This is a genomic window from Bradyrhizobium sp. WU425 (genome assembly GCF_021052305.1).
GTDB classification, from domain to species: domain Bacteria; phylum Pseudomonadota; class Alphaproteobacteria; order Rhizobiales; family Xanthobacteraceae; genus Bradyrhizobium; species Bradyrhizobium canariense_D.
In genome coordinates this window covers 4,371,210-4,486,552 of sequence record NZ_CP088089.1, presented here as the reverse complement: position 1 = coordinate 4,486,552, position 115,343 = coordinate 4,371,210, and the positions used below count along the sequence as shown (strand labels likewise).

The following is a 115,343-nucleotide window of genomic DNA, read 5'->3' as shown; positions in this document are numbered from 1 at the left end:
GGAATGACTAACGGGGAGGGCGGTGGCGCGTTCCCCAAAAGAAAAACCCCGCGCTTTCGCACGGGGCCTTCTTGGCTGGCGGGGAAGGGATTTCAGCGCCTAGCCGCCGCGCCGTGGCTCGAACTTAAGGTTGAAAACCTAAAAAGCAACCGTCGGCGCGCGGAAGGCTCAAGGCGATGTGCCCGGCGAATTTCACGGGAGGGGCTGGACTTGTTGTTCCCATTTTGTTCTAGTGAGGCATCTCTTTTGGCAGCGACATTCTCTGGAGGTGCCCATGACTGTCGAGAAACAACGCGAAGTGATCAGGCTCTGGAATCAGCTCAGGAAGCTTGATGGTCCGGCCGCGGAAGAACTCCGCATCCAGATCCTCGAATGCTTTTCGGAGAAGGCTCTATCGAAGGATACGGCGAAGCGAGCGGCGTGATGAGCATCGCACTATCTCGATGACAACAGGCAATCGCGCGCGCCTTCACCGATCGTTAGGGATCGTTTTGCGCTGGATTTCTCGACTCCGATTCGTTCCTTGCGAACGAAATGGAGTCGGATGCAGAACAAGTCGTGGCTTCTGTGTCGATCCGGGACACGCCTTTCCTGACCAAGCCGGCGTGATGCTTCGCACAGTCCCGTTCGCCTGTCCTCGCTACGAGTGAGGCGAGGGAGACGCGACATGGATGCGTGCTGTTGCTCGAGATGTTCGCCGAGATCGCAAAAGTGTTTTGGTACGACCGGCACCCGCGCTTGCGCAACGACAGGCCCTCGGTGCCGCCGGTGCCACCGCGGTCGAAGTCCGAAGACGCGATGTGAGCGCGCGATCGTTGGCGACTGCGGTCGTTTGCGTGCGAACGATATATTAAGGCTTGCTTCGTGCCGATTTCTGCGATTCCGATTCGTTCTCCGAGAACGAAAGGCAGGCGAAGCTGGAACAAAGCCGGACGACGGATCACCACACCTTCGCTTCACCGTCTCGACGCTCTCCGTCTCCGGCGCTATCGTTGCCCCGGCGGACGCAACATGAAGAACGGGCTTTATTCCATCCACATCCACATGCTCGACGGCGTGAAGGGCCGCGACAGCGGCGTGCTGATCCCGCGTGACGGCGTTCTGCTCGGCGGCGGGCCGTATTTCTGGTCGCGCGGCGCCTACACGATCCGGAACGGCAATTCGGACAACGGCCCTTCGGAGCACGGGACCTGGAAGGGCGAGCTTGTCACCACCAGCATACGCCGTTTGCGGATGGCTTCGCCCGGCCACTGTTCGGCGGAGTGGAGGCAACGAGCGGCTTCTCCGGGACGTTCAGCGACGACACGGCCGAGGTGTTCGGCACCGTGCTGGTCGCAGGCCATCGCAGCCTCGGTTTTCGCGCGAGCCTGAAGCGGCTCGCCGAGTTCTGAAGACGCTTGTTCTGAAGAGGCTTGGCGAACTCCTAACGGAAGCTTGCCGCGAAGCCGATAACCCTATTCGGTTAGGTTAAAAGCGCAATCGCGTTGCACTTGCCGCCACTTGCGATAGGTGTCTGGCGAAGACGCGATCCGACTTTGGCCAACAAGCGACTTTGGCCAACAAGCAATTTTGCCAAGAACGAATTCATGACACCTTTTTCAGAACCGTCCTTTTATCAGGGCGACCGCCACACCTACCGGCGCGTCGCCATCGTCGGCACGCTCTTTTGTCTGGCTTTCGTGGTGATCAGCGTCTCGCTGCGGCCACAGCTCGAGGACACGCGTGTCGCGGTCAAAGCCGACAGGCTGATGCGCACGGCGGGCCAGCCACCGCACACGAATTAACGGTCGTCGGTGGAGGTCTGATGGTCGGCGGAATTGCTCGGGCACGCGGTGCCGTGTGAGGCGAGCGCCACGAAGCCGGCATAGCCGGACAGGTTGAGCAGGATTTCGAGCCAAACGGGCATGTCGGCCTCCTTTCTCCTTGAAGGCTACGCCAACGTGCGCGCGAAGCGCATGTTCCCGGACAAGGCGGACCGGCGCCTCAAAGTGGGGTGGTGGGGTCGAGCCGCCGGCCGAGGGCGCCTACGGACTCGCTCGACGGCTGTTCCTTAAGGAACTCGGCAATCGCCCGCGCCAGTTCGCCGTCGCTCATCGGGGTCGGCGGCGGGCGCAGCGTACCGACACCGAAACTGCGGACGATCTCGTCGTAATGCTGATCTCCGGATCTGGGAACGAGCCTGCGGATACGGGCCAGCAACGTGGATATCGGCACTTTATCCTCCTCGGCTCCCCGCTGGCAGCAATTGTGGCGCATTGCCAATGCTGTGCGTGGAACTGAAAACCCCGCCAGCATCGGTGATGCTGACGGGGTCTTCGTGCTGTTGCCTCAACCGGACGGCGGAGGCTTCCGCACTTGAGCAAACAATTCGCGGAACGCGTGCCCGTTCCATGCGTGGCCGGATTTATTCCGAATTCGGTTCCACAGGCTTGCGCGCAACCATCGCAACGCGCCGGCGTTGTCTGCGCGAGATACGAAGGAGGAGATTCATGATGAGGAAGACACTGGCAGTTCTGGCTACCGTCGCGGCCGTTGGCGTGACCGCGGTCGCGGCGCCTTCGCCTGCCGAGGCGCGCGGCCGCGGCATCGGTCCGGGCCTCGCGTTCGGTCTTGCCGCCGGCGCCATCACCGCGGGCGCCGTCGCCGCGTCGCATCCTTACGGCTATGGCTACGGCCCGCGGTATGGCTACTATGGCGGCCCCGCTTATGCCTACGGCCCTGGTCCCTACGCTTATTACGGTGATGGACCGTACTACCGCCGCCACCATTATTACCGTCACTGGTAACGGCTGAACAAACGAAAAGCCCGGAGCAATGCTCCGGGCTTTTTTCATGCTCGGTGATCCGGTGTCGTTACGGCCAGAGCGAGGGCCGTTCCGCCTTGCGCGCGTTGTCGAGCGTCGACACGAAATACTCTTCACGTTCGCGCTTGAATTTTTCCTGGGTGGCACGGAAGGCGGCGACACGGGCGGCGATCTCTTCGCGTTCGCGGATTTTGCGTTGTTCGTCCTCGGTCATGTTAAATCCCCTCTGCACGTGAGTATGTGTCCTACTGAACCCAAGCACTGCCGCCGCAATCACGTTGAGTCGCGTCAACACATGCATTGGCGCTTCTGATTGGGGCGTCAATGGGGAGGAGGCATTGCAGGATTGTGATAAGCGAGGGTCGGAAAAAATTGCCGACCATGTCTTGCGTGGCGGTGGAGAACAGCGTCAATAATCTTGTCGCTTGCGCATGTTGCAGCTAGCGCAAAAACAAATCAGTAAAACAAAAGCAAAACGGGAGGCGGCGTTGATTGCATCGGATCTTCGCAGCGGCGTCGAGCGTCTTGGCGACATGATCGCCGAAGCCAAACGGATCGTGCCGTTCACCGGCGCCGGCATCTCGACCGAATGCGGCATCCCCGACTTTCGCTCGCCGGGCGGAATTTGGACGCGCAACCGCCCGATCCCGTTCGACGAGTTCGTCGCCAGCCAGGAGGCGCGCGACGAATCCTGGCGCCGGCGCTTCGCCATGAAGGAGGTCTTTGCGGCGGCCAAGCCCGGCCGCGGCCATCGCGCGCTCGCCTCACTCTACCGCGCCGGCAAGGTTCCCGCGATCATCACCCAGAACATCGACAATCTGCATCAGGCCTCCGGCGTCGCAAGCGATCACGTGATCGAACTTCACGGCAACACCACGTATGCGCGCTGCATTGGATGCGGGCAGGCCTATCCGCTTGATTGGGTGAAGCGCCGCTTCGACGAGGAGGGCGCCGCGCCCAACTGTACCGTGTGCGACGAGCCGGTGAAGACCGCCACGATCTCCTTCGGCCAGACAATGCCCGAGGACGAGATGCAGCGCGCGACGGCGCTGTCGCAAGCCTGCGATCTCTTCATCGCGATCGGTTCCTCGCTGGTGGTATGGCCGGCCGCGGGCTTTCCGATGATGGCGAAGGAATCAGGTGCACGCCTGGTGATCGTCAATCGCGAGCCAACCGAGCAGGACGACATCGCCGACCTTGTGATCCGCCACGACATCGGCGAAACGCTGGGGCCCTTTGTCGGTGATTGAGGCAGCAATTTGATTCGCGGCTGTGCAAGCTGTTCATAGGTTCCGCCGAATCTCTTTTTTGTCTATGCGTCGCAACCGGGAGTGTTATCTTTTGAGTCGAAAGATTCGCGTCGCGTCGAGTTGAGAAGATTCTCTAAAGACGCGTGATTCGGCGCCGCCATTCAGGCGGGTTGCATGGCATGTGTGGGGTCCGGGGTTATGGGGTCGTCGGACGGATTTGAGTCCAAGAAGGTCGGAGTTCCCGCGGTGGGCGAACACGGCGGTGGCGGTCGCGACAGTGCACTCAGTCCGTTCACCGGACTTGGTGAGAGCAGCGCCAACCTCGTCGAGGTTCACGGCGTCATCAAATGGTTCGACGCCTCAAAAGGCTACGGCTTCATCGTTCCCGACAATGGCTGGCCCGACGTGCTCCTGCACGTCACCGTGCTTAGGCGCGACGGCTTCCAGACCGCCTACGAGGGCGCCCGCATCGTCGTCGAGTGCATCCAGCGCGCCAAGGGCTACCAGGCGTTCCGCGTGGTCTCGATGGACGAGTCGACCGCGATCCATCCGGCGCAGATGCTGCCGCCGCGCACCCATGTCACGGTGACGGCGACCAGCGGGCTGGAGCGGGCTCAGGTCAAATGGTTCAACCGGCTGCGCGGTTTCGGCTTCCTGACCTGCGGCGAGGGCACCCCCGACATCTTCGTGCACATGGAAACGCTGCGCCGCTTTGGCATGACCGAGTTGCGGCCCGGCCAGTATGTCCTGGTCCGGTTCGGGCCCGGCTCCAAGGGCATGATGGCGGCCGAGATCCATCCCGAGACGGGATCGCCGGTTTCGTCCCACTAATTCCATTCCCGCGATCGTGAGCAGAGGTGCGCTGGCTGGCGGGCGCGCCTCTGGCTTTTCCGGTGACCGCCACGTAAGGACTGGTCCAGTCCCACGCCTCGAGAGCCATCCATGAATTTCGATCGAAAGGCCGTCTTCGCCCTTGCGAAGGGCTGGCTTGCCGCCATCCTTGTCATCGCCGGCTGTGCCGTCGCGAGCGCACCCGTGCGCGCCGCCAGCTTCCAGCCCCTCGAGATCGTCACCAGGAACGGCGTGCAGGTGTTCTCGGTCGAGGTCGCGACGACGGAGGAAGAGAAGCAGACTGGCCTGATGTACCGTAAGGAACTGGCGGACGGCAAAGGCATGCTGTTTGACTTTAATCCCGAGCAGGAGGTGTCGATGTGGATGAAGAACACCTACGTCTCGCTCGACATGATCTTCATTCGCGCCGACGGCCGAATTCTGCGCATCGCCGAAAATACCGAGCCGATGTCGACAAAGATCATCTCATCCAGGGGGCCCGCGCGGGCTGTTCTGGAGGTGGTGGCAGGCACGGCGCAGAAATATGGCATCCGCGCCGGCGACCGCGTGGGCCACCCGCTGTTCGGCAGCAAGTAGGCGGGAGGGCTTATTGCCCCGTCCTGGCGGTCTTTTGGGAAGCTTGCTCGCGCCTTTGGAAGGCTTGCTGGCGCTTTGGGAAGCGTGTATCGACGGGGCTCGCCGGACATTCGGGGTATAGCGCAGCCTGGTAGCGCGGCAGTTTTGGGTACTGCAGGTCGTTGGTTCGAATCCAGCTGCCCCGACCAGTCCGAGGTGGGCCAGACCCGCGCCTCAGAACAATAGCCAATCGGCGAGGCGCCAGGCGAGCGCAGCTCCAGCCGTGCATGGCGCGCGTTCGATGCCGATGCCCGCAGCCGCCAAAGCCTTCCTAACCCTCGGCGCTCATTCCCTGCGCAACGCGACTTTCCGCGCGACATTTCAAGGCATTGGGGCGGGTCGGGCGGCGCGGAATGCGTAAAACTTTGTCGAACCTTTAGGCGTCGTCCTAGACATATTGGTGTTGGGGATTTCAGCGCCCAATGCCTAACGGACGCCGCCAAGCGATGATATTCCGCTTGCGCGGCGTTACGCTTTTCCAACCATCAGTTCGTTGCGTACCAGCCGAACGGAAACGGCAGGAACGGCCAGGCCAGCTGATTGTCGTTGGCGGCCTTCCGCGACTCTTGCTCCGGCGTCTTCGCGGGCAGAGCAGGCGGCGTCGAACGCAGCGCCAAGCGCAGACATGCACATTGCAAATTCATCGTGGTGGCCCCCGCCCATCAATCGTTTTCAAAAATTCGCGTCAGCCTGGAAATCAACGCGCGTCCTCAAAACGACGCGCTCATTCTCAAATCGCACACAGTCTAGGAAAATCGGCGGCCGCTTTCAACCGGTCTCGCCACGCGCTCACAGGAGGTAAGGTTGATCGGTTAGGTTAAGAGCGAGCGGTTGTTGCGGGCGCCTTCGCGACTGTTATCAGATCGGTTCGGCTTGCGACGGTCTGCCTGAAATTCGTGCTCACACGACATCACAGTTCGTCGCAGCGCTCGTATCCTGTGAGTTCTGTATCATGTCTCTCGATCGCAACGTCCGAACCGTCGGTCCGCAGGCGAGCTGGACCGAGATCTGGCACCTCTGGACCGTGTTCGTGCCGCGCCGCTCGATCAACGGGCAGCTCGTTTACGGCAAGGTCTGGCGCCGCCACGACGGCCGTGACTGGATCTACAAGAAGTTTACCGAGTACGACAGCGAAGCGGCGGCCTGAAGCGGCGGCGCTATCGTCCGGCGGGATCGGAGCTGCCCGTTCAAGCGGCCTTTGCGGCCGCAGTCTTGGGCGGCGGCGGCTTCAGCGGCTTGTCCTGCTTCTTCGACCAAGAGATGTAATAGGCCACCGTCGTCATGATCGCGATCCCGGCGACGCTGACGAAGATCTGCGCGAACAGCGAGCCCGAGCTCATCGACAGCTCGAAATGACCGACGAAGGACAGGAACACGCCGACGCAGAACACGGCGAGCGACTGCTGGCCGCACACGATGATGGGGTCGAACCCTTTCCATTCCAGGCCCGGCCAGTCCTTGGGCACGAAGCGGATCACCAGGATCACGATCACGACGAAGTGGATAAAGCGGTAGGGCGCGAGGTTGGTCTTGTCGTTCGGGTTGAACGCCGAGAACAGCCATTCCGGGAACATGCCGCCGAGGGTCGGGAAGCGGCCGGCCATGGTCATGACCAGCGCAAACAGCATGTAACCAAGACAGAGCCACAGCGTGACCGGTGCGTTGATCAGCGTCATCGAGCGCCGCGCGCCGCCCATGGCGCACCAGGCGCCGAACACGAACAGCACCTGCCAGCAATACGGGTTGAAGTACCACTGTCCGGCCGGATAGGCGTTCAGGTTCAGGCCGAAATGGCGCGCGGTCAGCCACAGCACGATGGACAATGCCATCGTCAGGTCCGGCTTGCGCAGCATGAACCAGAGCACGGGCGGAAACAGCCCCATCAGCACGATGTAGAGCGGCAGCACGTCGAGATTGAGCGGCTTGAAGCGCAGGAACAGGCCCTGGCGCAGCGTCTCGGTGGCGTTGTCCACCAGGCCGGCGACGTTGAACTCGTTGATCATCTCGGAATCGCCGAAGCGCAGCGCCAGATAGCTGATCGAGGCGATGTAGATCACGAACAGGATGATGTGGGCGACGTAGAGCTGCCAGACCCGCTTGGTCAGCCTCGTAGCACCGACGAGGAAGCCGCGCTCGAGCATCATCCGCGCATAGACGAAGGAGGCGGTGTAGCCGGAGATGAAGACGAACAAATCCGCGGCGTCGGAAAAGCCGTAGTTGCGGGTGGTGATCCAGTTCACCACGTTGTCGGGGATATGGTCGAGGAAGATCGCCCAGTTCGCAATGCCGCGAAACAGGTCGAGCCTGAGGTCACGGCCCTTCTCGGGGAGCGTGGCGTTGATGTTCAGGAAGGACATGCGACGGGAGCTTTCGGAGGGTACGGACAGGTAGATGTCAACGAAGCAGGGCCACCGGGCGAGACCCCGGCGCGGAAGGCGGGTACGCAATTGTCACGATGCAGCATAATGATTATACCCATCGGCGAGCCATCCCGGGGCCGGAATCACCGATCAGTTCCCTAAAGGTGTCTCTATACTATGCCCGCGGTTTCCACCAACTGCTACCGTGACGCATCGAAATCGAACGAAAAGACGAACAAGAGGCCCGGACCGTCCATGACCGCACGCATTTTCAAGCCCGCCAAGAACGCGATGCAATCCGGCCGGTCGAAGACCAAGGAATGGCAGCTCGACTACGAGCCCGAGCAGCCGCGCGCGGTCGAGCCGCTGATGGGCTGGACCTCGTCCGGCGACATGAAGCAGCAGATCACGCTGCACTTCCACAGCAAGGAAGAGGCGGTCGCCTATTGCGAGCGCAAGGGCATCGCCTACCAGGTGATCGAGCCAAAGGAATCGGTGCGCCGTCCGGTCGCCTATGCGGACAATTTCTCGTTCCGCCGCGGCGAGCCGTGGACGCATTGAGGGCGGGCAACGAAACTCTCGTCATGCCCGGGCTTGTCCCGGGCATCCACGTTTTAGCGTCCACGTAAAAAGCCCGCGGTTGGCCGGGACAAGCTCGGCCAACCACGCCGGTTCTTCCCATCGTCCTGCCCTTGGCAGCCATTCCGCCCCGTGCTTCGCTGTCTCGCATGATGCGACCATGACGAGGTGGGCTATGGCGGGGCGTGACCAGCTCGACGGCGTCGATCTGAAAATTCTCTCCGAGTTGCAGCAGGACGGGCGGGTTCGCAATAACGAGCTGGCGCTGCGCGTCGGGGTATCCGGGCCCAACTGCGTGAGGCGGCTGAAATCGCTGTTCAGCCGCGGCGTGATCCGGGCGGTGCGCGCCGTTATCGACGAGCGGCTGCTCGGCTACGAGGTGGTGTCGTTCGTCTCGATCCAGCTCGGCAGCCAAGCCCAGCCGGTGCTGGCGGCATTCGAGAGCTCGATCGCCGCGATCCCGCGCATCCAGCAGTGCTGGCGGATTTCGGGAGACACCGACTATCTTCTCAAATGCGTGGCGCCGAGCGTCGAGAGCATGCGGCAGCAGCTCCTGCATTTCGCCGCGATGCCGAACGTGAAGAACGTCCGCAGCTTTCCGGTGCTGGGCGTGGCGAAGGACGTGCCGCTGCCACTGCAGGAGATCGCGGCGGCAGGATAGTTCGGCGGCGACGGGTCCCAAAACGTAGCTCGCGTAACGACATCCAAACATCCGAAGGCGCGGGAGTGACTCCCTTACCGGGATACAGGTTCGGATAAGGCGGATATAAACCTAAGTAACTCACCTAACTGTGACATGTGATTTGCGAAGTTCTGCAATGCGCCGAAGCGTGATTGCCGGTTCCTGGTGCTGGCCTACATGCGAGGTGTGAACCTCAGCCTGCGTCGCATGCCGAGGCCTCTTTTGTGGGACCCTGAAGCAGGAAAAGACAACATGACCTCGATCTCGAAGACGTTCGTCGCATCCGCTGCGACGCTGTTTGCATCTGCGTTTCTCATGATGACCGCGCCGGCTGCCCAGGCAGAAGACTACTGCATCACCAATGGTGCCCAGGCCGCGCATGGCTGCGGCTATCCGACGATGGAGGCCTGCCGGGCCGCGGCCGGCGGCATCGGCGGCTCGTGCTCACAGAGCGGCGGCGCGAAGACGTCGACCGACGCGCTGGCCTTCCAGCCGAAGCAGACGCACTCGCGCACCAAGCTGCGCCCGGGCGGGCAGACCAACTCGAACTGATCGAGACCGGTTTGGAAATGTTGCGGCCTCCGAGTTGGATCTCGGAGGCCGCAACAGCATGACAGCACGCGCGTCAGCGATACCTGCCGCGAAACTCGCGCGGTGAGGCGCCGGCCCAGGTGCGGAAGGCGCGGGAAAAGCTCTTCTCGCTGCGGAAGCCGGCGATCTCCGCGATCCGCTTGATCGGGCTACGACTGCGCATCAGCTCCTGCTTCGCGAGCTCGAATTTTGCCTCTTCCTTGAGATCCCGCAGTGAGGTCGCTTCATCGCGCAGGCGCCGATGCATGGTGCGGGTGGAGAGTGCTAGCTCGCTTGCGACATCCTCGGCGCCCAGACTGCGTCCGCGCGCATTGCGGAGTACGCGGCGAACGCGCTCGACCAGCAGCCGGTCGCGCCGATAGGGCAGTACGGTCAGCCGCAGCGCGCCCTTGAGCATGTTGTCGAGGTCCGCCGCGCTCCGGGTGAGCGGCAGCGACAGGTAATGCTTGTCGAAGGTGATGGAAGCGCGGTCCGCACCGAAGCGGATGTTTCGGCAAAAGATGGTCGGATAGACCGAGACGTGGCCGGGCTCGGGGTACGGAAATTCCGCGGCGCGGAGCGCGATTTGCGAATCCACCGCCCAGCAGGAGAAGCCGAGAACATAGCGGAGCAGGGTGACCAGGCAGAATTCGCGTAGAGGTCCGAGGTCGGCCAGTTCGCGGATGGACACGACCGCGGTCTCCTCGCCGACGGCGAGATCGAGCAGCACGTCCTCGGTGAGCAGACGATGGTGCCGGCACCAGCGCTTGAGCGCGACCTCCAGCGTCGGGGCGGTGATCGAGGCGCGGCACAGCATGCCGTAGGTGCCAAAGGGCAGCCGCCGCGAGAACCAGCCGAGCGCCTCGTCATCGAGTTCGCGCATGGCATGGCCCGCCAGCGCCTCGAACTGGCCGGCCGTGACCCGCCCATCCGGAGAATTGACAAGGTCCGGCGTTACCTGACCCCGGCTCAGCGCCTCGGTCGGATCGCGGCCGTAGCGTTCGTAAGCGGCAACGACGCCGCGGACGAAGGCGGCAGGGGTCACGGCACGGCGCGGGATCGCGGTTGCGACTTGAAAAGGCATCGGAAAATCCTCTGGGAAAATCCTCGCCAAGTTTGGCGGAAAATGCAACCTTTTCGACCGCAGAAGGGCCCCGATGCCGCTAGGTTCGGTCCCCAAAATAGGGAGGAATCGCCTTGAATATCCCGAGCATCGATTTCGATCTGGGCGAAGACATCAGCATGCTGCGCGACACGCTGCGCGCCTTCGTGGAGGCGGAGATCGCCCCGCGTGCCGCCGATATCGAGAAGGCCAATCTATTCCCGGCGGACCTCTGGAAGCGCCTTGGCGACCTCGGCCTGCTCGGCATGACCGCGCCGGAGCAATATGGCGGCTCCAACATGGGCTATCTCGCCCATATCGTCGCGATGGAGGAGATTTCGCGCGGCTCGGCCGCGGTCGGCCTCTCCTATGGCGCCCACTCAAATCTCTGCGTCAACCAGATCCGCCGCAACGGCAATGATGCGCAGCGCGAGCGCTATCTGCCAAAGTTGATCTCCGGCGAGTATGTCGGCGCGCTCGCGATGTCCGAGCCCGGCGCCGGCTCAGACGTCGTCTCGATGAAACTGCGCGCCGACAAACGCGGCGACCGCTACGTGCTCAACGGCTCGAAGATGTGGATCACCAATGGCGGCGATGCCGACGTGCTGGTGGTCTATGCCAAGACCGATCCGGAAGCGGGCCCGCGCGGCATGACCGCCTTCCTGGTCGAGAAGGGGACGAAGGGCTTCAGCCACGGCCAGCATCTCGACAAGCTCGGCATGCGCGGCTCCAACACGTATCCGCTGTTCTTCGACGAATGCGAGGTGCCGGAGGAGAACGTGCTTGGCAAGGTCGGCGAGGGCGTCAAGGTGCTGATGTCCGGCCTCGACTATGAGCGTACGGTCCTCTCGGGTGGACCACTCGGGATCATGGCGGCCTGCATGGACGCGGTGGTGCCCTATATGCACGAGCGCAAGCAGTTCGGGCAGCCGATCGGCGACTTCCAGCTCATGCAGGGCAAGCTCGCCGACATGTACGCGACCTGGCAGGCCACGCGCGCCTATGTCTATGCGGTGGGGCGTGCCTGCGACCGCGCCAATCACGCGCGCAGCTTGCGCAAGGACGCCGCCGCTGCGATCCTCTATTCCGCCGAGAAAGCGACGTGGATGGCGGGTGAGGCGATCCAGGCGCTTGGCGGGGTCGGCTACACCTCCGAATTTCCGGTCGGACGCCTGTGGCGCGATGCAAAGCTTTACGAGATCGGCGCCGGCACCTCGGAGGTCCGACGTATGCTGATCGGTCGCGAATTGATGGCCGAGACGGCTTAAAACCTTCACGCGATTGGAATCAACATGCCGCTCCATTCCAGCATCGATACGTCTTCGTCGGACTTTGCGCGCAATTCCGAGGCCATGCGCACCCTCGTCGCGGATTTGCGCGAGAAGCTGAGCCAGGTGGCCGGCGGCGGCGGCGAGGTCTCGCGCAACCGCCATACGTCGCGCGGCAAGATGCTGGCGCGCGAGCGCGTCGACCTGCTGGTCGATCCCGGCACCGCGTTCATGGAGCTGTCGCCGCTCGCGGCCTATGGCCTCTATGGCGGCGACGTGCATTCGGCGAGCGTCGTCACCGGGGTAGGGCGTATCTTGGGCCGCGAATGCGTGATCGTCGCCAACGACGCCACCATCAAGGGCGGCACCTATTATCCCATGACGGTGAAGAAGCATCTGCGCGCGCAGGACGTGGCGCGGCAGAACAATCTTCCCTGCGTCTATATGGTCGATTCCGGCGGCGCCTTTTTGCCGCTGCAGGACGAGATCTTTCCGGACGAGCGGCATTTCGGCCGCATCTTCTACAACCAGGCGCAGATGTCGTCGCAAGGCATCCCGCAGATCGCCATCGTGATGGGCTCCTGCACGGCCGGCGGCGCCTATGTCCCCGCGATGTCGGACGAGAGCATCATCGTGCGCAACCAGGGCACGATCTTCCTCGGCGGGCCGCCGCTGGTGAAGGCGGCGACGGGCGAGGTGGTGACCGCCGAGGAGCTCGGTGGCGCCGACGTGCATTCGCGACAATCAGGCGTGACCGATCATTACGCCCAGAACGACGCGCACGCGATCGGCATCGCCCGCCGCATCGTCGGCACGCTGAAGCCATCGGTACGGCCAAACCTCAACATGCATCCGCCGCGTGATCCCTTGTTTGCGGCGGAGGAGATCTACGGCGTGGTGCCCGTCGACGGGCGCAAGCCGTTCGACGTGCGCGACATCATTGCGCGCGTGGTTGATGGTTCCGAGTTCGACGAGTTCAAGAAGCTCTACGGCACGACGCTGGTGTGCGGCTTCGCCCACATCTGGGGTTTTCCGGTCGGCATCATTGCCAACAACGGCATCCTGTTCAGCGAGAGCTCGCTGAAGGGGGCGCATTTCATCGAGCTGTGCTGCCAGCGCGGCATTCCGCTGGTGTTCCTGCAGAACATCACCGGCTTCATGGTCGGCAAGAAATACGAAGCCGGCGGCATTGCGCGTGACGGCGCCAAGCTGGTGACGGCGGTCGCGACCGCGTCGGTGCCGAAATTCACCGTAGTGATCGGCGGCTCCTACGGCGCCGGCAATTACGGCATGTGCGGCCGCGCCTACTCACCGCGCTTCCTGTGGATGTGGCCGAACGCGCGCATCTCGGTGATGGGCGGCGAGCAGGCCTCGATGGTGCTGAGCCAGGTCCGCCGCGACAATATCGAGGCCAAGGGCGACAGCTGGTCGAAAGAAGACGAAGATAAATTCCGCGAACCTATCCGCGCGCAATATGAGAGCCAGGGGCACCCGTATTACGCGACCGCGCGGCTGTGGGACGACGGCGTGATCGACCCGGCCGACACAAGGCTGGTGCTCGGTCTCGGCCTCTCGGCGGCATCGAATGCGCCGATCGAACCGACGAAATTCGGCCTGTTCAGGATGTGATGCGATGGACCGCTCAAAGCTCTACCGCCGTTTTCGCACCCTCCTGATCGCCAACCGCGGCGAGATCGCCTGCCGCGTGATCCGCACCGCGCGCGCCATGGGCCTGCGCGCGGTCGCGGTCTATTCCGAGGTGGATCGCGACGCGATGCATGTCGCGCTCGCCGACGAGGCCGTGCTGCTCGGGCCCGCACGTGCCCGCGACAGCTATCTCAATCCCGAACGGCTGATCGAGGCCGCGCGCAAGACCGGCGCGGAGGCGATCCATCCCGGCTATGGCTTCCTGTCGGAGAATGCCGAATTCGCCCAGGCGTGTTTCGACGCCGGACTGGTCTTCGTCGGCCCGACAGCGGCAATGATGACTGCCATGGGCTCGAAGTCCGGCTCCAAGGCGCTTATGGAGAAGGCCGGCGTCCCGCTGGTGCCAGGCTATCACGGCGAGGCGCAGGACGATGCGACGTTGGCGAAGGCGGCCGAGAAGGTCGGTTTCCCGATTCTGGTGAAGGCGTCCGCTGGCGGCGGCGGCCGTGGTATGCGCATCGTTCGCTCCGCGGATGAACTTGCGCCTGCGATCGTCAGCGCGAAGCGCGAGGCCAAGGCCGCGTTCGGCGACGACCGCATGCTGATCGAAAAATATGTCAATAACCCGAGGCATATCGAGGTGCAGGTGATCGGCGACAGCCACGGCAATCTGCTCTCGCTGTTCGAACGCGAATGCACCCTGCAGCGCCGCCACCAGAAGGTGATCGAGGAGGCGCCGTCGCCGACGCTCAATCCCGCCCAGCGCGAGACGGTCTGTGCCGCCGCGCGAAAGGCTGCGGGCGCCGTCAACTATGTCGGCGCCGGCACCATCGAGTTCGTGTCCGACGGCAAGGACGTGTTCTTCATCGAGATGAACACTCGTCTCCAGGTCGAGCATCCCGTGACCGAGCTGATCACGGGGATCGACTTGGTCGAGTGGCAGTTGCGCGTCGCTTTCGGCGAGGCGTTGCCGCTGAAGCAGGACGAGATCAAGCTTCACGGACACGCCGTGGAGGCGCGGGTCTATGCGGAGAACCCGACCAAGAACTTCATGCCGTCGGTGGGCAAGATATCAACCTGGCGTCTGCCCGCTGAAACGGGGGGGCTGCGCATCGACTCCGGCTATCGGGAAGGCGATACGGTTTCGCCGTACTACGATGCGATGCTGGCAAAAATGATCGCCTGGGCGCCGACGCGGGATGTCGCGATCGAGCGGCTGAACCGCGGGCTGGAAGAGTCCGACGTCCGCGGCATCGTGACCAACATCCCGTTCCTGTCGGCGCTGATGACGCATCCGAAGGTGAGGGCGAACGCGATCGACACCGGCTTCATCGAGCGCGAACTGATGGTTCTGACGCAGGCCCCGGCGGCGCCGGGCGAGCTCGAGCTCTGCGCCGCGGTGGCCGCTGTGATTAACCACGAGCGGCAGGCTGCACAGGCGGACGCGAATTCGCCCTGGCAGACCTTTGGCTGGATGCCGGTCGGCCGCCGCCAGCGCAATTTTGCGTTTCGCGCGGGTCATGGTGTTGGTCATGGGTCCGAGCAGAAGATCACGCTGAACTATGGCAGCGGACCAGCGACGCTGGTGATCGGCGAACGCGAGCTGGCATTTGCGATCGCGCCCCGGGACGGCGGCTTCGACGTGACGCTTGACGGCGTCAAATCGTTCGTCGCGGCCGTGATCGACGGCCATGAGCTGTATTTGCGCACGCGCAACGGGCGATTCGACCTGCATTGGGTCGATCCGTTCGGCGGCGAGATGGAGGAGCAGGCCGGCGCGGACAAGATCGCAGCGCCCTTGCCGGGCACCGTCGTCGCCGTGCTGGCGGAGGAGGGCGCCAAGCTCGAGAAGGGGGCGCCGATCCTCACCCTGGAAGTGATGAAGATGGAGCAGACGCTGCGTGCGCCCTATGCCGGCGTGCTGAAATCCATCAAATGCAAGGTCGGCGACATCGTCCAGGAGGGCGTCGAGCTCGCCGTGGTCGAGCCTTCCGGAGAATGAGATGAGCGATAAGGTCCGCATCATCGAAATGGGGCCGCGTGACGGCCTCCAGAACGAGAAAACGGCGGTCAGTGTCGAAGCCCGGATCGCCTTCATCGAGGCGCTGGTCGCGGCCGGCCTCAATACAGTCGAGGTCGGCGCCTTCGTCTCGCCCAAGGCGATCCCGCAGATGGCGAGCTCGGACGCCGTGCTGCGCGGCGTTCGCCATTTGACCAGTGCCGAATTCCACGTGCTAGTGCCGAACGAGAAGGGCTATGACGCCGCGTGCGCGGCCGGCGCAAAGATCGTCTCGGTGTTCGCCGCGGCCTCCGAGGGCTTTTCGCGGGCCAACATCAATTGCACGGTCGCGGAGTCCATCGAACGGTTTAAGCCGGTGCTGGCGCGCGCCAGGGTCGATGGTGTCAAGGTCCGCGGCTATATCTCCTGCGTGCTGGGCTGTCCGTTCGACGGCGATATCAAGCCGAAGGCAGTTGCCGATCTCGCCACCACGCTGTGGGATCTCGGCTGCTACGAGATCTCGCTCGGCGACACGATCGGTGTCGGTACGCCTGATAAGGCCAAGGAGATGCTGCGGGCGGTCAGCGCCAACATCCCTCCCGCCAATCTCGCGATGCATTTTCACGACACCTACGGCCAGGCGCTCGCCAATCTCTATGCGGGGCTGGAGGAAGGCGTCCGCGTCATCGACGCCGCCGCCGGCGGCCTCGGCGGCTGCCCCTACGCGCCGGGCGCGACCGGCAACGTCGCGACCGAGGACGTCGTCTATATGCTCGGGGGCATGGGGATTAGGACGGGTGTCGATATGGACCGGTTGCTGGCGGCAACCAACGAGATGAGCGGCGTGCTGGGTAAGCCGCCGGTGAGCCGCGTGGCCTCCGCACTGAACGCGAAGAGGAAGCGCGCCAGCTCCTAGTTCTCCATTATTGCGAGCGCAGCGAGCAATGATGGTGGACGCAGCTACCTGCTCCCGTCCGGCCCCATCACCAGGTCCGGCAGTGCGGTCGAGATGCCCGGCACGAAGCAGAGCAGCAGCACCGCGAGCATCATCAAAAGCACGAACGGCAGCGTGCCCCAGATCACCTCGCGCAGGGGAATATCCGGCGCGACGTTGCGGATGACGAAGATGTTGAGGCCGACAGGCGGATGGATCAGTCCCATCTCCATCACGATGGTCATGACGACGCCGAACCAGATGATGTCGAAATTGGCGGCGCGGAGCGGCGGCAGGATGATCGGCGCGGTCATGAGAATAATCGAGACCGGCGGCAGGAAGAAACCGAGCACGACGACCATGACGAGGACCGCGAACAAGAGCCCCCAGCGCGGCAAATGCATCGCGACGACGGATTCGGCGGCCGATTGCGAGATGTGCAGATAGCTCATCACGTAGGAATAGAGCAGCGACATGCCGATGATCATCATCAGCATGGTCGATTCCCGGATCGTCGATTTCAGGATCGGGGCAAGGTCGCTCGGCCGCCACACGCTGTAGATCGCCGCGATCAATGCCAGCGCCAAGAGGCCGCCGAGGCCGGCGGTCTCCGACGGCGTGGCGTAGCCGCCATAGAGCGCGATCATGACGCCGGTGAGCAGCAGCACGAAGGGGATCACGCGCGGCAGCACGCTGAAGCGTTCCGCGAGCGTGTACTCGTCGCGGGCGAGGATCGCAGCTTCCGGGCCGCCGTTCTTGTAGATCGCTTCGGCCGCGGCGTATTCCTGGCGGAAGCGGATCACGGCGTAAACGCCGAACAGCGAGACCAGCAGCAGGCCGGGCCCGATACCGGCGAGGAACAGCCGTCCTAGCGATTTTTCGGCGGCGACCGCAAACAGGATCATTGTGATCGACGGCGGTAGCAGAATGCCGAGCGTGCCGCCGGCGGCGATGATCCCCGCGGCGAAGCCGCCGGAATAGCCGCGCTTGCGCATCTCGGGGATGCCGGCCGAGCCGATTGCCGAGCAGGTCGCGGGCGAGGAGCCCGCCATCGCCGCAAACAGCGCGCAGGCGAACACATTGGCGACGCCGAGCCCGCCGGGGACGCGGTGCAGCCAGGCGTGCAGGGCCGAGTAGAGATCCTGGCCGGCGCGCGACTTGCCGATCGCGGCGCCCTTCAGGATGAAGAGCGGGATCGACAGCAGCGTGATCGAGGCCATTTCCTCGTAGACATTCTGCGTCACCGTGTCGAGAGAGGCGGCGGGCATGTAGATGCCCATGAACACGACTGCGACCGCGCCGAGCGCGAACGCGATCGGCATGCCTGAAAACATCACGACCAGCGTCGCGATCCCGTAGGCGAGGCCGATACCGAAAACGCTCATGAACGCCTGGCTCCAGCGAAAGGCAGCGCAAGCTGCACGAGGATCTGGACGCAGAGCAGGCTCATGCCGAACGCCATTAGCGAATAGGGGATGGCCAGCGGCGGCGACCACATCGAGTTCGAGACCTGGCCGTCGACATAGGCTTCATGCGCCAGTGTCCAGGACTTCCAGGCGAAGAAAGCGCAGAACAGAAGCGTCACGGCATCGACCAGCCAGAGCCTGATCCGGTTCGCCAGTGGTGAGAGCAGGCCGACGAAGGCCTCGATGCCGATGTGACCGCGGTTCTGCTGCACGTAGGCGGCCGTCATGAAGGTCGCGCCGACCAGCAGGAACACCGCGGCCTCGTCCTGCCAGTAATTGGCAGCCTTGAACAAGGCGCGGCTGAGCACGCTGTAGCTCAGGATGGCGCAGGCGGCGATCAGCGCAATCGCGGCGAACACGACGATGATGTTGTTGAGGATGGCGAGACCGCGATCGATCGCTGCCGCAAGGCCGGTCCTTGCGGCAGCGTTTACCTGGTCGTCACGATCCGGAAGCGGACCGTGGCTCATGCGGCGACGTCGGTCGCGAGCTTGAGCAGGTTGGCAGATGTCGCGGTCTTGGCGCCGTAGTCCTTCCATGCGGTGTCGCGGGCGATGTCGCGCCACTTGCCGACGGTCGCGGCATCGAGCGCCGAGACCTTGGCGCCGGCCTTCTCGTAGACCTTGGCGACCTCGACGTCGTCGTCCTGCGCGCCCTTGCGGCCGAAGGCTTCGAGCTCGGTGCCGACCGCGAGCAGGACGTCCTGCTGGTTCTTCGGCAGCTTGTCGAAGATCGCCTTCGACATCATCAGCGGCTCGAGCATGAACCAATAGGACGCGCCTGCGCCCGAGGTCAGCGATTTCGCGACCTCCTCAAGCCGGAACGAGATCAGGCTGGTCGAGGAGGTGATGCCGGCATCACACGCCCCCGTCTGCATCGCTGCGTAGATTTCGTTCGAGGGCACCGACAGCACGGATGCGCCGGCAGTCTGCAGCACCATGTCCATCTCGCGCGAGCCGCCGCGCACCTTGAGACCCTTGGCATCTTCGGGGGCCACGATCGGCTTGGAGCGGCTGGCGACGCCGCCGGCCTGCCACACCCAGCTGAGCAGGATGATGCCCTTGTCGGCGAGGAAGTCGGTCAAGGCCTTGCCGACCGGCTCCTTCTTCCAGCGCATGCCCTGGTCGTAGGTGGTGACGAGGCCCGGCATCAGGCCGATATTGGTTTCCGGCAATTCGCCGCCGGCATAGGGCATCGGATAGAGGCTGATGTCGAGCGCGCCCTTGCGCATCGCGGAGAACTGCGCGTTGGTCTTGATCAGCGAGGAGTTCGGATAGATCTCGGCGGCGATGTCGCCGTTGCTGCGCTTGCTGACTTCGGCGGCGAACACGCGACAGAGCCGGTCGCGGAAATCGCCCTTGTCGACGGTGCCGCCCGGGAATTGATGCGAGATCTTCAGCGTGGTCGCGGCATGCGCGGTGCCGGTGCCGAAACGGAGAATGGCGGGTGCGGCGACGGCGGTCGCGATCAGGTGGCGGCGCGTGAGCATGGCGTGATTCCCTTGGACGGTTCTTGGACGGTTCTTTGGAGCGTTCTTGTTTGCCTTGATCGTGGGCTGGTCTTGGAGACCGCGCTGAGGCCCATCCTAGCCGGTCTTTCAGACAATGTTCTCTAGTCTGATAGTTCGAGACCGAATGCCGCGGCAAGTGTCGGTGATGCTGCGTTGCACACTCCCGATCTCCTACATCCGCAGAACCAAGGATGGCGGCGGGCTCGCGGAAATTTATCGGCGGCTGCGTAACAACGCCCCGTGGCAATCCGTCGAGATCAGATAGCGGCGTCCGTCGCTAACCAACATCATCTCGAAGGGAAGACCAGTCATGACCATTCGTACCCGCATCGCGCTCGGCATTTCGGCGGCCGTTCTCTCGCTCGGCCTCGCGCTGTCGCCGGCCGCCTTTGCCCAGGACAAGATGGGCAAGGATGACGGCATGATGAAAAAGGACACGATGTCCAAGGACGGCATGAAGAAGGACACCATGTCCAAGGACGACGGCATGAAGAAGGACACGATGTCGAAGGACGGGATGAAGAAAGACGACGGGATAATGAAGAAGCACTGATCTTCCAACGTCGAGAGGCGCTTGCGACAGGCAGACGCGCGCCAAAAATCCGGGGGCGGTCACGTAGACCGCCCCCGGAGCATTTGTTTCAGTCCAAATTCAATTGAACGTGACTTGCGCGCGTTAGACTTGCAAACGTTACTTGCGCTTCGCCTTGCGGGCGGCGTAGCGGGCGTCCCGCTTGGCTTTTTGCTCGGCCTCGGCTTCGGCCGCCTTCGCGACGGCTTCTTCGGCCTCGCGGGCGATCCGCGCGGCCTCGAGCGCGGCAGCTTCTTCTTGAAGGCGCTTCTGCTCGGCCTTTTCCGTGTCGCGCGCAGCCTTTGCTTCGGCGCGCTTGGCCGCAAGGGCCTCGCGCTCCGCACGCTTCGCCACAACCGCGGGATCATCCGGCCCCGGCTGCGACTTGAATTTGTTCAAAAGGTTCTTGCGTGCTTCCTGTGCCGCCTTTTGCCGGTCGGAGAAGCCTGGTTCCCTAAATCCACTCATCGGCGAACCTTGTCATCCTCGCTTTCGATCCTACATCACTGCCTGTTGGTACGTCGGCTGGGCATAGCGGGCGCCGCGCGACGCAGATGCGTGTACATCGGCGCGCGCCGTGATGCCACCTATAATCGCAGCCGATCAGGTAGACGAAAATCGCCGCCCCCGACGATCTCTCGTAGCCCGGAAAAACTGCCGAATTGTGATGTCCCTCATAAGGGGGCACCAGGGCGGTGCCTAGCGTCCGCCCCGGTATGAGACGCGGAGCACGGGTATGACGATCTCACGACTGAGCCTGAAGGCGCTCGCAATCGCGGTCGTGGTGGCAACCCTGGCCGGTGCCACGCTGCTGCTCGCCGGTCCGCAGCCGATCGAAAGTGCCGTCCTGGGCACAGATTGGGAATGCACCCAGACCGCGTTTGTGCTTACGACCTGCGCTCCGCGCGTCCAGCAGGCGATCCCGGCGGCCGAAACCTCCCGCAAGGAAGCGATCCGGCCGACCCGAGGCTAACCGGGAGAAGCTGGACGGGATGTGACGCCACGCCGCAGAAGTGATAAAGCCCGCTCGCCCCCGTGATCGGTCAGCCATGTCCAAGCCCGAAGCCAGTTCCGAAGCTAAGCCCGAACCGGGCGCGAAGCCGAAATCCACTCCAAAACCTCAATCCGGTGACAACCGCCGCGGCGCCATCGCTGGCTTGATCATCGCGATCCTGATCCTCGGCGTCGGCTGGTGGCTCGCCCGCGATCTCACCTCCGCGAGCAAGATGCAGGACTGCCTGATGTCCGGGCGAAGCAACTGCAATGTGATCGAGCCGGCCCACTAGAGGCATGCCAGAGCGACCCGCGCGGACGAAAAAATGTCGTGATCTTAATCATTTGTAACGGGACTTAGCCGACCAAAGCAGGTCAGTCATGTCAGCCGGCATCAGCTCAGCGCGAGCCGAATCGTCTATCGCGCCAGGCATCACGGCGGTTGACGGCAATCGAAAGAGTAGGGGGCAAGCACGCATGAGTGTGTCCAGTCGCATCAAGATCATCATTCCCTTGGTTTCGGCGATGTCATTGCTCGCCGTCCCGGCGCAGGCTCAGGACGCCAGACCGCCGAGAGACGCCGCCCAGCCATCGGCCGGGCCAGGCGCCGGCGCGCCGCCGCAGAACATGCGAAAGGGGCCGCCGCCGCAGCAGGCTGCCCGGCCGGCGCCACAGGCCGGCGTCCAGCCCTACGCCGGCGGTCTTGGTCATGCTGGTCCGGGTCCAAATCCTGCTCTCGCGAGTCCAGGTCCTGGCCCTCGCAATGCCGGCGGTCCGCCGCCCGGACGCAATTACGCCAGGGGTCCCGCACCGGCGCGCGACTGGGGCGGACACACCTATCGCGGCCATCTCGCCTGGGATGGCGGACGCTGGCGCCACGAAGTCCACAACGGCCGCTCTGGCTGGTGGTGGGATGTGGGCGGCGCGCGGTATTATTATCCGCAGCGGATGGACGGGCCTCCGGCCTATATCTCGGAGGATTATTACGACGACGTCCCCGTGGCCTATGCTCCGCCCGTCGCCTACGAACCGCCGCCGCCGCCGCCACCGGCCGATCCCGGCGCGAGCGCGCTTGGCGGCGCTATCGTCGGCGGCGTGCTAGGCGGCCTGATCTCGGGCAACGCCTCGGGTGCGGCCGCAGGCGCTGTGATCGGCGGTGCCACCGGCGCGATCGCCGGCGCGACGGCTGCTTCGCGCCCCGGCTACTATCTGGCCCAAGGCAACTGCTACTACCGCTATCCGAGCGGCCAGTACGTGCAGGCTGATCCACGGGCTTGTTACTGAGCACGCCAGGCGAGGGCTGAAGCGAAGAGGCGGCGAAAAGCCGCCTCTTTTCGTTTTGGCGCTGGCCCTCAGCTGGCCGGGAATTGATTCAAGGGGATCGCCCCGCGCGTCAGGACACTAGCCAGCTGAAGAACGCGATCGCGGCCCAGACCAGGCCTGCGATCCAGGCCAACATCACGATGCCGATGGTCGCAAGATAAGCGATGCCGAGCGGGTCGGATCTTTCGCCTCGCGTCGGGACGGGAATTTCGGCTGCGGCTTCTTGCGTCATGACGGGAATATCTCCCAAGCCTTCTCGCTCTCTGGGAGCGCTGAGGACTGTTTAGCGGAGGCGCCGTGCGCCGGCTGTGACGCACTTCACAGATCGGTACGCATCAAGCCCCCAATCGGGGCGGGTCGTTCGACAGATGCGTGAATTGGATTGCGTCGCAAATCCGCGAGGACGGCATTACCCCGCAATCATACGGACGAAATTGCCACGCGCTTGTCCAGATCGTCCGGCTAGAATTGGCTTCATGTGTACCAAGTACGATCCACAGCATGAAGCCGAGACGGCGATGAAGCGCGCCGTGGCGGCCGAAGGTCCTGACCGGCAACGTCTCATCGAGCTGGCCCTGGCCTGGCATCAACTCGCCCGCGACCGGCGCGAAGAGCGGACGGACTGAGCTCTCTCTGTTACGAGAGAACTGGTATTCACAGAAAAACCCCGTGCTCGGGGGGGACAAGCACGGGGTTCTCGAGAGCCGATCGGGGCTGGCAAATCGGCACCACTGGATTTCGAACGCGCCGATCGCAAGTTCGTTCCGCGCCCCCTTCAATTTTTTCGCGCGAGAACGCCGCCATCGGCGCCTATGCTCGTGACACTCGACGCCTGACGCGAGCCGCCGAAACGCTCCGTTAAGACTCGTTCGGACGACGATTTTCCGATCGCGATTCGTTTCGGGGAACGAAGCGGAGCAGGACCGTGAACAAACAAAAAGTCCCCGACGGGCTGCACTGTGTCAGGCAGCTTCCGACTTCGGCACCGCGTCGGCATTGACCGAAAGCTTGACGACATCGCCTTCGACGGCACCGACATATTTCGTGTCGATGTAATGATGATGGTCCTTGTGACCTTCCGGGTTGTCCTTCCGCGTCAGCTTGATACGGTTGCCCTCGACGCGGTCGACGGTGCCGACATGTGCGCCGTCCTTGCCGACGATCTTCATGTGCTCTCTGATCTCGCTCATGATGTTCTCCTTGTGCCGTGTCAACGGCGAGGACCGGTCTTCGTTGCAAGGATAGGCGGGCCCGGCTGTTGGAGCCAATGCGCTCGCCGAACGTTGAATGGCAGTCGCAATTGCCAAGATCCGCATCAAGACGCTCATCAAGATCCGCATGGAGACCTCCGAGGCCTATCTCGATCGAAAGCACAGGGAAATCGGGCTGCTGAACGATTGCCTGAGGAGCCCGCTGCATTTGGCTCGGCCGCAATCGGTCGACGAGGTTGTGGTCTCCAAGTTTCAGCTCGCCGCCGCACTACGCGCGGAACATGCGCTGCAGGACTGGAGAGCGACGGAGACGGCCTGGTCGCATGCGGCGTCTCCCAGCAGCGGTCCGTTCGTGTTCAGCTACGACTATCAGCGCGCGGACCTCAAGGTGAGTGGTCCCTCGTTCTATGAACTCGAGCGGGGCTGCAGGAGCGAGGCGATCTATACCGCCTCCGGCATGGCCGCGATCTCCGCGCTGCTGCTCGCGTCCGCACGGATCATCGGCAAGGCAGACGTCGTGGTGCTGCCGGGCACTTACGGCGAGACACTGGAGCTGATCGAGAGCCTCGTCCCCCATTTGCGGCTTGTCACCGCCAGCCTCCCGCTGGGCGAAGCGTTCGCTGCGGCAGCCTTGCCACGCTTTCTCCTGCTCGATTCATGCGCCCCTGCCGGGGCGTTCGAAGCGGCTCTGCGTTGCGACGGTTCGGGGCTCGATCTCTTGATTTTCGACACGACATGTTTCGCTGGCAGATCGGGGCGCATCCGGCGCGTCCTGAGATGGGCCGCGCGATGGGACATTGCAGTCGTGTTGGTGCGAAGCCATAACAAGCTGGATTCGCTCGGGGTGGAATACGGCCGGCTCGGCTCTGCCGTGTTCGTGCATTGGAGCCGGAAGGACCTCAAGGCGGGCCAGCTGCTGTCCGAAAGCCTGGCGGCGGAAACCCGCAATGCCGTCCGGCTTCTCGGTGGCGCGGCGTTGCCGGCGCACTTCCCGCCATTCGTGGGCTCTGTGGCCTATTGGGCCCTGACGAGAAGGCGCGTCGCTGCGATTCTGCGCAACGGTCGCCACGCGGCGCGATATTTCGCCGCCGAGCTCGCTTCGCTCTCGGCCGAGCTGCATTTCACCCACGGCCTCTATGTCACGCTTCGCGGCAGGCGCGCCCTCGATGAGGCGACCGCGCGGCAGGCCGCCGAGGACATGAGCCGCGACCTGAGCGGCAAAGGCTTCCCCATTCGCCACGCCGGCAGTTTTGGTTTCGATTTCGCGGCGACCGAGTGGTTTCACGACGCGACGACGGATCGGTACAGCGTCCGGGTGGCGGTGCCGGATTTGCCGACTGAGTTGTGGAAGGATCTAGCAGCGGCGATTGCCGGGTGGTGGGCGCGACATCAAGGCGACACTGAAGGGTGAGTGCGGTGCAAGGCCATGACAGAGCGACCGAAAGCGTTTCCTTACAGGGAATGCACGTGGCATGTTTCAGACGAACAGTCCCGGCAATGGCTTGCGGTGCTTGAAAAGACGGGTGCAGCCAACGTCCGAGCGCGCCTAGCCCAGACCGACGCGGCATCCGCAGGAGCGATCGCGATCGGAACCGCGCCCGTCATGACGATCGGGTTCGCCCAGGAATGGCTGAACTGGAAAGATAATCAAAAATCCGAGGCGGATATCGAACGGCACGAGCGGCAGATCTGGTGGACTCGGACCGCGGCAATCGCCGCATCGGTCGCCGCCTTGAGCGCACTGTTCGGCTGGATTTGGACGATCTTCATCCGGGGGAATAACGGCCTATAACAAACATGATTATTACGTTGCGCATACATCGGCGAGACGAGAGCGGCGACTGCGCTGTTTCAATCGATCGCCAGGCATTCTTCGAGGGTAGGCTTCGGGTGGCCGCGACGCGTCCATGCCTGAACGGCAAAGGCAAGTTGATGCTGACTCGCCGCAGCGTCCGAGATGGAAGCCTGCGCCGTCGCGATGGGCTTTGTGATCACACCGGAGTTCACGACGCCCGCGTCAACTGCCAGGAACGATATTGCCACAACCGCCACCGCAGATGCGATAGCCATTCTCGTCAAGTCGGATAGTGGCATCGAAGTCCCTATTGGTCGCGCGTCGCCCGGCGGATAGATAGGGCTCGTTTGCCTGAGTCAAAGCCCGGAGCGAGGCGGCCCACGCGTTCGTGAAGGACGGATTCTGCAGGTGGGCGCCGTAGATCGGGCTCACGATGAACGGATGAGACCGAAATTGGCGATCCCGGCAGGAATCGAACCTGCAACCCTCAGAGTAGAAATCTGATGCTCTATCCAGTTGAGCTACGGGACCGTCTTGAGCCGCCCTGGTTGGGGGCCGCTGTTCATCTACTATGCCATTATGAAAAATATCGTCTTTCGCCAAGCCTGAACCGAACCGTTTTCGTCGAAGCCGCGACAAAGCGGAACGGTGGGGTGTCAGGGTGCCGGGTTGAGCGGCAGCAGACTGGACGATGGATCACATCGCCGGGAACGCTGATCAGCTTCCGGGACACGGCCGCCGGACGACTGGTCGGATATTGCTGCGCCATCAGGACGGCGTGCGCGGCGGTAGCTTGATCGGTCTCCTCTGGGCGTGCCTTGTCATGGCGAATGCGACGGTTTGCACCTTTGGTTCCATCGCCTTGAGTCCGTCACCTTTCCGCGCATTTCATGCGACAAGCGGCGTTCGTCCGCGATTTCCGGGAGTCCATCCATGATCGGTCTTGTTCGCGCCGTCACACTCTGCGCCACGCTGGCGTTCGGCCTTAGCGTCGCGCAGGCCGCCGACAAAGCCTTCAAGCGGGACGACCTCGCCGATTCCGCGATCAAGCTGGAGGCGCAGATCAAGGGCGAGGCGGGGCCGGTCGCCAAGACCGGCGCGAGCTTGCGCACCGACGCCGATGCTGCCTTCCGGCGCAACGACTATCGCACCGGCCTGTCGGTGCTCGGCCAGATCGCGGCGACCACGCCGGAGGACGCAGGCAACTGGCTGCGGCTGGCAAAGGTCATCTTCCAGATATCGCCGAAGAGCTCGAGCGAGCAGACGTTCCTGCTGGAGCGCGCCTCGACTGCCGCCTACATCGCCTACCAGCGCGCCGGCAATGCGGGCGAGGAGGCCGACGCGCTCGCGGTGCTCGGCAAGTCGCTGTCCGAACGCAAGCTGTGGCGGCCGGCGCTCGATGCACTGCGGCTGTCGCTGGAGATGCGCGAGGTCGCCGACGTCCGTGGCCAATATGAGAAGATGCGCGACGAGCACGGTTTTCGGCTGCTCGACTACACCGTGGACTCGGACTCCGCCAGTCCGCGCGCCTGCTTCCAGTTCTCGGAGGAGCTGGCAAAACGCACCGATTTCGCGCCGTACCTCGCGCTGGCGGGCCAGGACAAGCCGGCGCTGTCGGCCGAGGGCAAGCAGCTCTGCGTCGACGGGCTGAAGCATGGCGAGCGCTACAACATCAATCTGCGCGCCGGCCTGCCGTCCACCGTGAAGGAAGGCCTTCCGAAATCGGCCGAGTTCAACGTCTATGTGCGCGACCGCAAGCCCTTCGTGCGCTTCACCAGCCGCGCCTATGTGCTGCCGAGGACGGGCCAGCGCGGCATTCCCGTCGTCAGCGTCAACACGCCAGCCGTCAACATCAACGTGTTCCGGATCGGCGACCGCAATTTGATCAACACGGTGGTCGACAGCGATTTCCAGAAGACCCTGTCGAAATACCAGCTCAGCGATCTCGGCGGCGAGCGCGGCGTGAAAGTCTGGACCGGCGAGCTTGCCACCGCGATGACGCTCAACCAGGACGTCACCACGGCATTCCCGGTCGACCAGGCGCTTGGTGAACTCCAGCCCGGCGTCTATGTGATGACGGCCGCGGCCAAGGGGCCGGGCTCGGACGACGACTATCAGCTCGCCACCCAATGGTTCATCGTCTCCGATCTCGGCGTCACGGCCTATTCCGGCAATGACGGCATCCATGTCTTCGTGAATTCGCTGGCCTCGACCGATCCGGTCGGCAAAGCCGAGGTGCGGCTGGTCGCGCGCAACAACGAGATCCTGGCCACCCGCAAGACCGATGAGAGCGGCCATGTGCTGTTCGAGGCGGGGCTTGCGCGCGGCGAGGGCGGCCTGTCGCCGGCGATGCTCACCGTGACCGGCGAGAAGGCCGACTATGCCTTCCTCAGCCTCAAGTCCTCCGCCTTCGACCTGTCGGACCGCGGCGTTTCGGGCAGGGCCGTGCCTGCGGGCGCCGACGCTTTCGTCTATGCCGAGCGCGGCGTCTACCGCTCCAGCGAGACCGTCTATCTCACCGCGCTGTTGCGCGACGGGCAGGGCAACGCCGTCACCGGCGGGCCGATGACCCTGGTGATCGAGCGTCCTGATGGCGTCGAATTCCGCCGCGCCGTTCTGTCCGACCAGGGCGCGGGCGGGCGCACCTTGTCGGTGCCGCTCAACTCGGCCGTCCCGACCGGGACCTGGCGGGTGCGCGCCTTCACCGATCCGAAGGGCTCTTCGGTCGGCGAGACCACTTTCATGGTCGAGGACTACGTCCCCGATCGGATCGAATTCGACTTGTCTGCCAAGGACAAGCTGATCAAAGCTAACGCTCCAGTGGAGCTTAAGGCGGACGGTCATTTCCTCTATGGCGCGCCGGCCTCGGGGCTAGCGCTCGAAGGCGACATGCTGGTCGCGCCCGCGTCCGAGCGGCCGGGCTTCGCCGGTTACCAGTTCGGCGTCGCCGACGAGGAGACCACCTCGAACGAGCGCACGCCGCTGGAGAACCTGCCGGAAGCCGACGCCAACGGCGTTGCGACCTTCCCGGTCACGCTCGACAAGCAGCCGGCCTCGACGCGGCCGCAGGAGGCGCAGATCTTCGTCCGCGTGGTCGAGACCGGCGGCCGCGCCGTCGAGCGCAAGATCGTGCTGCCGGTCGCGCCTGCTGCCGCGATGATCGGCATCAAGCCGCTATTCGGCGACAAGAACGTCGCCGAGGGCGACAAGGCCGAGTTCGATGTTGTGTTCGTCTCGCCCGAGGGTGAGAGGCTTCGCCGCGACGGCCTGCGCTACGAGCTCCTGAAGATGGAGTCGCGCTACCAATGGTATCGCCAGAGCAATTACTGGGAGTACGAGCCGGTCAAATCGACCTCGCGCGTCTCCGACGGCGACGTGACAGTTGCCGCGGACAAGCCGTCGCGGATTTCGCTGACCCCACAGCCCGGCCGCTACCGGTTGGACGTGAAGTCGAACGACGCCGACGGGCCCGTGACCTCGGTACAGTTCGACGTCGGCTGGTATTCCGACGGCAGCGCCGACACGCCGGACCTCCTGGAGACCTCGATCGACAAGCCGCAATACGCCTCGGGCGACACGATGACCGTGTCGGTCAACGTCCGCAGCGCCGGCAAACTGACGGTCAACGTGCTCGGCGATCGCCTGCTGACGACGCAGACCATCGACGTCAAGGAAGGCACCGCCCAGGTGAAGCTCCCGGTCGGCAAGGACTGGGGCACCGGCGCCTATGTTGTGGCAACGCTGCGCCGTCCGCTCGATGCGGCCGCGCAACGCATGCCGGGCCGGGCGATCGGACTCAAATGGTTCGGTATCGACAAGCAGACCCGTACATTGCAGGTGAAGCTGACGCCGCCGGCTCTGATCCGGCCGAATGGGCTGCTGAAGATCCCCGTCAAGCTCGACGGGCTCAATCCGGGCGAGGACGCCAAGATCGTGATCGCCGCGGTCGACGTCGGCATTCTCAACCTCACTAATTACAAGCCGCCGGCGCCAGACGACTATTATCTCGGCCAGCGCCGCCTGAGCGCGGAGATCCGCGATCTCTATGGGCAACTCATCGACGGCATGTCGGGCACGCGCGGGCAGATCAAGTCCGGCGGCGACGCCGGTGCCGCCGAGCTCCAGGGCTCGCCGCCCGCGCAAAAGCCGCTCGCGCTCTATTCGGGCATCGTCACCGTTGCCGCCGACGGCACGGCCGAAGTGAGCTTCGACGTTCCGGAGTTCGCCGGCACCGCGCGCGTGATGGCGGTGGCGTGGACAGCGACAAAGCTCGGTCGCGCCAACACGGACGTGGTGATCCGCGATCCCGTGGTGCTCACCACGACCCTACCGCGCTTCCTGCTCAACGGCGACCACGGCACGGTCAATCTCGAGATCGACAATGTCGAAGGGCAGGCCGGCGACTACGTCATCAACGTGAAGACCGGCGGGCCGGTGAGAATGACCGGCAATCCCGCGACCACGGTCAAGCTTGCCGCCAAGCAGCGGAATTCGTTCACGCTCGCCATCGACGCGACGGCGGCGGGGCAGGCGACGCTCGACGTCGACATCAAAGGGCCGAATGGCCTGGCGCTGGCGCGCCATTATGCGCTCGACGTCAAGGCGGCGACGCAAGTGCTGGCGCGGCGCTCGATCCGGACGCTGGCGAAGGGTGAGAGCCTGACGTTGACCTCGGATATGTTCGCCGATCTCGTGCCGGGCACCGGTAGCGTCTCGGTCTCGGCCAGCCTGTCCACTGCGCTCGATGCGGCGACGATCCTCAAAGCACTTGACCGCTATCCCTATGGCTGTTCGGAGCAGATCACCAGCCGCGCCATGCCGTTGCTCTATGTCAACGAGCTCGCGGCCGGTGCGCACCTGGCCATGGACACCGAGGTCGACCAGCGCATCCGCGACGCCATCGAGCGGCTGCTGGCCCGCCAGGGCTCGAACGGCTCGTTCGGGCTGTGGTCGGCAGGCGGTGACGATTCCTGGCTGGACGCGTATGTGACGGACTTCCTGACTCGCGCCCGCGAAAAGGGCTTTGTGGTGCCGGATGTGCTGTTCAAGACCGCGCTCGACCGCATCCGCAACTCGGTCGTCAACGGCAACGAGCCGGAGAAGGACGGCGGCCGCGATCTCGCCTACGGCCTCTATGTGCTGGCGCGCAACGGCGCGGCGCCGATCGGCGACCTCCGCTATCTCGCCGACACCAAGCTGAGCAACCTCGCCACTCCCATCGCGAAATCGCAGCTCGCCGCGGCGCTCGCGCTGGTCGGTGACCGCAACCGCGCGGAGCGGGTCTATGGCGCAGCCCTCGACAGTCTCGCCCCAAAGCCGGTGCTGGAGTTCGGCCGCACCGACTACGGCTCGCAGCTCCGCGATGCCGCAGCGCTGGTGTCGCTTGCCAGTGAAGGCAACGCGCCGAAGGCAACGCTGACGCAGGCGGTGTCGCGGGTCGAGACTGCGCGCGGGCTGACGCCCTACACCTCCACGCAGGAAAATGCGTGGCTGGTGCTGGCGGCGCGCGCGCTCGCCAAGGAGAACCTGTCGATGGAGGTGGACGGCCAGCCGGTCAAGACCGCGCTGTACCGCAGCTACAAGGCCGCCACTCTGGAAGGCAAGCCGCTGAAGATCACCAACACCGGAGACGCGCCGGTGCAGGCGGTGGTCTCGGTGTCGGGGTCGCCGGTGACGCCTGAGCCCGCGGCATCGAACGGCTTCAAGATCGAGCGCAGTTTCTTCACGCTCGACGGCAAGCCCGCCGATATCAGCAAGGTCAAGCAGAACGACCGCTTCGCCGTGGTGCTGAAGATCACCGAGGCCAAGCCCGAATACGGCCACATCATGGTGTCCGACTATCTGCCGGCCGGCCTGGAAATCGACAATCCAAAACTGGTGTCGTCGGGCGACAGCGGCACGCTGGGCTGGATCGAGGATGGCGAAGAGCCCGAAGATACCGAGTTCCGCGACGATCGCTTCACGGCTGCCGTCGATCGGGCCTCGGATTCCAAGGCGGTCTTCACGGTGGCCTACGTCGTGCGTGTGGTCTCACCCGGCAAATACGTGCTGCCGCAGGCCTATGTCGAGGACATGTACAATCCCTCGCGCTACGGCCGTACCGGGACCGGCACGGTCGAGGTGCGGGCGGCGAAGTGAGTGGTGATGGGATGAGCGACAAGGAGCCACATGCTCCGCCGTCATGCCCGGGCTTGTCCCGGGCATCCACGGACTTTGGTGCGAGAGGCAAGAACGTGGATGGCCGGGACAAGCCCGGCCATGACGGAGCAAGGGGCAGGGGCCCGCGTGTCCTCTCCGCGCTGGCATTCTCGCTCATCCTCACCATCGTCGGCGTCGTCGCGTGGGTTTACTCCCTCGGTCCGCTGCCTTTCGACGACGCCCGCCAGGTTTCCACCACCATCGTCGATCGGAATGGCAAGCTGCTGCGCGCCTATGCGATGGCGGATGGACGCTGGCGACTGCCGGTCGAGACAAAAACGAACGTCGATCCGACCTATCTGAAGCTGCTGCTCGCCTACGAGGACCAGCGCTTTTACGCACATGACGGCATCGACCCGGTGGCGCTGGGGCGCGCTGCGTTTCAGCTTGCGACGCGCGGCCACATCGTCTCGGGCGGCTCGACCATCTCGATGCAGCTCGCGCGGCTGATGGAGCCTCGGCGGCAGCGCTCGCTCTATGCAAAGCTGCGGCAGATCGTGCGTGCGATCGAGATCGAGCGCAGCTTGAGCAAGGAGCAGATCCTCGACCTCTATCTGGCGCTCGCGCCTTACGGCGGCAATCTCGAGGGCATTCGCGCTGCCTCGATCGCCTATCTCGGCAAGGAGCCGAAGCGGTTGTCGCTGGCTGAAGCCGCGTTGCTGGTCGCGCTGCCTCAATCGCCGGAGACCCGCAGGCTCGATCGCTATCCCGATGCGGCGCGCAAAGCGCGTGACCGCGTGCTCGACCGCATGGTCGAGGAGCAACAGATCAGCCTCGACGATGCGAAGCAGGCGAAAGCCGTTCCTGTGCCGAAACTGCGCAAGCCGATGCCGATCCTGGCGCCGCACGCCTCCGATGCGGCGCTTGCGACGGTCAAGGACGCGCCAGTCATCAAGCTGACGCTCGATGCCACCCTCCAGAAGGTGCTGGAGCCGCTAGCGCGCGATCGTGCCATTGCGTTGGGGCCGAACATCTCGGTCGGCATCATCGTCGTCGACAATGAGAGCGGCGACGTGCTCGCGCGCGTCGGCTCGGCCGATTATTTCGACGAGCGCCGGGCAGGGCAGGTCGACATGACCCGCGCCATCCGCTCGCCGGGCTCGACGCTGAAACCCTTCATCTACGGGCTGGCCTTCGAGGACGGTTTTGTTCATCCGGACAGTCTGATCGACGATCGGCCCGTGCGCTTCGGCTCCTACGCGCCGGAAAATTTCGACATGACGTTTCAGGGCACGGTGCCGGTGAAGAAGGCGCTGCAGCTGTCGTTAAACGTGCCCGCGATCGTGCTGCTCGACCGCGTCGGCGCGAGCCGGCTGGCCTCGCGGCTGCGTCAGGCCGGTGGCAATCTGGTTCTGCCCAAAGACGAGGCGCCGGGACTTGCCATGGGCCTTGGCGGCGTCGGCGTGACGCTGCAGGACCTCGCCCAGCTCTATGCGGGCTTCGCCCGGCTCGGCACCACCAAGCCGCTGCGCGAGATCATGAGCGACGGGGACGAGCGCGAGCCGCTGCGGCTGCTCGATCAGGTCGCGGCCTGGCAAGTGGGCAATGTGCTGCTCGGTACCCCGCCGCCGGAGAACGCGGCTCATAACCGCATCGCTTTCAAGACCGGCACCTCCTACGGCTACCGCGATGCCTGGTCGATGGGCTTCGACGGGCGCATGACCATCGGGGTCTGGGTTGGCCGGCCCGATGGCGCGCCGGTTCCGGGCCTGATCGGTCGGGTTGCCGCCGCGCCGATCCTGTTCGACGCCTTCGCCCGCACCGGCAAGACGCTCCTGCCGTTGCCGAAGCCGCCGAAAGGAACTCTCGTGGCCAGCAACGCCAAGCTGCCGTTGCCCTTGAGGCGGTTCCGCCCGGTCGGGGATCTGGTGCGGACCGGGGGCGAGCAGGCCCTGCACATCCAGTTTCCGCTGAACGGCTCGCGGATCGACGTCGATCGCTCAGGTGGCGAGGGCGGCGCAGCCATGCCGGTCAAGGTCGCCGGCGGCGTTCTGCCCATGACCGTCATGGTTAACGGAACGGCGCAGGGCGAGATCGACGGACGGCGCCAGCGGCTGATCGATCCGCCCGGTCCGGGCTTTGCGCGGCTGACCGTCATCGATGCCACGGGCGCCGCGGACACAGTTGTCATTCGAATTCAGTGACCCTGCCTCAAGCGGTTGTGGCGATGGCGGTTTCAGCGTAAGCGGAACCGATGGCCGAGACCTATCCAACACCCCGTTTTGGAGCTCCCCGCGAGCCGAAATCCCCGGTGAATCCGGGCAGCCGGCTCGTGTCCATGTTCGACATCGCCACGGCCAGCCACGTCCGCGCGGTCGCCTTCCTGCTGCTGTGCGCGCTGCTGCTATTCCTGCCGGGCTTCTTTACGATTCCGCCGGTTGATCGCGACGAGGCGCGCTTTGCGCAGGCCACCAAGCAGATGGTCGAGAGCGGCGATTATGTCGACATCCGCTTCCAGGAAGACGTCCGCTACAAGAAGCCCGTCGGCATCTACTGGCTGCAATCGGCCGCGGTCGAGACGGCATCGGCGCTCGGTCTGCCGCGGGCCGAATTGCGCATCTGGGTCTATCGGCTTCCCTCGCTGATCGGCGCGATAGGCGCCGTGCTCATGACCTATTGGACGGCGCTCGGCTTCGTCACGCGGCGCGCCGCGGTGCTTGCGGCTCTTCTGATGTGCGCCTCCGTGCTGCTCGGCGTCGAGGCGCGGCTTGCGAAGACCGACGCCATGCTGCTGTTCTGCGTGGTCGCCGCGATGGGCGCGATGGCACGGGCGTATCTGTCGTGGCAGCGCGCCGAGGACGAGACGCATCCGCCCTGGAGCTGGCCCGCGATCTTCTGGACGGCTCTCGCTGTCGGCATCCTGATCAAGGGCCCGCTGATCCTGATGTTCGCAGGCCTGACCATCATCGCGCTCGCGATCCAGGACCGCGATGCCTCCTGGCTGTGGAAGCTGCGCCCGCTCTGGGGCCTGATGTGGATGCTGGTGCTGGTGCTGCCCTGGTTCGTCGCGATCTTCTGGCGCGCGGGCGATGCCTTCTTCGCCGATTCCGTCGGCGGCGACATGTTGAGCAAGTTGGGCGCGCAGGAATCCCACGGCGCGCCGCCCGGACTGTATCTGGTGCTGTTCTGGATCACGTTCTGGCCCGGCGCGCCGCTCGCGGCGATGGCCGCGCCCGCGGTCTGGCGCGCGCGGCGCGAGCCCGGCGCGCAATTCCTGCTGGCCTGGCTGGTCCCGTCCTGGATCGTGTTCGAGGTGGTGCTGACCAAGCTGCCCCATTACGTGCTGCCGCTGTATCCTGCGATCGCGATCCTCACCGCGGGCGCGCTCGAGCGGCGGGTGCTGTCGTGGTCCTGGCTGATGCGCGGCTCGGCATGGTGGTTCGCAATCCCCGTGGGCGGCTCGATCATCGCGGTCGTCGGCGCGGTGATGCTGACGCGGCAGCCTGCTTTCGTGGCATGGCCGTTCATCGCGGCCTCGCTGATCTTCGGCCTGTTCGCCTGGTGGCTTCACGACAACAATCACGCCGAGCGCTCGCTGCTCAACGCGCTGGTCGCAGCCCTGATGCTCGCGCTAACGGTCTACGGCATCGTGCTGCCGTCGCTGACGCCGCTGTTTCCGAGCATCGAGATCGCACGCGCGCTTCGCAACGTCACCTGCGTGGGCCCGAAGGCGGCCGCGGCCGGCTATCACGAGCCGAGCCTGGTCTTCCTGACGGGTACGCAGACGGTGCTCACCGACGGTTCGGGTGCGGCGGATTTCCTGCGGCAGGGGAGCTGCCGTTTCGCGCTGATCGAGCAGCGTTCGGAGCGCGGCTTCGTGCAGCGCGCCGAGGCGATCGGGCTGCGCTACAAGGTTGGCACCCGCATCGACGGCTACAATTTCTCGCAAGGGCGCGCGATCTCGATCTCGATCTTCCGCTCGGAAGGCACCGAGTAGGATGTCGGCACCAACCGACATCTCGCCGCGCGCGAGCTATCGCGCACAATTGCTCACGCTCTCGGGGCGCGCCCTGGCACAGCTCGTGCGCACGCCCTCGCATTCGCGCCGCGCCGAGGCCGCGCGAAAGCTGGCGCGGCATTCGCTTTGGCTGAGTGCGGCGGGCGCAGCCCTGGTCATCGCGCTGATGGTCGTGTTCGACCTGACCGAGATCCAGCTGATGCCGGCACGTGGCGCGCCCGGACTGTGGCCGATCCGCATCCTTACCGATTTCGGCAAGGACGAGTATGTGCTCTCGGTGCTCGGGGGCCTGCTGGTGGTCCTAGCGCTGGTTGCGGCGGGATTGCACGGCACCAGCCGCGCGCTTCTGCTCGGCCTCGGCACGCGGCTGCAGTTCATGTTTTTGTCTGTTGCCGTGCCCGTATTCGTCGCCGAGATCCTGAAATATCTCATCGGTCGAGGACGTCCGTTCGTCGGCGGCAAGGCCAATCCGTTCAACTTCGTCCCATTCGAGGGGACCGGGGCCTATGCCAGCCTGCCGTCGGGTCATGCGGTGACGGCGTTCGCGCTGGCGTTCGCGGTCTCGGCGCTGTGGCCGCGCCTGCGCGTGTTCATGTTCACTTACGCGATCGTGATCCTGCTAACGCGATTGGTGCTGCTTGCGCACCACCCGAGTGACGTGGTGGCCGGCGCCCTGGTCGGCTTGGTCGGCGCCTTGGCGGTGCGCTACTGGTTCGCGGCCCGCAGGCTCGGCTTTGCCATCCGTGCCGACGGCACCATTGTGCCTCTTGCAGGGGCGGTCTCGGGCCGCCTCAAAAGGGTTGCCCACGGGGCATCCGCCCCATAAAAGCGGCTGCCTGCCGGGACCGCCGGTTCCTTAAGGCAAGCCAATTCCAACCACGAGCTTCGATTTGTCGTCCCAGCCTTCGGTTTTCCAGCCCTCGGTTTCCATCGTCGTTCCCGTGCGCAACGAAGCCGACAACATCGTGCCGCTGATCGAGGAGATCGGCGCGGCGCTCGACGGCCGCTGGGCCTATGAGATCATCTACGTCAACGACGGTTCGACCGACGCGACCGGCGAACGGCTTGGCGCCGTCATGAAGCAGCGGGACAATCTGCGCCAGCTGCGCCACGCCAAATCAGGCGGCCAATCCGCGGCCGTGCGCAGCGGCGTACGTGCGGCACGCGGCGCGATCGTGGCGACGCTCGACGGCGACGGCCAGAACAATCCGGCCTTCCTGCCGGACTTGATTTCGGCTGTCGAGAACGGAAGCAAGGTCGGACTTGCGGCTGGACAACGCGTCGGCCGCAAGGATACCGGCTTCAAGAAATTCCAGTCACGTGTCGCCAACGGCGTCCGCAACGCGATCCTGAAGGACGGTACGCGCGACACCGGCTGCGGCCTGAAGGCGTTCCGGCGCGAGGTGTTCCTGATGATGCCCTATTTCGACGGGCTGCACCGCTTCCTGCCGGCGCTGGTGCGCCGCGAGGGTTACGAGATCGCCTATGTCGACGTGATCGACCGTCCGCGCCGCTCCGGCGTGTCAAACTACGGTTTCTTCGACCGGCTGTGGATCGGGATCATGGATCTCGTGGGCGTCTGGTGGCTGATCCGCCGCAAGAAGCCGACGCCGGATGTGACTGAGGTGACGGCATGATCATCCAATACGGTCAGGCGCTGAGCAATTATTTCTACGATGTCTTCGTGGCCAAGTTCGACTTCTGGCTCGCGTTCGGCCTCGTCGCGCAGCTGTTCTTCACGGCACGCTTCCTGGTGCAGTGGATCGCGAGCGAGCGCGCCGGCAACAGCGTGGTGCCGATGGCGTTCTGGTTCTGCTCGATGGGCGGCGGGCTGATGACGCTGGTCTATGGCGTCGTCAAGCGCGAGCCTGTCATCATCCTCGGCCAGGCGCTCGCGACCATCATCTATATCCGTAACATCATGTTGATTGTGAAGAACCGCGGCCGCGCGTCAAAGACGCTGGAGCGCTGATCCAGGCTAGCGCGGCAACGCGGACGCCGCGCCCGGCGCGGGCAGGGCGGCGGTCTCCGCTTCGTGCCTGCGATGGGGCTCCCCGGCCGCGTCGAGCACGGGATAGGCGACCGAGCAGATATGCGAGTGGATGCGGCGCAGGTCCCGCAGCACGTCGAGATGCAGCGACGTGGTTTCGATTGTCTCGGGGCGGCCCTCGCGCAGGCGGTCGAGGTGGCGCTCGACGGCGGCAAGCTCGGTATTGCGCAGCGCAGTCTTCTCCACCAGCAGCTTGCGCGCCTCGTTGGCGTCGCCCGACATGAAGACGCCGAAGGCGATGCGCAGCGAATCCATCGTGCGCTTGTGGAAGGCGGCGAGCTCCTCGGCGCCCTCGGGCGAGAACTGGAAGCGACGCTTGATCTTCTTGGTCGCGAGCTCGCTCAGGCTCTTGTCGATGATATCGCCGATATGTTCCAGATTGATGGCGAAGGAGATGATCTCCATCGCGCGCCGGCCCTCGCTCTCGTCGAGGCTGCCGCGCATGAGTTTAGTCACGTAGAGCTTGATGGCTTCGTCGAGGCCGTCGACGATGTTGTCCATCTTCGAGACCTGGTCGACCAGCGCACGGTCGCCGCTCATCATCGCCGCCATCACCTTGCGCAGCATGATCTCGACGAGATCGCCCATGCGCAGGGTTTCGCGGCCGGCATCGGCCAGCGCCAGCGACGGCGACTCCAGCGCGGTTTCGTCGAGATAGCGCGGCCGGGCCGGATCGGCCTCCTGAACACGATCGGGCAGGAGCCGGGTCAACAGGCGCGACACGGTATCGAGCAGGCCGATGAAGATGATGGCCGTGCCGACGTTGAAGGCGATATGAAACGCCGCCGTCATCCTGGCGAGATCGGGCTGCCAGGCGTGCATGTGCTCGGCGATCGGGCCCAGGAAGGGCAGGACCAAGGCGATCCCGATCACGCGGTTGACGAGATTGCCCACCGGCAGGCGATAACTGGCGGGATCGTCACGCTTGGCGCCTTCGAATACGGGATTGATGGCGCTGCCGAGATTGGCGCCAAGCACCAGTGCGAGCGCCGCGTAAGGCGAGATGAACTGCGAATAGGCGAGCGACATGATCAGCAGCACGCTGGCGACGCTCGAATGCACCGCCCAGGTGACGAGCGCCGCGATCACGATGCACAGAACGGGATCGCCCGTGATGGAGGACATCACGATGCGGACGCCCGGCGCGTTCTCGGCCGGCGCCAGCGTGTCGAGCAGGATGTGCAGCGACAGCAGCATCAGCCCGAGGCCGATCAAGACACGGCCAACGTCCTTGATCCGTGAGCGTGGACCCACGCGGAAGGCGACCAGTCCGAGCACGAACAGGACCGGCGCGACGGCGGCGATGTTGAACGACAGCACCTGCACGATCAACGTCGTGCCGACATTGGCGCCGAGCATGATGGCGAGCGCGGTGACCAGGCTGAGCAAGCCCTCGGCTGCGAACGAACTCGTGAGCAGCGCGGTCGCGGTGCTGCTCTGGAGCAGGGCAGTAAGGCCGAGACCGGCGGCGAACGCGTTGAAGCGGTTACCAAGCGCCTTGCCGAGGAGCCGTCGCAAGTCCGGGCCAAAGGCGCGCAGAATCCCGCTGTGGACCATGTGCAGGCCCCACAGCAACAGCGCCACGCCGCCCATCAGATCGAGCAGTACCAACGTTCCCATGCTCCGTGTCCGGATTGGAGTCGATTGGTGAGGCTAGCGCCAAATGCTTGAGGTTCAAACCATTTGTTGGCGCGTCGGCGTTAACGTTTGCGGCTTCTGCACGTTCCCACGGCGTGATGCCTTGTGAGCAGGCTCACATTGCTGCCTTGAGGGCAGCGAAGCCGCGATCGAGGTCGGCCTTGAGGTCGTCGACGCTTTCGAGCCCGATATGCAGACGCAGCGTCGGGCCGCCCGGCGACCATGTCGTGGCGGTGCGATAGGCGTCGCAATCGAAGGGAATCGCCAAGCTCTCGAAGCCGCCCCAGGAAAAGCCCATGCCGAACAGTTTGAGCGTATCGAGCATGGTGTCGACCGCCTTCTGCGGCGCCGGCTTCAAGACGATGCTGAACAGGCCCGAAGCGCCGGTGAAGTCGCGCTTCCAGATCGCATGACCCGGATCGGTCTCGAGCCCCGGATGCAGCACGCGCGCGACCTCGGGACGGCTCGCAAGCCAGCGCGCCATGTCGAGCCCGGAGCGATGATGCTGCGCCAGCCGCACCGACAGCGTACGCAGGCCGCGCAGTGCCAGGAAGACGTCATCGGGACCGGCACAGACGCCGAGCAGGCGGATGCCTTCGGCGATCTGCGGCCATGCCCTGGCATTGGCCGAGATGGTGCCGAACATGATGTCGGAATGACCGCCGATATATTTGGTGGCGGCCTGCATGCTGATGTCGACGCCCTGTTCGAGCGAGCGGTGATAGAGCGGCGTCGCCCAGGTGTTGTCGTCGATGACGATCGCGCCGCGGGCATGCGCGACCTCGGCGATGGCGCGGATGTCTGGCATCTCGAACGACTGCGAGCCTGGCGCCTCGACCAGCACAGCGCTTGTGTTGGGCCTGAACAGCTTGTCGATGCCGGCGCCGATCATCGGATCGAAATAGGTGGTCTCGACGCCGTAGCGGGTGAGCATGCCGTTGCAGAAATTGCGCGAGGGCCGATAGACGTTATCGCAGACCAGGATGTGGTCGCCGGCCTTCAGCACCGAGAGCAGGGTGGTCGAGATCGCCGACAGACCCGACGGCACGATGCCGACGCCGGCGCATTGCGGCCCCTCTAGCGTCATCAGCGTCTCCTGGAACGCCTTGGTGGTGGGGGAACCATGGCGGCCATAGGTGAACTCGCCGCGATGGGCGTGCAGGTCCTCGGCGGTCGGATAGAGCACGGTCGAGCCGTGGAACACCGGAGGATTGACAAACCCCTTCTGCGCCTTGGTGTCGCGGCCGGAGGTGACCAGCCGGGTCTCGGCGTGCTGTTCGGAGGGGGGTGAGGAATCCATGCGTCTGCTTTCAAAAGCGCGTTTCCACCAGGCACGCTGCGCCCGCGGGCTGGCCGAAAGGCCGCTGTCGTTAATAACAGAACACAGAAGAGTCCCGTCAACCCCTTGACCCGGCAGGCCAGTCGTTCTGTTATCGCAGGTGCTATTCAGTCGCCGCATGTTGAGGGGCCTGCCGCGACCTTCGATCCATCGCCTGACCGGACCAAGCGCCACAGCCGTAACGGCGGGCGCCTGTCGGCGGGGATTAAGGCAGGGCCTCCCGGGATCGGCGGGTGATCGGCAAGGATTTCCAGCATGACTCTTGCAGGGCTGGTCTTGAGACGGCTAGCCCTGGCAGAGGCGATCGCAAAGACAACGTTCCTGACCTTGAGACGACTTTGAAAGGCCCAAAGCCCATGAAACGCGTAACCCTGGCTCTCTCTCTCGCCCTCGCCGCCGGCCTGTCTGCCCAAGCCGCCGATGCGCAAACGCTCAAGACCGTCAAGGACCGGGGCATGCTGTCCTGCGGTGTCAGTCAGGGTCTGCCCGGCTTCTCCTCGCCGGACGACAAGGGCAACTGGACCGGGCTTGATGTCGACGTCTGCCGCGCGATCGCCGGGGCGATCTTCAACGATCCGACCAAGGTCAAATACGTGCCGCTCTCCGCCAAGGACCGTTTCACGGCGCTGCAATCCGGCGAAGTCGACGTGCTGTCGCGCAACACCACCTGGACCATTTCGCGCGACACCTCGCTCGGCGCCAACTTCACCGGCGTGACCTATTATGACGGGCAGGGCTTCATGGTGAAGAAGTCGCTCAAGGTGAACTCGGCGCTCGAGCTCAACAGCGCGTCGGTCTGCGTCCAGACCGGCACCACGACCGAGCAGAATCTCGCCGACTACTTCAAGGCCAACAACATGAAGTACGAGGTGATCGCGTTCGGCACCAACGACGAAACGGTCAAGGCCTACGAGGCCGGGCGCTGCGACGTCTTCACCACCGACCAGTCGGGCCTGTACGCCAACCGCCTGAAGCTTGCCAATCCCGGCGATCACATGGTGCTCCCGGAAATCATCTCGAAGGAGCCGCTCGGTCCGATGGTGCGCCACGGCGACGACCAATGGTTCGACATCGTGAAATGGACGCTGTTTGCCATGATCACCGCCGAAGAGCTCGGCGTGACCGCGAAAAACGTCGACGAAAAGGCGAAAGGGGAAAATCCTGAACTGAAGCGCGTTCTGGGTACCGATGGCAATTTCGGTGAACAGCTCGGCCTAAGCAAGGATTGGGTGGTGCGCATCGTGAAGGCCGTCGGCAATTACGGCGAAGTGTTCGACCGCAATGTCGGCGCAGGCTCGCCGCTCGGTATCAATCGGGGTCTCAACAATCTCTGGAACAAGGGCGGTCTCCAATACGCCCCGCCGATCCGCTGATCCCGCCTGACCCGCGCTCGCGGCGATGAGCATCGAGGCTCGCAAACCCCCGCCCCAGATCGCGCTGAAGATCAGGCGCGTGCTGGGGGGCAAGACGGGCTGGAACGGCATCGCCGTCCAGTTTGCCTTCGCTGCGATCCTGGGCTGGATTGCCTATGAAATCGTCTCCAACGCCCGCGCCAACCTCGAGAACCAGCATATTGCCGCCGGCTTCGGCTTCCTCGCGAACAACGCCGGTTTCGACGTCAATCAGACGCTGATCTCGTATACCGGCTCGGACACGTTCCTGCGCGTATTCCTGGTCGGGCTCCTCAACACGCTCGTGGTCTCGGTGGTGGGCATTGTGTTCGCCACCTTGATCGGCTTCATCGTCGCGCTGTGCCGGCTGTCGCCCAACTGGCTGCTCGCGCGCATTGGCGAAATTTATGTCGAGATCATCCGCAACTTGCCGCTGCTATTCCAGATCCTGTTCTGGTACCTGGCGGTGCTCGCGGCCTTGCCCAATCCACGACAGAGCATTTCGCTGCTCGGCATAGCTTTCGTCAGCAATCGCGGTCTCGTCATTCCCCGCCCGATCGGCGAGAGCGGCTTCGAGGCGTTTCTGGCGGTGCTGGCCCTCGGCATTGTGGCTTCGGTGGCGTTGCGCATCCATGCGCGCCGGGCGCTGTTCGAGCGGGGTCAGGTGATCCGGATCTGGCCCTATATGCTGGGCCTGCTGTTCGGACTGCCGCTCGTCACCATGCTGGTAGCGGGTCTGCCCTTCAGCTTCGAGCTGCCGCAGCTCAAGGGTTTCAATTTCGCCGGTGGCTCGCGGATCATCCCGGAGTTCGTGGCGCTCACGTTGGCCTTGTCCACCTATACGGCCGCCTTCATTGCCGAGATCGTGCGCGCGGGCATCCTCTCCGTCCACAGCGGACAGATGGAGGCGGGATCGTCGCTGGGCCTGAGCCGCGGCACCACGCTGCGCTTGGTCGTCGTGCCGCAGGCGATGCGCGTCATCGTTCCGCCGCTGACCAACCAGTACCTCAATCTCACCAAGAATTCGTCGCTGGCCGTCGCGATCGGCTATCCCGACCTCGTCTCCGTGTTCGCCGGCACGTCGCTGAGCCAGACCGGGCAGGCCATCGAGATCATCGCCATGACGATGGGCGTGTATCTCCTGATCTCGCTGATCACCAGCGCCGTCATGAGCGTCTACGGTTGGCGCGTCAGCCGGAGTCTCGGCGCATGAGCGATATCACCTCGTCCAGTTTCGTTCGCCGGGATCTTCTGGATGAGCGTCCCGCGCCGGTGAAGACCACGGGCTTCGTCGGCCTGGTGCGGACGCGCCTGTTCAACTCGCCGACCAACATCCTGCTCACGATCGTCGGCGCCTTGCTGCTCTGGTTCACCATCATTCCTTCCGTCAAATTCCTGATGGTCGATGCAGTCTGGACCGGCAAGGATCGCACGGCCTGCCTCGCCGAGAACGCCGGCTTTACGGTCGGCGCCTGCTGGCCCTACATCCAGGCCAAGCTGCCGCAACTGATCTACGGCTTCTACCCCGAAGCCGAACGCTGGCGGGTCAACCTCACGCTCGTGTTGTCAGTAGTCCTGTTGGTGCCGTTGCTCATTCCGCGACTGCCGTCGAAAGGATTGAACGCTGGCCTGTTCTTCCTTGCGTTTCCGGTGGTCGCATTCTTTCTGCTGCATGGCGGCGGCATCAAGGGATTTGGCCTGAGCTGGACCGCTGACCTGCTGCAATTGTTCGACGACAGCATCATCGGCGCTGGGCAGGCTCTGCTCGGTCTCGGCAAGACCTCCTCTGCCGCACCGCTGTTGTGGGTCGTCGGCAATGTCATCGTGCTCGTGGGTACCGCGATCTACTGGCTGATCTTTCCGCTGACCTGGCTGCGTGACCAGTTGCAGGGGACAGGCCAGTCGGTCTGGGCCGATTTCGCCATCACTGCCGCGATCGTCTCACTGATCGCCTTCGTTCTCGGCGGCGGCCTCCGCACCGGGGGGCGGGCCCTCACATCCAGCATCGTCACCTTCGCCGCCATCGCAATCGTGATCAAGCTGATGGGGCTTGATCACGGCGGACTGCCGATCGTGCAGACGAACCTGTGGGGCGGACTTCTGGTGACGCTGGTGGTCTCCGTCACCGGCATCGTCACCTCGCTGCCGATCGGCATTGCGCTGGCGCTTGGCCGCCGCTCGACCATTCCGTTGATCCGGATCTTCTCGATCGCCTTCATCGAGTTCTGGCGCGGCGTGCCGCTGATCACCGTGCTGTTCTTTGCCACCTACATGCTGCCGCTGTTTCTGCCGGGCAATTTCACGGTCGATGGTCTCGTGCGTGCGCTGATTGGAATCTCTCTGTTCACGGGCGCCTATCAGGCCGAGAACGTCCGCGGCGGGCTGGCTGCGATCCCGCGCGGGCAGGGCGAGGCGGCCGCGGCATTGGGGCTGTCCTGGTGGAAGACGACCTCGCTGATCGTGCTGCCGCAGGCGCTACGCCACGTCATTCCGAACCTCGTCAACAGCTTCATCTCGCTGTTCAAGGACACTTCGCTGGTCTCGATCGTGGCGCTGTTCGATCTCCTCGGCTCGCTGCGGGCGTCGTTCTCGGATCCGAAATGGTCGTCGCCATCGACCGCTTTCACAGGGTTCGCCTTCGCCGGGATCATCTACTTCATCTTCTGCTTTGGAATGTCACGCTACTCGCTCTTCGTTGAGCACCGCCTCAACGCTCACCGCCGCAACTGATCGAGGTCACCATGTCCGACCCCATCGTCAAGATTTCCGGCCTGAACAAATGGTACGGCGAGTTTCACGTGCTGCGCGACATCGACCTTGCGGTCGAAAAGGGCGAGCGCATCGTGATCTGCGGCCCCTCCGGCTCGGGTAAGTCGACGCTGATCCGCTGCATCAACGCGCTCGAGGAGTTTCAGGAAGGCGAGATCGTCGTTGACAGCATCGAGCTCGGGCCGAACCTGAAGCATGTCGACGCGGTGCGGCGCGAAGTCGGCATGGTATTCCAGAGCTTCAACCTGTTTCCGCACCTCTCCGTGCTGGATAATTGCACGTTGGCGCCGATCTGGGTGCGCAACATTCCCAAGAAGGACGCCGAGGCGGCGGCGATGAAGTTTCTGGAGCGGGTCAAGATCCCGCACCAGGCCAACAAGTTTCCGGGACAGATGTCCGGCGGTCAGCAGCAGCGCGTCGCGATCGCCCGTGCGCTGACGATGAACCCGAAGGTGATGCTGTTCGACGAGCCGACCTCGGCGCTCGACCCCGAAATGGTCAAGGAGGTGCTGGACACCATGGTCGACCTCGCCGAGGAGGGCATGACCATGCTGGTGGTCACCCACGAGATGGGCTTTGCCCGCGAGGTCGCCAACCGCGTGGTATTCATGGACGCGGGCCAGATCATCGAAGCCAACACGCCCAAAGAGTTCTTCGCAGCCCCGCAGCACGCCCGCACAAAACTGTTTCTGAGCCAGATCTTGCGCTGAGCGCGTGCAATCCGGTGGCGTCGCCGGTCCAACCGACCCGCCAGCTTGGCACCATGCGAATCGGCCAGCCTCTTTTCGGGCCATAGTCCGGAGAGAGACTTTGCAGAGCAGCGCCGGCGCGCGCGCATTCCAGAACGCGCGATTGCAAAAGAAATCGAAGAAGCAGGCGGACGCGCTCATGTCCGCCGCGGTTCAGGCACTCGGGCAGGGCAGATACGCGGAGGTCGAGGCACTCTGCCGCCGGATTTTGACAGAGGTTCCGGATCATTTCGACGCCGCGCACCTGCTCGGCCTGCGCGCGTATGATGGCGGGCGGCTCGAGGAGGCGCAACAATTGCTCGAGCGCGCGACGGCGCTCGATCCGCGTTCGCCCGATGCCCATGGTAATCTCGGGGCAGTGTATTTCACCCTCCAGAGGTTTCAGGACGCTCGCGCATGCCAGGAGAAGGCGATTGCGCTGAAGCCGAACTCTCCGATCGCCTTGACCAATCTCGGCAATACGCTGCTGCACATGGGCCTCGCCGAGCAGGCTATCGAACTGCACGAACGCGCTATCAGGCTGAAGCCGGACTATGCCGATGCATTTTGCAATCGGGGCATGGCGGAGCTGATCGAAGGCCAGTTCCAGCGCGCCAAGGGGAGTTTCGATCGCGCCCTCGCGTTTCAGCCGCGCCACGCGGAAGCGATCGCGGGCAAGGGCATGGTATGCATCGAGCTCCGGCACTACGAAGAGGCGGCCGCAGCGGTCGCGGCAGGGCTCGCGATCAAGCCGGATTCACCGAAGATTCTGGCGCAGCGCGGACGGCTCAATCTCGATCTGTCGCGCCTGGAGCAGGCGCTCGCGGACTTCGATGCGGCGCTGGCGCTTTCACCAAGGCTCGAAGTCGCCTTGCAGGGAAGGGTGCAAGTCAACATTCTCATGGGCAACACGGCTGAGGCGATTGCGGCGGTCGAAACCTTGCTGGAGGAAAATCCGCGATCCGACATCGGAATTGCGCTTTTGGCTTCCTGCTATGCGAGCCAGGGAGACATTGCGACAGCGCTCGAACATCTCGATGCGGGGCTGGCAATCGCGCCTGATTATGCGGACTTGATCGGGCGCAAGATATTCTTTCTGGATTATCTCTCCGAGGCGGATTTTGCGGTCCATCAGGCTGCGCGGAAACATTGGTGGAAAGCGATCGGCGCCAAATTACCGCAAAGGGCGTTGTCGCCCCGCACGCTCGATCCGGACAAGCGGATTTTGGTCGGATATGTCGCGTCCGAATTCAGGAATCACTCGGCGGCGTTCGCTCTGTTGCCGGTGCTGCGCCATCATGATCACGCCAGGTTTGAGATCGTCTGCTATTCGTGTTCGCCGTTACAAGACGAGATAACGGACGAATTCAAGTCGTTGGCGGACGTCTGGGTCGACGCCTGGCAGATGTCGGACGACGAACTGGCCGATCGCATTCAGGCTGACAAGGTCGATATCCTGATCGACGTCTCCGGGCACACCACCGGCAACAGGCTCCATGTCTTCGCCCGCAAGCCGGCCCCGATCCAGGTCTCGGGGTTTGGTCACGCCACGGGCACGGGCCTTCAGACCATGGACTACGTGCTCGCGGATCCCGTCTTCATTCCGCAATCGGCGCGCCATCTGCTGGCTGAAAAGGTCTACGACCTGCCGTGCCTGATCACGATCGATCCCATTTTGGATCTACCTGCATCGGAGCCGCCCATGCTCCGCAACGGCCATGTGACCTTCGGCGTATTCAACCGCATCTACAAGATCTCGGACGAGGCCGTCCGCGTGTGGTCGAAAGTGATGCGCGAGGTGACGGGTTCGAAGATCATTATCAAGCATACTCTGCTTGACGATCCCATGTTGCGCGACAATCTGGTCGCGCGGTTCGTGGCACAGGGCGTTGCCGAGGAGAATGTCACCTGCCTGGGCTCGTCGCCGCGCCCCGAGCACCTGCGGGCGTTTGCGAACGTCGACATATCGCTCGACACGTTCCCGCAAAATGGCGGCGTCAGCACCTGGGAATCGCTCTATGCCGGCGTTCCGGTCGTGGCCAAGCTTGGCAACGGCGCCTCGTCGCGTGCCGGTGGTTCGATCGTGGCTGCGGTCGGTCTCGACGACTGGGTGGCCGAGGACGACGAGGGCTATGCCACGATCGCCTGCAAATATGCGGCGCAGCCGGCGTATCCGGCGAAGTTGCCAGCGAGTTGCCGGCCCGGATCGCAGCGTCTCCCGCCGGCAATGTCGAAATCTACACGCGCAAGGTCGAAGCGGGCTATCGCCAGTTCTGGCGCGACTATTGTGCCGCGGCTGTCGAAGGCAGCGAGGTTGCGTAGGGGACCGGCAGCGCCGGGCCGCTGAGCCCCGGGAAATCCCGGGGGTGTCACCGTGCCAGCTGACCGGCAGGTCGGGCTTGCGAATCAGTTAGACTCTGCCCCGGGCCATCTTCCGGAGAGACACCTTGCAGAGCAGCGGCGGCGCGCGCGCATTCCAGAACGCGCGATTGCAGAAGAAATTGATGAAGCAGGCGGACGCCGTCCTCTCCGCCGCGGCTACCGCCTATGGCCAGGGCCGATATGCTGAGACTGAAGCACTCTGCCGGGAGATCCTTAAAGCGCTGCCCGATCATGTCGACGCTCTGCACCTGCTCGGCATGTGCGCGCATGACGGCCGGCGCCTGGAGGAGGCGCAACAGCTGCTCAAGCGCGTGATTGTGCTCGATCCGCGCCTGCACGATGCCCATAACAACCTCGCGACCGTGCATTTCGATCTCGGCAATTACGAGGAGGCGCGGCGGTGCCAGGAGAGGGCCATCGCGCTAAAGCCGAATTTTGCGGTCGCGCTGACCAACCTCGGCAACACGCTGATGCATCTGGGGCAGTACGAACAGGCGCTCGAGCTGCATGAGCGCGCCATCAAGATCAAGCCGGATTATGCCGACGCGTTCTGCAATCGCGGTATGGTCGAGATTGTGCTTGGACAGATCATGCGCGCCAAGGAAAGCTTCGACCGCGCCCTGCTGTTTCAGCCCCGTCACGCCGAGGCTATCGTCGGCAGCGGCATGGTCAGCATGGAGCTGCGGCACCACGACGAGGCGGCCGCCAAATTTGCCATGGCGCTGGCGATCAAGCCCGGCTCGCCGAGGATCGTGGCCCAACGCGGGCGGCTCAGTTACGAGTTGCAGCGCCTGGAGCCCGCGCTTGCGGATTTCGAGGCGGCGCTTGCGATCTCGCCCAAGCTCGAGCTGGCGCTACGCGGCAAGGCCCAGGCCTGCCTCGTCATGGGAAAGACCGCGCAGGCGATGGCAGCCGCAACGGCCCTGATCGAGCAAAATCCGCGCTCCGAGGTGGGGCTGGCGCTGATGGGCTTCTCTTATTCGAACCAGGGGGACATGGACGCAGCGATCGAGTATCTCGATCGCGCGCTGGCAGTCCGGCCGGACTATGGGGATGCGATCAGAGGAAAGATCTTCCTGGAGGACTACCGCGCCGAGGCCGATTTCGTGGTCCAGCAGGCGGTGCGAAAATCCTGGTGGGACCAGATCGGCTCCAAGCAGCCGCGAAGGGAGTTGCCGAAGCGGCCGCTGGACCCGGAAAAGCGGATCGTGGTCGGCTATGTCGCTGCCGAATTCCGGCAGCACTCCGCGGGGCTCACGCTGCTGCCAGTGCTGCGCCATCATGATCACACTAAATTTGAAATCATCTGCTACTACTCATGGCCGGGCGCGGACGAGTACACCGCCATGTTCAAATCATTGGCCGACGTCTGGGTCGATGCCTGGGGGCTTTCGGACGACGAACTCGCCGATCGTATCCAGGCCGACAATGTCGACATCCTGATCGACGTTTCGGGCCACACGACCGGTAACAGGCTGCAGTGTTTTGCGCGTAAGCCGGCCCCGATCCAGGCCACTGGCTTCGGACACGCGACGGGCACAGGCATGCCGATTATGGACTACGTGCTCGCGGATCCCATTTTCATTCCGCCGTCGGTTCGGCATCTGTTTGCCGAGAAAATCTACGATCTGCCGTGTCTGATCACCATGGAGCCTGTCTCGGATCTGGCGCCTTCGGAGCTGCCGATGCTCCGCAACGGCTACGTCACCTTTGGCGTGTTCAACCGCATCTACAAAATATCGGATGATGCGATCCGTGTGTGGTCGCGCATCATGCGGGAGTTGCCGGGATCGAAGATGGTCCTCAAGCATGGTCTGCTCGATGATCGCCTGCTGCGCGATAGTCTGGTCGCGCGTTTCCTCGCGCAGGGCGTTGTCGAGGAGAACATCACCTGCCTCGGCACCACCTCGCGCGACGACCATCTGGCGGCTTTCGCCCAGGTCGATATGTCCCTCGACACGTTCCCGCAAAATGGCGGCATCAGCACCTGGGAATCTCTCTACAAGGGCGTTCCCGTCGTGGCCAAGCTCGGCATCGGGGCCTCCTCGCGTGCCGGCGCCTCTATCGTGACTGCCGTCGGCCTCGGCGACTGGGTGGCCGAAGATGACAATGGCTATGTCGAGATTGCTCGCAGGTTTGCGTCACAGCCCGATTATCTGGCGAAATTGCGCACGGAATTGCCGGCCCGGATCGCGGCTTCGCCCGCCGGCAATGTCGAGACCTACACGCGGGAGCTCGAGGCGGGTTACCGAAAGTTCTGGCGCGACTATTGTGCCGCCGCCGCGGATAACGCTGACGTTGCGTAGGCGAGGCCCGGGTTGGGCACCGGCATCTTCCGGGGGATTGCCGGGCCGCCTAAACCGGCGGCTCTGGCCGCGAATCAGCTAGAATCGTCTCGGGCATCCTCCGGAGAGAATCCTTGCAGAGCAGCGGCGCCGGCGCGCGCGCGTTCCAGAACGCGCGATTGCAGAAGAAATTGAAGAAGCAGGCGGACGCGATCATTTCGACCGCGAATGCGGCCTATGGCCAGGGCCGGTATGCGGAGACCGAGGCGCTCTGCCGCCAGATCCTGAATGAACTTCCGGAGCATTTCGGCGCCTTGCACCTGCTTGGCTTGGGCGCGTTCGCGAGCCGACACTTCGAGGCAGCGAAACAGGCCCTCAAATATGCCGTGACGGTCGACCCACGCTCGGCACAGGCTTTTTCCGATTTGGGAGCCACGCATTTCGCACTTGGGGAATATGAGGACGCGCGTACGTCCCTGGAGAGAGCCATCGCGTTGAAGCCCAGCTTCCCGATGGCCTTGGCCAATCTCGGCAATACCTTGTTGCATCTAAACCGCGTCGAGCAGGCTATCGAACTGTACGATCGCGCGATCGGGCTGAAGCCCGATCATGCCGATGCGCTTTGCAATCGCGGCCTGGCAGAGCTCGCGCTGCGCCAGCTTGATCGCGCCAAACAGAGCTTCGAGCGCGCACTGTTGTTTCAGCCGCGAAACGTCGAGGCGCTCGTCGGCAAAGGTTTGGTCAATATCGAGCTCAAAAACTTCGACGAGGCCAAAGGCGCGCTGGAGGCGGCGCTCGCGATCAGGCCAGGCTCGGCGAAAATCCTGGCGAACCGTGGACGGCTCAATCTTGAGACGTCGAGGTTGGAACAGGCGGCGGCGGATTTCGACGCGGCCCTTGCGCTTGCGCCCAAGCTCGAGGTGGCCTTGCAGGGGAAGGCACAAGTCGCGCTCGCCATGGGAAACACGGCGCAAGCGATTTTAGCCTGCACCATGTTGCTGGAGGAATATCCACGCTCAGCGATCGCGATGGCGCTGCTGAGCGCTTGTTTTGCAAATCAGGGAGAGATCGCGTCGGCGATCGAGCTTCTCGATGCGGCGCTGGCCATTGTGCCGGATGCATCCTTGATCGGCCGGAAGATCTTCTTCCTCGACTATCTCTCCGAGGCCGATTTCGCGGTTCAGCAGGCCGCACGAAAGCAGTGGTGGGACGCGATCGGCTCGAAGTTGCCGCGAAGGACTCTTGCCCCCCGGCAGCTTGATCCCGACAGGCGGATCGTGGTCGGCTATGTTGCTGCCGAGTTTTGGCATCACTCGGCGGCGTTCGCTCTGTTGCCGGTGCTGCGCCATCATGATCACGCCAGGTTTGAGATCGTCTGCTATTCGTGCTCGCCGGTAAGAGATGAGATGACCGCCGCATTTAGGTCCTCGGCGGATGTCTGGGTCGACGCCTGGCAGATGTCGGATGACGAGTTGGCCGATCGCATCCAGGCCGACAAGGTCGATATCCTGATCGACGTATCCGGGCACACGACCGGCAACAGGCTCCATGTCTTCGCCCGCAAGCCGGCCCCGATCCAAGTCTCCGGGTTTGGTCACGCCACGGGCACGGGCCTTCAGACCATGGACTACGTGCTCGCGGATCCGGTCTTCATTCCGCAATCGGCGCGCCATCTGCTGGCTGAAAAGGTCTACGACCTGCCGTGCCTGATCACGATCGATCCCATTTTGGATCTACCTGCATCGGAGCCGCCCATGCTCCGCAACGGCCATGTCACCTTCGGCGTGTTCAACCGCATCTACAAGATCTCAGACGAGGCCATCGAGGTGTGGTCGAAAGTGATGCGCGAGGTGACGGGTTCGAAGATCATCATCAAGCATACTCTGCTTGACGATCCCATACTGCGCGACAATTTGGTCGCGCGGTTCGTGGCACAGGGCGTTGCCGAGGAGAATGTCACCTGCCTGGGCTCGTCGCCGCGCCCCGAGCACCTGCGGGCGTTTGCGAACGTCGATATATCGCTCGATACATTCCCGCAAAACGGCGGCGTCAGCACCTGGGAATCGCTCTATGCGGGCGTTCCGGTCGTGGCCAAGCTTGGCAACGGCGCCTCGTCGCGTGCCGGTGGTTCGATCGTGGCTGCGGTCGGTCTCGACGACTGGGTCGCCGAGGACGACGAGGGCTATGCCGCGATCGCCTGCAAATATGCGGCGCAGCCGGCGTATCTGGCGAGGTTGCGCAGCGACTTGCCGGCCCGGATCGCAGCGTCCCCCGCCGGCAATGTCGAAATCTACACGCGCGAGGTCGAAGCGGGCTATCGCCAGTTCTGGCGCGACTACTGTGCTGTGGCCTCCGAAGGCGGCGAGGGCGCCTGACCGTGCCGGGTGAGGCGAGCCTCGAATTGCGCCGGCCACCTTAGTCCTCCGGAAACCATGCGGCGCTCCGCGACCGTGCCGGTTCATGGCTCCGAAAGCTATCTCTGGGCATGTGGCGCCAAAAGGGTGCGCCAATGCTCGGTTTCGTCTTCGGCTTGAACGCCCGGCTCGGGCGATTACATTTCTTCCTCGCGACGGTCGCGCTTGCGATCGTGATGACGGCGATCTGCTTTGCAATCGCAATGGCCGTGCTGAACAACACCTCGCCCGGCGCGATCCGACCCGAAGACCTCACCAAGAGCTGGGCGATGATCGCCGCGATCGTGTTCTTCGGAGTTGCGACCCTCACGCTGCAATCGATGCGCATCCGCGACATCGGCTGGGATCCGGTCTGCGTGGTGCCTGCCTGGTTCGCGCTCATGATCGTCGACCATGTCGTCGCGGGCCGGTTTCCGGCCTGGGCGATCGGGGAGGAGCACCAGGCAACGGCGGTCGGCGCGCTCGTCAACCTCGCGCTGATGCTCGCGCTCATGTTCTGGCCGAGCGGCGACAGCGAGGGCTCCTACGGCGCTCCCCTCCCGCCGCGCACACGCGCGAACAAGCCTTCGCTATCGAACGAGCGCCTCGCGCGGGTGTCGCAGGGATCGTCTCGCTCGAACTGGAGCTAGACGGCCGGCTTCCGGAACGTTCTAGACGAACGGCAGCTTGATGTTGCTGCGCTTCTCCAGCCATTCAGGCACAGGAAGGCTCTTGGCGCGCATGAAGTCCGCATTGAACAGCTTCGACTGGTAACGGCTGCCGGAATCGCAAAGCACGGTGACGATCGTCTTGCCGGGCCCGAGCTGTTTTGCGAGACGCATCGCGCCGGCAACGTTGATGCCGGTCGAGCCGCCGAGGCACAGGCCTTCGTGCTGGAGCAGTTCGTAGATCACCGTCACCGCTTCCGCATCGGGAATGAGATAGGCGTCATCGACCTTTGCACTCTCGACGATTGCGGTCGCCCGGTTGAGGCCGATGCCCTCGGTGATCGAGCCGCCCGGCGTCGCCTTGGCATCGCCCGTTCTGAAATATTCATACATGCCGGCGCCGTGCGGGTCGGCGCAGGCGATCCTGACGTCCTTGCTCTTCTCTTTCAGGAAGCGGCTGGTGCCGGCCAGCGTGCCGCCGCTGCCGACGGAGCAGACGAAGCCGTCGATCTTGCCGCCGGTCTGCTCCCAGATCTCGGGACCTGTGGACTCGTAATGCGCCTTCGCATTGTCGAGGTTGTTCCACTGGTCGGCGAACAGCACGCCGTTCGGCTCCGTCTTGCGCAGCTCGTCAGCAAGACGGCGGCCGACATGCTGGTAATTGTTCGGATTGGAATAGGGCAGGGCCGGCGATTCCAGCAGCTCGGCGCCGCACAGCTTCAGAAAATCCTTCTTCTCCTGGCTCTGCGTCTCCGGGATCACGATCAGCGTGCGGTAGCCGCGGGCGCTGGCCACGACCGCAAGACCGATGCCGGTATTGCCGGCGGTCGATTCCACGACGAGACCGCCGGGCTTGAGCTGGCCGCGCTTCTCGGCCTCGAGGATCATCCATTTGCCGGCGCGATCCTTCACCGACTGGCCGGGATTCATGAATTCGGCCTTGCCCAGGATGGTGCAGCCGGTCAGTTCGGAAGCGCGCTTGAGCTTGATCAGCGGGGTGTTGCCGATGGCTTCGACAACGTCGTTTTTGATGGTCATGTCAGGGGAAATCACTGGCAAGGGGTTGATTAGGTTGGCCAGAACCTAGTGCTTGAAATGCCAAAGGGGAAGGCTTTTGCGCTGCGGCGAAACCCGCGAAAATCCCCGTAAGCAGTGAAAATTTGGAAGGAGAGATCGCCGCTGCTGCTGTGCTACGCCGCGGGATATCGGTAGGAGGATGTGGCCGGCTTCTGCCAAAACATGGAAGATAAGGGTCGTCGCCAGCGCACCCTCCATTGGATGTCAGCCGTCGCCGTCGAAGAGTGCGGATAGTACGCGGGAGGCGGTCAAGATATCGGCACGACGAACGCTTATTCGTTTTGCGATAATGGACAACCTCGCGAAAGTGGCCAGGCCCGGTTTCGCGGCCGGACTGAAGCCGCATCGCGAGCGGTGCAGGCGGATTGGAGGGGGTTGGCGTCGGTGTGGCGGCAGTATCACATGAAATCTTGGTAAGCTCGAACGCACTCAGGAACGACCCTGAAATTCAAGAAACACCTGCAGGACAGCACCCTTTTGTATTTTCTCAGCTCTAAGATCGTCGCGCTTTGGGGGGCACCTCGCAACTGCGGGACTGTCCCGCGGTTCCGCGTCCGGCTAGTATGAGGCGCACAATTTCGCTGAAAGCATCACTTGTGAACGAGTTGTCCAAAGCCCCCCGACGACCGCGCTGCGAATCGGCTAATCCGGCCGCGCGGCGGCGGTTCGATCTGCCCGGCGGGGGGTGGATGTGACACAACGTGTTCCGGCGATCGCCGTGCGGCGGTCACCAGGCGCGACGTCCCGGACGCGACGTGCGGCGCGCTGGCTTGCGGTCGCTTGCCTCGCCGCCGGTTCGGGCGCCTGCGTGCTGACGCAGGATCTTCCTGATCCCGCGCTCGACGTTCCCACGCAATACAAATATGCCGGGAAGGCCGATGCGCCGCCGTCGCTGGATTGGTGGCGCAGCTTCCGCTCCGCGGAGCTGACACAGCTGATGGAAGAGGCGCACACCGTCAACCTCGACATCGCCGCCGCCGTTTCGCGCATCGTCGAGGCCGACGCTCAGGCGCGGCAGGCGGGTGCGGCGCTGCTGCCGAGCCTGTCCGGCACCGGGCAGGAGGCCTATTCGCGCACCTCCGGTTCCTCCGCCTCGGGGCTAACCAATGGCGGCCGTGAGGTCGTCAACTACCAGGCTTCGCTGAGCGCGAGCTACCAGCTCGATTTCTGGGGCCAAAATCGCGACGCCCTGCAAACGGCGGAAGAGACGGCAAATGCCAACCGCTTCGATCGCGACGTCGTTGCGCTGACCACGCTTGCAGGCGTCGCTAACGCCTATTTCCAGGTGCTGGCCTCGCAGGATCGCATCAGGACCTCACAGCGCAACATCGCGAGCGCGCAACGCATCCTCGATGCCGTCAGGGAACGGCGCAAGGCCGGCACCGGCACCGACCTCGACGTCGCCCAGCAGGAGAGCGTGCTCGCAAACCAGAAGGCACTGGTGCCGCCGCTGCGCCAGACGCTCGACCAGAACGTCAATGCGCTTGCAGTCCTGGTGTCGCGGCCGCCGGAGAGCGTGCGCGTGCTCGGCGGCTCGCTGAACCGGATCGCGATTCCGCGCGTGACGCCGGGACTGCCGTCGGAGCTCCTGACGCAGCGGCCCGACATTCGCCGGCAGGAGGCCCAGCTCGCCTCCGCGACAGCGAACGTCGGCAATGCCCGCGCGCAATTCTTTCCGACCATCCAGCTCACCGGCAATGGCGGCTATCAGAGCTCGGCCCTGGTCTCGCTGTTCCAGCCGCATGCGGCATTCTTCCAGCTCGTCGGCAGCGCGACGCAGCCGATCTTCGACGGCGGCAAGATCCTCGGCAATTTCGAGTTTGCCAAGGCGCGGCAGGACGAATTGCTCCAGACCTACCGCAAGACCATCATCCAGTCCTTTGCCGACGTCGACAACGCGCTGTTCTCGATCAAGCAGACCACGATCAGGCTGCAATTGCAGCGTGACGTCCTCAACGCCTCCCGCCGCGCATTCGATCTCTCCGAGCAGCAATTGCGCGCCGGTACCGCCGATATCGTCACCGTGCTCAATACGCAACTGACCCTGTTCCAGGCGGAAGACGCGCTGTCACAGGCGCAACTTGCCCGCCTTCTTGCTATCGTCAGCCTGTATCAGGCGCTCGGCGGCGGCTGGGAGCCGAGGATGGAGAAACCGGTCAATGCTCTTTAAGCCGGACACGAAGCAAGGCGCGAAGGAGGGAACGGCAAAGAAGTCGCGCGGGCGCGGCTTCGTCATGACCCTGATCACGCTGGCGATCCTCGGCGGGCTCGGCTACTACGGCTGGACCATCTGGCACCAGCAGCCGCAGCAGGCGAACGGCCGCAATCAGCGGCCGGATCTGCCGGTGCCGGTGCTGGCGGCGACGCCCCGCATCCAGGACGTTCCCGTCTACCTCGACGGCGTCGGCGCGATCCGCGCACTCAACACCGTGACCGTCCGCTCGCAGGTCGACGGCAAGCTGATCGCGGTCAATTTCACCGAGGGACAGGACGTCAAGAAAGGCGACGTGGTCGGCGAGATCGACCCGGCGCTCTACCAGGCGACGTACGATCAGGCCGTCGCCAAGAAGGCGCAGGACCAGGCCCAGCTCGCCAACCAGCGTATCGACCTTACGCGCTACGAGCAGTTAGCTGCCTCCAATGCCGGATCCAAGCAGCAGGCCGACACCCAACGCGCGCTGGTCGCGCAGACCGAGGCGTTGGTCAAGGCCGACCAGGCCGCGATCGACAATGCAGCGGCGACGCTGAGCTACACCAAGATCGTGGCGCCGATCTCGGGCCGCGCCGGCCTGCGCCAGGTCGATCAAGGCAACATCATCCATGCCTCGGACACCACGGGTCTCGTGGTGATCACGCAATTGCAGCCGATGGCGGTGTGGTTCAGCCTGCCGCAGCAGCAGATCATGCGCGTCAACGCCGCGGCATCGAAGGGCACGCTCGCGGTCGACGTGTTCGGCAATGACGGCCTCACCGTGATCGACACCGGCAAGCTCACCGGCATCGACAACCAGGTCGACCAGACCACGGGAACGCTCAGGCTCAAGGCCGAATTTCCCAACGCCAATTACCAGCTCTGGCCCGGCCAGTTCGTCAATGTCCGCCTCAAGGTCGAGACCTTGACGCAGGCGCTGGTGGTACCGACCTCTGCCGTGCAGCGCGGACCGATCGGCACCTTCAGCTATGTCATCGGCGAGGATAACATCGTCTCGGCCAAGCCGGTGACGGTGACGCAGCAGAACGAACATGACGCCGTCATCGCCAGTGGCCTGTCGGCGACCGACAAGGTCGTCACGACGGGCTTTGCCAATCTGTCCGACGGCTCCAAGGTGGTCATCGGGCGCGACGATCAGACCCCGTCGGCCGATCTCGCGCCGCGCAAGCGCTCGCGCGGGCCGGATGGTCAGAAGAAGGACGGCGCAAAAGACGGCCAGAAGGACGGACAAGACAAGGACGGCGAGTTCCGCGCCAAGCGCAAGAGCAGCGAAGGCGACCAGAAGGGCCAGACCGGACCGGCACCAGGGCCTCCGTCAAGTCCGGGTGCATCGGGAAGTGGAGCCAAGCAGCCATGATCCCGACAACAGCCGCCTGAGCGGCAGGCGCATCCCATGGGCGTCTCCGAACCCTTCATCCGCCGTCCGATCGCGACCTCATTGCTCGGCATCGCGCTTCTGATTGGCGGGCTGCTCGGCTATTTCGCGCTGCCGGTGTCCGCGCTGCCGCAGGTCGATTTCCCGACCGTGCAGGTGACGACGCAATTGCCCGGCGCGAGCCCCGACGTGATCGCCTCGCTGATCACCGCGCCCTTGGAGCGGCAGCTCGGCCAGATCCCGTCGCTGTCGGCGATGAACTCGACGAGCTCGTTCGGCGTCAGCCAGATCTCGCTGCAGTTCGATCTCAACCGCGACATCGACGGTGCCACCCAGGACGTCCAGGCTGCGATCAACGCGGCGGCCGGCGTGCTGCCCAAGACGCTGCCTTATCCGCCGACCTACGCCAAGGTGAACCCGGCCGATGCGCCGGTGATGACGTTGGCGCTGCGCTCCGACACAATCTCGTTGCGGGCGATGAGCGACATCGCCGATACGCTTCTGGCGCAGCGGCTGAGCCAGATTTCCGGCGTCGGGCGCGTCTCTGTGCTCGGCGGACTGAAGCCAGCCGTCCGCATCCAGGCGGATCTCGCGCGGCTCGCCGCCTATGGCATAGCCATGGAAGACCTGCGCACCGCGATCGCCAGTGCCAACGTCTCCGGGCCGAAAGGCTCGCTCGACGGCGCGCAGCAATCCTACATCATCGCCGCCAACGACCAGATCGCCGCCGCCGACGCCTACAAGCCTGTCATCATCGCCTACCGCAACGGCTCGCCGGTCACGATCGCCGACGTCGCCCAGATCGTCGATGGGCTCGAGAACGACCGCACCGGCGGCTGGTACCAGGGCTCGCCCGCCGTCATCATCGACATCCAGCGTCAGCCCGGCGCCAATGTGATCGACGTCGTCAGCCAGATCCGGGCGGAAATCCCAAAGGTCCAGCGCGCTATTCCGGCCGGCGTGAACCTCACCATCGTCTCCGACCGCACCGTCACCATCCGTGCCTCGGTGCGCGACGTGCAGTTCACGCTGATCCTCAGCGTCGTGCTGGTGACGCTGGTGGTGCTGCTGTTCCTGCGTTCGCTACGCGCCACGCTGATCGCCGGCGTGGCGCTGCCGCTGTCGCTGATCACGAGCTTCGGCATCATGTATTTTGCCGGCTTCAGCCTCGACAATCTGTCGCTGATGGCGCTCACCATCGGCACCGGCTTCGTCGTGGACGACGCCATCGTGATGATCGAGAACATCGTCCGCCACATGGAAAACGGCGACAGCGCGATGGAGGCTTCGCTGAAGGGCGCCAGCGAGATCGGCTTCACCGTGATTTCGCTGACGGTATCGCTGATTGCGGTGTTCATCCCGCTGTTGTTCATGTCGGGCCTTGTGGGCCGCATGTTCCGCGAATTCGCGCTGACCCTGACGATCGCGGTCGTGACCTCCGCCGTGGTGTCGCTGACGCTGACGCCGATGATGTGCTCGCGCCTGCTGAAGCATGCCCATGAAGAGCTGGCAGTGCCGGGTCTTGCCGCGGTCAGCCGCTTCATCGACCGCACCGTCGGGTTCTATCACCGCACGCTGCTCTGGGTGCTGGAGCGCCAGCGCGCGACACTGGTCGTGACTTTCGCCACGCTGATCGCGACCCTGGCGCTCTATGTCGTCGCGCCAAAGGGCTTCCTGCCGCTGCAGGACACCGCCTCGATCACGGCGGTGACCGAAGCCGGTCCCGACGTCTCGTTTGCGGAGATGCAGAAGCGGCAGGCCGAGGCGGCCGACGCCATCAAGGCCGACCCCGATGTGACCGGCGTGGTCTCGGTGATCGGTGCAGGCTCGGTCAATCCGACCACCAATGTCGGCCGTCTTGTCATGACGCTGAAACCTCGCGGCGAGCGGCGCGACGATGTCAGCGTCGTCATCACCCGCCTGAAGGGGCGGGTGGCCGCCATCCCCGGCATGACCGTCTATTTCCAGCCGGTGCAGGACGTGCAGATCTCGACCCAGTCGAGCCGTTCGCAATACCAGTACACGCTGACCGGCACCGACGCCGCTTTGGTGTCGGAATGGGCGCGCAAGCTGGTTGCCGAAATGCGGCGCGATCCGCTGTTCCGCGACGTCTCCTCGGAAGCGCAGGAAGGCGGTCTGCGGGCGCAGCTCACGGTCGACCGCACCCGCGCCGGCCAGCTCGGCGTCAGCCTCCAGGGCATCACCGACACGCTCAACGACGCCTTCGCGCAGCGCCAGATCTCGACCATCTACGGCCAGGCCAACCAGTACCGCGTGGTGCTGGAAGCGCTGCCGATGTACCAGCGCGATCCCTCGATCCTGTCGAAGCTTTATCTGCCGGGCGCGGCGAGCGCGACCGCCGGTGCGCCCAACGCGCAGGTGCCGCTCTCCGCCGTGGCGACGCTGATGCGCACCACCGCGCCGCTCGCGATTTCGCACCAGGCGCAATTCCCGTCGATCTCGCTCAGCTTCAACCTCGCGCCGGGCGCGGCGCTTGGCGATGCCGTCGAGGCCGTGAAGACCATCGAGACCCGGATCGAGATGCCCAACAGCATCGTCGGCGTCTATGCCGGCGACGCCGCCGAATTCGCCAAGGCACTCGCCGGCCAGCCCTGGCTGCTGCTGGCCGCGGTGATCACGATCTATATCGTGCTCGGCGTGCTCTACGAGAGCTACATCCATCCGATCACGATCCTCTCGACGCTGCCGTCCGCCGGCGTCGGCGCGATCCTGGCGCTGATGCTGTGCGGGCAGGATCTCTCGGTGATCGGGCTGATCGGCATCATCCTGTTGATGGGCATCGTCAAGAAGAACGCGATCATGATGATCGACTTCGCGCTCGAGGCCGAGCGCGGGCAGGGGATGTCGCCGAACGAGGCGATCGTACAGGCTTGTCTGCTGCGCTTCCGTCCGATCATGATGACGACGCTGGCCGCCCTGTTCGGTGCGCTGCCGCTGGCGATCGAGAGCGGCACCGGCGCCGAGCTGCGCTTCCCACTCGGCATCTCCATTATCGGCGGCCTGCTGCTCAGCCAATTGCTCACGCTCTACACCACGCCGGTGATCTATCTCGCCCTCGACCGCATCAACCGCCGCCTCGAGCAGGCGCTGCCGCCGGCCGAATCCGGCGGTCCGCCCGTCGCGGGCGCGACCGAGGGGATGCAGTGATGGCATCGATCTCGGAGCCCTTCATCCGCCGCCCGGTCGCGACCACGCTGCTGTCGATCGGATTGTTCCTGCTGGGTATCGTGGCTTACGAGTTCCTCCCCGTTGCCTCGGTTCCGAACATCGATTTTCCCGCCATCTTCGTCTCGGCCAGCCGTCCTGGCGCCGACCCGTCCGTCATGGCCGCGACGGTTGCCTCGCCGCTGGAGCGGCGGCTCAGCGAGATCGCGGGCATCAACCAGATCACCTCGACTTCGTCACTCGGCACGACCAGCATCCAGCTCCAGTTCGACATCGGCCGCAACGTCGACAAAGCCGCCCGCGACGTGCAGGCGGCAATCAATGCGTCGCTGGTCGACCTGCCGAGCGATTTGCCGACGCTGCCGCGCTTCCGCAAAGCGAACACCGCAGGCGCGCCGGTCTTCGTGCTGGCGCTGACCTCGAAGACGCTGTCCGCCAGCGCGGTCTACGACGTCGCCGACACCGTGCTGGCGCAGCGCATCTCGCAGGTGCCGGGGGTGGGCAATGTGACGATCTCGGGTGCCGACCAGCCGGCGGTCAGGATTCAGCTCAATCCCGTCGCGCTGTCCAATGCCGGCATCGCCACCGACGACGTGCGAACTGCGATTATCAACGCCAACCCGCTCGGTCCGGTCGGCATCTTCAACGGCGAGCGCCAGAGCGAGACGCTGTCGCTCAACAAGCAGATGCGGACGGCGAAAGAGTTCCGCGACATCGTCATCAAGAGCGCGAAGGGCAATTTCGTCCGGCTCTCCGATGTTGCCGACATCGAGGACTCCGTCCGTAACGCCCGTTCCATCGCCTGGTTCAACAAGCAGCCGGCTGTGCTGATCCAGATCACCAAGCAGGGCGATGCCAACGTCATCGATACCGTCGACCGGGTGAAGGCGCTGATCCCCGCGCTGAAGCAGTGGATCCCGGCCGGGGTCGATATCTCCACCTTGGTCGACCGCACCAGTACGATCCGCGCCAGCGTGCTCGACATGCAGTGGACCTTGCTCGCGACTGCCATTCTCGTGATGGTCGTCGTGTTCGTATTCCTGCGACGGCTCACGCCGACGATCGCAGCCGGAATCTCGGTGCCGCTGGCGCTGGCCGGAACCTGCGCCGGCATGTGGGTCGCGGGCTTCTCGATCGACAATCTTTCGCTGATGGCGCTGGCGATCTCCGTTGGCTTCGTGGTCGACGACGCCATCGTCATGATCGAGAACATGTACCGCAATCTCGAGCACGGCATGCGGCCGCTTCAGGCGGCATTGGACGGCGCCCGGCAGATCGGCTTCACCGTCGTGTCGATCAGCCTGTCGCTGATCGCGGCCTTCACGCCGCTGATCTTCATGGATGGCGTCGTCGGCCGGCTGCTGCGCGAGTTCTCCCTGACATTGACCTTCGCCATCCTGGTCTCGACCCTGGTGTCGCTGACGGTGACGCCGATGATCTGCGCCCATTACATCCGCCAGACCACGTCTGGCACGGCGACCCTGTTCGACCGGATCATCGAGGGCTCGCTGTCGCGCATCGTCGCGTTCTACACCCGCACCTTGCGCACCGTGCTGGAATATCCGCTGCTGACGCTGCTGGTGTTCTTCGCCACCATCGGCCTAACAATTACGCTCTACATCAAGATCCCCAAGGGCTATTTCCCGACCGACGATTCCGGCTTCGTCATCGGGGCGACGCGCGCCTCGGCCGACATCTCGTTCCAGTCGATGCTGAGCCTGCAGCAGCGGCTCGCCGACATCGTGATGCAGGATCCGGCAGTGGCCGGCATCGGCTCCACCGTCGGCAGCGGCGGCGGACCGGGCGGCGCGACCTCCAATCGCGGCACCATGTTCATCAGCCTGAAGCCGCCGGAGGAGCGCGACCACGTCTCGACCCAGGTGGTGATCGACCGTCTCAGGCGGGCGTTATACCCGGTGCCCGGCATCCGCCTGTTCATGTTCGCCGCCCAGGACGTGCGCGCCGGCGGACGGCAGAGCGATTCCGACTACCAGTACACGCTGACCAGCACCGACCTCGGCCTGTTGCAAAAGTGGGCGCCGATCGTGGCCAAGCGCATGGAGAGCGTCGAAGGCATCACCGACATCTCCAGCGACCGCGATCCCGGCGGGCTTCAATTGACCTTGTCGATCGACCGCCAGAAGGCCTCGGCGCTCGGCGTTCGCGTCCAGGATATCGACAACGCGCTCAACAACGCGTTCTCGCAGCGGCAGATCGGGATCATCTACACCCAGCGCAACCAGTACATGACCGTTCTGGAGATCGACCCGAAATTCCAGGTCGACCCGTCCAACCTCGATCGCATCTATGTCGCCGGCGCGGGTGACGCGCAGGTGCCGCTGTCGGCCGTGGTGCATGCGACGCGCGGGCTCGCCGCGCTCGCGGTCTATCATTCGCAGTCGTTCCCATCGACCACGGTGTCGTTCAACCTGTTGCCGGACGTGCAGATCCAGGCCGCAACGCAGAACATCCAGCGCGCGGTCGAGGAGCTGCATATGCCGGAGGGCATTCGCGGCAGTTTTGATGGCAATGCTGGCGATTTCGCCAAGACCAGCGGCCGCCAGCCGCTCCTGATCCTCGGCGCGCTGGTGGCGATGTATATCGTGCTCGGCGTGCTCTATGAGAGCCTCGCCCATCCGCTCACGATCATCTCGACGCTACCCTCGGCGGGACTTGGCGCGCTGCTGGCCTTGCAGCTCACCAACACGCCACTGACCGTGATCGCCTTCGTTGGCATCATCCTGTTGATCGGCATCGTCAAGAAGAATGGCATCATGATGGTTGATTTCGCGCTCGATGCCGAGCGCCAGCGCGGCCTGTCGTCGGCGGAGGCGATCTTCGAGGCCTGCCAGGCGCGCTTCCGGCCGATCCTAATGACGACGATGGCGGCGCTGTTCGCCGGCATTCCGCTGGTGGTCGCGACCGGGCCCGGCACGGAACTCCGCCGTCCGCTCGGCATCACCATCATCGGCGGGCTGTTCGTCTCGCAGATCCTGACGCTCTACACCACGCCCGTGATCTACCTGCTGGTCGACCGCCTGCGCCGCCGCTCCGAACCGCGCCCGCTGGCCGCGCCGGCGGAATAGGCGGGTTGTTGAACTGCCGTGCAGAGCGTATAGCGGCGACTATGTCGAACCCCACCGCCGCCGCGCCGGCCGATCCTATCCCCGAATGCCCGCACTGCCAGAAGCCGATGCCTTTGTGCATCTGCGACAGCGTCACGCCCATCAAGAACCGGCTCTCGCTCCTGATCCTTCAGCATCCGCAGGAGCAGGACAGGGCGCTCGGCACTGCGCGGCTGCTTGCGAAGCATTTCGCCGGTGCCACGCTGCGGGTCGGCCTGTCCTGGCCGAGCCTGTCGAAAGCGCTGGGGCAACCCATCGAGAACGCCTCGCACTGGGCCGTGCTCTATCTCGGCTCGGCGCACGCCACCGATCTCGAGGCCGAGGGCGAAATCCTGGCTCTCAATCGCAAGAGCGAGGTCGCGGACAACCAGCGCGCGCGCCTCGCCAAGCTCGAAGGTGTGGTGCTGCTCGACGGCACCTGGAGCCAGGCCAAGGCCCTGTGGTGGCGCAACCCCTGGATGCTGAAATGCCAGCGCGTCATCCTGAACCCGACCACCCCATCGCGGTACGGGCGCCTGCGCAAGGAGCCTCGGAAGGACGGACTGTCGACCATCGAGGCTGCGGCGACGATCCTCTCCGCTCTGGAGAAGCGCCCGGACATCGCCGAGACGCTGAATGCCAGCTTTGAACGGATGTTAACCCGCTACCGCGAGGTCCAGACCGAGATGCCCGAATTGGCGCCAAAGCCGCCGGTGAAGGACCGCCGGCGCGGTGTCCGGCGGGTCAAGCGAGCCTGACTCCGGTCCGGATCATCCGTACGGCCGATTGTCCCGCGAGAGGCGGGCGGATAGAGACCGTCGGCCAATAGGCCGCTATCTGCTATCCTCTCGCACGATCGGAACGCCGGAAACGAAGGGGCCGTCGCATTCAGCTTGCAGCCAAGGAGATCCTTGCCCAGGCGGCGCGGTTCGATCGTTGGGGCACGCTTGCCCTGATGGACGTTTCGCTACGCTATCGGCGTACCGTCATCGGCCCGCTCTGGATCACACTGACGCTCGCGGCGACCATTGCCAGCGTCGGCACGGTCTATGCGGCACTGTTCAGACAGGACATCACGAGCTTTCTGCCGCACTTTGCCGTCGGCCTGATCGTCTGGACGCTGATCGCGACGACGCTCCAGGAAGGTTCCCACATCTTCGTGGCATCAGGCCATTTGATCAAGGCGGTGCCGGCGCCGCTGATCGTGCACGTGCTCCAGATGATGGCGCGCAACGTCCTCATCTTCGCGCATCATCTGGTGATCGTCGTCCTGCTCTATCTCCTGATGCCGTGGCCGCTGCATGGGAGCATGCTGCTCGCGGTACCGGGCTTCGCGATCCTGCTCACTGTGCTGCTGGGTGGCTCGGTCGCGCTCGGTATCCTCTGCGCGCGGTTTCGTGACATCGGCTCGGCGATCGTCAGCGGCCTGCAATTCGTCTTCTTCCTGACGCCGATCATCTGGACCGAAGACAGCGCGCGCGGCACCGCGTTTTATTGGCTGATCCGCGCCAATCCGTTCGCGACGCTGCTCGATCTGGTGCGCAGGCCGCTACTGTCGCAGTCGACCGATGCGGGGCAATGGCTCCTCGGGGTCATCTATGCGACCGTCCTGGCCGTCATCGGCCTCGGCTGCTACGCGAAATACCGCCATCGTGTGGCGTATTGGCTGTGAGGCACGAGATATGACCCCCGCAGCTCATATCGCGCTTCGCAACGTCTCGGTGAGGTTTCCGGTGCTGTCGTTCCGCGACCGCTCGCTGCGCAGCCGGTTCGTCAACGCGATGACACTGCGGCGGACCACGGCGACCCCGCACATCGTCTCCGCGTTGAGTGACGTCAACCTCGACATCCGTGCCGGCGATCGCGTCGCCATCATCGGCGCCAATGGCGCCGGCAAGACCACGCTGCTGCGGGTGCTCGCCGGCATCTACCATCCGACGTCGGGCAGCGTGGACGTGCTGGGCCGCTGTCTGCCGCTGTTCGATCTCTCGGCCGGATTCGACGAGGAAGCGACCGGCTACGAGAACATCATGCGGCGTGGCCTCGTGATCGGCGCACGGCGCTCCGAGATCGACGCCAAGCGGGGGGAGATCGCCGCATTCACCGAACTGGGCGACCGGCTCGACCTGCCGCTGCGCACCTATTCCAGCGGCATGATGCTGCGCCTGATCTTTGCAGTCGCAACCGCCGTCGAGGGCGAGATCGTGCTGCTCGACGAATGGATCGGCGTCGGCGACCAGCAGTTCCGCAAGAAGGCGCGGCAGCGGCTCGACGAGATCGTTGTACGCGCCGGCATTCTGGTGCTCGCCTCGCACGACATCGAGTTGATCAAGAGCACCTGCAACCGCGCGATCCTGCTGGAGGAGGGGCGCATCGTGGCGGCCGGCGCGACCGATGAAATTCTCGGCCAATATCTCGGCGGCGCGAAGGCGTAGCTGGTCCGGTCGGGGTTGCCTAAACCTGTGATCCCCTATATTGCTCCGCCCTCGTTGGGGCCACGTGGCGGAGTGGTTACGCGCCGGTCTGCAAAACCGTTTACTCGGGTTCGAGTCCCGACGTGGCCTCCATCACAACCTCCTGATATTTCAGCAATATTCGATCGTATCGCGGCTGCCATCGGCCCGCGCGGGCGATGCGTGCTGGCCGCGCACACCGGGTTTGCCCGGGGCCCGGCGGAAACCCGCCATTCAGCCCGCTGGCATAGTCTTCGCATCTGCGAAGTGATGCATCCCAACGATCGAGCGCTGGAGAGCACGTGAGCGAAACCGTCCGATTTGTCCCGAAATCCGAGCTGGAGCGGGCCCGCCTCATCCGCGAGGCCCGTGCGATCTATGACAGCATCTTTCCGCCGGCCGCACCCGACCAGGCGCCGCAGGACGGCGGAGAGCGGGTCAAGACCTGATCGCGATCACGCGGGATTTTCACCGCGTAGCTGCCATAGCAAAACGCCCGCGGAGCGCGGGTGCGTCGGCTCACGGTGAAATTGGCTTCAGCAGGCCGCGTACCAGCCGTCCGGGAAAGGCACCAAGGGCCAGGCGCCCTCATTGTCATTGGCGGCCTTGGGCTTCGCGGAGGCGTTGGGCTTCGCGTAATACGTCCACGAGCGCGGCACGAAATCCTCCCCCGGCACGAACGCCAGATCTTCATGGACCATGGCGTCCTGGACGGCATCCAGCAGCAAGTTGAATTCGGCTTCGCTCATCACACCCTCCGGACCGCGGATGGCGCAATATCGCAAAGCCGGTTTGTTTCCCGGTTGAGCCGATCGATCGCATTTTAACGATCCGCCAATCGGGTCCCGATTGGTTAGCGATTGATGAAATCGCGTTGGGAAACTTAGGTTCCTGCCGGGGTGCCCGCAGTGTGAAGGATGTCACATCTTTCGCTGTTTATTTCTCCTACCCCTTTGCACACCGGCCAATACAGGCCGGTCGGGCAAAGCAGACGGGAGACTGGTCATGAAGGCGCGGTTCTTGCGATTTGCGGGCGTGAAAAGCCGGGCGCGCCGGGCCTCGACGGTCGGGCTGTTCCTGACGCTGTTTGCCTCCGCCGCCCATGCGCAGCAGGGAACACCCGAGCAGCGCCGGGCCTGTACCCCCGACGTCTACCGGCTCTGCGCCGGCGAAATCCCCAACGTCCGCGCCATCACGGCCTGCCTGCGCCGTAACAGGCCAAGCTTGAGTGAGGCTTGCCGCATCGTGTTCGATCAGGCCGGCGGCTGACATACCGGCCCTGTGGGTTTGTGCGCAGCAAGTGGCTCGCGCGGGCAGGCGAATCCGGCATAGTCGTCCTGTGGATACACCTGTGGGTATGCTGCGGACAGGCTGGGGACGGCGGGGGATGTGCTTCGGATGTCGGCCGCAGATGCGTCCTTTGATTGTCATATCTCTGTCAAATGACCTCACCGCATGATTCGCTGATCGTGCAGATCGCGGCGTTACGCAAGATCATGTGGTTTCCCCGAATTCGCAATTGCGCGCTACAGCGTCCCGCATTCACGAACAGTTTTTGAGCAGCTGCCTGCCCAAATGGCGGGCTCCCTCCATCCAATTTTTTGTACGCCCGCGGACAAGCTTTCCGGTCCGCTCTCCTCCTAGGCTCGCTTCCGCGATCTGGAACATGGCCATTGCCATGACAATTCGAAGGAGCTGGAGATGGAGAGACCCGTATTGCCCCAGGCGCGGGGGAACGCACGTGCATCGCTGTCTTGGCACAAGGCCGCGCTCGGCGCCGCGGTCACTTTCGGCGCGCTGGCAGCCGCGCCCCTGAGCGCGCAGGCTGCGGCGCCTGCGGCCTGCGCCGCGCTCCAGGACAAATATCCGGACTGGAAGGGCAAGACCCTCGTCAACGCCATCAACCCGCACACGCCGGGCTATGAGACCATCGATCCGAAGGATCCGAGCAAGTATATCGGCTTCGACATCGATCTCGGCGAAGCCATCGGCGAATGCCTCGGCTTCAAGTTGACCTACAAGCCGGTGACGTTCGCGGCGCTCCTGACGACGCTGGCCGCGGGACAAGCCGACATCGTGATTTCCGACATCTACGCCACCAAGGAGCGCGCCAAGGCCGCCGACTTCATCACCTATTCGAAAGTGTTCGACGGCGTGCTGGTCGCCAAGGGCAATCCGAAGGGCATCAACGGCATCAACATGTCGATGTGCGGCGCCGCTGCCGCCGAAAACACCGGCTATGTCGAGGTGCCGCTGATCCAGGCGCTGATGCCTGAGTGCAAGAAGGCCGGCAAGGCCGAGCCGACCGTCCAGCTCTACGACAACAACGCCAACTGCATCCAGGCGATCCTCGCCGGTCGTGCCGACACCTATGTCAACGACGTCAACACCGTCGACAGCGCGGTGAAGGCCTATCCGGACAAGCTGGAGAAGGCGACCGCGGTGACGATCCCGTATTCGGTCGGCATCGCCGTCCCGAAGGACAAGTCTAAATTCCGCGACGCCGTGCTCGCAGCCCTGATCGAGGTGCAGAAGGCCGGCACGCATATGGAGCTTCTGAAGAAGCATGGGCTCGACGTGAACAACTTCAAGGAGCCTGACATTCTGACGGCCGACTGATGTCGCTATTCCTCCATTACCTGAGCATGCCGTATCTGCTCGAGGGCATCGAGCTCACCCTCGAGGTGACTGCCCTCGGGCTCGGCGGCGGATTGATCCTTGGATTGATCCTCGCCGGCATGCAGCTCTCCCGCTTCTGGCTGCTGGCGGCGATCGCCAGGGCCTACACCGTGATCTTCCGCGGCACGCCGCTGATCCTGCAAATGGTGTTCGCCTACGACGCGTTGCCGCATATCGGGATCAAGCTGCCGGCGGTGCTGGCCGCCGGCCTTGCGCTGGCCTGCAACGAGGCGCCGTTCATCGCCGAGATGCTGCGCGCCGGCGTGCTCGGTGTCGACCGCGGGCAGGTGACGGCCGGCCAGGCGCTCGGCATGACGCCGCGGATCCTGATGTGGCGGGTGATCGCGCCCCAGGCGATCCGCACCATGATCCCGGCCTTCGGCAACGAGGCCGTGAGTGCGCTGAAGAATTCGTCGCTCGCCTCCGTGGTCGCGGTCCAGGAGCTGACCCTGCGCTCGACCCAGCTTGCGTCCTCGACCTTCGACTTCTTCTCGATCTTCTTCGCCTCGGGCCTGCTATACCTGGTGCTGACCTTTGCCATCAGCATCATCCAGCTTTTCGTCGAATGGTTGCTCGATCTCGATCGTACCAAGGGCCGCCAGCGCAGGCTCGCCGATTACCTGCCCTGGCGTCGCGTCGACCTCGCCACCAAGCTCGAACTTGCCGCAGCGACCGTCGACGTCCAAGTGCCTGGACAGGCTGATCTCACCGACACGCCGCCGCCGGCCTTGACCCGCGAGGAACGCACCCGGCGCGCGGCGACGATTTCACGCAACAACATCGCGGTCGAGACCAAGGACCTCACCAAGAGCTACGGCGCGCAAAAGGTGCTTGGCGGCCTCGATCTTACGGTGCGCGTCGGCGAGGTCGTCGCGCTGCTCGGGCCCAGCGGCTCCGGCAAGAGCACGCTGCTCCGCTGCATCAATCATCTCGAAAGCTGGGACGGAGGCACGGTGCGTGTCGGCGGCCGCCGCCTCGGTTTTGGCGACGACGGCAAGCTGCTGCCGCCCCGCGCGATCGCCAATGAGCGGGCAAGCGTGGGCGTCGGCATGGTGTTCCAGCAATTCAATTTGTTCGCCCACCTCTCGGCCAAGGAGAACATCGCCGGGCCCTTGCGCTGGGTGCACGGCATGACCCGCATCGATGCCGATCGCCGCGCCGCCGAGCTGCTCGACCGGGTCGGGCTGTCGCACCGAGCCGACGCGCTGCCGCGGCATCTCTCCGGCGGTCAGCAGCAGCGCGTCGCGATCGCCCGAGCGCTCGCACCGAACCCCAGCGTGCTACTCTTGGACGAGCCGACCTCGGCGCTGGATCCCGAGCTCGTGAGCGAGGTGCTGGAAGTGATCCGGCGTCTCGCCGTCGATGACGGCCTCACCATGATCATCTCGACGCACCAGATCCGCTTCGCCGACGAGGTCGCCGACCGCGTCGCATTCCTGAGCGGCGGCACGATCATCGAGGAGGGGCCCGCGCACGACGTGCTCTCCAACCCTCGCAATCCGCTGACCGCGCGTTTCCTCAGCGTGATGGAAGCCGACAAGACTCCGGAGGCGGTGCGATGAGAACCGCACCCACGACGTTCAAGACCGTGTTTCCAGAAGAGGCCACCTCATGAAGCATCTGACGCTGCCGGTTTCGCCTAAGACCGTCCACTGGGGTTATTTCTCCAAGAAGGTCGCGCCGGCCCTGACCCTGCGCTCGGGCGATCGCGCCACCATCGAGACGCTGACCCACCACGCCAACGACGATTACGAGCGCATGATCCAGGGCGATCCCGGCGCCGAGAGCGTGTTCCAGTGGACGCGCGAGCACAAGGCAGTCGCGCGGCGCGGTTCGGGCCCGACCGAAGGCCCGTTCATCCGCGGCGCAGGCGAGGGGATCGGCGTGCATCTCCTCACCGGTCCGGTCGCGATCGAAGGCGCCGAGCCCGGCGATATCCTTGAAGTGCGCATCCTCGATATCAGGCCGCGGCCGAGCTGCAGCGCCTGTCATGCCGGCCGTTGCTTCGGCTCCAACGTCGCTGCGAGCTGGGGGTTTCACTATCACGATCTGATCGAGGAGCCGAAGCCGCGCGAGGTCGTCACAATCTTCGAGCTCGACACGTCAGGCGAGCCCTGCGCCAAGGCGGTCTACAACTACGTCTGGACGCCGCAGACCGACCCTGACGGCATCGTGCATCCGACCATCGATTATCCCGGCGTGCGCGTCGATCACGCCACCATCAAGAAGCGCGAGAACATCCTCACAAGCGTCAGGGTGCCGGCACGGCTGCATTTTGGCACCATGGGGCTCGCGCCGTCGGAGGCCGATTTCGTCAGCTCGATCCCGCCGAGCTATACCGGCGGCAACATCGACGACTGGCGCATCGGCAAGGGGGCGCGGATGTTCTATCCGGTCGCGATCCCCGGCGCCTATTTCTCGGTCGGCGATCCCCACGCCGCGCAAGGCGACAGCGAGCTTGGCGGCACCGCGATCGAGACCTCGCTGACCGGCGATTTCGAGTTCGTCCTGCACAAGAAGGCCGATCTCGCCGGCACCAGCCTCGAAGGTCTCGATCATCCGATGCTGGAGACCGATCAGGCGTGGTCGTTCTACGGCTTCACCTATCCGAACTACCTCGCCGCGCTCGGCGCCGACGCACAGACCGAGATTGCCAACCACTCGAGTCTCGACCGTGCGATGCGCGATGCGTTCCGCAAGCTCAGGAGGTTCCTGATGACCGTGCACGGTTTGAGCGAGGACGAGGCGATTTCGCTGCTATCGGTCGGCGCCGATTTCGGCGTCACCCAGGTGGTCGATGCCAATTGGGGAGTTCACGGCACGATCCGCAAAAACATCTTTCGGTGCGACTGATGGGCCGTAGCCCGGATGGAGCGCAACGCAATCCGGGTTTGTCACGCCGGACTCAAAAGGCCCCCGGATTACGCTTCGCTCCATCCAGGCTACACATCGTGCTCGACGTTGACATCGCGCTCCAACACTTTGAAGAACAGCTCATTTCCAGGATGAGGACGTGACAAAAGACCGTCATTTGCGGCCCCTCGCTGCGACGGATGACCACGTTCGTCTGGCACAGAGGTTGCTTCGATCCACTGCAATCTGGGTCGATCCGATGAGCTTCCGTCCTTTCACGAGCGAGTCCTACGCTCAAGACGACCGCCCCGAAGCCTGGCGGGACGTGCTCGCCGCGGTCGGCCTGCAGCCGGCGGCAGGCCATTGCTTCCTGGATGGGCACGCAACGGCGTCACATCGCCACGCTGCAGGCGTTGCGCTGACGCGCATGGCGGCCGGCGCCCAGACCATCGGTCCGCGTCCGCAGGCCAACGAAGACCTGCCGATTGCGCTGATGCCGGTCGAGGACGGCATGGTGCTCAAGAGCGCCGCCGGCCATCGCATCGTTCCGGTGGGCCATCTCGTGCTGCTGCCGCGGAGCGGGGACTGGAGCATCGTATTCCAGCGCGACATGCGCGCCGTCGTGCTGTCGGTGACCTCGGAGGCGCTGCACGGCCGCCTCTCGGGCAGGCCGCGGCTCGGCGAACCCAGGGTCGTTCCGCCCAGCGGCTTTGCCGATGTCTTCGCGCGCTTGATGGACGCGACCGCGCGCACGCTCGACACGCTGAGCGATGCCGAATGGAATGCGGTCACGCAGTCGCTCGTCGATCTGCTGCTGACACTCGCCCATCAATTGGCGGCTTCGACGTCCGACGCCGGATCGAGCGCGACGCAGTCGGCACTCCTGCACCGGATCTGCCAGACCATCGAACGCCGCCTCGACGATCCCGGACTGGTGCCGGCGCGCGTCGCGCAGGCCGAAGGGATTTCCGAGCGCTATCTGCAAAAGCTGTTCGAGACGGTCGGCGACAACTTTACTCATTACGTTCGCGAGCGGCGGCTGCAGCGCGCCTGGGCCGATCTGTCCAATCCGTCCGAGGCGCATCGCTCAATCTCGGAGATCGCCTACGCCTATGGGTTTGGCGATTCCGCGCATTTCAGCCGCGCCTTCCGCCATCGCTTCGGGCTGCCGCCGCGCGAGTTTCGCCAGCAGGAAGCGGAGCGGGCGACGACCCAGCAGGGGATAGCCGGTCAGCGCGGCTGGCCGCAGGATGCGCTGGCGCAGCTTCGCGTGCACCCGGCGAGCGCCGAGGCGCGCGGCAATCTCGCCCGAACCGACATCGACGAGCCGAGAACGGCCGAACGCAAGCATCATCATCTTCCGATCGAAGCCCACCGTGTTCATTGGGGATATTTCAGTCGCGCGTTACAGCCGCAGCTCGAGATCAATTCGGGTGATACGATCACGATCGAAACGCTAACGCAGCATGCCTCCGATGATCCTGAGCTGATGATCGCGGGCGATACCGCCGCCGAAAGTGTATTCGGTTGGACCAAGGCGAGGAAGAACGTGGATCGCCGCGGCGCGGGTCCGATGGATGCCAGCATATTCGGGCGCGGCGCCGGCGAAGGCTTTGGCGTGCACATCTGCACGGGGCCCGTGTCGGTGAAGGACGCCCAGCCCGGCGACGTGCTGGAAGTCCGGATCCTCGACATCGTACCGCGCACAAGTCGTCATCCGAAACATTCAGGGCGCGTGTTCGGCTCCTCGGTCGCGGCCTGGTGGGGCTATCATTACGACGAATTTCTTTCAGGACCGAAGCCGCGCGAGGTCGTGACGATCTACGAAATCCTGGACGATACCGATGCGCCGCATGCCCGCGCGCTGTATTCCTACCGCTGGGAGCCGCAGACCGACCCGTTTGGCGTGGTGCACGCCACCTACGACTATCCCGGCGTTCCGGTCTTGCCCGGCACCGTGAAGCGCCGCCACGCCGTGCTCGACGGCATCCGCATTCCCTTGCGCCCGCATTTCGGCGTGATCGCGGTGGCGCCGCGCGAGGTCGATTTCATCGACTCCGTGCCGCCGTCCTATTTCGGCGGCAATCTCGACAATTGGCGCTTGGGGAAGGGGGCGACCGTCTATCTTCCGGTCTCCGTTCCCGGCGCATTGTTATCGGTCGGCGATCCCCATGCCACGCAAGGCGACGGCGAATTGAGCGGCACCGCGATTGAATGCTCGATGACCGGAACCTTCGAGGTGATCCTGCACAAGAAGGCCGACCTCTCCGGCCAACCCTTCGCCGATCTCTCTTATCCCCTGATCGAAACCGAATCTGATTGGGTCCTGACCGGATTCAGCCATCCCAACTACCTCGCCGAGTTCGGCGCTCAGGGCCAGAGCGAGGTTTACGCAAAGTCCTCGCTCGATCTCGCCATGAAAGATGCGTTTCGCAAGATGCGACGCTTCCTGATGAACGTGAAGGGGTTGAGCGAGGACGAGGCGATCGCGCTGATGTCGGCCGCCGTCGACTTCGGCGTCACGCAGGTGGTCGACGGCAATTGGGGCGTGCACGCGATCATCAGCAAGCGCCTGTTTCTGGACGCGCCTTAAACCGAAGGATACTCCAGTGAAATTCCACATGATCAGCGGCGGACCCAAGCCGGTCGCGCCCTTCAGCCACGCGGTGGAGACCGACGGTTTTGTCTTTGTCACCGGCCAGATGCCGGACACGCCGCAAATCCCGGGCGTGCTGCCGGAGGGCATCGTGGCGCAGACGAGGGCGGTGATGGAGAATTTGAAGGTGGTGTTGGCGGGCCTCGATCTCGGTTTCGAGCACGTCGTGATGACACGCATCTATCTCACGCGTTTCAAGGAAGACTACACCGCGATGAACGAGACATATCGCGCGTTCTTTCCGCCCGACCGCCTGCCGGCCCGCACCTGCGTCGGTGTCACCGGGCTTGCCTACGACGCGCTGATCGAGATCGACCTGGTCTGCCGCCGGCCGTGAGGAGATGATCCGTAGCCCGGATGGAGCGAAGCGCAATCCGGGATTCGTTTAACGGATACAGGGTGCCGGATTACGCTTCGCTCCATCCGGGCTACAAGCCCTTGCGTTGCCCGACGGGCAAAACACCCAAACGACGGGTCAATCCGCTCGCGCGAAAAGATTCTACTTTACCGAAATTCGACTTTGGCGTATTCAGTCGCCACCTCATCCCTGTCAGCGGGGCGTATCGCGATCGTCACGAACGCGGGGTGAGCTGCGGTGGACGCTAGTCACATCGGCGCGAAGGGCTTTGCAGGGCGGGCAACCGTGAGCGAAAGTGTCGGGCACACGACCGGTGCAGCCTGCGTACGGCAAAATCGTGTCGTCCTGGCGCCCGGGGTCTGTGCGTCACGTCTTGTGGTGATGTCGCTGCCCGACCGGGCACGCAGCATCAGCCATCCGCAAGGCGACGGGGGCAATAGTGCATCGCTCCCCGGGGAGAGCTCGGCATAAGCCGTCAAACCACTGCGCAGGGAAGGCCGTGTGTTGGGCTTCACCTGTATGCCGCTGTGCAGCCTCTTGTAGCGCAACCTTCGCACAGTGGACCGTGGGTGCCAGCCGGCACCCGGTCTTCCCTGCGCCCTCTGACGAGGAGGGTGTACGAAACAAAGCAAAGCTCGGGCGAGCCAAGCCGCGAGGGCGCGAAGCTGTGTCTGCGACAAGAATCATATTCGCGCGGTGCCGGGCGCCCGCCCCGGAGACAACAAACCCCGCGATCTATGAATGCCGGTTCATTGCTGCGGAGAATTCGAATCGATAAGAATTGCTCGCTGCGCGTCTCGCGTCGTGCAGAGAGCCGGAGGCGGATCGATCGCGTCTTGCACCTTTCGATTGCGCCTCCGACGAATCCTTCGAGGCAACGCCATTGGTTGCCGCGGCGCCTGCGCCGATCGACGTCAGGCACCGAAAGCCCGTTTCGATCGGGGGAATTTCATATGAAGTATTTTCTGTCTGCACTGATCGCGGTCGGTCTATCGATTGCCGCCGCGCCGTCGTACGCGACTGACGCCCGCAACGTCACTGTCGTCAACGAGACCGGCTATGCCATCAAATTCCTGGGCTTCAACGCCCCGGACGATGGCATGGACGAATGGGACAACGAGCTGGACAAGGTTTTGCAGAACCAGGCGAGCACCTATGTCGAGTTCGACGATGACGACGAAGGATGCGTCTGGAACGTCCGCGTTGACTGGCAGAACTATGACGAGACCGTGCTCTGGAAGAACGTCAACCTCTGCAAGTTCACGGCACTCCGGCTGCGCTACGATTCCGGCACCAAGACCACTTCGTTCGTCGCCGAGTAACTTGACCTGAGGCCGGGCGGAGGAGGGGCCGCGTGCCCTTCCTCGCCGCAATGTGCCACATAGCGAATTCGTCCTTTGCAAGCGCAAGCGGCTTTGTTATACGCAGCCGCGCGCGAACGACAGGTTCGCCCTTTTCCTCGGTAGCTCAGCGGTAGAGCATCCGACTGTTAATCGGATGGTCGCTGGTTCGAATCCAGCCCGGGGAGCCAAATTCCGCTTCATTTTCAGCAACTTGCGCCCAGACTCTGATCTGGCGTGCGATCTCGTTGCAGCAGATCCTCAACTAGATGTGTACCGCGGCGAGCCCGCATCCTCCGCGGTGACGCCAAAACGACTCAATTGAAATCGAGCTTCCAGAGGCCGGTCCTTTATGGAGCTGATTCCCATGCGAGACATCCAGGTCGACCGTTTCCCGCTGGCCCCCTCCATTCTGCCGGCGGACATCCCCGAACTCAGCGACGACGAATGCCTCGCTTGTCTGGCGCGGGCGGTCGAGACCCACGATTCGGCACGGCTGGACGAAGTCGCCGCATTGATCGGCCGCCTCGCGGTCACGATCGAATAGGCGGCTCACCCTCGACGTTGCGAGTTGCGGAAGGGCCCGGTTTGCGGGCCAAAGCCATGTTGCGTTTTCGCAGGGCCTGTTCCAAAGATGCCGCCAACTTTCGTCCGCGGCATCGTCCGCCTTGCAGGGTCCGCAAATGTCCGTTTTCTCGACGGCGCGCCTAAAAATGGTCGATGGCCAGGTGCGCACCAGTGACGTCACCGACCGTCGTGTTCTCGACGCCATGCTCACGGTTCCGCGCGAGGCTTTCGTGCCCGCCAGCCGGCAGGCATTGGCGTATCTCGACCTCGATCTCGACGTCAGCGAGGGAGGCGCCAAGCGGTTCCTGATCAAGCCGCAGCTGACCGGCAAGCTGCTCCAGGCCGCCGAGATCGGCGAGGATGACGACGTGCTGGTCGTCGGCTGCGCCACGGGCTATCTCGCTGCGCTGACCGCCAAGCTCGCGCGCAAAGTCATCGCGACGGAATGCGATTCGGGCCTGGCGGCAAAGGCCAACGACGCCTTCGCCGCCCTCGGGTTGGCCAACGTGGCCTGCAAGGCCGCGGCCTGCACCGAGGGTGATGCCGCCGCAGGTCCCTATGATGTGATCGTCCTCAACGGCGCCACCGAGGTGACCCCGGCAGGGCTGCTCGGGCAGCTCAAGGAGGGGGGGCGCCTGGTGGGGGTCTCGGCCGAATCCAGGCCGCCGCGAGCCATGATCGTGACCCATACCCACGGCGAATTCGGCCATCGGGCGCTGTTCGATGCCGCAGCCCCGGTCCTTCCGGGGCTGGAACGGGCCGCCGCCTTCGTCTTCTGACGGCTTTGGCCCGTTAAAATCCCGTTCTGAATCAGAAGTGTGGCCGGGATGCTGCACGTGAAGAGTTTCCACCGAGAACACCCCTCAGGTAGTTCCGTCGCGCTTGACCGCGTCCTATGTTGCGGCGGGGCAACGACTCCACTCGTAGACGGTAACCCAGCTCGCGGGCACGAGCCGGGCGTTAGAATGAACGGAATTTTTGGATGCATGGGGTGAAGCTCTTCACCGGAGCAGCGGTTTCGGTCCTGCTGCTGGCGCTTGCCGCGCCGACGCCTGCCTTGGCGGATACGATCGAGGCTGCGCTGGTGCGCGCTTATCAGAACAATCCGCAGCTCAACGCGCAGCGCGCCCAGGTGCGCTCGACTGACGAGAACGTGCCGCAAGCGCTGTCGGGCTATCGCCCCAAGGTCGGGATCAATCTCAGCACCGGCTATCAATATCAGGATATTCAGCAGACGCAGAAGGCTGTGCCGATCCATAGCGACCCGCCCCTTCAGCCCAATAGCGCCAGCCTGACCATCAACCAGACGCTCTATAACGGCAATCAGACCGCCAACAGGACGCGCGTGGCGGAAAGCCAGGTCTCGGGATCCCGCGAGGCGTTGCGTGTGCTCGAGCAGACGGTCCTGCTGCAGGCTGCGACCAGCTACATGGATTATCTTCGTGACTCCGCCACACTCGAAGTTCAGCGCAGCAATGTGCGCGTCCTCGAACAGACGCTCAAGCAAACGCGCGATCGGTTCAATGTCGGCGAGGTGACGCGCACGGACGTGGCGCAATCCGAAGCGCAGCTCGCGGCAGGCAGGACCCAGGCCCTGACGGCCGAATCGAATCTCACGACGACGCGTGCCAATTTCCGCCGGATCATCGGCAACGAGCCGACGAACCTTGCGCCGGGCTCGCCGGTCGATCGTTTCCTGCCCGGGACGCTCGCCTCCGCCGTCGGTCTCAGCCTGGTGGAGAACCCCAACGTCACGGCATCGATGTTCGGCATCGACGTCAATTATCTCCAGGTCAAGATCAACGAAGGCGCGCTGCTGCCGACCCTCACGGTTCAGGCTGGCATCACCCAGTCGTACCAGCAGACCCTGACGGTCTTCCGAACGACGACCGCTTCCGCCATCGCGACCGCCTCGGTGCCGATCTATCAGGGCGGCGCTGAATATGCGCTGATCCGCCAATCGAAAGAGAACTTGGCGCAGCAGCGCCTGAATCTTGAAACCACACGCGATCAGACCCGCGCCAACGTCGTGCAGGCCTGGGGCCAGTTGGAAGCCGGCAAGGCGCAGGTGCAGTCTGCGCAGGCGCAGGTTACGGCCTCCGAGATCGCGCTGAACGGTGTGCGCGAGGAAGCCAAGGCCGGCCAGCGCACCACGCTGGACGTGCTCAACGCGCAGCAGGCGCTGGTCAACGCGCGCGTGGCGCTCGTCACTGCCCAGCATGACCGCGTGGTGGCGTCCTATTCGGTGCTCAACGCGGTCGGTCGTCTCGCGCCGCAAGTCCTCGGCCTCAACACCACTGTCTACGATCCCAGCGTGCACTACCATCAGGTCCGCGACAGCTGGGCCGGCGTACGCACGCCAGACGGACGCTAGAGTCCCGTAATCATCCGGTCGGCCTCGCAAATAGCCGAAGCCGACCGGTGCTTTGCTTGCAATCAGCAAAATCCCTGACATAGCCTTGCCAAGAAGGATGCGGGTCGATTCGCTCTGCATCCGATGCCGTGTGCGTAAAGCATGAGTGCCGAGGGCAGGGGCGCACCGCTGCACGTTGAGCTGTCATCTGGGGACAAGTCGGGCTGCCGTGACGAAAATGTCGGGCCACCCATCCGGAACCGGCCAATCCTGTCGTGCTTGGTGTAAAACAACGCATGCGAGGGCGTTGATGATGTGGAGTCGGAGATGACGCAGCCTGCAAAGGTCACAGAACCCTCGATGGAGGAGATTCTGGCCTCGATCCGGCGCATCATTGCCGACGATGAGGCCAAGCCGCCGCCGGCGGATGCCGCTAAGCCCGAGAAAGCTGCCGCCCCCGCCGCGTCACCGAAGCCGCAGGTGATCAACGATATTCCGCCATCCAAGGTCGCGCCGCCCAAACCGGCCGCCGAAAAGCCGGCACCGGCTCCGGCCGCAAAGCCGGCAGCGCCGCCGGCCGCCGCACCCGAGGTGGATGCATCCAACAATCAGGACGATATCGACGCGCTGCTGGCGGGGCTCGACGCAGCCACGCCCGCGCCGGAAATCCGTGCTCCCGAGCCGGAGCCCGAACCTGAGCCCGACGTGCTGGAATTGACCGACGATATGGCGCTGGCGATGGAGCCGACGCCGCCTCCGCCGCCGCCGAGCTTCCGCAAGGTCGAGCCGCGCGACGATCTCGAATTCGCCGAATCGCCGGCGCCGCGTCCGACGCCGGCATCCTATGCGCCCGTGGACTTCGATGCGCCGCCGCTGCCGCCCCAACAGCCGATGCTGGCGCAATCGACGGTCTCCGCGGTCGAATCCGCCTTCAATTCCCTGGCCCACACGGTGCTCAGCAGCAATGCGCGAACTCTGGAGGATCTGGTCAAGGAGATGCTGCGTCCGATGCTGAAATCCTGGCTGGACGACAATTTGCCGGGCCTGGTCGAACGCATCGTGAAGGCCGAAATCGAGCGGGTATCGCGCGGCGGCAGGTAGATCGGGCCGCAGAGCCCTCATAAAGCCCTGCTTGTGGGTAATATTCTGTTTCCCGACCGGACCGGAAAGCCCTGTTGCCGCCTGGCTTTCCGTTGACTTGTCCGTTGACTTGGACCCCGTGCGCGGCTTTCTAACAGCGCCATGATCGAGAAAAATTACCAGCCCGCCGATATCGAAGCCCGCATGTCCGTCGTGTGGGAGGACAGCCTTGCCTTCAAGGCCGGCCGCCCAGACCGCCGCGACGCTGTGCCCTTTACCATCGTGATCCCGCCGCCGAACGTGACGGGCTCGCTGCACATGGGCCACGCCCTCAACAACACGCTCCAGGACATCCTGTGCCGGTTCGAGCGCATGCGCGGTCGCGACGTGCTGTGGCAGCCCGGCACCGACCATGCCGGCATCGCCACCCAGATGGTGGTGGAGCGGCAGCTGATGGAGCGCCAGCAGCCCAGCCGTCGCGAGATGGGCCGCGAGAAGTTTCTGGAGCGGGTCTGGCAGTGGAAGGCCGAGAGCGGCGACACCATCATCAACCAACTCAAGCGGCTCGGCGCCTCCTGCGACTGGTCGCGCGAACGCTTCACCATGGACGAGGGCCTGTCCAAGGCCGTGGTCAAGGTGTTCGTCGAGCTGCACCGCGACGGCCTGATCTACAAGGACAAGCGGCTGGTGAACTGGGACACCAAGCTGCTCACCGCGATCTCCGATCTCGAAGTGCAGCAGACCGAGGTCAAGGGTAGCCTCTGGTACCTGCGCTATCCGATCGAGGGCAAGATCTTCAGCCCCGAGGATCCCTCGAGCTTCATCGTCGTTGCCACCACGCGCCCGGAGACCATGCTCGGCGATACCGGGGTGGCCGTGCATCCCGACGACGAGCGCTATCAGAAGCTGGTCGGCAAGAACGTGATCCTGCCGCTGGTCGGCCGCAAGATCCAGATCGTCGCCGACGATTATTCCGATCCGGAGAAGGGCTCGGGCGCGGTCAAGGTGACGCCGGCGCACGACTTCAACGATTTCGAGGTCGGCAATCGCCACGGCCTCGCCCGAATCAGCGTCATCGACAAGGAAGGTTGCCTCGATCTCCTCGACAACGAGGATTATCTGCGCGACCTGCCGGAAGGTGCCTCGCAGTTCGCCGAGGAGTTCAACAAGCTCGATCGCTTTGCAGCGCGCAAGCGCATCGTCGAGCGACTGGAATCGTTCGGTTTCGTCGAGCGGATCGAACCTCACACCCACATGGTGCCGCATGGCGACCGCTCCGGCACGGTGATCGAGCCCTATCTGACCGACCAATGGTATGTCGACGCCAAGACGCTGGCGAAGCCCGCGATGGCCGCCGTGCGTTCGGGCGAAACCACCTTCGTGCCAAAGAACTGGGAAAAAACCTATTTCGAGTGGATGGAGAACATCCAGCCCTGGTGCATCTCGCGCCAGCTCTGGTGGGGCCACCAGATCCCGGCCTGGTACGGTCCTGATGGCAAGGTGTTCGTCGCCGAGACCGAGGAGGAGGCCGTCAGCCACGCCCTCGGCTATTACGTCGAGCAGGAAGTCATCACGGTCGAGCAGGGCCGCGAGATGGCGCTCGACCGCAACAAGCGGGACGGCTTCATCACGCGCGACGAGGACGTGCTCGACACCTGGTTCTCCTCGGCGCTGTGGCCATTCTCGACCCTCGGCTGGCCCGCAGACGCGCCGGAAGTGCAGCGCTACTACCCGACCAACGCACTGGTGACGGGCTTCGACATCATCTTCTTCTGGGTCGCCCGCATGATGATGATGGGGCTGCACTTCATGAAGGAGGTGCCGTTCTCGACGATCTACATCCACGCCCTCGTCCGCGACGAGAAGGGCGCCAAGATGTCGAAGTCGAAGGGCAACGTCATCGATCCGCTCAGCCTGATCGACCAATATGGTGCGGACGCGCTGCGCTTCACGCTGGCCGCGATGGCCGCGCAGGGGCGCGACATCAAGCTCGCCACCAGCCGTGTCGAGGGCTATCGCAATTTCGCGACCAAGCTCTGGAATGCGTCGCGCTTTGCGGAGATGAACCATTGCGCCGTGCCCGAAGGCTTCGAGCCGGCGAAGGTCAAAGAGACGCTGAACCGCTGGATCGCACATGAGAGTGCGCACACCACGCGCGAGGTGACCGAGGCGATCGAGGCCTATCGCTTCAATGACGCCGCCGGCAGCATCTACCGCTTCGTGTGGAACGTCTATTGCGACTGGTATCTCGAGCTCGCAAAACCCGTGCTACTCGGCCCCGACAGCCCTGCCAAGGCCGAGACCCGCGCCATGGTGGCATGGGCGCGCGACGAGATCCTGAAACTGCTGCACCCCTTCATGCCCTTCATCACCGAGGAGCTGTGGGAGGTGACGGCCAAGCGCGACGGTCTGCTCGCGCTGGCACCGTGGCCGCTGAAGCCGGCCGGGCCGACGCCGGAGCAGCTTGCGATGCTCGCGGCGACGACGGGGCCGACCGACGCGCTCGTCTCGCCGGTTTGGGTGCTGCCGATCTTCGACCATGCCGACTTCACCGATCCCGCGGCCGAGGCCGAGATCGGCTGGGTCATTGACCTTGTCACGCAGATCCGTTCGGTGCGCGCCGAGATGAACATCCCGCCGGCGACCCTCACGGCGCTGGTGCTCGCAGGCGCCTCGGCCGAGACGAAGGAGCGCGCGCCGCGCTGGAGCGACGTCATCAAGCGCATGGCGCGGCTGTCGGACATCTCCTTCGCCGACCGTGCGCCCGACGGCGCGGTCCAGCTCCTGGTGCGCGGCGAGGTGGCCGCGCTGCCGCTGAAGGGCGTGATTGACGTCGTCGCCGAGCGCACGCGTCTGGACAAGGAGATCGGGAAGGCCGACGCCGACATCAAGCGTGCCGAGTCCAAACTGGCCAACGAGAAATTCGTGGCCAACGCGGCCGAGGAGGTCGTCGAGGAGGAGCGCGAGAAGCGCGAGGCCGCGCTCGCCCGCAAGGCCAAGCTGCTCGAGGCGCTGGAGCGGCTCAAGCAGGCGTCGTAAGCTTATTTCGGAAACGGCTTGCTGAGGAATTTCGAGCCCCTGACACCATAGCGCCAGGGCAGCTCGACCGCCTTGGTGATGCCGATCCGGATGCCGGCCGCCACCTCGAAGTCCTCCGTCCGCGCATGCAGCGCGATCGGCGGACGGTCGAGCGGCAAGGCATTGTGCGCGATGGTGATGCCGAGCGCTTCGGTCAGCTTGCCCGGGCCCGAGCACAACGTGTGCAAATCCTGGAGATGGCGGCGCCGCCGCATCGCGGCGATTCCGTGGGTCGGCTCCAGCGCGCGGATCAGCACGGCGCTGGCCGAGCCTTCTTCCTCGCAGACGAAGTTCACACACCAGTGGATGCCGTAGGAGCGGTAGACATAGGCAAAGCCGGGCGGGCCGAACATCACCTGGTTCCGCGGCGTCGGGCCATTGTAGGAGTGCGCCGCCGGCTCGGTATGATGATAGGCCTCGACCTCGACGATGATCCCGCCAACGCCGTTGACCAGCATGGTCGCACCGATCAGATCGGGCGCGACCTCGTGGACGCTGCGCGCGAAAAAGGTACGCTTCAGGGCTTTGCCGAGCCGAGGAGTAGAGGTCTTCGAGACTGGAGCCATTCGAGGTGAGAATCGCCAGAGAACAGAGCAGGATATTGCCCATATCTGCCATGTTCCCTGAAGCGGTGCGAGCCGGGTTGCGATGCCCGGCCAGACCGACTAGGTAGGACTTGGTCAGACCGGACACCCCATGGTCGTTATCGTCGATACCATCTCGAACCCGCTGCGCCCACGTCACCCCGAAAAGGTGAACCGGCCCGATTCCGCTTCGCCGCCGAAGCCGGACTGGATCCGCGTACGCGCGCCCAACACCCGCGGCTATGCCGACACGCGCAACATCGTGCGCGCCAACGGCCTGCATACGGTGTGCGAGGAGGCGGGCTGCCCGAATATCGGCGAGTGCTGGGACAAGAAGCACGCGACCTTCATGATCATGGGCGACACCTGCACCCGCGCCTGTGCCTTCTGCAACGTCAAGACCGGCATGCCGAATGCACTTGACGCGGCCGAGCCGCAGAACGTCGGCGAGGCTGTGGCCAAGCTCGGCCTTGCCCATGTCGTCATCACCTCCGTGGACCGCGACGATCTCACTGACGGCGGCGCCGAGCATTTCGCCCAGACCATCCGCGCGATCCGCGCCGCGTGCCCCTCGACCACGATCGAGATCCTGACGCCCGACTTCCTGCGCAAGGAGGGGGCGCTGGAGGTCGTCGTCGCGGCGAAGCCCGACGTGTTCAACCACAATCTCGAGACCGTGCCGTCGTGCTATCTCACGGTGCGGCCGGGCGCGCGCTATTTCCATTCGATCCGGCTGTTGCAGCGGGTCAAGGAGCTCGATCCCACCATCTTCACCAAGTCCGGCATCATGGTCGGCCTCGGCGAGGAGCGCCACGAGGTGCAGCAGGTGATGGACGATCTGCGTTCCGCCGACGTCGATTTCCTGACCATCGGGCAATATCTCCAGCCGACCCGCAAGCATCACGCCGTGATGCGCTACGTGCCGCCGGACGAGTTTTCGTCCTACGAGAAGGTCGCCTACACCAAGGGTTTCCTGATGGTGTCTGCGACCCCGCTCACCCGTTCGTCGCATCATGCCGGCGAGGATTTTGCGAAACTGAAGGCCGCGCGGGCAGCAAGCGCCCGCTGAATCGCCATGCCCAATTTTTCGAGCAAGCGTCGTGTCGATCACAGCGCGTCCGAGATGTTTGATCTGGTCGCTGACGTCGAGCGCTACCCGGAATTCGTGCCGCTGTGCAGTGCGCTGAAGGTCCGTCAGCGCATGGCGAAACCCGACGGCACCGAGGTGCTGGTCGCGGACATGACGGTGTCGTTCAAGCTGGTCAGGGAATCCTTCACCAGCCGCGTGACGCTCGACCGCGCCAATTTGAAGATCCTGGTCGAATATCTGCAAGGTCCCTTCAGCAATCTGGAAAACCGTTGGACGTTCGAGCCCAAAGGCGAGAGCGTTTGCGATGTCGGCTTCTTCCTTGCCTACGAGTTCAAGAGCCGCATGCTGGCGCTCCTGATGGGCTCGATGTTCGACGCCGCGTTCGCGCGATTTTCCATCGCCTTCGAGAAGCGGGCGGATGCGATCTACGGACGGCGGAAGCTGGTGTCGTCGTAGTGGTTGCGGACGGGCACGCTCTCTCCTCCTTCATTGCGAAGAGCCCTTGCGACGAAGCAATCCAGAATCCCTCTGCGGAGAGACTCTGGATTGCTTCGCTGCGCTCGCAATGACGATGGGGAAGGCAGGCGTGCCAAAATTTCAATCCACCGCCTTCACGACATCCGGCGGCTGCGAGGCATAATACGCAGCGGCCTGCTCGATCTCCAGCGGCGTCATCGCACGGGCAATGTTGCGCATCTCTCGCCGTTGGTCTGGCATTACAGGGCCCACTCTCCAACATCGCCGCCGGCGTCATGCTGCTGCTGTTTCGACCCTTCCACATCGGCAATGACGTCGAGGTCACCTGCATGGCGGGAAAGGTCAAGTCTCTACGGGCTGGTGTGGGGCGCAGCCATCGTCAATCACAGCGCGATCAAGCAGTGCGTGCTCGATCACGTGAGTGCTTAACTCGCGGCTGCGTGAGGGATCTCACCCCCGCGGTCAGCGCGGCGGCCTGCGCTTCACCGCGTGCCGGCGCGGTGATCGTGTCACGCGCGGGCGCAGGCGGGTTACTGCGGCGGCACGTTTCGGCTTGGCCGTAACTTGCGGGCCGCGGGCGAGATCCATCAGCATGCGCAGCGCCTCGACCACGGAGCGCTGACGCACGGCGGTGCGGCCGATGGCGCCAAAGCGATGCTCGCGATGGACGATGCGTCCGTCGCGCGCGGCGGCGGCGAAATGCACGAGGCCAACCGGCTTGCCGGGCGTGGCGCCGCCGGGGCCGGCAATGCCGGTGATAGCGACTGCAAGATCGACGCCGGCACGCTCCAGCGCGCCGACCGCCATGGCTGTTGCCGTCTCCCTGCTGACGGCGCCGAAATTGGTGAGCGTGCTTACCTCGACGCCGAGCATCGCGCGCTTGGCGTCGTTGGAATAGGTGACGAAGCCGCGATCGATGACGTCGGAGGAGCCGGGGATGTCGGTCAGCGCGCCCGCGACGAGACCGCCGGTGCAGGACTCCGCGGTCGCGATCGTCAGCTTGCGCATCCGGCACAAATCGAGCAGCGAGCGGGAGAGTGCGCGTGCGTCGCTGCCGCCCATGGCCTAGACACTCCAGGGCAGGCGGATGGTGGCGCTCGCGGTGGCCGCGATGCCTTCCTCGCGGCCCGTGAAGCCGAGCCGCTCGCTGGTGGTCGCCTTGACCGCGACGCGGGAGATGTCGACGCCGGAAATCTCGGCGATGCGCGCGCGCATGGTCTCGCGCAAAGGGCCGATCTTCGGCCGCTCGCAGATCATGGTCACCTCGAGATTGGCGATGCGGCCGCCGCGCTGGGTGACGCGCTCGATGGCGTATTGCAAAAACTGGTCGGAGGAGGCGCCTTTCCACTTCGCGTCGCTGGGCGGAAAGTGCGATCCGATGTCGCCGTCAGCGAGCGCGCCCAGGATGGCGTCGACCAGCGCATGCAGGCCGACATCGCCGTCGGAATGGGCCAGGAAGCCTTTGGTGTGCGGCACGCGCACGCCGCATATCATGAGATGGTCGCCCTCGCCGAAGGCGTGGACGTCGTAGCCCGTGCCGGTCCTGATGTCGCCGAGCAGGCTTGCCAGCCGCGCTTCCTCGCGCACGAAATCCTCGGGAGTGGTGAGCTTCATATTGGCAACATCGCCTTCAAAGGTTGCAACCGTCAATCCCGCCCATTCGGCAATCGCGGCATCGTCGGTGAAATCGCTGCGCCTGTCCTTGGCCGCGCGACGATGCGCTTCGAGGATGACGTCGAAACGAAAGGATTGCGGCGTCTGCGCAATTCGCAACCGCGCCCGGTCCGGCGTGTCCTCGACATTGTCATTCTCGCCGGTGATCTTGATGGTGTCGGTGACGGGAACGACGGGGATCGCCGCGCCGGTGCGGCTGGCCGCATCGATCGCGCGGGTGATCACGCCTTCCGAAACGAAGGGTCGCGCGGCGTCGTGGATCAGGACGATGTCGGGCTTGTGCCTGGCGAGCGCTTCGAGACCGGCGAGCACCGAGGCCTGCCGGGTCGCGCCGCCATTGACCGGCGCCTCGTGGCCGAGCCCTGCGACCGCCGCCGTGAACATGGCGCTGTCGTCCGGGTTCACGACTGGCTGAACTGCGAACACGTCCGCATGACGGCTGAAGGCCTCCATGGCGCGATAGATCACCGGCACGCCGCCGATCTCGCGATATTGCTTGGGGCCACCGGCGCCTGCGCGCAGGCCGCGTCCGGCAGCGACGAGGACGACTGCGGTGCGCTGTGATTTCGCCATAGGACTCAAATACTCATTTGGTGATGAAGAGAGTCGGGGGTGGGGTGATCGCCGCATGCCTCTAGCACGGCAGGCCCGCAATAAAAGGGGGTTTCCCCGGATTGTGGGAAACAGCATTTTGCTGCACTGCACTTGAAAGATTTGCAGAACTGTCTAAACTGTAGGCATGACGCTTGACTGCACAAGAATTGTGCGCAAGATAGGTCATGGCAGGCGCGATGAGGCGCTGCCAACGCAACGAGACCCCTGTGACCGGCTCGGTAGTATCAGGCTCTAAGCCATTGAAGATAGGCGATATTGATGTCGCCACCCCGGTCTTCCTGGCACCGATGTCGGGGGTGACTGACTCGCCCGTCCGCCGGCTTGCCGCGGAGTTGGGGGCCGGTCTGGTGGTGTCCGAAATGACAGCCAGCGACGAACTCGCCAATGGCCATCATATGTCCCGGTTGCGCTGCGAAGCCACGGGGATCGGTCCCCACGTGGTCCAGCTCGCCGGGTGCGAGACGCATTGGATGGCGGAGGGCGCCCGGATCGCTGAAGCCGAAGGCGCCGATATCATCGACATCAACATGGGCTGTCCGGCTCGTCACGTCACCGGCGGCCAGTCCGGTTCCGCCTTGATGCGCGACCTCGACCACGCCGTCAGCCTGATCGAAGCGACGATCGCGGCGGTGAAGGTGCCAGTGACGTTGAAGATGCGGCTCGGCTGGGACGACCGCACCCGCAACGCACCGGAACTGGCGCGGCGCGCACAGGCATCAGGCATCAAGCTCGTCACCGTGCACGGCCGCACCCGCTGCCAGTTCTACAAGGGCGAGGCCGATTGGGATGCGATCCGCGCCGTACGCGAGGCCATCTCCATTCCGCTCGTCGTCAATGGCGACATCACCACTTACGAGAAGGCCCTCGCGGCGTTAAAGGCCTCCGGCGCCGATGCCGTGATGATCGGCCGCGGCGCGCAGGGCCAGCCCTGGCTGCCCGGCCAGATCGGCCGCCGCCTCAAGGGTGGGGCGGTGGAAGCCACGCCGCCGCTCGAGACGCAGCTGCATTATGTGCGCACGCTTTATGAAGGCGTCTGCGCGCTCTACGGCCTGCGCATCGGGCTGCGGCACGCGCGAAAACATCTGGGCTGGGCGCTCGACGTCGCGGCCGATGTGAGCCGTGCGCCGGCCGAGAAGCTGAAATCCTGGCGCCAGAAAATCCTCACCTCGGAGGATCCGCACCTCGTTCACCGGTCACTGCAAGATGCCTTCGACGACTTCGCATGGAGCGCCGCTGCATGAGCTCAGTTGCTGAACATCGTCGGCCGTTTCCGTCCGACAGCGATGCCATCCTGGACGCACTTCCCAATCCCGTGCTGATGATCGGGCCGGACGGCAAAATCGTCGCCGCCAACATCGCAACCGAAGCCTTCTTCGATATCTCGACGCAGTTCTTGAAGCGGCAGTCGCTGAAAGAGCTGGTGCCGTTTGGCAGCCCCTTGCTGGCGCTGATCGACCAGGTGCGTTCGTCGAATGCACCTGTCAACGAGTACAAGGTCGATCTGGGCACGCCGCGCATGGGCGGGGACCGCCAGGTCGATCTGCACGTTGCCCCCGTCACGGAACGGCCCGGCCATATCGTGGTGATGCTCCAGGAGCGCTCCATCGCCGACAAGATGGACCGCCAGCTCACCCATCGCAGCGCCGCGCGCTCGGTGATCGCGCTCGCCGCGATGCTGGCGCACGAGATCAAGAACCCGCTCTCGGGCATCCGCGGCGCGGCGCAGCTCCTGGAGCAGCAGGCCTCCTCGGAAGACCGCATGCTGACGCGGCTGATCTGCGACGAGGCCGACCGCATCGTGACGCTGGTCGACCGCATGGAGGTGTTCGGCGACGAGCGCCCCGTGGTGCGCGGCCCCGTCAACATCCATTCGGTGCTCGATCACGTCAAACGGCTGGCGCAGTCCGGCTTTGCCCGCAACATCCGCTTCGTCGAGGATTACGATCCCTCGCTGCCCCCGGTGCTGGCGAACCAGGACCAGCTCATCCAGGTGTTCCTCAACCTGGTGAAGAACGCCGCCGAAGCGCTGATCGACGTTCCCGACGGTGAAATCCAGCTCACCACCGCGTTTCGCCCCGGCGTCCGCCTGTCAGTCCCCGGTCAAAAATCCCGTGTATCCCTGCCGCTCGAATTCTGCGTGAAGGACAACGGACCAGGCGTGCCGGACGATCTTCTGCCAAACCTGTTCGATCCCTTCGTCACCACCAAACAGACCGGCTCGGGTCTGGGCCTCGCTCTGGTCGCAAAGATTATCGGGGATCACGGGGGCATCATCGAATGCGAATCTCAGCCGCGCAAGACAACCTTCCGCGTGCTGATGCCGATGTATTCCACATCGGTGAAACATGCCGATCAAAGCAGTCACGACGGCTCTGCCGGAAAGTCGTCGTCTGCGTCACAGGGGGCGAAATGAGGATTAACGATGCCCGCAGGTAGCATTCTCGTTGCTGATGACGACACCGCCATCCGCACGGTTCTCAATCAGGCACTATCGCGCGCCGGCTACGAAGTGCGGCTGACCGGCAATGCCGCAACGCTGTGGCGCTGGGTCAGCCAGGGGGAGGGCGATCTCGTCATCACCGACGTGGTGATGCCCGACGAGAACGCGTTCGACCTGTTGCCGCGGATCAAGAAGATGCGGCCGAATTTGCCTGTTATCGTCATGAGCGCGCAAAACACCTTCATGACGGCGATCCGGGCCTCCGAGCGCGGCGCCTATGAATATCTGCCGAAGCCCTTCGATCTGAAGGAGCTGATCGCCATCGTCGGCCGCGCGCTGGCCGAGCCGAAGGAGCGGGTCTCGACGCCGAACGAGGACGCCGAGATGGAGGCGATCCCGCTGGTCGGCCGCTCGCCGGCGATGCAGGAAATCTATCGCGTGCTGGCGCGCCTGATGCAGACCGACCTCACCGTGATGATCACGGGCGAGTCCGGTACCGGCAAGGAGCTGGTGGCGCGCGCGTTGCACGACTACGGCAAGCGCCGCAATGGCCCGTTCGTCGCGGTCAACATGGCGGCGATCCCGCGCGACCTGATCGAGTCGGAGCTGTTCGGCCATGAGCGCGGCGCCTTCACCGGCGCCAACACCCGCGCCTCCGGCCGGTTCGAGCAGGCCGAGGGCGGCACGCTGTTCCTGGACGAGATCGGCGACATGCCGATGGAGGCGCAGACCCGTCTACTGCGCGTGCTTCAGCAGGGCGAATACACCACGGTCGGCGGTCGCACCCCGATCAAGACCGACGTGCGCATCGTCGCGGCCTCCAACAAGGATCTGCGCGTCCTGATCCAGCAAGGCCTGTTCCGCGAAGATCTGTTCTTCCGCCTCAACGTCGTGCCGCTACGGCTGCCGCCGTTGCGCGAGCGCATCGAGGATCTGCCCGATCTCATCCGTCATTTCTTCGCGCTGGCGGAGAAGGACGGCCTGCCGCCGAAAAAGCTCGACACGCTGGCGCTGGAGCGGATGAAGCAGCACCGCTGGCCGGGCAACGTGCGCGAGCTCGAGAACCTCGCCCGTCGCCTCGCGGCGCTGTATCCCCAGGATGTGATCACGGGCTCCGTCATCGACGGCGAGCTGGCGCCACCCACGGTCAGCCCGGGTGCCGCCGTCCAGCATGGCGTCGACAATCTCGGTGGCGCCGTGGAGGCGTATCTCTCCTCGCACTTCCAGGGCTTCCCGAACGGCGTGCCGCCGCCGGGCCTCTATCATCGCATCTTGAAGGAGATCGAGGTGCCACTGCTCACGGCCGCGCTCGCGGCCACCCGCGGCAACCAGATCCGCGCCGCCGATCTGCTCGGCCTCAACCGCAACACGCTGCGGAAGAAGATCCGGGATCTCGATATCCAGGTGTATCGGAGCGGCGGCTAGCCCCACGCAACGGCCGGTGGCTCAGCTCCCCCTACCAAGCGGAGCTGAGCCTGTCCGATCGCGCTGGCCGTCGTGGCTGACGCGGTGAGCAGAAGTCCCGATCGGACTGAAATGTTCCGCAGGAACATTCAAAGGGTGATTTCAGCCGCGGAACGCGGCCTCACACCTATCTGACAAACCGGCCTGAGACCTGTATTGCGCTGGCGACGTTCGCATTGGGCTCCTGCACCCCGAGACCATTGACCAGCAGGTCCGCCGCCACGATCAGCAGCAGCACGGCCGATACCATCATCGCGAGAAAGAACCTGTGCATGCTGGTCAAGCCGCCGGGGCTGGAATCCGTTCCCGCCCTCCGGCATGTCGCTGTGGATGCGCGGGTCGGTCGCGGCGGTGACGCCGCGGAATTGTCGCAATTCGGCAACAATGTGGTACGAATACATCAGTAGCCGCCCGCCGCGGCCCCCCCGTTTTCAGCACCCATTGCCGGAATGACCAGCGCAGACACCTCGGCCGCATCCTTTGACACGGCCCCAGCAGAAGAGCCCCGGCGTTGGTCGGCGCGACGCTGGCTGGCGCCGTTCGCCGTGGCGCTGGCGCTGCTGTCGGCCTTGCTCACCTTCCTGGTCCTGACCGGCCTCACCAGCATCGAACTGACGCCGCAAGTTGTCCGTTCGTTCTATCTGAGCAACGCAGCCACCATCCTGCTGCTGGTCGGCATCATCATCCGCGAGCTCTGGCAGCTGATCCTGGCGCGACGGCGGGGCAGGGCGGCGGCGCGCCTCCATGTCCAGATCGTCAGCCTGTTCTCGATCGTGGCGGTGCTGCCGGCGGTGCTGGTCGCCGTCGTCGCCAACGTCACCATCGAGCGCGGCCTCGACCGCCTGTTCTCCGGCCCGACCAAGGAGGTGATCCAGAATTCACTGACGATCGCGCGGGCTTACATGCAGGACCATGCGCAGCTGATCCGGGGCGACATTCTCGGCATGGCCAACGACATCGCCCACGCGCGGCCGCTCTACGACCAGGATCGCCGCTCGTTTCGCGAATTGCTGACGTCCAGCGCCGCCTCGCGCAATTTGCCGGGCGCGATGATCATCGACAAGAACACCAACATTCTCGAATCCGCCGACACCGGCATGCGGCTGGCCTATTCGCCGCCGGCACCGGACTTCCTCAGCAACGTCAACGAATCCGAACCCGAGATCGCGGTGCTGCCCGATGCGAGCTTCGTCGCCGCGGTGGTCCGCTTGCGCGCCTTCAGTGACACATTCCTCTACGTCGCACGGCCGCTCGATCCGAATGTCGTCAACCAGCTCAAGCAGACCGAGGTCAGCGTCGCCGAATACGCCCAGATCGAGTCGCGCCGGCTCGGCATCCAGGTCGCGTTCGCGCTGATGTTCGCGGTGATCGCGCTGACCATCCTGATGGCCTCGGTGCTGATCGGCCTCAACTTCGCCAACTCGCTGGTCTCGCCGATCCGACGCCTGATGAACGCGGCCCAGACGGTCTCGACGGGCGATCTCCATGTGAAAGTGCCGGTGCACCAGTCGGAAGGCGACCTCGCCCAGCTGGGTGAGACCTTCAACAAGATGACGGAGGAGTTGCGTAGCCAGCGCGACGAGCTCGTCAACGCCAGCGAGCTCATCGACAGCCGCCGCCGCTTCATCGAGGCGGTGCTGTCGTCCGCGAGCGCCGGCATTATCGGTGTCGATACCTCAGGCAGCGTCGGCATTCTCAACCGTTCCGCCGAAAAGCTGATCGGTCACTCCGAAGCCGAGACGCTCGGCCATCCGCTCTCCGACGTGCTGCCCGAGCTCGAAGAGATGATGAAGACGGCGCGGGAAGGGACCCAGCGCCTGGTGCAGGGGCAGATCACGATCACGCGCGACGGGCAGGAACGCAATCTGTCGGTCCGCGTCAGCGCCGAGAAGACCAGCCAGCCGCACGACAGCTACATCATCACGCTCGACGACATCACCGAACTGGTCTCGGCGCAACGCACCTCGGCCTGGGGCGACGTCGCGCGCCGCATCGCGCATGAGATCAAGAATCCGCTGACCCCGATCCAGCTCTCCGCCGAACGCATTCGCCGCAAATTCGGCAAGGACATCACCGAGGGCAAGGACAAGCAGATCTTCGAACAGTGCACCGACACCATCGTGCGTCAGGTCGACGACATCCGCCGCATGGTCGACGAGTTCTCGCGCTTTGCGCGGATGCCTAAGCCGGTCATGGAGGGTGAGGACGTCGCCGACACAGTGCGGCAGGCGGTGTTCCTGATGAAGGTCGCCCACCCCGAGATCGATATCGAGGCCGAGTTCAAGGAAGACCCGCTGCGCGCCCAGTTCGACCGGCGGCTGATCTCGCAGGCCGTCACCAACATCGTCAAGAACGCCACCGAGGCGATCGAGCAGGTCCCCCTGGAGGAGCTCGGCAAAGGCCGGATCGACGTCGTGGTCTCGCGCGAGGGCGAGGACGTGCTGATCGACGTCGTCGACAACGGCATCGGCCTGCCCAAGGTGGCGCGCTCGCGCCTGCTCGAGCCCTATGTGACGACACGCGCCAAAGGCACCGGCCTTGGGCTCGCGATCGTCGGTCGCGTGCTGGAAGACCATGGCGGGCGCATCGAGCTGAAGGATGCCTCGGACTTCCGCGAGGGCCAGCGCGGCGCCTGGATGCGGATGCGTTTTGCGATCGCCGGCGCTCCCGCGAAAAGCGAGGGGGCCGAACCGGCAGCCGCGGCAACGACCAAGCCGGAAAGCGGCGAAACGGCCACGCAATCCCACAAGGATCCGGAAACAAAAGAGGCGGCCGTCGAAACCAAAGAGCCGGCTGAAAAGACCAATGATTCAACGAAGATCAAAGCCTCAACAGGCAGCTGAGAAAACAGGCGATCCATGGCAAGTGAAATTCTGATTGTCGATGATGAGGCCGATATTCGGGATCTCGTTGCGGGCATCCTCGAAGACGAGGGCTTCGTGACCCGGACCGCGCGCGACAGCGATACGGCGCTCGCCGAGATCGCCAACCGCAGGCCGCATCTGGTGTTCCTCGACATCTGGCTGCAGGGCTCCAAGCTCGACGGCTTGCAGCTCTTGGAGCAGGTCAAGAAGGACAACCCCGATCTGCCGGTCGTGATGATCTCCGGCCACGGCAACATCGAGACCGCGGTCGCCGCGATCAAGCGTGGCGCCTACGACTTCATCGAGAAGCCGTTCAAGACCGACCGGCTGATCCTGGTCGCGAACCGTGCACTGGAGAACTCGCGGCTCAAGCGCGAGGTCAAGGAGCTGAAGCAACTCGCGCCGAGCGCAAGCTCGCTGGTCGGCCGCTCGCCCAGCATGAACCAGCTGCGCCAGACCATCGAGCGTGCGGCCAAGGCCAACAGCCGCATCCTGATCGTCGGCCCCGCGGGCGCCGGCAAGGAACTGACCGCCCGCACGTTGCACACGGCCTCGGGCCGCGCCGACGGCCCCTTCGTCGTCATCAACGCCGCTGCGATCACGCCCGAGCGGATGGAGCACGAGCTGTTCGGCATCGAGCAGTCCAACGGCGAGCACGCGCGCAAGCCCGGCGCACTCGAAGAGGCTCATGGCGGCACGCTGTTCATCGACGAGATCGCGGACATGCCGCGCGAGACCCAGAACAAGATCTTGCGCGTGCTGGTCGAGCAGTCGTTCCAGCGCGTCGGCGGCAACGGCAAGGTGCAGGTCGACGTCCGCATCATCTCCTCCACCGCGCGCAACCTCGAAGAGGAAATCGCGGCCGGTCATTTCCGCGAGGACCTCTATCACCGGCTCTCGGTGGTGCCGATCCGCGTGCCCGCATTGTCGGAGCGGCGTGAAGACATTCCGGAATTGATCGACTATTTCATGGAGCAGATCTCCGCGGGCAGCGGCCTGCCCAAGCGGCAGATCGGCCAGGACGCGATGGCGGTACTGCAGTCGCATGTCTGGCCGGGCAATGTGCGCCAGCTCCGCAACAACGTTGAGAGAGTCATGATTCTCGCCGCTGGCGGGCCGGAAGTCATCATCACTGCCGACATGCTGCCGCAGGATGTCGGCTCCATGGTGCCCGCGATGCCGACCAGCAACAATGGCGAGCACATCATGGGCCTGCCGCTGCGCGAAGCCCGCGAAGTGTTCGAGCGCGACTATTTGATTGCACAGATCAGCCGTTTTTCAGGAAATATTTCTCGCACGGCCGAGTTTGTTGGCATGGAACGCTCGGCGCTGCACCGGAAGTTGAAGGCGCTCGGCGTCGGCTAACGCTGCGACGTCGTTGGAATAGGCGAGGAAAATCATCGATTTCCGTAGTTTTTCGGGGCAATACGGCATGGGCTGCCGCGTGAAGCGGCTTGCCTAATAAGCCTACCTGTCCTCTAATTGAACCGCTGTCCCCCCGAGGGGGATCTCATGAGGGACGGCAACCGGACGAGGACCCCGAGTTTCAAAAGAGGGCCGCAACCGGCGCAATAAAAAGAAACTCAAAGCGAGAAAAAAACAATGGCGGCAGACCGCGCACAAAACCTGCAGGACACCTTCCTTAATCACGTTCGCAAAACCAAAACGCCACTGACGATCTTTCTGGTCAACGGAGTGAAGCTCCAGGGCATCGTGACCTGGTTCGACAATTTCTGTTTGCTGCTTCGGCGCGACGGTCACTCGCAGCTCGTCTACAAGCATGCGATCTCGACCATCATGCCGGGCGCTCCGATCCAGCTGTTCGAAGGCGGTGAGGATCAGCCGGCTTGAGAGTGATCTGATTGGAACCCCGGAATTTCGACGGGGATGCCGACCGTCCGCGGTCGGCAGGGGGTACGCAGACGGGGCGGGTGCTTGTCATCGGTCCCTATTTGCGGGTGCGCGCAGGCAGTGCCGACGCGCAATCGGAAGCTCATGTCGTGCGTGACGCGGAAGCCCGGCTCGACGAAGCCGCCGGCCTCGCGCGCGCGATCGATCTCGTCGTTGCCGACGCCATCATCGCGCCGATCAGCCAGATCCGCCCTGCGACCTATATCGGCAAGGGTAAGGTCGAGGAGATCGCCGCGCTCGCCAAGAGCCTCGACGTCGAACTCGTGGTGATGGATTGCGCGCTTGCGCCGATCCAGCAGCGCAACCTCGAGAAGGAGTTGCAGGCAAAGGTGCTCGACCGCACCGGTCTCATCCTGGAAATCTTCGGCCGCCGCGCCAAGACCAAGGAAGGCTCGCTCCAGGTCGAGCTCGCGCATCTCAACTATCAACGTTCGCGCCTGGTGCGCTCATGGACCCATCTCGAGCGCCAGCGCGGCGGCTTTGGATTCATGGGCGGTCCCGGCGAGACGCAGATCGAAGCCGACCGCCGCCTGATCCAGGAGCGCATCTCCAAGCTCGAGGGCGAACTGAAGAAGGTGCAGGCCACACGCCGCCTGCATCGCGCAGGCCGCCAGCGGGTGCCGTACCGCGTCGTGGCGCTGGTCGGCTACACCAATGCCGGCAAATCGACGCTGTTCAACCGCCTGACCCGCGCCGACGTGCAGGCCGCCGACATGCTGTTCGCCACGCTGGATCCGACCCTGCGCGCGCTCACCCTGCCGCATGGCGGCAAGGCGATGCTGTCGGACACCGTCGGTTTCATCTCCAATCTGCCGACGCAGCTCGTCGCCGCCTTCCGCGCCACGCTGGAGGAGGTGCTGGAGGCCGACGTCATCCTGCATGTGCGCGACATCTCGCACGACGATGCCGAGGCGCAGCAGAGCGACGTCGACGCGGTGCTGCGCCAGCTCGGCATCAATCCCGATGATTCAGGCCGCATCATTGAGGTCTGGAACAAGATCGACCGTTATGGTCCCGAACAGCGCGAAGAACTCTTGAATATCGCCGCGCGCAGGCCGGAGGACCATCCCGCGATGCTGGTGTCGGCCGTGTCGGGCGAAGGGGTCGACGCGCTGCTCGCCGCGATCGAGGAGCGCTTGGCCGCCAAGCGCATCACGCTCGACCTCTCCATCGATGCCTCCGACGGCGCCGGCATCAGCTGGCTGCATCGGAATTCCGAAGTGCTGGCGAAAGAGCTGCACGACGGCCGCTTCGACATGACGGTGCGGGTGGACGAGACCAAGCGGGATATCGTGGTGAACCGGTTCGATGCCGTGCCGCGACTGTCCGTGTAGTTAGTGTCGTCCCGGCCGAGTTAGCGGCCGGCTTGCTTGCGCTCCTCTGGTGACGACTGCTTCGCACTCTTCGCCTCATTCCACAACGCGTCCATCTCCGCCAGCGACGCCTGCTCGAGGGTCCGCCCCTGCGCCTCCAGCGCCCGTTCGATATAGGCAAACCGCCGCTCGAACTTCGTGTTGGTCGCCCGCAGCGCGGCTTCCGGATCGGCATCGACATGGCGGGCGAGGTTGACCAGCGCGAACATCAGGTCGCCGGTCTCTTCCGCCAACCCCTCGCTGTCGTTGCGATCGAGTGCGGCCTCGATCTCGTCGGCTTCCTCGCGGATTTTTGCCAGCACCGCGCGCGGATCGTTCCAGTCGAAGCCGACAGTGGAGGCCTTGCGCTGCAGCTCCATGGCGCGCGTCAGGGCGGGCTGGCCGGCCTTCACGCCTGACAGCAGCGACTTGTGGGACGGCGCTTCCTGGGGTGGCCGGCGCGCGGCGCGCTCGGCTTTCTCCTCGGCCTTGATGCGGTCCCAGACTTCCTTGACGTGGGAGGAGGCGAGATTGCCCTCCTTGTCGGCGAAGACGTGCGGATGGCGCCGGATCATCTTGCGGGTGATGGCCTCGACGACATCGCCGAAGGCAAAGGCGTTCTGCTCCTCGGCCATCTGAGCATGGAACACCACCTGCAGCAGGAGGTCGCCGAGCTCCTCGCAGAGATCGTCGAGATCGCCGCGGCTGATGGCCTCGACCACCTCATAGGCTTCCTCGATCGTATAGGGGGCGATGGTCGCAAAATTCTGCTCGAGGTCCCAGGGGCAGCCAGTCACCGGCGTGCGCAGCGCCGCCATGATCTCGATCAGGCGGGAAATGTCGCGGGAAGGGGTCATTGCGGGCATTCTCCTAGCTCTCAAGCCTTATGCCAAAAGCGCCCCCGTTCCCAGCGTAGCGCGGCGGAACAGGGTGATTTCCACCGGTTGGCGCGCCAGATTGGCGAGCCGCGTGCGCAGTGCTAAAGCGCGGGCCATGACTGACGCATCTTCATCCGAAACCGCGCTGGTGCTGTTTTCCGGCGGCCAGGATTCCACCACCTGCCTTGCCTGGGCGCTGAATCGTTTTGCGCACGTGGAGACGCTTGGGTTCGATTACGGGCAGCGCCACGCCATCGAGCTTGCCTGCCGCGACCGGCTGTTCGACGGCATCAAGGGCCTGCGCACGGATTGGGCTTCCAGGCTCGGGGAGAGCCACACGCTAGCGATCCCGACGCTGGCGGCCGTGTCCGAGACGGCGCTGACGCGCGACGTCGCGATTGCGATGGGCGCCGACGGCCTGCCGAACACGTTCGTGCCCGGCCGCAATCTGGTGTTTTTGACTTTCGCCGCGGCGCTGGCCTATCGGCGCGGCATCAGTTACATCGTCGGCGGCATGTGCGAGACCGACTATTCCGGTTATCCCGATTGCCGCGACGACGCCATCCGCGCGATGCAGGCCGCGCTGTCGCTCGGCATGGCCCGCAAGTTCGAGCTGCATACCCCGCTGATGTGGATCGACAAGGCCGCGACGTGGAAGCTCGCCCATGACCTCGGCGGCGACGGGCTGGTCGACCTCATCCGCGAGCAGTCGCACACCTGCTACCTCGGCGAACGCGGCGCGCAGCATGATTGGGGATACGGCTGCGGAGAATGCCCGGCGTGCAGCCTGCGGGCGAAGGGGTGGCGGGAGTACGTGGCGGGACGGTGATACCATAGACTCGGTGTCATCACCCGCGAAAGCGGGTGATCCAGTACTCCGAGAAGGTAGCGATAATCGACAGGCCGCGGCGTACTGGATTCCCCGCCTTCGCGGGGAATGACAGTGTTGGTTGGGATTAGAGTGTACCCAAGCAACGCGCAAAGGGACTACGGCGCAAAATCCTCCGCCTTCAGCTCGATCGGCTTGCCGTGCGGGGTGCGATCGGCCGCGTGGTCCCAGGCGTCGCGGTAGCGATGCAACGTCTCCGCAGACGCAACGCCCTTGCGCGCGACCAGCCCCTCCAGCGTGGCGAGCCAATGGAGATAGTAGGTCTCGCCCGTATCGGGATCGCCGGCCGCCTGCGCGCGCTTGATCTCGGAGGCCAGGGCTGCCGCCCATTCGGGCCAGGTGAACACGCCGCGCTCGTGCAGCGTCAGCGCCATCGCGAAGGCGTGCGCCTCCCAGGGCGCGCGGAACACCGGGCCGTCATCGTCGCGCGGAATGCTCGGGATCGCTGCCGTCGCGGCAGCAGCAGCCGTGCTGCTCATCACGCCGGGTCCAGATACGGCTCGAACGCATCGATCGAGACTTTCGAGGTCGGATCGCCGTCCGCGCCCCAGAGATCGCGGCCCTCGAACACGACAGTGTAGAGCCATTGCGGATTCTCGCCGAGCTCCATCGCCGCCGAGTCCGGAAACACGTGGCAGCCATGGTTCAGCTCGACGATTCCGACATGACCACGCACGTAGCGCGGCAGGCGGGTGTGGGTCGCCGGGTGAATGTTCTTCGCGCGGACCTTGTCACCGATCTTGAATTTCGCCGGCGCCGGGGCAGGGCGGGCGAACTTGCCGCGCACCATGATGCGCTCGACCTGGCCGAGATCAAACTTGCCGTGCTTGAGCGCCTTGGCCGGCTGCATCGCGTGGCCGGCGGCGACTTCCTCCCGAGTGAGGTAGCCCTTCTCGATCAGCATCTCCTCGAGCCCGAGAAACCATTTCTTGTAGTAGGAGCTCGAGAGATAGATATGCGGCGGGATCGTCTCGCGATAGAAGCGCGAGGTGTCGATGTTGAAGGCGCCGGCCGCGCCCATCGCGCGTACCATGGCGAGAACACGCGACTCCCATTCCTCGTGGAACACCGGCTCGTTCGGTTCGGGCTCGACCTTGCCGAACCCGTCCATGCCGCCCATGTCGTGCACGCCGTTCATGACGGCGCCCCCGGCGCCTTGGGAAAGCCGGTGCCGATCATGGAATCGCGCGTGACCAGCTCGGCGAGCTGCTCCTCGCTCCAGCCTTCGGTCCCTGCGGGGCGCATCGGCAGCACCAGAAAGCGCGTTTCGGCGGTCGAATCCCATACCCGGATTTCAACGTCCTTGGCGACTTGCACGCCGAAATCGGCGAGCACGCCGCGCGGGTCCTTCACCGCGCGGGAGCGATAGGGCGCGGCCTTGTACCAGACCGGCGGCAGCCCCAGCATTTCCCAGGGGTAGCAGGAGCACAGCGTGCACACGACCATGTTGTGACGTTGCGGCGTGTTCTCGACCACGACGAGGTGGTCGCCGACGCGGCTGACATGGCCGAGCGTGCCGATCGCCTTCGAGCCGTCCTCCAGCAGTGCCTTCTTGAACGCCGGATCGCTCCAGGCCTTGGCGACAACGCGCGCGCCGTTATGGGGGCCGATCCGGGTCTCATAGGCCTGGATGATGGCGTCGAGCGCGGCCGGCTCGACATAGCCTTTTTCGGTCAGGATCGTCTCGAGCGCGCGCACGCGCAGCTCGGTCTCCGACAGCTCGGAATGGTCGTGATCGTGGTGATGATGGTCGCTCATGGGGCGAAGATAGTCCCAGAATCCGGGCGTTGTCGAGGCGAAGACTCTGCTAACATCGCACCATGGGCTGGGCTGCAAGAACCGGAATAACCGTCGCAATCGCGGCTCTTGGCGCATTCGCGGCGCAGGATGCGCGCGCCGCGAATGGCGCCTATGCGGTCGATGCCGCCGACATTTCCGATGTCGGCTCCTGCAAGGTGGAAAGTTGGCTGTCGGCGGCTTCCAACACGGATTTTTCGGCGGTCGCCAATCCCTCCTGTGTCGTCGATCCCTTCAGGCCGATCGAGCTGAGCCTGCAGACCATCCGGGCCCGGAGCGGCGGCGACTGGAGCACGACAATCGCGCCAAAAGCCAAGACGAATTTCGTCCCGACCGGAATCGGCCGGTGGGGATTGTCGGCCTATGGCGGAGGATCGTTCGACGCGGCGACCGGCGAGGCGCTAGCCGCCTTTGCCGTCATCCCCGCGACCTTCCGCCTGTCGGAGACCATGCGCATCAACGTCAACGGCGGCTGGCTCTGGGATCGGACGGTGGATCGCCATTACCTGACCTACGGCATCGGCTTCGATTGGAAATTCACCGACACGCTGCAATGGACGATCGAGGCGTACGGGCAGGCCGGCGCCGCCGAGGTCGCAAGCATCGTGCAGCCGCGTTTCCAGACCGGTGTCCGCTACCGACCGAACGAGATATTCTCCGTCGATCTGATCTACGGCCGCAACATCACCGGCGAAAATGCCAACTGGATCACCATCGGGACCACGATCCGGTTTCCGGTCCATGGAAGCGAACCCGAACATCGGCGCACCGGGCATCTGTGAGCGCCAGGAAGACCAAGACCAGGGGAGTTTGCGTTGCCTGACTATGTCAAGATCGAGAAGGGCCTCGGGCCGGAGGGACGGATTGCGGTGGTGCGGTTCGACCGCGGCGACGGCATCAATGCGCTATCGCCAGAGGCTTTACGCCAGCTCACCGCGGCCGCGCGCAGTTTTGAGGATGACGCCGCAACCTCTGCCGTGGTGCTGACAGGCAGCGCGGCTGCGTTCAGCGCCGGCTTCGACCTCAAGGATGCCGAAGGCCGCGCGCGCAAGGACATGGACCTCGGCACGCTGCGGCGGCATCTCAAGCTCGGACCGCGCCTGACCCACGCCTGGCAGGAGATGGAGCAGATCACGATCGCCGCCATCGAGGGGTTTTGCGTCGGCGGCGGCGTGGCGCTGGCCGTCGCGCTCGACTTCCGCGTCATGGGACGCGATGCCCATCTGCGCGTGCCCGAGATCGGGCTCGGCATGAACATGAGCTGGCAGAGCATTCCGCGCATGCTGCATCTGATCGGCCCGGCGCGCACCAAGCAGGCGGTGATCCTGGCCGATCAGCGCATCAGCGCGGATGAAGCCTATGAGTGGGGCCTGGTCGAGCAGGTGGTCGATCCCGGCCATGCGTTCGATGCCGCGATGGAGCTTGCGCGCAAGGTGGCCGCGCAGCCGCCGCTCTCCGTTGCCATGACGAAACTCACGGTCAACCGGCTGGCGCATGCGCTGGATAATCTCGCCAGCCACATGGACGTCGACCAGTTCGCCCTGGCAAGCCTTAGCGAGGACCATAAGGAGGGCGTCGAGGCGTTCCTGACGCGACGCAAACCGAAGTTCAGAGGGCGGTAGAAGCCGGCCAGGCATTGATTGCGCCGCCGACTATCCGTATACGCGGCGCTGGGACAAAATAGGCCCGATCAACGGGCCGGCAGACGACAATGACGATCGAGGGGGAGGGCCCATGACCACTGGCACGCAGGCACCCGAGGCGAAAGGGTTTCGCTGGAAGCTGATCGCGCCGCTCGCGGTATGGCTGCTGATCTATCTGTGGCCGGTGCCCGCAGGGCTCAACGCCAATCAGTGGCACTATTTTGCGATCTTCGCGGCCGTCATCACCGGGCTCATCCTGGAATCGATGCCGGTCGGCGCGGTCGGCCTGATCGGGCTGACGGTTGCCGGCGTCGGCGGTTATATCGATCCCGATCCGACCAAATCGCTGCGCTGGATGCTGGCGGGCTTTGCCGAGAGCACGGTGTGGCTGATCGTCGGCGCCTTCGTGTTCTCGATCGGGTACCGCAAGAGCCAGCTGGGCCGGCGTATTGCGCTCGTGTTGGTGCAAAAGCTCGGCACCAACACGCTAGGTCTCGGCTATGCGGTGGCGATGTCGGACTTCTTGCTGGCGCCGGCGACACCGTCCAACACCGCGCGCAGCGGCGGCATCGTCTATCCCATCATCAGCAACATCCCGCGCATCTACGGCTCCGAGCCAGGACCGACTGCCGGCAAGATCGGCACCTACGTGATGTGGACCGCGTTCGCGTCGACCGCCGTCACCAGCTCATTGTTCTTCACCGCGCTGGCGCCCAATGCAGCGGCGCTCGCCATCGCCAAGAAGACCGCCGGAATCGACGTCAGCTGGGCGCAGTGGTTCATCGGCTTTGCGCCGCTCGGCCTGCTCCTGATGGTGCTGGTCCCGCTGCTCAGCTACGCGGTCTGCCGCCCCGAGGTGAAGAGCAGCCCGGAAATTTCCGAATGGGCATCGAAGGAGCTCGCGGAGATGGGCCCGATGTCGCGCAATGAATGGATCATGCTGGCGCTGATCTTGCTCGCGATGTTCCTGTGGATCGCGGGCTCGAGCCCGGACATCCGCGTGCCGCTTCTGGGCTCGAATTTCGTCAACGCCACCACCGTCGTGTTCATCGTGATCTCGCTGATGCTGGTGACGGGCGTGATCGAGTTTGCCGACATCGTCGCCGAGAAGGGCGCCTGGGAGGTGTTCTTCTATTTCACCTCGCTGCTGACGCTGGCCTCGGGCCTCAACGAGATCGGCTTCATCAAATGGTTCGCGACCGAATACGCAAAGCCGCTCGCCGGGCTGTCGCCGTCGACCGCAATGCTCCTGCTGGTCGCGCTGTTCTTCTGGATCCACTATTTCTTCTCGAGCATCACCTCGCATGCCGCCGCCGTGCTGCCCGTGGTGCTCGCGGTCGGATCCGGCATCCCCGACCTACCAGTCACGACGCTCGCCATGCTCTGCATGTATTCGCTCGGCCTGATGGGGGTGATCTCGCCTTACGCGACCGGGCCGGCGCCGATGTATTTCGGGAGCGGCTATATCGGCAAGGGTCAGTTCTGGGGTTTTGGGCTGATCTTTGGGATGCTCTATTTCGCGGGGCTCCTGCTGATCGTATGGCCCTGGTTGCAGGTCCACTGAGTCGGGCGGGAGGCAATGCGGCGGCAGATGAATTTTCTTCAGCGGGAAGACATTTGAAAAACTTCGTCCAACTCCCCGCAAATATCTGACATTGCCAGAGCGACCCGAAAGGGCGATTGTGCGTGCTGCGGTGCAGCGCGCTCCAGCCGAGTCCTCATCGCGGTTTCACTCTCCGTCGCTTGATGCGACCGTTCCCGGATGCCCAGGGGCAAGGGAACTATTGTGCATGAAGGCCGCCTCCATGAACGTCCACCCGTCGCTCGCGATCGGACAGCCGATCGAAAAGTTTGACGCGATCTCAGCTCACGCGATCTCACCTGCCGCGACTGCGTCCGACGCGATGGTCCGCTTCGAAGGCATCTCGAAAACCTATCCGGCCTATCGCGGCAAGCCCGGCGTCAATGCCCTGCAAAACATCGACTTCGCCATCCCGCGCGGTTCGATCACCGGAATCATCGGCCGCTCCGGCGCCGGCAAATCGAGCCTGGTCCGGCTCATCAACGGCCTGGAGAGGCCGACCACGGGCCGCGTCGTCGTCGATAACAGAGATATCTCGGCGCTCTCGGGCCGCGACTTGCGGCTGGCGCAGCGCTCGATCGGCATGATCTTCCAGCACTTCAATCTGCTGTCCTCCCGCACCGCTGCCGCCAACATCGCGCTGCCGCTGGAGATCGCCGGCTGGGCCAAGGCCGATATCCGCGCGCGCGTGGCCGAGCTGCTTGCGCTGGTGGGCATCGCAGACAAGCACGATCGCTACCCGTCAGAACTCTCCGGCGGCCAGAAGCAGCGCGTCGGCATTGCCCGTGCGCTCGCGACGCGGCCGAGCGTGCTGCTGTCGGATGAGGCGACCTCGGCGCTCGATCCGCAGACCACGCGGGCGATCCTCGATCTGCTCGCGAACATCAACCGCGAGCTGGGCGTGACCATCGTACTGATCACCCATGAGATGTCCGTGGTGCGCCAACTTGCGGGGGATGTCGTGGTGCTCGATGCCGGCCGCGTCGTCGAGAGCGGCCATGTCGCCAACATCTTCACCTACCCCAAGCATCCGATCACGCAATCCTTCCTGGCCGAAGTAATCGGAGACAGCCTGCCGGTGTCGCTGGCGAGCCGGATCGTTTCGGAGCAGCCTCCGGCCGGACAGGCCGTGATCCGCGTCAAGGTGCGCGGGGCAGGGGCCGGCGACACGATGGTGGCGCGGCTGGCGCGCGAGCTCGGCCTCGACGTGTCGCTGCTGTCGGCCCGCATCGACGAGATCGGCGGCCAGCATGTGGGCTCGCTGACGCTTGGTATCCCTCTCGGCATGTCCGGCGGCGAGGACGCGACGACGCGCACGCTGGCCTGGCTTTCACAATATCAATTCCCCGCGGAGCGTCTCGGCTATGTCGCCTGAACTCATCAACCTGATCATCCAGGCGACCGGCGAGAGCCTGTACATGGTCGGGCTCGCCGCGCTGATCGGCACCGCCTTCGGCCTGCCGCTCGGCGTCTTTCTCGCGACCAGCCGGAAAGGCGAGCTGTTCGCGGCGCCCATCGTCAATCGCGTGCTCGGTGCCGTCGTCAACGCGACGCGATCCACGCCTTTCATCATCCTGGTCGTCGCCATTATCCCGTTCACGCGGTTGGTGGCCGGCACCTCGATCGGATCGACGGCCGCGATCGTACCGTTGACGATCGCATCGGCGCCGTTCATCGCGCGCCTGGTCGAGGCCGCGATCCGCGAGGTCGATGGCGGCCTGATCGAGACGGCGTCCTCGTTCGGGGCCTCGCCGATGCAGATCGTGCTCAAGGTGCTGATCCCCGAAGCGCTGCCGGGTCTTCTGCTGGCGCTGACGCTCGCGGTTGTCAGCCTGCTCGGCTATTCCGCCATGGTCGGCGCCGTCGGAGGCGGAGGCCTGGGCGATCTCGGCATCCGCTACGGCTATCAGCGCTTCATGCCGGAGATGATGCTGGCCGTCGTCGTGGTGCTGATCGCGCTGGTGCAGCTCGTGCAGAGCGCCGGCGATTATCTCGCGCGCCGGGTTAATCGCCGGCTGCGACATCGCTGACGCCGTTTAAGACATTTCGAACAAGCAGGTTCTTGTCGGTCTGGAAGCATTCCAAACTTCGAGACACGACTGAGTGCATTCGTCGCACGCGTTGCGCACGCGTCTGGAGAAATTCTAACGCAGTTCCTATCGCACTCCGAAATCGCCTGCGTTAGGGCGAGGCATCAAAAACGATACCGGCGAAGCCGGCAGTGCGTGGGGCCTCGACAAACGTGACCGATTTCCAACTTGCTTCGCGTGCCGACACGCGTCGTCGACAGATACAGACTCTCTTCCTCGGAGCGGCCAGCACATTTGCTCTCGTCGTTCCCTTCGGTGCCGTGGAGGCGCAAACGCAGATCCCCGCCGTCACCGTCGAAGCCCCGGCTCAGCGCGCCCGGCCTGCAGCGGTCGCCTCAACGCGACAGTCAGCGGCGACACGCACCGCGCGCGCCAATCGTCGCTCTCCGTCGCAGCAAGCTGCGCCAACCCAGTCGGCATCCTCGAACGACGCCACCGGTGAACGCTCCAATGGTCCGGTGCGCGGTTTCGTTGCGACGCGCAGCGGCACCGCGACCAAGACGGATACGCCGCTGATCGAAACCCCGCAGTCCGTCTCCGTCGTCACGACCGACCAGGTCAGGAACCAGGGCGCGGTCTCGATCGGCGAGGCGTTGCGCTACACCGCCGGCGTCAGCGGCGACGTCAACGGCGGCTCGGACACGCGCTTCGGCGCCCTCCAGATCCGCGGCTTCGACACCACCATGTCGGGCCTCTATGTCGACGGTTTGCGGATTCCCTCCAGCAATTACGTGCACTTCAACGGCCTCGATCCCTATGGCGCCGAGCGTCTCGAGGTTCTCAAGGGCCCATCCTCGGCGATGTATGGCGGCAGCGGCACCGGCGGCATCCTCAACTACGTGACCAAGCTGCCGACGGCCCAGCAGTTCGGCGAGGTCTCGATCTCGGGCGGCAGCTTCAACCGCTATCAGGGCCAGTTCGACATGGGCGGTCCCGCCAACAAGGACGGCACCGTGCTGTGGCGCCTGACCGGCGTGGTGCGCGACGGCGAAACCCAGGTCGACTTCACCAAGGACAACCGCGTCTTCGTCGCGCCCGCCGTCACGTTCAAGCCGAACGATGACACCACCATCACGATCCTCGCCAACTACCAGCGCGACCGGGCAGGGTGGGGCCTCCAGTTCTTGCCGGCCTCGGGCACGGTGTGGCCAAACAACGGCCGCACCATCCCGGTCTCGTTCTTCGCGGGCGTGCCGAGCTTCAACGCGTTCAACACCGAGATCGCGACCGCCGGCTACCAGCTCTCGCACAATTTCACCGACAACATCACATTCCGGCAGAATTTGCGCTACGCCTACCAGCACAACGAGGAGAAGGTGTTTTTCGGCGGAGGCTATACCGACGAGGCCGCGGGACAGCTCGCCCGTTTCGGCAGCTACAGCAACTCCTACATCGACTCCTTCGCCGTGGACAACCAGCTCCAGGGCAAATTCACCACCGGCTTCCTCAGCCACACCACGCTGGTCGGGATCGACTATCGCAACACCAGATTCCGCGACACCGCCTTTGGCGTCACGACGTCCGCGCCCGAGATCAACGTCTTCAGCCCGGTCTACAGCTACGACTGGACCATGGGCGCCATGAGCGACGACACCGGGGTCAAGCAGTCGCAGGTCGGCCTCTACGCGCAGGACCAGATCAAGCTCGGCCGGCTCTCGTTCCAGCTCGGTGGCCGCCAGGATTTTGTAACGACGCAGGTCGGCAGCGGCATCTTCAATACGTCGGTCGCGAAGGATGCGTCGGCCTTCACCGGCCGCGCCGCAATGATGTACAATTTCGACAACGGCATCGCGCCCTATTTCAGCTACTCGGAATCGTTCCTGCCGGTGCTCGCGACCGGCCCGAGCGGACAGCTGCTCAATCCCGAGACCGGCGTGCAGTACGAGGTGGGCGTCAAGTACCAGCCGCTCGGATGGAACGCGCTGTTCACCTTCGCCGCCTTCGACCTGACGCGCGACAACGTCGTCACCTTTGCGCCTCCGCTCAACATTGCCGAGCAGACCGGTCAAGTGAAATCGCGCGGCCTCGAGCTCGAAGGCACGATGTCGCTCGCCGACGGCTGGAACCTGCGCGCGGCCTATGCCTATGTCGATGCAATCGTCACGCAGGATCCGGTGAATGTCGGCAAGGCGCCGGTCACCGTGCCGCTCAACCGCGCCTCGCTGTGGAACGACTATACGCTTCAGACCGGGCCGCTCGCGGGCCTGCAGTTCGGCGGCGGCGTCCGCTATGTCGGCGCGACCTGGGGCGATGACGCCAATACATTCAAGGTCGGATCCGCGACCGTGCTGGACGCGCTGCTCGCCTACACCAGGGACAATTGGCGCCTGTCGCTGAACGTCACCAATCTCGCCGACACCCGCTACGTCGCCGCCTGTTACAGCCTGTCGGGCTGCTTCTACGCAGAGGGACGCAAGGCCATCGGCAAGCTGACGTATCGGTGGTGAGGTCTAGGACGGTCCGGCAATGGCGGCCGGGCCTGCTTGATGAGAGAAGACGATGAGAGCGATATTCGGCAAGCTGCATCGCTGGGCGGGACTGCTCACGGCCGGATTCCTGTTCTTCTCCGGTATCACCGGGGCGATCATCTCCTGGGATCACGAGATCGACGAGGTCCTGAACAGCCATCTGTTCGACGTCAGCAGCAAGGGCCCGGCCATTCCCTCGATCGATCTCGCCAAGATGATCGAGCAGCGCGATCCCCGCGCGCGCGTTGTCTACCTGTTCATGACGCCGGAGGAGGGCCACTCGCTGTGGTTCTTCGTCATGCCCAGGATCGATCCCGCGACCGGCAAGCGCTATCCGCTCGACTACAATCAGATCTTTCTGGACCCCAATACTGGCGCCGAGCTCGGCCGGCGCTATTGGGGCGCGGTGTGGCCGGTGACGCGCGAAAACTTCGTCTCGTTCCTCTACAAGCTGCACTACACCATGCACATCCCGGAATTCTGGGGCAGCGACCGCTGGGGCATGCGCCTGCTCGGCGTGATCGCCATCATCTGGACCATCGACTGCTTCGTCGGCTTGTATTTGACGCTGCCCTCGCGCCGGCGCGCCTGGGCGGCGCGGGCACCCCAGGTCACGCGCCAGCTCGAACGCGGCTTCTGGGCGCGTTGGGCGCCCGCGTGGACCATCAAGACGTCAGGCAGCGCCTACCGGATCAATTTCGATATCCACCGCGCTTTCAGCCTGTGGACCTGGGGCGTGCTCTTCATCATCGCCTTCACGGCGTTCTCGCTGAACCTCTATTTCGAGGTGTTCTCGCCGCTGATGAAAATGGTGTCGAACTACACGCCGACGCCCTATGAGCAGCGGCCGTATCGCGATCTCGACGACCCCATCGAGCCCAAGGTCAGCTTCGCCGACATCGCCGCGCGCGCGGCGGTCGACGGCAAGGGGCGAGGGTGGACCATCCCGGTCGGCTCGGTCAATCACGGCCCGGCCCACGGCGTCTATGCCGCGGCCTTCTTCCACCCCGGCGACGATCACGGCGCCGGCGGCGTCGGCCCGGCGCAGCTCTATTACGACAGCGAGGACGGTCGTCCGATCGGCGAACGGCTGCCCTGGGTCGGCACCGCCGCCGACATCTTCGTACAGGCGCAATTCCCGCTGCATTCGGGCCGCATCGTCGGGCTGTTCGGCCGCATTCTGATCTCGGTCATGGGGCTGGTGGTGGCGGCGCTCTCGGTCACCGGAATCGTGATCTGGTGGCGCAAGCGCCGCGCCCGCGTGCGCGTGCGGGCGACGGCGGCGATGCGCCCGAGCCGGCAGCAGCTGACACCGGCGGAGTAGGGCGTTCGTCCGGCGCGGATGAACCTTCCCGCCCGGCACCGGCACAAAGACTGGAGATCCCCCCGTCTTGCCGGAAATCGCATGAGATCGCTTGCCTTGCTCTGCCTGCTCGTCTTCGCTACGCCCGCCGATGCGGCCACGCCCGAGCAGCATTATCTCGACCTGCGCGATCGCTACATCGCAAAGTTCTCGAAAGCTGCGGAAACGACGAGACCTATAAGCAGCACGATGCGGCGCTCAACGAGTTGACGGGCGTCCTGCGCAGCCTGGTGGGTCCCGTCGCAATCAAGGGACTGCCGGCCGACGGCAAGACGAATGCGGACACGCTCTTCAAGGGCGACTCCGGCTTTGGCCATCTCGACGGGCTCGGCTTCGCCTCCGAAGGCGACAAGATGCAAGCGGTGGCGACCACGACCGGCTTGCTCAGGCACTGGCTTCGCGAGCACCGCGAGGACGGCATGCCGCAGGAGATCGGCGCGGCGTTCAAATCGGACCGCTTCTACTATCAGGCGATCCAGGACTCCGCCTTCGCCAAATATGCCGAGCTGCCGATCACGAAGCCCGCGGCAGCGAGCGCTGCGGTCGCCGTACTGGGCGTGCGCGGCAATGGCGATTTGAAGGGACCGCCGCATGAAATCGACGTCGTCGCGATCCAGGGCGACAAGGTCTTCTTTCTCGCCGCAAGCGACGCGGTGAAGACGGCTGAGATCCCGGCCTGCGAAAAGGTCTGGAAGCAGATGATGGCCAAACCCATCGACAAGAAAGACCCGCGCGGCGACATCACCCGCGAAGACAACGCGATGACCGCGTACACGGCGTGCTTCGCCAAGGAGGCACCAAGCCAGAGCTGGTATGCGACGGCGGTCAAGAAAGCGCAGAGCCAGCTGGAGTTGCTGCTCGTGCGCTAGAGCGATCATCCAGTTACCTTCGGGGCTACAACGTTGCGCGCCGCCCTGGCTCAAGAATGCGCAATCGGAAATTGCAGCTTGTCCTGCAGGCGCAACCAAGGCCAAGCAGCGCGAAATCGCCCAAGCCCGCTCGACGAGGTCGTCGGCCACACTCCGCCCGGATTCGGCGACGTCCGTGGAACTCGGTCGCGACGAGGGGGTTGCACTGCGGTTGGAACCGAACGGGTAGCACAGTTGAATCGCCGGCAATTCCTGGAAGCCTCGGCATTGACGCCATTGGCGACATTACTACCTGGCGCAGTCTCTGCGGCATCGGCGGCGGAGTTGCCGTTTGGTCCCTCTTATGTCCGCGACCTTGCCCGCAATTTGGCGAGTAAGCCCTTTGCGCCACCAGAGGAAAAGGTCCCGGACGCGCTCAAGGATCTCACCTACGATCAGTACCGGTCAATTCGCTTTCTGCCGGAGCGCGCGGCTTGGCGGAGCGAGAAGCTGCCCTTCGAGGTCCAGTTTTTCCACCGCGGCTTTTTCTATAAGAACAGGGTCGACATTTACGAGGTCGCCGGCGGACGAGCCGTACCGATCAGGTACCGGCGCGACGATTTTGCATTCGGCGACAATATCGGCCAGGTACCGGACGCCGATCTCGGGTTTGCCGGGTTTCGCATTCACGCCCCGATCAATCGCCCCGACTATTACGACGAGGTTTGCGCGTTTCTCGGCGCCAGCTACTTCCGTGCCGTTGCCAAAGGCGAGACCTATGGCCTGTCCGCGCGCGGTCTGTCGATCGATACCGGCGAGAGCAAGGGGGAGGAATTTCCCTTCTTCAAGGCGTTCTGGCTGGAGAAGCCCGCGCCGGGTGCCACATCTGTGGTGGTCCATGCGCTGCTTGACAGCAAGAGCGCTACCGCAAGCTATCGCTTCACGATCAGGCCGGGCGCTCCGACGGTCTTCGACGTGGAGATGTCGCTCTATCCGCGGATCGAGCTGCAGCATGCCGGCCTGGCGCCCATGACAAGCATGTTCTTTTTCGGTCCGAACGACCGACACGATGTCGACGATTTCCGCCCTGCCGTGCACGACTCCGATGGGCTCGCCGTGTTCAACGGAAAGGGCGAGCAACTCTGGCGTCCTCTCAACAATCCGCGCGATCTGCAAGCCAGCACATTCAATGATCTCAATCCTCGCGGCTTCGGCCTGATGCAGCGGGAACGAAACTTCTTTGCCTACGAGGACATCGAATCGCGCTTTGAGCGTCGCCCAAGCCTCTGGGTCGAACCGATCGGAGATTGGGGAGAGGGCAGTGTGGTCCTCTTTGAGATCCCGACCAAGGAGGAAGTTCACGACAACATCGCCGCCTTCTGGCGCCCGAAAACAGCTCTCCAGGCCAAGAGCGAAAACAACTACACCTACCGTCTGCACTGGGGTCCGGACGCGCCGAAGCCCAATTCGCTGGCTCGGTTCACCCGCACAGGCGTTGGCGCGCGGGGCGACGACAGCAAATTGTTCGTGCTCGAAATCGTCGGGGACGGACTGAAGGCGGTCGATCCCAACAAGGTAAGGGGTGCCGTCAGCGCCGACAAATCCGAGATCAAGAACGTCGTCACACAGCCAAACCCGGAAACCGGTGGCTGGCGCCTGAGTTTCCAGTGCGCCGTGAAGGACGCGCCGATCGAGTTGAGGGCGATCTTGATGCAGGGCGAACAGCCGATCTCTGAAGTCTGGGTTTACCGATGGGCGCCCTGACGACCTCGCCCGCGCTCTCGCTTGAGCTTGGCACTCGGTATCTTCCCGACGAAACGCCTCTCCCCATGCAGCCTTGCCGATTGGACCGGACTAACCGTGCCGATCCGGGGCGACTGCGGACCGCCCCTGCCGTTGCAGCGCGACGCCTGTTCATTCTTGGCGGAACGGTCGCGATTACCGCTGCGGGCGCTGTTGAGATGTACGATGTTCTCAAGGTTGGTGGCGTCACGGTCCTCGAAGGCATGGTGTTCGGGCTGTTTCTCGTGCTGCTCGCCTGGATCGCGTTTTCGTTCGTGTCTTCAGTCGCCGGTTTTTTTGTGCTCCTGCGGGGGCGACCGGATGTGCTGCCAATGGACAGCCAGGGTCCGCTGCCCACGATCACCGGCCGAACGGCGATGCTGTTGCCGACCTATAACGAGGATCAGCACCATCTCATGGCGCGACTCCGCGCCATGTACGAGTCGGTCGGCGAAACCGGACAGGACCCGTTGTTCGATTGGTTTCTGCTCAGTGACACGACAGATCCGGACATCTGGATTGCCGAGGAGCTTGCGTTTCTGGAACTGCAGCGCAACTGCGGTTCGGGCCATCTCTACTATCGTCACCGATCCGACAACACCGCCCGAAAGTCCGGCAACATCGCCGAATGGGTGAGGCGGTTCGGTGGCGCCTACGACTACATGATCATTCTCGACGCGGACAGTCTGATGAGCGGAGAGACCATCGTGCGGCTGGCGGGCGCGATGGAATCGAACTCGCAAGCCGCGCTGATTCAAACGCTTCCGATCGTCGTCAATGCGCGAACCCTGATTAGCCGGCTTCAGCAGTTCTCGGGTCGTTTGTACGGCCCGCTGATCGCGGCCGGGAACACCTGGTGGCATGCCTCAGAGGGCAACTACTGGGGACATAACGCCATCATCCGGGTGCAGGCTTTTGCGCAAGAGGCGGGCCTGCCCGAGTTGCGCGGGAGGAAGCCTTTCGGCGGCCATATCCTCAGCCACGATTTTGTCGAAGCCGCACTAATGCGACGAGCGGGATGGGGAATTTTCATGGCTCCAGGTCTCGGCGGGAGTTTCGAGGAGGTGCCCCCGTCGCTTCTGGATTTCGCGGCGCGCGACCGCCGCTGGTGTCAGGGCAATCTCCAGCATCTTGCCGTTCTACCGGCTCGAGGCCTGCACTGGGTCTCCAGGCTTCACCTGTTGACCGGGATCGGATCCTACCTCACCGCGCCGCTGTGGCTGCTGTTTCTATTGCTCGGAATCCTGACCTCCTTGCAGGCCTATTTCGTCAAGCCGGAGTACTTTCCCAAGGGCTTCTCGTTGTTTCCAACGTGGCCCGCACAGGATCCCGTGCTCGCCGCCTGGGTCTTTGCCGCGACAATGGGGCTGCTCATCGTGCCCAAATTGCTGGCCTACCTCGTTTTGCTCACCAAGCGTGCGGAACGGCAGGCATTCGGCGGCGGATTTCGCGTGCTGCTGGCGGTGGTCGCCGAGAGCCTGCTTGCCGCCTTGATCGCCCCCTCCATGATGATCTTTCAATCCACCGCCGTGGCGGAGATCCTGCTGGGCCGTGACGCGGGCTGGCAAGTGCAACGGCGAAGCGATGGCAGGATCACGCGCGACGAAGTCTATCGCAAGTTCACGGTGCCGACCCTATGCGGTCTGGCCATGGCGGCAAGCGCCTACGCCGTGTCGCTCCCGCTGCTGCTCTGGATGTCACCGGTGATCATCGGCCTGGTTTGCGCCATTCCGATCGGTCTCGTCACCTCGACGGCACCGCGAATGGCGCGCCTGTTTGCAACCCCGGAGGACAATCGCGTGCCGGCGCTGCTGCAGAGGGCGAGAGAGCT

General features: G+C 64.3%; 99 protein-coding genes, 4 tRNA genes and 4 pseudogenes (1 of these 107 only partly in view). 81 read left to right on the top strand and 26 right to left on the bottom strand.

From position 1 onward, the window contains the following. Positions 1-274 precede the first annotated feature (274 nt). The 4 genes from BcanWU425_RS21735 (at position 275) to BcanWU425_RS21725 (ending at position 1,784) form a co-directional block, all read left to right on the top strand. Positions 275-424 (top strand): hypothetical protein, encoded by a 150-nt coding sequence (locus tag BcanWU425_RS21735; RefSeq protein ID WP_018454370.1) that lies wholly within the window; start codon positions 275-277, stop codon positions 422-424. A 257-nt stretch (positions 425-681) separates the two neighbouring features. Further along, the gene (locus BcanWU425_RS37420; RefSeq protein ID WP_256468045.1) at positions 682-804 is read left to right on the top strand and encodes a hypothetical protein; all 123 of its coding nucleotides are present in this window, start codon (positions 682-684) and stop codon (positions 802-804) included. Positions 805-1,011: 207 nt separating this feature from the next. Next, the gene (locus BcanWU425_RS21730; protein ID WP_231188548.1) at positions 1,012-1,371 is read left to right on the top strand and encodes a hypothetical protein; all 360 of its coding nucleotides are present in this window, start codon (positions 1,012-1,014) and stop codon (positions 1,369-1,371) included. 215 nt (positions 1,372-1,586) lie between these two features. Further along, entirely contained in the window at positions 1,587-1,784 is a 198-nt protein-coding gene (locus BcanWU425_RS21725; protein WP_085353591.1) for a hypothetical protein, read from the top strand. Here BcanWU425_RS21725 and BcanWU425_RS37415 read toward each other — a convergent pair. Together BcanWU425_RS37415 and BcanWU425_RS21720 are read right to left on the bottom strand one after the other, a co-directional pair. Then, entirely contained in the window at positions 1,781-1,906 is a 126-nt protein-coding gene (locus BcanWU425_RS37415; protein ID WP_085353452.1) for a hypothetical protein, read from the bottom strand. The genes BcanWU425_RS21725 and BcanWU425_RS37415 overlap by 4 nt on opposite strands. 77 nt (positions 1,907-1,983) lie before the next feature. Then, a complete protein-coding gene (locus BcanWU425_RS21720) occupies positions 1,984-2,214 on the bottom strand; it encodes a hypothetical protein (protein WP_026233438.1) in 231 nt (76 codons plus the stop codon). A gap of 278 nt (positions 2,215-2,492) precedes the next feature. Here BcanWU425_RS21720 and BcanWU425_RS21715 point away from each other — a divergent pair, with 278 nt between their 5' ends. Next, positions 2,493-2,786: a hypothetical protein gene (locus BcanWU425_RS21715; protein ID WP_026233439.1), complete on the top strand. Its 294-nt coding sequence runs from the start codon at positions 2,493-2,495 to the stop codon at positions 2,784-2,786. A 67-nt stretch (positions 2,787-2,853) separates the two neighbouring features. Here BcanWU425_RS21715 and BcanWU425_RS21710 read toward each other — a convergent pair whose 3' ends face one another. Further along, positions 2,854-3,018: a hypothetical protein gene (locus tag BcanWU425_RS21710; protein ID WP_018457755.1), complete on the bottom strand. Its 165-nt coding sequence runs from the start codon at positions 3,016-3,018 to the stop codon at positions 2,854-2,856. Positions 3,019-3,292: 274 nt separating this feature from the next. Between BcanWU425_RS21710 and BcanWU425_RS21705 the strand changes: the two genes are divergently transcribed. The 5 genes from BcanWU425_RS21705 (at position 3,293) to BcanWU425_RS21685 (ending at position 6,668) form a co-directional block, all read left to right on the top strand. Continuing rightward, positions 3,293-4,054, top strand: coding sequence for an SIR2 family NAD-dependent protein deacylase (locus BcanWU425_RS21705; RefSeq protein WP_231188546.1), 762 nt, complete (start codon positions 3,293-3,295; stop codon positions 4,052-4,054). A gap of 198 nt (positions 4,055-4,252) precedes the next feature. Further along, positions 4,253-4,885, top strand: a complete 633-nt coding sequence (locus BcanWU425_RS21700; RefSeq protein WP_018457757.1) for a cold-shock protein — start codon at positions 4,253-4,255, stop codon at positions 4,883-4,885. 111 nt (positions 4,886-4,996) lie between these two features. Continuing rightward, complete coding sequence (locus tag BcanWU425_RS21695; RefSeq protein WP_018457758.1) at positions 4,997-5,482, top strand: DUF192 domain-containing protein; 486 nt, start codon at positions 4,997-4,999, stop codon at positions 5,480-5,482. Positions 5,483-5,593: 111 nt separating this feature from the next. Further along, positions 5,594-5,670, top strand: a tRNA-Pro gene (locus tag BcanWU425_RS21690). Positions 5,671-6,473: 803 nt separating this feature from the next. Beyond that, positions 6,474-6,668 carry a hypothetical protein gene (locus BcanWU425_RS21685; RefSeq protein ID WP_018457760.1) on the top strand — a complete coding sequence of 65 codons (195 nt, stop codon included), beginning with the start codon at positions 6,474-6,476 and terminating at the stop codon, positions 6,666-6,668. Between the two features lie 40 nt (positions 6,669-6,708). Here BcanWU425_RS21685 and BcanWU425_RS21680 read toward each other — a convergent pair whose 3' ends face one another. Beyond that, positions 6,709-7,878, bottom strand: a complete 1,170-nt coding sequence (locus BcanWU425_RS21680; protein WP_018457761.1) for an OpgC domain-containing protein — start codon at positions 7,876-7,878, stop codon at positions 6,709-6,711. Between the two features lie 258 nt (positions 7,879-8,136). On the opposite strand from BcanWU425_RS21680, the gene BcanWU425_RS21675 reads away from it, so the two are divergent. From BcanWU425_RS21675 to BcanWU425_RS21665, 3 genes are all read left to right on the top strand, one after another. After that, positions 8,137-8,442 carry an ETC complex I subunit gene (locus tag BcanWU425_RS21675; protein WP_007591346.1) on the top strand — a complete coding sequence of 102 codons (306 nt, stop codon included), beginning with the start codon at positions 8,137-8,139 and terminating at the stop codon, positions 8,440-8,442. Between the two features lie 193 nt (positions 8,443-8,635). Continuing rightward, positions 8,636-9,121 carry an Lrp/AsnC family transcriptional regulator gene (locus tag BcanWU425_RS21670; RefSeq protein ID WP_007591345.1) on the top strand — a complete coding sequence of 162 codons (486 nt, stop codon included), beginning with the start codon at positions 8,636-8,638 and terminating at the stop codon, positions 9,119-9,121. Positions 9,122-9,394: 273 nt separating this feature from the next. Further along, positions 9,395-9,694 (top strand): DUF3551 domain-containing protein, encoded by a 300-nt coding sequence (locus BcanWU425_RS21665; RefSeq protein WP_007591343.1) that lies wholly within the window; start codon positions 9,395-9,397, stop codon positions 9,692-9,694. A gap of 73 nt (positions 9,695-9,767) precedes the next feature. Here the strand turns inward: BcanWU425_RS21665 and BcanWU425_RS21660 are convergent, their stop codons facing one another. After that, positions 9,768-10,796, bottom strand: coding sequence for an AraC family transcriptional regulator (locus BcanWU425_RS21660; protein ID WP_204511133.1), 1,029 nt, complete (start codon positions 10,794-10,796; stop codon positions 9,768-9,770). Positions 10,797-10,954: 158 nt separating this feature from the next. Here BcanWU425_RS21660 and BcanWU425_RS21655 point away from each other — a divergent pair, with 158 nt between their 5' ends. From BcanWU425_RS21655 to BcanWU425_RS21640, 4 genes are read left to right on the top strand one after another with little or no spacing between them, the layout of a single operon-like run. Continuing rightward, positions 10,955-12,082, top strand: coding sequence for an isovaleryl-CoA dehydrogenase (locus BcanWU425_RS21655; RefSeq protein ID WP_445818658.1), 1,128 nt, complete (start codon positions 10,955-10,957; stop codon positions 12,080-12,082). 24 nt (positions 12,083-12,106) lie between these two features. Further along, positions 12,107-13,711 carry a carboxyl transferase domain-containing protein gene (locus BcanWU425_RS21650; RefSeq protein WP_204511134.1) on the top strand — a complete coding sequence of 535 codons (1,605 nt, stop codon included), beginning with the start codon at positions 12,107-12,109 and terminating at the stop codon, positions 13,709-13,711. Positions 13,712-13,715: 4 nt separating this feature from the next. After that, positions 13,716-15,731: an acetyl/propionyl/methylcrotonyl-CoA carboxylase subunit alpha gene (locus BcanWU425_RS21645; protein ID WP_204511136.1), complete on the top strand. Its 2,016-nt coding sequence runs from the start codon at positions 13,716-13,718 to the stop codon at positions 15,729-15,731. A gap of 1 nt (position 15,732) precedes the next feature. Continuing rightward, positions 15,733-16,644 (top strand): hydroxymethylglutaryl-CoA lyase, encoded by a 912-nt coding sequence (locus BcanWU425_RS21640; RefSeq protein WP_204511137.1) that lies wholly within the window; start codon positions 15,733-15,735, stop codon positions 16,642-16,644. Positions 16,645-16,688: 44 nt separating this feature from the next. Here BcanWU425_RS21640 and BcanWU425_RS21635 read toward each other — a convergent pair whose 3' ends face one another. From BcanWU425_RS21635 to BcanWU425_RS21625, 3 genes are read right to left on the bottom strand one after another with little or no spacing between them, the layout of a single operon-like run. After that, positions 16,689-18,047 carry a TRAP transporter large permease gene (locus BcanWU425_RS21635; protein WP_204511138.1) on the bottom strand — a complete coding sequence of 453 codons (1,359 nt, stop codon included), beginning with the start codon at positions 18,045-18,047 and terminating at the stop codon, positions 16,689-16,691. Then, positions 18,044-18,598: a TRAP transporter small permease gene (locus BcanWU425_RS21630; protein ID WP_204511140.1), complete on the bottom strand. Its 555-nt coding sequence runs from the start codon at positions 18,596-18,598 to the stop codon at positions 18,044-18,046. Before BcanWU425_RS21630 ends, BcanWU425_RS21635 begins: the two co-directional genes overlap by 4 nt. Next, entirely contained in the window at positions 18,595-19,617 is a 1,023-nt protein-coding gene (locus tag BcanWU425_RS21625) for a TRAP transporter substrate-binding protein (protein ID WP_204511142.1), read from the bottom strand. Before BcanWU425_RS21625 ends, BcanWU425_RS21630 begins: the two co-directional genes overlap by 4 nt. Positions 19,618-19,948: 331 nt before the next feature. On the opposite strand from BcanWU425_RS21625, the gene BcanWU425_RS21620 reads away from it, so the two are divergent. Next, on the top strand, positions 19,949-20,191 hold the full coding sequence (locus BcanWU425_RS21620) for a pentapeptide MXKDX repeat protein (RefSeq protein ID WP_204511144.1): 243 nt from the start codon (positions 19,949-19,951) through the stop codon (positions 20,189-20,191). A gap of 138 nt (positions 20,192-20,329) precedes the next feature. Here BcanWU425_RS21620 and BcanWU425_RS21615 read toward each other — a convergent pair whose 3' ends face one another. Next, entirely contained in the window at positions 20,330-20,677 is a 348-nt protein-coding gene (locus tag BcanWU425_RS21615) for a DUF6481 family protein (protein WP_018457771.1), read from the bottom strand. 268 nt (positions 20,678-20,945) lie between these two features. Here BcanWU425_RS21615 and BcanWU425_RS21610 point away from each other — a divergent pair, with 268 nt between their 5' ends. The 3 genes from BcanWU425_RS21610 (at position 20,946) to BcanWU425_RS21600 (ending at position 22,486) form a co-directional block, all read left to right on the top strand. Continuing rightward, on the top strand, positions 20,946-21,182 hold the full coding sequence (locus BcanWU425_RS21610; RefSeq protein WP_231188542.1) for a hypothetical protein: 237 nt from the start codon (positions 20,946-20,948) through the stop codon (positions 21,180-21,182). A 76-nt stretch (positions 21,183-21,258) separates the two neighbouring features. Continuing rightward, positions 21,259-21,495 (top strand): hypothetical protein, encoded by a 237-nt coding sequence (locus BcanWU425_RS21605; RefSeq protein WP_204511146.1) that lies wholly within the window; start codon positions 21,259-21,261, stop codon positions 21,493-21,495. Between the two features lie 184 nt (positions 21,496-21,679). After that, positions 21,680-22,486, top strand: a complete 807-nt coding sequence (locus tag BcanWU425_RS21600) for a hypothetical protein (protein WP_085385254.1) — start codon at positions 21,680-21,682, stop codon at positions 22,484-22,486. A 109-nt stretch (positions 22,487-22,595) separates the two neighbouring features. Here the strand turns inward: BcanWU425_RS21600 and BcanWU425_RS21595 are convergent, their stop codons facing one another. After that, entirely contained in the window at positions 22,596-22,757 is a 162-nt protein-coding gene (locus BcanWU425_RS21595) for a hypothetical protein (RefSeq protein WP_085349841.1), read from the bottom strand. Between the two features lie 244 nt (positions 22,758-23,001). On the opposite strand from BcanWU425_RS21595, the gene BcanWU425_RS21590 reads away from it, so the two are divergent. After that, positions 23,002-23,151, top strand: coding sequence for a hypothetical protein (locus BcanWU425_RS21590; protein ID WP_018457776.1), 150 nt, complete (start codon positions 23,002-23,004; stop codon positions 23,149-23,151). A 336-nt stretch (positions 23,152-23,487) separates the two neighbouring features. On the opposite strand, the gene BcanWU425_RS21585 is transcribed toward BcanWU425_RS21590, so the two are convergent. After that, a complete protein-coding gene (locus tag BcanWU425_RS21585) occupies positions 23,488-23,715 on the bottom strand; it encodes a DUF2171 domain-containing protein (protein WP_018457777.1) in 228 nt (75 codons plus the stop codon). Positions 23,716-23,863: 148 nt separating this feature from the next. On the opposite strand from BcanWU425_RS21585, the gene BcanWU425_RS21580 reads away from it, so the two are divergent. Together BcanWU425_RS21580 and BcanWU425_RS21575 are read left to right on the top strand one after the other, a co-directional pair. Next, positions 23,864-25,147, top strand: coding sequence for a hypothetical protein (locus BcanWU425_RS21580; RefSeq protein ID WP_204513933.1), 1,284 nt, complete (start codon positions 23,864-23,866; stop codon positions 25,145-25,147). 15 nt (positions 25,148-25,162) lie between these two features. Continuing rightward, complete coding sequence (locus tag BcanWU425_RS21575) at positions 25,163-25,528, top strand: hypothetical protein (protein ID WP_204511151.1); 366 nt, start codon at positions 25,163-25,165, stop codon at positions 25,526-25,528. Between the two features lie 59 nt (positions 25,529-25,587). On the opposite strand, the gene BcanWU425_RS21570 is transcribed toward BcanWU425_RS21575, so the two are convergent. Together BcanWU425_RS21570 and BcanWU425_RS21565 are read right to left on the bottom strand one after the other, a co-directional pair. After that, positions 25,588-25,830: a hypothetical protein gene (locus tag BcanWU425_RS21570; RefSeq protein ID WP_204511156.1), complete on the bottom strand. Its 243-nt coding sequence runs from the start codon at positions 25,828-25,830 to the stop codon at positions 25,588-25,590. Between the two features lie 155 nt (positions 25,831-25,985). Continuing rightward, a tRNA-Arg gene (locus BcanWU425_RS21565) sits at positions 25,986-26,062 on the bottom strand. Between the two features lie 402 nt (positions 26,063-26,464). On the opposite strand from BcanWU425_RS21565, the gene BcanWU425_RS21560 reads away from it, so the two are divergent. The 6 genes from BcanWU425_RS21560 to BcanWU425_RS21535 all read left to right on the top strand — a co-directional run bounded on the left by BcanWU425_RS21560 (position 26,465) and on the right by BcanWU425_RS21535 (position 37,659). Beyond that, on the top strand, positions 26,465-31,669 hold the full coding sequence (locus tag BcanWU425_RS21560) for an alpha-2-macroglobulin family protein (protein WP_204511157.1): 5,205 nt from the start codon (positions 26,465-26,467) through the stop codon (positions 31,667-31,669). A 95-nt stretch (positions 31,670-31,764) separates the two neighbouring features. Then, positions 31,765-33,873: a penicillin-binding protein 1C gene (gene pbpC / locus BcanWU425_RS21555; protein ID WP_204511158.1), complete on the top strand. Its 2,109-nt coding sequence runs from the start codon at positions 31,765-31,767 to the stop codon at positions 33,871-33,873. Positions 33,874-33,923: 50 nt separating this feature from the next. Then, on the top strand, positions 33,924-35,666 hold the full coding sequence (locus BcanWU425_RS21550) for an ArnT family glycosyltransferase (RefSeq protein WP_204511159.1): 1,743 nt from the start codon (positions 33,924-33,926) through the stop codon (positions 35,664-35,666). A gap of 1 nt (position 35,667) precedes the next feature. Continuing rightward, positions 35,668-36,513: a phosphatase PAP2 family protein gene (locus BcanWU425_RS21545; RefSeq protein ID WP_085349837.1), complete on the top strand. Its 846-nt coding sequence runs from the start codon at positions 35,668-35,670 to the stop codon at positions 36,511-36,513. Positions 36,514-36,577: 64 nt separating this feature from the next. After that, complete coding sequence (locus tag BcanWU425_RS21540; RefSeq protein WP_007610202.1) at positions 36,578-37,324, top strand: glycosyltransferase family 2 protein; 747 nt, start codon at positions 36,578-36,580, stop codon at positions 37,322-37,324. After that, complete coding sequence (locus BcanWU425_RS21535; protein WP_007591223.1) at positions 37,321-37,659, top strand: lipid-A-disaccharide synthase N-terminal domain-containing protein; 339 nt, start codon at positions 37,321-37,323, stop codon at positions 37,657-37,659. The genes BcanWU425_RS21540 and BcanWU425_RS21535 overlap by 4 nt, the downstream gene beginning before the upstream one ends. Positions 37,660-37,665: 6 nt before the next feature. Here the strand turns inward: BcanWU425_RS21535 and BcanWU425_RS21530 are convergent, their stop codons facing one another. Further along, on the bottom strand, positions 37,666-39,357 hold the full coding sequence (locus BcanWU425_RS21530; RefSeq protein WP_018457786.1) for a Na/Pi cotransporter family protein: 1,692 nt from the start codon (positions 39,355-39,357) through the stop codon (positions 37,666-37,668). A gap of 133 nt (positions 39,358-39,490) precedes the next feature. Then, positions 39,491-40,675, bottom strand: coding sequence for a cystathionine beta-lyase (metC, locus tag BcanWU425_RS21525; RefSeq protein WP_018457787.1), 1,185 nt, complete (start codon positions 40,673-40,675; stop codon positions 39,491-39,493). A gap of 395 nt (positions 40,676-41,070) precedes the next feature. Between metC and BcanWU425_RS21520 the strand changes: the two genes are divergently transcribed. From BcanWU425_RS21520 to BcanWU425_RS21485, 8 genes and pseudogenes are all read left to right on the top strand, one after another. Then, the gene (locus BcanWU425_RS21520; RefSeq protein ID WP_085349835.1) at positions 41,071-42,087 is read left to right on the top strand and encodes an amino acid ABC transporter substrate-binding protein; all 1,017 of its coding nucleotides are present in this window, start codon (positions 41,071-41,073) and stop codon (positions 42,085-42,087) included. A 25-nt stretch (positions 42,088-42,112) separates the two neighbouring features. Next, on the top strand, positions 42,113-43,318 hold the full coding sequence (locus BcanWU425_RS21515; protein ID WP_085394800.1) for an amino acid ABC transporter permease: 1,206 nt from the start codon (positions 42,113-42,115) through the stop codon (positions 43,316-43,318). Then, positions 43,315-44,835 (top strand): amino acid ABC transporter permease, encoded by a 1,521-nt coding sequence (locus BcanWU425_RS21510; protein ID WP_018457790.1) that lies wholly within the window; start codon positions 43,315-43,317, stop codon positions 44,833-44,835. The genes BcanWU425_RS21515 and BcanWU425_RS21510 overlap by 4 nt, the downstream gene beginning before the upstream one ends. 11 nt (positions 44,836-44,846) lie before the next feature. After that, a complete protein-coding gene (locus BcanWU425_RS21505) occupies positions 44,847-45,584 on the top strand; it encodes an amino acid ABC transporter ATP-binding protein (RefSeq protein ID WP_210350879.1) in 738 nt (245 codons plus the stop codon). 100 nt (positions 45,585-45,684) lie between these two features. Continuing rightward, a pseudogene (locus BcanWU425_RS21500) lies at positions 45,685-47,924 on the top strand (tetratricopeptide repeat protein). A 125-nt stretch (positions 47,925-48,049) separates the two neighbouring features. Then, positions 48,050-50,290, top strand: coding sequence for an O-linked N-acetylglucosamine transferase, SPINDLY family protein (locus BcanWU425_RS21495; RefSeq protein WP_204511166.1), 2,241 nt, complete (start codon positions 48,050-48,052; stop codon positions 50,288-50,290). Positions 50,291-50,403: 113 nt separating this feature from the next. Beyond that, complete coding sequence (locus BcanWU425_RS21490) at positions 50,404-52,644, top strand: O-linked N-acetylglucosamine transferase, SPINDLY family protein (RefSeq protein ID WP_204511167.1); 2,241 nt, start codon at positions 50,404-50,406, stop codon at positions 52,642-52,644. A gap of 134 nt (positions 52,645-52,778) precedes the next feature. After that, entirely contained in the window at positions 52,779-53,312 is a 534-nt protein-coding gene (locus tag BcanWU425_RS21485) for a DUF805 domain-containing protein (protein WP_018457795.1), read from the top strand. A gap of 21 nt (positions 53,313-53,333) precedes the next feature. On the opposite strand, the gene BcanWU425_RS21480 is transcribed toward BcanWU425_RS21485, so the two are convergent. Then, a complete protein-coding gene (locus BcanWU425_RS21480) occupies positions 53,334-54,368 on the bottom strand; it encodes a cysteine synthase A (RefSeq protein ID WP_204511168.1) in 1,035 nt (344 codons plus the stop codon). Between the two features lie 724 nt (positions 54,369-55,092). Here BcanWU425_RS21480 and BcanWU425_RS21475 point away from each other — a divergent pair. The 9 genes from BcanWU425_RS21475 (at position 55,093) to BcanWU425_RS21435 (ending at position 67,186) form a co-directional block, all read left to right on the top strand. Beyond that, positions 55,093-56,577, top strand: coding sequence for an efflux transporter outer membrane subunit (locus BcanWU425_RS21475; RefSeq protein WP_026233443.1), 1,485 nt, complete (start codon positions 55,093-55,095; stop codon positions 56,575-56,577). Then, the gene (locus BcanWU425_RS21470; protein ID WP_204511169.1) at positions 56,567-57,976 is read left to right on the top strand and encodes an efflux RND transporter periplasmic adaptor subunit; all 1,410 of its coding nucleotides are present in this window, start codon (positions 56,567-56,569) and stop codon (positions 57,974-57,976) included. Before BcanWU425_RS21475 ends, BcanWU425_RS21470 begins: the two co-directional genes overlap by 11 nt. 36 nt (positions 57,977-58,012) lie before the next feature. Next, positions 58,013-61,162 carry an efflux RND transporter permease subunit gene (locus BcanWU425_RS21465; RefSeq protein WP_204511170.1) on the top strand — a complete coding sequence of 1,050 codons (3,150 nt, stop codon included), beginning with the start codon at positions 58,013-58,015 and terminating at the stop codon, positions 61,160-61,162. Further along, positions 61,162-64,266 carry an efflux RND transporter permease subunit gene (locus BcanWU425_RS21460; RefSeq protein WP_204511171.1) on the top strand — a complete coding sequence of 1,035 codons (3,105 nt, stop codon included), beginning with the start codon at positions 61,162-61,164 and terminating at the stop codon, positions 64,264-64,266. The genes BcanWU425_RS21465 and BcanWU425_RS21460 overlap by 1 nt, the downstream gene beginning before the upstream one ends. Positions 64,267-64,307: 41 nt before the next feature. Next, entirely contained in the window at positions 64,308-65,042 is a 735-nt protein-coding gene (locus BcanWU425_RS21455; protein WP_204511172.1) for a tRNA-uridine aminocarboxypropyltransferase, read from the top strand. A 197-nt stretch (positions 65,043-65,239) separates the two neighbouring features. Beyond that, a complete protein-coding gene (locus tag BcanWU425_RS21450; RefSeq protein WP_204511173.1) occupies positions 65,240-65,956 on the top strand; it encodes an ABC transporter permease in 717 nt (238 codons plus the stop codon). A 10-nt stretch (positions 65,957-65,966) separates the two neighbouring features. After that, entirely contained in the window at positions 65,967-66,719 is a 753-nt protein-coding gene (locus tag BcanWU425_RS21445; RefSeq protein WP_204511174.1) for an ABC transporter ATP-binding protein, read from the top strand. Between the two features lie 58 nt (positions 66,720-66,777). Continuing rightward, a tRNA-Cys gene (locus BcanWU425_RS21440) sits at positions 66,778-66,851 on the top strand. Between the two features lie 188 nt (positions 66,852-67,039). Next, the gene (locus tag BcanWU425_RS21435; RefSeq protein ID WP_018457804.1) at positions 67,040-67,186 is read left to right on the top strand and encodes a hypothetical protein; all 147 of its coding nucleotides are present in this window, start codon (positions 67,040-67,042) and stop codon (positions 67,184-67,186) included. Between the two features lie 87 nt (positions 67,187-67,273). On the opposite strand, the gene BcanWU425_RS21430 is transcribed toward BcanWU425_RS21435, so the two are convergent. Next, positions 67,274-67,486, bottom strand: coding sequence for a hypothetical protein (locus tag BcanWU425_RS21430; protein ID WP_085349828.1), 213 nt, complete (start codon positions 67,484-67,486; stop codon positions 67,274-67,276). A 256-nt stretch (positions 67,487-67,742) separates the two neighbouring features. Here BcanWU425_RS21430 and BcanWU425_RS21425 point away from each other — a divergent pair, with 256 nt between their 5' ends. The 13 genes from BcanWU425_RS21425 (at position 67,743) to BcanWU425_RS21365 (ending at position 83,662) form a co-directional block, all read left to right on the top strand. Beyond that, positions 67,743-68,006, top strand: coding sequence for a hypothetical protein (locus BcanWU425_RS21425; RefSeq protein ID WP_018457806.1), 264 nt, complete (start codon positions 67,743-67,745; stop codon positions 68,004-68,006). Positions 68,007-68,438: 432 nt separating this feature from the next. Next, positions 68,439-69,356, top strand: coding sequence for an ABC transporter substrate-binding protein (locus BcanWU425_RS21420; RefSeq protein ID WP_204511175.1), 918 nt, complete (start codon positions 68,439-68,441; stop codon positions 69,354-69,356). After that, positions 69,356-70,978, top strand: a complete 1,623-nt coding sequence (locus tag BcanWU425_RS21415; RefSeq protein ID WP_204511176.1) for an amino acid ABC transporter permease/ATP-binding protein — start codon at positions 69,356-69,358, stop codon at positions 70,976-70,978. Before BcanWU425_RS21420 ends, BcanWU425_RS21415 begins: the two co-directional genes overlap by 1 nt. Positions 70,979-71,027: 49 nt before the next feature. Beyond that, positions 71,028-72,269, top strand: coding sequence for an acetamidase/formamidase family protein (locus BcanWU425_RS21410; RefSeq protein WP_204511177.1), 1,242 nt, complete (start codon positions 71,028-71,030; stop codon positions 72,267-72,269). A gap of 259 nt (positions 72,270-72,528) precedes the next feature. After that, positions 72,529-74,862: an acetamidase/formamidase family protein gene (locus tag BcanWU425_RS21405; RefSeq protein ID WP_018457810.1), complete on the top strand. Its 2,334-nt coding sequence runs from the start codon at positions 72,529-72,531 to the stop codon at positions 74,860-74,862. Positions 74,863-74,878: 16 nt separating this feature from the next. Further along, positions 74,879-75,262, top strand: a complete 384-nt coding sequence (locus BcanWU425_RS21400) for a RidA family protein (protein ID WP_026233445.1) — start codon at positions 74,879-74,881, stop codon at positions 75,260-75,262. A gap of 974 nt (positions 75,263-76,236) precedes the next feature. Beyond that, a complete protein-coding gene (locus tag BcanWU425_RS21395; RefSeq protein ID WP_018457812.1) occupies positions 76,237-76,605 on the top strand; it encodes a hypothetical protein in 369 nt (122 codons plus the stop codon). A gap of 134 nt (positions 76,606-76,739) precedes the next feature. Continuing rightward, positions 76,740-76,814: transfer RNA gene (locus BcanWU425_RS21390), tRNA-Asn, on the top strand. 176 nt (positions 76,815-76,990) lie between these two features. Beyond that, a complete protein-coding gene (locus BcanWU425_RS21385) occupies positions 76,991-77,170 on the top strand; it encodes a hypothetical protein (protein WP_026233446.1) in 180 nt (59 codons plus the stop codon). Between the two features lie 136 nt (positions 77,171-77,306). Next, positions 77,307-77,969 (top strand): protein-L-isoaspartate O-methyltransferase family protein, encoded by a 663-nt coding sequence (locus BcanWU425_RS21380; RefSeq protein WP_018457814.1) that lies wholly within the window; start codon positions 77,307-77,309, stop codon positions 77,967-77,969. A gap of 203 nt (positions 77,970-78,172) precedes the next feature. After that, positions 78,173-79,564, top strand: a complete 1,392-nt coding sequence (locus tag BcanWU425_RS21375; protein WP_018457815.1) for a TolC family outer membrane protein — start codon at positions 78,173-78,175, stop codon at positions 79,562-79,564. Positions 79,565-79,870: 306 nt separating this feature from the next. Then, complete coding sequence (locus BcanWU425_RS21370; protein ID WP_026233447.1) at positions 79,871-80,644, top strand: PopZ family protein; 774 nt, start codon at positions 79,871-79,873, stop codon at positions 80,642-80,644. A 141-nt stretch (positions 80,645-80,785) separates the two neighbouring features. Continuing rightward, positions 80,786-83,662 (top strand): valine--tRNA ligase, encoded by a 2,877-nt coding sequence (locus tag BcanWU425_RS21365; protein WP_085349819.1) that lies wholly within the window; start codon positions 80,786-80,788, stop codon positions 83,660-83,662. Between the two features lie 2 nt (positions 83,663-83,664). Here BcanWU425_RS21365 and BcanWU425_RS21360 read toward each other — a convergent pair whose 3' ends face one another. Next, complete coding sequence (locus BcanWU425_RS21360) at positions 83,665-84,267, bottom strand: DNA-3-methyladenine glycosylase (RefSeq protein ID WP_204511178.1); 603 nt, start codon at positions 84,265-84,267, stop codon at positions 83,665-83,667. A 130-nt stretch (positions 84,268-84,397) separates the two neighbouring features. On the opposite strand from BcanWU425_RS21360, the gene lipA reads away from it, so the two are divergent. Further along, positions 84,398-85,354 (top strand): lipoyl synthase, encoded by a 957-nt coding sequence (gene lipA, locus BcanWU425_RS21355; protein ID WP_018457819.1) that lies wholly within the window; start codon positions 84,398-84,400, stop codon positions 85,352-85,354. A gap of 6 nt (positions 85,355-85,360) precedes the next feature. Continuing rightward, positions 85,361-85,831, top strand: coding sequence for a type II toxin-antitoxin system RatA family toxin (locus BcanWU425_RS21350; RefSeq protein WP_018457820.1), 471 nt, complete (start codon positions 85,361-85,363; stop codon positions 85,829-85,831). Between the two features lie 141 nt (positions 85,832-85,972). Here the strand turns inward: BcanWU425_RS21350 and BcanWU425_RS37555 are convergent. Continuing rightward, a pseudogene (locus BcanWU425_RS37555) lies at positions 85,973-86,086 on the bottom strand (c-type cytochrome); the annotation flags it as partial. Here BcanWU425_RS37555 and BcanWU425_RS37725 point away from each other — a divergent pair. Then, positions 86,068-86,161, top strand: a pseudogene (locus tag BcanWU425_RS37725) (mechanosensitive ion channel family protein); the annotation flags it as partial. The pseudogenes BcanWU425_RS37555 and BcanWU425_RS37725 sit on opposite strands and share 19 nt — an antisense overlap. 153 nt (positions 86,162-86,314) lie before the next feature. Here the strand turns inward: BcanWU425_RS37725 and BcanWU425_RS21340 are convergent. Next, a complete protein-coding gene (locus BcanWU425_RS21340; protein WP_204511179.1) occupies positions 86,315-86,914 on the bottom strand; it encodes a CinA family protein in 600 nt (199 codons plus the stop codon). A gap of 3 nt (positions 86,915-86,917) precedes the next feature. Next, positions 86,918-88,099, bottom strand: a complete 1,182-nt coding sequence (locus BcanWU425_RS21335) for a bifunctional 2-C-methyl-D-erythritol 4-phosphate cytidylyltransferase/2-C-methyl-D-erythritol 2,4-cyclodiphosphate synthase (RefSeq protein ID WP_018457823.1) — start codon at positions 88,097-88,099, stop codon at positions 86,918-86,920. A gap of 281 nt (positions 88,100-88,380) precedes the next feature. Here BcanWU425_RS21335 and dusB point away from each other — a divergent pair, with 281 nt between their 5' ends. The 3 genes from dusB to ntrC are packed head-to-tail and all read left to right on the top strand — an operon-like array spanning position 88,381 to position 92,006. Then, on the top strand, positions 88,381-89,382 hold the full coding sequence (gene dusB, locus BcanWU425_RS21330; RefSeq protein WP_018457824.1) for a tRNA dihydrouridine synthase DusB: 1,002 nt from the start codon (positions 88,381-88,383) through the stop codon (positions 89,380-89,382). Continuing rightward, positions 89,379-90,554, top strand: a complete 1,176-nt coding sequence (locus BcanWU425_RS21325; protein WP_026233448.1) for a two-component system sensor histidine kinase NtrB — start codon at positions 89,379-89,381, stop codon at positions 90,552-90,554. Before dusB ends, BcanWU425_RS21325 begins: the two co-directional genes overlap by 4 nt. A gap of 9 nt (positions 90,555-90,563) precedes the next feature. Next, complete coding sequence (ntrC, locus tag BcanWU425_RS21320; protein WP_007610301.1) at positions 90,564-92,006, top strand: nitrogen regulation protein NR(I); 1,443 nt, start codon at positions 90,564-90,566, stop codon at positions 92,004-92,006. Between the two features lie 166 nt (positions 92,007-92,172). Here the strand turns inward: ntrC and BcanWU425_RS21315 are convergent, their stop codons facing one another. Beyond that, positions 92,173-92,319: a hypothetical protein gene (locus BcanWU425_RS21315; protein ID WP_018457826.1), complete on the bottom strand. Its 147-nt coding sequence runs from the start codon at positions 92,317-92,319 to the stop codon at positions 92,173-92,175. Between the two features lie 175 nt (positions 92,320-92,494). Between BcanWU425_RS21315 and BcanWU425_RS21310 the strand changes: the two genes are divergently transcribed. The 4 genes from BcanWU425_RS21310 (at position 92,495) to hflX (ending at position 98,154) form a co-directional block, all read left to right on the top strand. Continuing rightward, positions 92,495-94,888, top strand: coding sequence for a sensor histidine kinase (locus BcanWU425_RS21310; protein ID WP_204511180.1), 2,394 nt, complete (start codon positions 92,495-92,497; stop codon positions 94,886-94,888). 15 nt (positions 94,889-94,903) lie between these two features. Further along, positions 94,904-96,274: a nitrogen assimilation response regulator NtrX gene (ntrX, locus tag BcanWU425_RS21305; RefSeq protein ID WP_007591127.1), complete on the top strand. Its 1,371-nt coding sequence runs from the start codon at positions 94,904-94,906 to the stop codon at positions 96,272-96,274. Between the two features lie 237 nt (positions 96,275-96,511). After that, on the top strand, positions 96,512-96,760 hold the full coding sequence (gene hfq / locus BcanWU425_RS21300; protein WP_007591126.1) for an RNA chaperone Hfq: 249 nt from the start codon (positions 96,512-96,514) through the stop codon (positions 96,758-96,760). A gap of 11 nt (positions 96,761-96,771) precedes the next feature. Next, positions 96,772-98,154, top strand: a complete 1,383-nt coding sequence (gene hflX / locus BcanWU425_RS21295) for a GTPase HflX (protein ID WP_026233449.1) — start codon at positions 96,772-96,774, stop codon at positions 98,152-98,154. A 20-nt stretch (positions 98,155-98,174) separates the two neighbouring features. Here the strand turns inward: hflX and mazG are convergent, their stop codons facing one another. Continuing rightward, positions 98,175-99,029: a nucleoside triphosphate pyrophosphohydrolase gene (mazG, locus tag BcanWU425_RS21290; protein ID WP_018457830.1), complete on the bottom strand. Its 855-nt coding sequence runs from the start codon at positions 99,027-99,029 to the stop codon at positions 98,175-98,177. A 136-nt stretch (positions 99,030-99,165) separates the two neighbouring features. On the opposite strand from mazG, the gene queC reads away from it, so the two are divergent. Beyond that, the gene (queC, locus tag BcanWU425_RS21285; RefSeq protein WP_018457831.1) at positions 99,166-99,879 is read left to right on the top strand and encodes a 7-cyano-7-deazaguanine synthase QueC; all 714 of its coding nucleotides are present in this window, start codon (positions 99,166-99,168) and stop codon (positions 99,877-99,879) included. A 158-nt stretch (positions 99,880-100,037) separates the two neighbouring features. Here queC and BcanWU425_RS21280 read toward each other — a convergent pair whose 3' ends face one another. From BcanWU425_RS21280 to nthA, 3 genes are read right to left on the bottom strand one after another with little or no spacing between them, the layout of a single operon-like run. After that, complete coding sequence (locus BcanWU425_RS21280; RefSeq protein WP_018457832.1) at positions 100,038-100,418, bottom strand: nitrile hydratase accessory protein; 381 nt, start codon at positions 100,416-100,418, stop codon at positions 100,038-100,040. Continuing rightward, positions 100,418-101,077, bottom strand: coding sequence for a nitrile hydratase subunit beta (gene nthB, locus BcanWU425_RS21275; protein ID WP_018457833.1), 660 nt, complete (start codon positions 101,075-101,077; stop codon positions 100,418-100,420). Before nthB ends, BcanWU425_RS21280 begins: the two co-directional genes overlap by 1 nt. Beyond that, a complete protein-coding gene (gene nthA, locus BcanWU425_RS21270) occupies positions 101,074-101,697 on the bottom strand; it encodes a nitrile hydratase subunit alpha (RefSeq protein WP_085349816.1) in 624 nt (207 codons plus the stop codon). The genes nthB and nthA overlap by 4 nt, the downstream gene beginning before the upstream one ends. Before the next feature lie 62 nt (positions 101,698-101,759). Between nthA and BcanWU425_RS21265 the strand changes: the two genes are divergently transcribed. The 10 genes and pseudogenes from BcanWU425_RS21265 to mdoH all read left to right on the top strand — a co-directional run. Next, positions 101,760-102,518 (top strand): hypothetical protein, encoded by a 759-nt coding sequence (locus BcanWU425_RS21265; protein WP_018457835.1) that lies wholly within the window; start codon positions 101,760-101,762, stop codon positions 102,516-102,518. 33 nt (positions 102,519-102,551) lie between these two features. Further along, positions 102,552-103,358: an enoyl-CoA hydratase/isomerase family protein gene (locus tag BcanWU425_RS21260; protein ID WP_018457836.1), complete on the top strand. Its 807-nt coding sequence runs from the start codon at positions 102,552-102,554 to the stop codon at positions 103,356-103,358. Between the two features lie 112 nt (positions 103,359-103,470). Next, on the top strand, positions 103,471-104,943 hold the full coding sequence (locus tag BcanWU425_RS21255; protein ID WP_018457837.1) for a DASS family sodium-coupled anion symporter: 1,473 nt from the start codon (positions 103,471-103,473) through the stop codon (positions 104,941-104,943). Positions 104,944-105,169: 226 nt separating this feature from the next. After that, positions 105,170-106,336, top strand: a complete 1,167-nt coding sequence (locus BcanWU425_RS21250) for a methionine ABC transporter ATP-binding protein (RefSeq protein ID WP_018457838.1) — start codon at positions 105,170-105,172, stop codon at positions 106,334-106,336. Continuing rightward, positions 106,326-106,991, top strand: a complete 666-nt coding sequence (locus BcanWU425_RS21245) for a methionine ABC transporter permease (RefSeq protein WP_018457839.1) — start codon at positions 106,326-106,328, stop codon at positions 106,989-106,991. The genes BcanWU425_RS21250 and BcanWU425_RS21245 overlap by 11 nt, the downstream gene beginning before the upstream one ends. Positions 106,992-107,509: 518 nt before the next feature. Beyond that, complete coding sequence (locus BcanWU425_RS21240; RefSeq protein WP_204511182.1) at positions 107,510-109,498, top strand: TonB-dependent siderophore receptor; 1,989 nt, start codon at positions 107,510-107,512, stop codon at positions 109,496-109,498. Between the two features lie 52 nt (positions 109,499-109,550). Then, entirely contained in the window at positions 109,551-110,843 is a 1,293-nt protein-coding gene (fsrB, locus tag BcanWU425_RS21235) for a siderophore utilization protein FsrB (RefSeq protein ID WP_204511183.1), read from the top strand. A gap of 81 nt (positions 110,844-110,924) precedes the next feature. Beyond that, positions 110,925-111,751 (top strand): annotated as a pseudogene (locus BcanWU425_RS21230) (hypothetical protein). 276 nt (positions 111,752-112,027) lie between these two features. Continuing rightward, positions 112,028-113,494, top strand: a complete 1,467-nt coding sequence (locus tag BcanWU425_RS21225) for a glucan biosynthesis protein G (RefSeq protein WP_377791057.1) — start codon at positions 112,028-112,030, stop codon at positions 113,492-113,494. Then, positions 113,482-115,343, top strand: the 5' portion of a protein-coding gene (gene mdoH, locus BcanWU425_RS21220; protein ID WP_204511184.1) for a glucans biosynthesis glucosyltransferase MdoH. 283 nt of this gene lie beyond the right edge of the window; only the first 1,862 of its 2,145 coding nucleotides appear in the window; the start codon lies at positions 113,482-113,484; its stop codon lies beyond the right edge, outside the window. Before BcanWU425_RS21225 ends, mdoH begins: the two co-directional genes overlap by 13 nt.

Bases quoted from the DNA above. Each gene is read 5' to 3' on its own strand.
- BcanWU425_RS21605 (WP_204511146.1), top strand. From the start codon at position 21,259: ATGTCCAAGCCCGAAGCCAGTTCCGAAGCTAAGCCCGAACCGGGCGCG.
- BcanWU425_RS21470 (WP_204511169.1), top strand. From the start codon at position 56,567: ATGCTCTTTAAGCCGGACACGAAGCAAGGCGCGAAGGAGGGAACGGCA.
- BcanWU425_RS21645 (WP_204511136.1), top strand. From the start codon at position 13,716: ATGGACCGCTCAAAGCTCTACCGCCGTTTTCGCACCCTCCTGATCGCC.
- BcanWU425_RS21570 (WP_204511156.1), bottom strand. From the start codon at position 25,830: ATGCCACTATCCGACTTGACGAGAATGGCTATCGCATCTGCGGTGGCG.
- BcanWU425_RS21445 (WP_204511174.1), top strand. From the start codon at position 65,967: ATGACCCCCGCAGCTCATATCGCGCTTCGCAACGTCTCGGTGAGGTTT.
- BcanWU425_RS21505 (WP_210350879.1), top strand. From the start codon at position 44,847: ATGTCCGACCCCATCGTCAAGATTTCCGGCCTGAACAAATGGTACGGC.
- BcanWU425_RS21365 (WP_085349819.1), top strand. From the start codon at position 80,786: ATGATCGAGAAAAATTACCAGCCCGCCGATATCGAAGCCCGCATGTCC.
- BcanWU425_RS21335 (WP_018457823.1), bottom strand. From the start codon at position 88,099: ATGGCGAAATCACAGCGCACCGCAGTCGTCCTCGTCGCTGCCGGACGC.
- BcanWU425_RS21255 (WP_018457837.1), top strand. From the start codon at position 103,471: ATGACCACTGGCACGCAGGCACCCGAGGCGAAAGGGTTTCGCTGGAAG.
- BcanWU425_RS21325 (WP_026233448.1), top strand. From the start codon at position 89,379: ATGAGCTCAGTTGCTGAACATCGTCGGCCGTTTCCGTCCGACAGCGAT.
- BcanWU425_RS21600 (WP_085385254.1), top strand. From the start codon at position 21,680: ATGAGTGTGTCCAGTCGCATCAAGATCATCATTCCCTTGGTTTCGGCG.
- ntrX (WP_007591127.1), top strand. From the start codon at position 94,904: ATGGCAAGTGAAATTCTGATTGTCGATGATGAGGCCGATATTCGGGAT.
- BcanWU425_RS21725 (WP_085353591.1), top strand. From the start codon at position 1,587: ATGACACCTTTTTCAGAACCGTCCTTTTATCAGGGCGACCGCCACACC.
- BcanWU425_RS21710 (WP_018457755.1), bottom strand. From the start codon at position 3,018: ATGACCGAGGACGAACAACGCAAAATCCGCGAACGCGAAGAGATCGCC.
- BcanWU425_RS21375 (WP_018457815.1), top strand. From the start codon at position 78,173: ATGCATGGGGTGAAGCTCTTCACCGGAGCAGCGGTTTCGGTCCTGCTG.
- nthA (WP_085349816.1), bottom strand. From the start codon at position 101,697: ATGAGCGACCATCATCACCACGATCACGACCATTCCGAGCTGTCGGAG.
- BcanWU425_RS21480 (WP_204511168.1), bottom strand. From the start codon at position 54,368: ATGACCATCAAAAACGACGTTGTCGAAGCCATCGGCAACACCCCGCTG.
- BcanWU425_RS37415 (WP_085353452.1), bottom strand. From the start codon at position 1,906: ATGCCCGTTTGGCTCGAAATCCTGCTCAACCTGTCCGGCTATGCCGGC.
- BcanWU425_RS21460 (WP_204511171.1), top strand. From the start codon at position 61,162: ATGGCATCGATCTCGGAGCCCTTCATCCGCCGCCCGGTCGCGACCACG.
- nthB (WP_018457833.1), bottom strand. From the start codon at position 101,077: ATGAACGGCGTGCACGACATGGGCGGCATGGACGGGTTCGGCAAGGTC.
- BcanWU425_RS21530 (WP_018457786.1), bottom strand. From the start codon at position 39,357: ATGGGAACGTTGGTACTGCTCGATCTGATGGGCGGCGTGGCGCTGTTG.
- ntrC (WP_007610301.1), top strand. From the start codon at position 90,564: ATGCCCGCAGGTAGCATTCTCGTTGCTGATGACGACACCGCCATCCGC.
- BcanWU425_RS21510 (WP_018457790.1), top strand. From the start codon at position 43,315: ATGAGCGATATCACCTCGTCCAGTTTCGTTCGCCGGGATCTTCTGGAT.
- BcanWU425_RS21700 (WP_018457757.1), top strand. From the start codon at position 4,253: ATGGGGTCGTCGGACGGATTTGAGTCCAAGAAGGTCGGAGTTCCCGCG.
- BcanWU425_RS21650 (WP_204511134.1), top strand. From the start codon at position 12,107: ATGCCGCTCCATTCCAGCATCGATACGTCTTCGTCGGACTTTGCGCGC.
- BcanWU425_RS21635 (WP_204511138.1), bottom strand. From the start codon at position 18,047: ATGAGCGTTTTCGGTATCGGCCTCGCCTACGGGATCGCGACGCTGGTC.
- BcanWU425_RS21520 (WP_085349835.1), top strand. From the start codon at position 41,071: ATGAAACGCGTAACCCTGGCTCTCTCTCTCGCCCTCGCCGCCGGCCTG.
- BcanWU425_RS21485 (WP_018457795.1), top strand. From the start codon at position 52,779: ATGCTCGGTTTCGTCTTCGGCTTGAACGCCCGGCTCGGGCGATTACAT.
- BcanWU425_RS21455 (WP_204511172.1), top strand. From the start codon at position 64,308: ATGTCGAACCCCACCGCCGCCGCGCCGGCCGATCCTATCCCCGAATGC.
- BcanWU425_RS21620 (WP_204511144.1), top strand. From the start codon at position 19,949: ATGACCATTCGTACCCGCATCGCGCTCGGCATTTCGGCGGCCGTTCTC.
- BcanWU425_RS21715 (WP_026233439.1), top strand. From the start codon at position 2,493: ATGAGGAAGACACTGGCAGTTCTGGCTACCGTCGCGGCCGTTGGCGTG.
- BcanWU425_RS21640 (WP_204511137.1), top strand. From the start codon at position 15,733: ATGAGCGATAAGGTCCGCATCATCGAAATGGGGCCGCGTGACGGCCTC.
- BcanWU425_RS21380 (WP_018457814.1), top strand. From the start codon at position 77,307: ATGTCCGTTTTCTCGACGGCGCGCCTAAAAATGGTCGATGGCCAGGTG.
- queC (WP_018457831.1), top strand. From the start codon at position 99,166: ATGACTGACGCATCTTCATCCGAAACCGCGCTGGTGCTGTTTTCCGGC.
- BcanWU425_RS21430 (WP_085349828.1), bottom strand. From the start codon at position 67,486: ATGAGCGAAGCCGAATTCAACTTGCTGCTGGATGCCGTCCAGGACGCC.
- BcanWU425_RS21420 (WP_204511175.1), top strand. From the start codon at position 68,439: ATGGAGAGACCCGTATTGCCCCAGGCGCGGGGGAACGCACGTGCATCG.
- hfq (WP_007591126.1), top strand. From the start codon at position 96,512: ATGGCGGCAGACCGCGCACAAAACCTGCAGGACACCTTCCTTAATCAC.
- BcanWU425_RS21410 (WP_204511177.1), top strand. From the start codon at position 71,028: ATGAAGCATCTGACGCTGCCGGTTTCGCCTAAGACCGTCCACTGGGGT.
- BcanWU425_RS21550 (WP_204511159.1), top strand. From the start codon at position 33,924: ATGGCCGAGACCTATCCAACACCCCGTTTTGGAGCTCCCCGCGAGCCG.
- BcanWU425_RS21245 (WP_018457839.1), top strand. From the start codon at position 106,326: ATGTCGCCTGAACTCATCAACCTGATCATCCAGGCGACCGGCGAGAGC.
- BcanWU425_RS21515 (WP_085394800.1), top strand. From the start codon at position 42,113: ATGAGCATCGAGGCTCGCAAACCCCCGCCCCAGATCGCGCTGAAGATC.
- BcanWU425_RS21615 (WP_018457771.1), bottom strand. From the start codon at position 20,677: ATGAGTGGATTTAGGGAACCAGGCTTCTCCGACCGGCAAAAGGCGGCA.
- BcanWU425_RS21610 (WP_231188542.1), top strand. From the start codon at position 20,946: ATGACGATCTCACGACTGAGCCTGAAGGCGCTCGCAATCGCGGTCGTG.
- BcanWU425_RS21340 (WP_204511179.1), bottom strand. From the start codon at position 86,914: ATGGGCGGCAGCGACGCACGCGCACTCTCCCGCTCGCTGCTCGATTTG.
- metC (WP_018457787.1), bottom strand. From the start codon at position 40,675: ATGGATTCCTCACCCCCCTCCGAACAGCACGCCGAGACCCGGCTGGTC.
- BcanWU425_RS21425 (WP_018457806.1), top strand. From the start codon at position 67,743: ATGAAGGCGCGGTTCTTGCGATTTGCGGGCGTGAAAAGCCGGGCGCGC.
- BcanWU425_RS21450 (WP_204511173.1), top strand. From the start codon at position 65,240: ATGGACGTTTCGCTACGCTATCGGCGTACCGTCATCGGCCCGCTCTGG.
- BcanWU425_RS21310 (WP_204511180.1), top strand. From the start codon at position 92,495: ATGACCAGCGCAGACACCTCGGCCGCATCCTTTGACACGGCCCCAGCA.
- BcanWU425_RS21695 (WP_018457758.1), top strand. From the start codon at position 4,997: ATGAATTTCGATCGAAAGGCCGTCTTCGCCCTTGCGAAGGGCTGGCTT.
- BcanWU425_RS21465 (WP_204511170.1), top strand. From the start codon at position 58,013: ATGGGCGTCTCCGAACCCTTCATCCGCCGTCCGATCGCGACCTCATTG.
- BcanWU425_RS21315 (WP_018457826.1), bottom strand. From the start codon at position 92,319: ATGCACAGGTTCTTTCTCGCGATGATGGTATCGGCCGTGCTGCTGCTG.
- BcanWU425_RS21415 (WP_204511176.1), top strand. From the start codon at position 69,356: ATGTCGCTATTCCTCCATTACCTGAGCATGCCGTATCTGCTCGAGGGC.
- BcanWU425_RS21655 (WP_445818658.1), top strand. From the start codon at position 10,955: ATGCTGCGCGACACGCTGCGCGCCTTCGTGGAGGCGGAGATCGCCCCG.
- BcanWU425_RS21395 (WP_018457812.1), top strand. From the start codon at position 76,237: ATGAAGTATTTTCTGTCTGCACTGATCGCGGTCGGTCTATCGATTGCC.
- BcanWU425_RS21575 (WP_204511151.1), top strand. From the start codon at position 25,163: ATGACAGAGCGACCGAAAGCGTTTCCTTACAGGGAATGCACGTGGCAT.
- BcanWU425_RS21370 (WP_026233447.1), top strand. From the start codon at position 79,871: ATGACGCAGCCTGCAAAGGTCACAGAACCCTCGATGGAGGAGATTCTG.
- mazG (WP_018457830.1), bottom strand. From the start codon at position 99,029: ATGACCCCTTCCCGCGACATTTCCCGCCTGATCGAGATCATGGCGGCG.
- BcanWU425_RS21590 (WP_018457776.1), top strand. From the start codon at position 23,002: ATGTGTACCAAGTACGATCCACAGCATGAAGCCGAGACGGCGATGAAG.
- BcanWU425_RS21630 (WP_204511140.1), bottom strand. From the start codon at position 18,598: ATGAGCCACGGTCCGCTTCCGGATCGTGACGACCAGGTAAACGCTGCC.
- BcanWU425_RS21580 (WP_204513933.1), top strand. From the start codon at position 23,864: ATGGAGACCTCCGAGGCCTATCTCGATCGAAAGCACAGGGAAATCGGG.
- BcanWU425_RS21560 (WP_204511157.1), top strand. From the start codon at position 26,465: ATGATCGGTCTTGTTCGCGCCGTCACACTCTGCGCCACGCTGGCGTTC.
- BcanWU425_RS21735 (WP_018454370.1), top strand. From the start codon at position 275: ATGACTGTCGAGAAACAACGCGAAGTGATCAGGCTCTGGAATCAGCTC.
- BcanWU425_RS21385 (WP_026233446.1), top strand. From the start codon at position 76,991: ATGCGAGACATCCAGGTCGACCGTTTCCCGCTGGCCCCCTCCATTCTG.
- lipA (WP_018457819.1), top strand. From the start codon at position 84,398: ATGGTCGTTATCGTCGATACCATCTCGAACCCGCTGCGCCCACGTCAC.
- BcanWU425_RS21625 (WP_204511142.1), bottom strand. From the start codon at position 19,617: ATGCTCACGCGCCGCCACCTGATCGCGACCGCCGTCGCCGCACCCGCC.
- BcanWU425_RS21280 (WP_018457832.1), bottom strand. From the start codon at position 100,418: ATGAGCAGCACGGCTGCTGCTGCCGCGACGGCAGCGATCCCGAGCATT.
- BcanWU425_RS21680 (WP_018457761.1), bottom strand. From the start codon at position 7,878: ATGTCCTTCCTGAACATCAACGCCACGCTCCCCGAGAAGGGCCGTGAC.
- BcanWU425_RS21265 (WP_018457835.1), top strand. From the start codon at position 101,760: ATGGGCTGGGCTGCAAGAACCGGAATAACCGTCGCAATCGCGGCTCTT.
- BcanWU425_RS21660 (WP_204511133.1), bottom strand. From the start codon at position 10,796: ATGCCTTTTCAAGTCGCAACCGCGATCCCGCGCCGTGCCGTGACCCCT.
- BcanWU425_RS21675 (WP_007591346.1), top strand. From the start codon at position 8,137: ATGACCGCACGCATTTTCAAGCCCGCCAAGAACGCGATGCAATCCGGC.
- BcanWU425_RS21585 (WP_018457777.1), bottom strand. From the start codon at position 23,715: ATGAGCGAGATCAGAGAGCACATGAAGATCGTCGGCAAGGACGGCGCA.
- BcanWU425_RS21545 (WP_085349837.1), top strand. From the start codon at position 35,668: ATGTCGGCACCAACCGACATCTCGCCGCGCGCGAGCTATCGCGCACAA.
- BcanWU425_RS21730 (WP_231188548.1), top strand. From the start codon at position 1,012: ATGAAGAACGGGCTTTATTCCATCCACATCCACATGCTCGACGGCGTG.
- BcanWU425_RS21360 (WP_204511178.1), bottom strand. From the start codon at position 84,267: ATGGCTCCAGTCTCGAAGACCTCTACTCCTCGGCTCGGCAAAGCCCTG.
- BcanWU425_RS21535 (WP_007591223.1), top strand. From the start codon at position 37,321: ATGATCATCCAATACGGTCAGGCGCTGAGCAATTATTTCTACGATGTC.
- BcanWU425_RS21665 (WP_007591343.1), top strand. From the start codon at position 9,395: ATGACCTCGATCTCGAAGACGTTCGTCGCATCCGCTGCGACGCTGTTT.
- BcanWU425_RS21685 (WP_018457760.1), top strand. From the start codon at position 6,474: ATGTCTCTCGATCGCAACGTCCGAACCGTCGGTCCGCAGGCGAGCTGG.
- BcanWU425_RS21405 (WP_018457810.1), top strand. From the start codon at position 72,529: ATGAGCTTCCGTCCTTTCACGAGCGAGTCCTACGCTCAAGACGACCGC.
- BcanWU425_RS21595 (WP_085349841.1), bottom strand. From the start codon at position 22,757: ATGACGCAAGAAGCCGCAGCCGAAATTCCCGTCCCGACGCGAGGCGAA.
- fsrB (WP_204511183.1), top strand. From the start codon at position 109,551: ATGAGAGCGATATTCGGCAAGCTGCATCGCTGGGCGGGACTGCTCACG.
- BcanWU425_RS21670 (WP_007591345.1), top strand. From the start codon at position 8,636: ATGGCGGGGCGTGACCAGCTCGACGGCGTCGATCTGAAAATTCTCTCC.
- BcanWU425_RS21350 (WP_018457820.1), top strand. From the start codon at position 85,361: ATGCCCAATTTTTCGAGCAAGCGTCGTGTCGATCACAGCGCGTCCGAG.
- BcanWU425_RS21250 (WP_018457838.1), top strand. From the start codon at position 105,170: ATGAAGGCCGCCTCCATGAACGTCCACCCGTCGCTCGCGATCGGACAG.